The sequence below is a fragment of the Poseidonibacter parvus genome (assembly GCF_001956695.1).
Taxonomy (GTDB): domain Bacteria; phylum Campylobacterota; class Campylobacteria; order Campylobacterales; family Arcobacteraceae; genus Poseidonibacter; species Poseidonibacter parvus.
Genome location: NZ_CP019070.1, coordinates 288,358 through 403,700 on the forward strand (window position 1 = coordinate 288,358; position 115,343 = coordinate 403,700).

General features: G+C 27.6%; 113 protein-coding genes and 1 pseudogene (2 of these 114 only partly in view). 62 read left to right on the plus strand and 52 right to left on the minus strand.

Translation table 11 applies throughout. The features are described 5' to 3' along the window. The 12 genes from LPB137_RS01455 to LPB137_RS01510 form a co-directional block, all read right to left on the minus strand. Positions 1-572 carry the 5' portion of an ABC transporter substrate-binding protein gene (locus tag LPB137_RS01455; protein ID WP_076083406.1) on the minus strand. 199 nt of this gene lie to the left of the window's left edge, so 572 of the gene's 771 nt are visible here — the first part of the coding sequence; its start codon is at positions 570-572; the stop codon falls past the left edge of the window. An 18-nt stretch (positions 573-590) separates the two neighbouring features. Beyond that, positions 591-1,538, minus strand: a complete 948-nt coding sequence (gene hemH / locus LPB137_RS01460; protein WP_076083409.1) for a ferrochelatase — start codon at positions 1,536-1,538, stop codon at positions 591-593. 75 nt (positions 1,539-1,613) lie between these two features. Then, positions 1,614-2,066 (minus strand): SRPBCC family protein, encoded by a 453-nt coding sequence (locus tag LPB137_RS01465; RefSeq protein ID WP_076083411.1) that lies wholly within the window; start codon positions 2,064-2,066, stop codon positions 1,614-1,616. Between the two features lies 1 nt (position 2,067). Next, complete coding sequence (locus tag LPB137_RS01470) at positions 2,068-2,928, minus strand: TIGR01777 family oxidoreductase (RefSeq protein WP_076083414.1); 861 nt, start codon at positions 2,926-2,928, stop codon at positions 2,068-2,070. Positions 2,929-3,013: 85 nt separating this feature from the next. After that, entirely contained in the window at positions 3,014-5,281 is a 2,268-nt protein-coding gene (locus tag LPB137_RS01475; protein ID WP_076083416.1) for a cache domain-containing protein, read from the minus strand. Between the two features lie 56 nt (positions 5,282-5,337). Next, positions 5,338-6,069 (minus strand): LytR/AlgR family response regulator transcription factor, encoded by a 732-nt coding sequence (locus LPB137_RS01480; protein ID WP_076083419.1) that lies wholly within the window; start codon positions 6,067-6,069, stop codon positions 5,338-5,340. An 11-nt stretch (positions 6,070-6,080) separates the two neighbouring features. Further along, positions 6,081-7,070, minus strand: coding sequence for a sensor histidine kinase (locus tag LPB137_RS01485; RefSeq protein ID WP_076083422.1), 990 nt, complete (start codon positions 7,068-7,070; stop codon positions 6,081-6,083). Further along, positions 7,063-8,493, minus strand: a complete 1,431-nt coding sequence (locus LPB137_RS01490) for a phytoene desaturase family protein (RefSeq protein WP_076083425.1) — start codon at positions 8,491-8,493, stop codon at positions 7,063-7,065. The genes LPB137_RS01485 and LPB137_RS01490 overlap by 8 nt, the downstream gene beginning before the upstream one ends. Further along, positions 8,483-9,826, minus strand: a complete 1,344-nt coding sequence (locus LPB137_RS01495; protein ID WP_076083428.1) for a cryptochrome/photolyase family protein — start codon at positions 9,824-9,826, stop codon at positions 8,483-8,485. The genes LPB137_RS01490 and LPB137_RS01495 overlap by 11 nt, the downstream gene beginning before the upstream one ends. After that, positions 9,823-10,776 carry a YbgA family protein gene (locus LPB137_RS01500; RefSeq protein ID WP_076083431.1) on the minus strand — a complete coding sequence of 318 codons (954 nt, stop codon included), beginning with the start codon at positions 10,774-10,776 and terminating at the stop codon, positions 9,823-9,825. The genes LPB137_RS01495 and LPB137_RS01500 overlap by 4 nt, the downstream gene beginning before the upstream one ends. Positions 10,777-10,900: 124 nt before the next feature. Beyond that, positions 10,901-11,365 carry a PAS domain-containing protein gene (locus LPB137_RS13995; protein WP_083657053.1) on the minus strand — a complete coding sequence of 155 codons (465 nt, stop codon included), beginning with the start codon at positions 11,363-11,365 and terminating at the stop codon, positions 10,901-10,903. A gap of 3 nt (positions 11,366-11,368) precedes the next feature. Then, positions 11,369-13,507, minus strand: a complete 2,139-nt coding sequence (locus LPB137_RS01510; RefSeq protein WP_337251433.1) for a chemotaxis protein CheB — start codon at positions 13,505-13,507, stop codon at positions 11,369-11,371. Between the two features lie 121 nt (positions 13,508-13,628). On the opposite strand from LPB137_RS01510, the gene LPB137_RS01515 reads away from it, so the two are divergent. Beyond that, positions 13,629-15,239 (plus strand): PAS domain-containing sensor histidine kinase, encoded by a 1,611-nt coding sequence (locus LPB137_RS01515; protein WP_076083439.1) that lies wholly within the window; start codon positions 13,629-13,631, stop codon positions 15,237-15,239. A 12-nt stretch (positions 15,240-15,251) separates the two neighbouring features. On the opposite strand, the gene LPB137_RS01520 is transcribed toward LPB137_RS01515, so the two are convergent. The 3 genes from LPB137_RS01520 to LPB137_RS01530 are packed head-to-tail and all read right to left on the minus strand — an operon-like array spanning position 15,252 to position 19,281. Continuing rightward, on the minus strand, positions 15,252-17,708 hold the full coding sequence (locus LPB137_RS01520; RefSeq protein ID WP_076083442.1) for a PAS domain-containing sensor histidine kinase: 2,457 nt from the start codon (positions 17,706-17,708) through the stop codon (positions 15,252-15,254). Between the two features lie 11 nt (positions 17,709-17,719). After that, complete coding sequence (locus LPB137_RS01525; protein ID WP_076083445.1) at positions 17,720-18,508, minus strand: ABC transporter substrate-binding protein; 789 nt, start codon at positions 18,506-18,508, stop codon at positions 17,720-17,722. Positions 18,509-18,567: 59 nt separating this feature from the next. Beyond that, a complete protein-coding gene (locus LPB137_RS01530; protein WP_076083448.1) occupies positions 18,568-19,281 on the minus strand; it encodes a GNAT family protein in 714 nt (237 codons plus the stop codon). 64 nt (positions 19,282-19,345) lie between these two features. Here LPB137_RS01530 and LPB137_RS01535 point away from each other — a divergent pair, with 64 nt between their 5' ends. Then, complete coding sequence (locus LPB137_RS01535; protein ID WP_076083451.1) at positions 19,346-22,141, plus strand: DUF3427 domain-containing protein; 2,796 nt, start codon at positions 19,346-19,348, stop codon at positions 22,139-22,141. Positions 22,142-22,166: 25 nt separating this feature from the next. Here the strand turns inward: LPB137_RS01535 and LPB137_RS01540 are convergent, their stop codons facing one another. The 4 genes from LPB137_RS01540 to LPB137_RS01555 form a co-directional block, all read right to left on the minus strand. Continuing rightward, positions 22,167-23,135 carry a hypothetical protein gene (locus LPB137_RS01540; protein WP_076083455.1) on the minus strand — a complete coding sequence of 323 codons (969 nt, stop codon included), beginning with the start codon at positions 23,133-23,135 and terminating at the stop codon, positions 22,167-22,169. Beyond that, positions 23,132-23,800: an ABC transporter ATP-binding protein gene (locus LPB137_RS01545; protein ID WP_076083458.1), complete on the minus strand. Its 669-nt coding sequence runs from the start codon at positions 23,798-23,800 to the stop codon at positions 23,132-23,134. Before LPB137_RS01545 ends, LPB137_RS01540 begins: the two co-directional genes overlap by 4 nt. Further along, positions 23,797-24,975, minus strand: coding sequence for an ABC transporter permease (locus tag LPB137_RS01550; protein WP_076083461.1), 1,179 nt, complete (start codon positions 24,973-24,975; stop codon positions 23,797-23,799). The genes LPB137_RS01545 and LPB137_RS01550 overlap by 4 nt, the downstream gene beginning before the upstream one ends. Positions 24,976-25,300: 325 nt before the next feature. Continuing rightward, positions 25,301-25,648, minus strand: coding sequence for a nucleotide pyrophosphohydrolase (locus tag LPB137_RS01555; RefSeq protein WP_076083464.1), 348 nt, complete (start codon positions 25,646-25,648; stop codon positions 25,301-25,303). 109 nt (positions 25,649-25,757) lie between these two features. On the opposite strand from LPB137_RS01555, the gene dksA reads away from it, so the two are divergent. Further along, complete coding sequence (gene dksA, locus LPB137_RS01560) at positions 25,758-26,117, plus strand: RNA polymerase-binding protein DksA (RefSeq protein ID WP_076083467.1); 360 nt, start codon at positions 25,758-25,760, stop codon at positions 26,115-26,117. A 24-nt stretch (positions 26,118-26,141) separates the two neighbouring features. Here the strand turns inward: dksA and LPB137_RS01565 are convergent, their stop codons facing one another. Beyond that, positions 26,142-27,125: a PQQ-binding-like beta-propeller repeat protein gene (locus LPB137_RS01565; RefSeq protein ID WP_076083470.1), complete on the minus strand. Its 984-nt coding sequence runs from the start codon at positions 27,123-27,125 to the stop codon at positions 26,142-26,144. A gap of 9 nt (positions 27,126-27,134) precedes the next feature. Beyond that, a complete protein-coding gene (locus LPB137_RS01570; RefSeq protein ID WP_076083472.1) occupies positions 27,135-27,716 on the minus strand; it encodes a hypothetical protein in 582 nt (193 codons plus the stop codon). Between the two features lie 114 nt (positions 27,717-27,830). On the opposite strand from LPB137_RS01570, the gene LPB137_RS01575 reads away from it, so the two are divergent. The 9 genes from LPB137_RS01575 to argS all read left to right on the plus strand — a co-directional run bounded on the left by LPB137_RS01575 (position 27,831) and on the right by argS (position 35,120). Beyond that, positions 27,831-29,117: a S41 family peptidase gene (locus LPB137_RS01575; RefSeq protein WP_076083475.1), complete on the plus strand. Its 1,287-nt coding sequence runs from the start codon at positions 27,831-27,833 to the stop codon at positions 29,115-29,117. A gap of 12 nt (positions 29,118-29,129) precedes the next feature. Further along, entirely contained in the window at positions 29,130-30,083 is a 954-nt protein-coding gene (locus tag LPB137_RS01580; RefSeq protein ID WP_076083478.1) for a phosphoribosylaminoimidazolesuccinocarboxamide synthase, read from the plus strand. A gap of 62 nt (positions 30,084-30,145) precedes the next feature. Beyond that, complete coding sequence (gene purS, locus LPB137_RS01585; RefSeq protein ID WP_076083480.1) at positions 30,146-30,391, plus strand: phosphoribosylformylglycinamidine synthase subunit PurS; 246 nt, start codon at positions 30,146-30,148, stop codon at positions 30,389-30,391. 1 nt (position 30,392) lies between these two features. Then, positions 30,393-31,064 carry a phosphoribosylformylglycinamidine synthase I gene (purQ, locus tag LPB137_RS01590; RefSeq protein ID WP_076083483.1) on the plus strand — a complete coding sequence of 224 codons (672 nt, stop codon included), beginning with the start codon at positions 30,393-30,395 and terminating at the stop codon, positions 31,062-31,064. Between the two features lie 42 nt (positions 31,065-31,106). Continuing rightward, on the plus strand, positions 31,107-32,177 hold the full coding sequence (locus LPB137_RS01595) for a hypothetical protein (RefSeq protein ID WP_076083486.1): 1,071 nt from the start codon (positions 31,107-31,109) through the stop codon (positions 32,175-32,177). Continuing rightward, positions 32,164-32,850 (plus strand): lysophospholipid acyltransferase family protein, encoded by a 687-nt coding sequence (locus LPB137_RS01600; protein ID WP_076083489.1) that lies wholly within the window; start codon positions 32,164-32,166, stop codon positions 32,848-32,850. Before LPB137_RS01595 ends, LPB137_RS01600 begins: the two co-directional genes overlap by 14 nt. Beyond that, positions 32,840-33,226 (plus strand): fluoride efflux transporter FluC, encoded by a 387-nt coding sequence (locus LPB137_RS01605; RefSeq protein WP_076083491.1) that lies wholly within the window; start codon positions 32,840-32,842, stop codon positions 33,224-33,226. Before LPB137_RS01600 ends, LPB137_RS01605 begins: the two co-directional genes overlap by 11 nt. 63 nt (positions 33,227-33,289) lie before the next feature. After that, on the plus strand, positions 33,290-33,520 hold the full coding sequence (tatA, locus tag LPB137_RS01610; RefSeq protein ID WP_076083494.1) for a twin-arginine translocase TatA/TatE family subunit: 231 nt from the start codon (positions 33,290-33,292) through the stop codon (positions 33,518-33,520). Positions 33,521-33,530: 10 nt separating this feature from the next. Continuing rightward, positions 33,531-35,120 carry an arginine--tRNA ligase gene (argS, locus tag LPB137_RS01615; protein WP_076083497.1) on the plus strand — a complete coding sequence of 530 codons (1,590 nt, stop codon included), beginning with the start codon at positions 33,531-33,533 and terminating at the stop codon, positions 35,118-35,120. Between the two features lie 158 nt (positions 35,121-35,278). On the opposite strand, the gene rsfS is transcribed toward argS, so the two are convergent. Next, positions 35,279-35,605, minus strand: a complete 327-nt coding sequence (rsfS, locus tag LPB137_RS14000) for a ribosome silencing factor (RefSeq protein ID WP_083657055.1) — start codon at positions 35,603-35,605, stop codon at positions 35,279-35,281. A gap of 3 nt (positions 35,606-35,608) precedes the next feature. Beyond that, positions 35,609-36,157, minus strand: a complete 549-nt coding sequence (gene nadD, locus LPB137_RS14005; RefSeq protein WP_083657057.1) for a nicotinate (nicotinamide) nucleotide adenylyltransferase — start codon at positions 36,155-36,157, stop codon at positions 35,609-35,611. Between the two features lie 88 nt (positions 36,158-36,245). On the opposite strand from nadD, the gene gap reads away from it, so the two are divergent. The 9 genes from gap to LPB137_RS01665 all read left to right on the plus strand — a co-directional run bounded on the left by gap (position 36,246) and on the right by LPB137_RS01665 (position 45,963). Beyond that, positions 36,246-37,241 carry a type I glyceraldehyde-3-phosphate dehydrogenase gene (gene gap / locus LPB137_RS01625; RefSeq protein WP_076083500.1) on the plus strand — a complete coding sequence of 332 codons (996 nt, stop codon included), beginning with the start codon at positions 36,246-36,248 and terminating at the stop codon, positions 37,239-37,241. A gap of 28 nt (positions 37,242-37,269) precedes the next feature. Next, positions 37,270-38,466 (plus strand): phosphoglycerate kinase, encoded by a 1,197-nt coding sequence (locus LPB137_RS01630; RefSeq protein WP_076083503.1) that lies wholly within the window; start codon positions 37,270-37,272, stop codon positions 38,464-38,466. Positions 38,467-38,468: 2 nt separating this feature from the next. Then, complete coding sequence (locus LPB137_RS01635; RefSeq protein ID WP_076083506.1) at positions 38,469-39,179, plus strand: triose-phosphate isomerase; 711 nt, start codon at positions 38,469-38,471, stop codon at positions 39,177-39,179. Further along, complete coding sequence (fabI, locus tag LPB137_RS01640; protein ID WP_076083508.1) at positions 39,180-40,004, plus strand: enoyl-ACP reductase FabI; 825 nt, start codon at positions 39,180-39,182, stop codon at positions 40,002-40,004. It begins immediately after the preceding gene. 240 nt (positions 40,005-40,244) lie between these two features. After that, a complete protein-coding gene (gene lysA, locus LPB137_RS01645; RefSeq protein ID WP_076083511.1) occupies positions 40,245-41,453 on the plus strand; it encodes a diaminopimelate decarboxylase in 1,209 nt (402 codons plus the stop codon). 21 nt (positions 41,454-41,474) lie between these two features. Next, the gene (gene pheA, locus LPB137_RS01650; RefSeq protein ID WP_076083513.1) at positions 41,475-42,542 is read left to right on the plus strand and encodes a chorismate mutase; all 1,068 of its coding nucleotides are present in this window, start codon (positions 41,475-41,477) and stop codon (positions 42,540-42,542) included. 26 nt (positions 42,543-42,568) lie between these two features. Continuing rightward, positions 42,569-43,675: a histidinol-phosphate transaminase gene (gene hisC, locus LPB137_RS01655; RefSeq protein ID WP_076083516.1), complete on the plus strand. Its 1,107-nt coding sequence runs from the start codon at positions 42,569-42,571 to the stop codon at positions 43,673-43,675. 14 nt (positions 43,676-43,689) lie between these two features. Further along, entirely contained in the window at positions 43,690-45,495 is a 1,806-nt protein-coding gene (gene dxs / locus LPB137_RS01660) for a 1-deoxy-D-xylulose-5-phosphate synthase (protein ID WP_076083518.1), read from the plus strand. Next, positions 45,496-45,963 (plus strand): hypothetical protein, encoded by a 468-nt coding sequence (locus LPB137_RS01665; protein ID WP_076083521.1) that lies wholly within the window; start codon positions 45,496-45,498, stop codon positions 45,961-45,963. It abuts the gene before it with no gap. A gap of 21 nt (positions 45,964-45,984) precedes the next feature. Here the strand turns inward: LPB137_RS01665 and LPB137_RS01670 are convergent, their stop codons facing one another. Then, positions 45,985-47,346 carry a L,D-transpeptidase family protein gene (locus LPB137_RS01670; protein ID WP_076083523.1) on the minus strand — a complete coding sequence of 454 codons (1,362 nt, stop codon included), beginning with the start codon at positions 47,344-47,346 and terminating at the stop codon, positions 45,985-45,987. A gap of 1,005 nt (positions 47,347-48,351) precedes the next feature. Between LPB137_RS01670 and LPB137_RS14785 the strand changes: the two are divergent. From LPB137_RS14785 to LPB137_RS01685, 3 genes and pseudogenes are all read left to right on the plus strand, one after another. After that, positions 48,352-48,957, plus strand: a pseudogene (locus tag LPB137_RS14785) (methyl-accepting chemotaxis protein); the annotation flags it as partial. Between the two features lie 9 nt (positions 48,958-48,966). After that, on the plus strand, positions 48,967-49,362 hold the full coding sequence (locus LPB137_RS01680; protein ID WP_076083528.1) for a PAS domain-containing protein: 396 nt from the start codon (positions 48,967-48,969) through the stop codon (positions 49,360-49,362). Between the two features lie 30 nt (positions 49,363-49,392). Beyond that, entirely contained in the window at positions 49,393-50,496 is a 1,104-nt protein-coding gene (locus LPB137_RS01685; protein ID WP_076083531.1) for an ADP-ribosylglycohydrolase family protein, read from the plus strand. On the opposite strand, the gene maf is transcribed toward LPB137_RS01685, so the two are convergent. Then, complete coding sequence (gene maf, locus LPB137_RS01690) at positions 50,477-51,034, minus strand: septum formation inhibitor Maf (protein WP_076083534.1); 558 nt, start codon at positions 51,032-51,034, stop codon at positions 50,477-50,479. The two genes, LPB137_RS01685 and maf, sit on opposite strands and share 20 nt — an antisense overlap. An 80-nt stretch (positions 51,035-51,114) precedes the next feature. Between maf and LPB137_RS01695 the strand changes: the two genes are divergently transcribed. Beyond that, complete coding sequence (locus LPB137_RS01695) at positions 51,115-52,065, plus strand: ketopantoate reductase family protein (RefSeq protein WP_076083538.1); 951 nt, start codon at positions 51,115-51,117, stop codon at positions 52,063-52,065. Here the strand turns inward: LPB137_RS01695 and LPB137_RS01700 are convergent. Beyond that, positions 52,055-52,387, minus strand: a complete 333-nt coding sequence (locus LPB137_RS01700; protein ID WP_076083541.1) for a hypothetical protein — start codon at positions 52,385-52,387, stop codon at positions 52,055-52,057. The two genes, LPB137_RS01695 and LPB137_RS01700, sit on opposite strands and share 11 nt — an antisense overlap. 115 nt (positions 52,388-52,502) lie before the next feature. Between LPB137_RS01700 and LPB137_RS01705 the strand changes: the two genes are divergently transcribed. Then, entirely contained in the window at positions 52,503-53,384 is an 882-nt protein-coding gene (locus LPB137_RS01705) for a DMT family transporter (protein WP_076083543.1), read from the plus strand. A gap of 6 nt (positions 53,385-53,390) precedes the next feature. Next, entirely contained in the window at positions 53,391-54,680 is a 1,290-nt protein-coding gene (locus LPB137_RS01710; RefSeq protein ID WP_076083546.1) for a tellurium resistance protein TerC, read from the plus strand. 147 nt (positions 54,681-54,827) lie between these two features. On the opposite strand, the gene LPB137_RS01715 is transcribed toward LPB137_RS01710, so the two are convergent. Both LPB137_RS01715 and LPB137_RS01720 read right to left on the minus strand, forming a co-directional pair. Further along, positions 54,828-55,442 (minus strand): NlpC/P60 family protein, encoded by a 615-nt coding sequence (locus LPB137_RS01715; protein WP_083657059.1) that lies wholly within the window; start codon positions 55,440-55,442, stop codon positions 54,828-54,830. Between the two features lie 50 nt (positions 55,443-55,492). Continuing rightward, positions 55,493-56,005: a C40 family peptidase gene (locus LPB137_RS01720; protein ID WP_076083549.1), complete on the minus strand. Its 513-nt coding sequence runs from the start codon at positions 56,003-56,005 to the stop codon at positions 55,493-55,495. Positions 56,006-56,091: 86 nt separating this feature from the next. On the opposite strand from LPB137_RS01720, the gene LPB137_RS01725 reads away from it, so the two are divergent. Both LPB137_RS01725 and LPB137_RS01730 read left to right on the plus strand, forming a co-directional pair. Then, positions 56,092-56,649: a hypothetical protein gene (locus LPB137_RS01725; protein ID WP_083657061.1), complete on the plus strand. Its 558-nt coding sequence runs from the start codon at positions 56,092-56,094 to the stop codon at positions 56,647-56,649. A gap of 67 nt (positions 56,650-56,716) precedes the next feature. Beyond that, entirely contained in the window at positions 56,717-56,911 is a 195-nt protein-coding gene (locus LPB137_RS01730) for a hypothetical protein (RefSeq protein ID WP_076083554.1), read from the plus strand. Positions 56,912-56,946: 35 nt separating this feature from the next. Here LPB137_RS01730 and LPB137_RS01735 read toward each other — a convergent pair whose 3' ends face one another. Together LPB137_RS01735 and alaS are read right to left on the minus strand one after the other, a co-directional pair. Next, positions 56,947-57,423, minus strand: coding sequence for a hypothetical protein (locus tag LPB137_RS01735; protein WP_076083558.1), 477 nt, complete (start codon positions 57,421-57,423; stop codon positions 56,947-56,949). A gap of 9 nt (positions 57,424-57,432) precedes the next feature. Further along, entirely contained in the window at positions 57,433-60,000 is a 2,568-nt protein-coding gene (gene alaS, locus LPB137_RS01740; protein ID WP_076083561.1) for an alanine--tRNA ligase, read from the minus strand. A gap of 187 nt (positions 60,001-60,187) precedes the next feature. Between alaS and trxA the strand changes: the two genes are divergently transcribed. From trxA to purF, 7 genes are all read left to right on the plus strand, one after another. Next, positions 60,188-60,505: a thioredoxin gene (gene trxA, locus LPB137_RS01745; protein ID WP_076083564.1), complete on the plus strand. Its 318-nt coding sequence runs from the start codon at positions 60,188-60,190 to the stop codon at positions 60,503-60,505. Positions 60,506-60,642: 137 nt separating this feature from the next. Beyond that, positions 60,643-62,055 carry a DASS family sodium-coupled anion symporter gene (locus LPB137_RS01750; protein WP_076083566.1) on the plus strand — a complete coding sequence of 471 codons (1,413 nt, stop codon included), beginning with the start codon at positions 60,643-60,645 and terminating at the stop codon, positions 62,053-62,055. A gap of 48 nt (positions 62,056-62,103) precedes the next feature. Then, positions 62,104-64,266 carry a sensor histidine kinase gene (locus tag LPB137_RS01755; RefSeq protein WP_076083569.1) on the plus strand — a complete coding sequence of 721 codons (2,163 nt, stop codon included), beginning with the start codon at positions 62,104-62,106 and terminating at the stop codon, positions 64,264-64,266. Then, the gene (locus LPB137_RS01760; RefSeq protein ID WP_076083571.1) at positions 64,266-64,922 is read left to right on the plus strand and encodes a response regulator transcription factor; all 657 of its coding nucleotides are present in this window, start codon (positions 64,266-64,268) and stop codon (positions 64,920-64,922) included. The genes LPB137_RS01755 and LPB137_RS01760 overlap by 1 nt, the downstream gene beginning before the upstream one ends. Positions 64,923-65,012: 90 nt before the next feature. Beyond that, positions 65,013-65,942, plus strand: coding sequence for a thioredoxin-disulfide reductase (gene trxB, locus LPB137_RS01765; protein ID WP_076083574.1), 930 nt, complete (start codon positions 65,013-65,015; stop codon positions 65,940-65,942). 15 nt (positions 65,943-65,957) lie between these two features. Continuing rightward, a complete protein-coding gene (gene dapB / locus LPB137_RS01770; protein WP_076083576.1) occupies positions 65,958-66,731 on the plus strand; it encodes a 4-hydroxy-tetrahydrodipicolinate reductase in 774 nt (257 codons plus the stop codon). A gap of 93 nt (positions 66,732-66,824) precedes the next feature. Continuing rightward, positions 66,825-68,171: an amidophosphoribosyltransferase gene (gene purF, locus LPB137_RS01775; RefSeq protein ID WP_076083579.1), complete on the plus strand. Its 1,347-nt coding sequence runs from the start codon at positions 66,825-66,827 to the stop codon at positions 68,169-68,171. A gap of 46 nt (positions 68,172-68,217) precedes the next feature. Here purF and LPB137_RS01780 read toward each other — a convergent pair whose 3' ends face one another. Both LPB137_RS01780 and LPB137_RS01785 read right to left on the minus strand, forming a co-directional pair. Next, on the minus strand, positions 68,218-69,741 hold the full coding sequence (locus LPB137_RS01780; RefSeq protein ID WP_076083581.1) for a bifunctional GNAT family N-acetyltransferase/carbon-nitrogen hydrolase family protein: 1,524 nt from the start codon (positions 69,739-69,741) through the stop codon (positions 68,218-68,220). 94 nt (positions 69,742-69,835) lie between these two features. Next, positions 69,836-70,732, minus strand: a complete 897-nt coding sequence (locus LPB137_RS01785; protein ID WP_076083583.1) for a LysR family transcriptional regulator — start codon at positions 70,730-70,732, stop codon at positions 69,836-69,838. A 117-nt stretch (positions 70,733-70,849) separates the two neighbouring features. Here LPB137_RS01785 and LPB137_RS01790 point away from each other — a divergent pair, with 117 nt between their 5' ends. The 12 genes from LPB137_RS01790 (at position 70,850) to LPB137_RS01845 (ending at position 82,689) form a co-directional block, all read left to right on the plus strand. Continuing rightward, the gene (locus LPB137_RS01790; protein WP_076089156.1) at positions 70,850-72,904 is read left to right on the plus strand and encodes an ATP-dependent helicase; all 2,055 of its coding nucleotides are present in this window, start codon (positions 70,850-70,852) and stop codon (positions 72,902-72,904) included. A gap of 18 nt (positions 72,905-72,922) precedes the next feature. Continuing rightward, complete coding sequence (gene truB / locus LPB137_RS01795; protein WP_076083585.1) at positions 72,923-73,771, plus strand: tRNA pseudouridine(55) synthase TruB; 849 nt, start codon at positions 72,923-72,925, stop codon at positions 73,769-73,771. After that, entirely contained in the window at positions 73,768-74,529 is a 762-nt protein-coding gene (locus LPB137_RS01800; RefSeq protein ID WP_076083588.1) for a 4-(cytidine 5'-diphospho)-2-C-methyl-D-erythritol kinase, read from the plus strand. Before truB ends, LPB137_RS01800 begins: the two co-directional genes overlap by 4 nt. Positions 74,530-74,537: 8 nt before the next feature. Continuing rightward, positions 74,538-75,014, plus strand: a complete 477-nt coding sequence (smpB, locus tag LPB137_RS01805) for an SsrA-binding protein SmpB (RefSeq protein ID WP_076083591.1) — start codon at positions 74,538-74,540, stop codon at positions 75,012-75,014. 465 nt (positions 75,015-75,479) lie between these two features. Then, complete coding sequence (ccoN, locus tag LPB137_RS01810; protein WP_076083594.1) at positions 75,480-76,946, plus strand: cytochrome-c oxidase, cbb3-type subunit I; 1,467 nt, start codon at positions 75,480-75,482, stop codon at positions 76,944-76,946. Positions 76,947-76,960: 14 nt separating this feature from the next. After that, a complete protein-coding gene (gene ccoO / locus LPB137_RS01815; protein ID WP_076083597.1) occupies positions 76,961-77,644 on the plus strand; it encodes a cytochrome-c oxidase, cbb3-type subunit II in 684 nt (227 codons plus the stop codon). 10 nt (positions 77,645-77,654) lie between these two features. After that, a complete protein-coding gene (locus LPB137_RS01820; protein ID WP_076083601.1) occupies positions 77,655-77,873 on the plus strand; it encodes a CcoQ/FixQ family Cbb3-type cytochrome c oxidase assembly chaperone in 219 nt (72 codons plus the stop codon). A 1-nt stretch (position 77,874) separates the two neighbouring features. Beyond that, entirely contained in the window at positions 77,875-78,762 is an 888-nt protein-coding gene (locus LPB137_RS01825; protein ID WP_076083604.1) for a cbb3-type cytochrome c oxidase N-terminal domain-containing protein, read from the plus strand. Between the two features lies 1 nt (position 78,763). Beyond that, on the plus strand, positions 78,764-79,036 hold the full coding sequence (locus LPB137_RS01830; protein ID WP_076083607.1) for a DUF4006 family protein: 273 nt from the start codon (positions 78,764-78,766) through the stop codon (positions 79,034-79,036). 103 nt (positions 79,037-79,139) lie between these two features. Beyond that, the gene (locus LPB137_RS01835) at positions 79,140-79,778 is read left to right on the plus strand and encodes a hypothetical protein (protein WP_076083610.1); all 639 of its coding nucleotides are present in this window, start codon (positions 79,140-79,142) and stop codon (positions 79,776-79,778) included. Positions 79,779-79,853: 75 nt separating this feature from the next. Continuing rightward, entirely contained in the window at positions 79,854-80,339 is a 486-nt protein-coding gene (locus tag LPB137_RS01840; protein WP_172802459.1) for a hypothetical protein, read from the plus strand. Beyond that, complete coding sequence (locus LPB137_RS01845; RefSeq protein ID WP_076083616.1) at positions 80,329-82,689, plus strand: PD-(D/E)XK nuclease family protein; 2,361 nt, start codon at positions 80,329-80,331, stop codon at positions 82,687-82,689. The genes LPB137_RS01840 and LPB137_RS01845 overlap by 11 nt, the downstream gene beginning before the upstream one ends. 14 nt (positions 82,690-82,703) lie before the next feature. On the opposite strand, the gene prfB is transcribed toward LPB137_RS01845, so the two are convergent. The 5 genes from prfB to plsY all read right to left on the minus strand — a co-directional run bounded on the left by prfB (position 82,704) and on the right by plsY (position 86,881). Beyond that, positions 82,704-83,798, minus strand: coding sequence for a peptide chain release factor 2 (gene prfB / locus LPB137_RS01850; protein WP_076083619.1), 1,095 nt, complete (start codon positions 83,796-83,798; stop codon positions 82,704-82,706). Positions 83,799-83,828: 30 nt separating this feature from the next. Then, entirely contained in the window at positions 83,829-84,470 is a 642-nt protein-coding gene (locus LPB137_RS01855; protein ID WP_076083622.1) for a c-type cytochrome, read from the minus strand. 125 nt (positions 84,471-84,595) lie between these two features. Then, complete coding sequence (locus tag LPB137_RS01860; RefSeq protein ID WP_076083625.1) at positions 84,596-85,723, minus strand: major outer membrane protein; 1,128 nt, start codon at positions 85,721-85,723, stop codon at positions 84,596-84,598. Positions 85,724-85,949: 226 nt separating this feature from the next. Continuing rightward, positions 85,950-86,261: a dihydroneopterin aldolase gene (locus tag LPB137_RS01865; protein WP_076083627.1), complete on the minus strand. Its 312-nt coding sequence runs from the start codon at positions 86,259-86,261 to the stop codon at positions 85,950-85,952. Further along, on the minus strand, positions 86,258-86,881 hold the full coding sequence (gene plsY, locus LPB137_RS01870) for a glycerol-3-phosphate 1-O-acyltransferase PlsY (RefSeq protein WP_076083630.1): 624 nt from the start codon (positions 86,879-86,881) through the stop codon (positions 86,258-86,260). Before plsY ends, LPB137_RS01865 begins: the two co-directional genes overlap by 4 nt. Before the next feature lie 87 nt (positions 86,882-86,968). Between plsY and nadA the strand changes: the two genes are divergently transcribed. The 12 genes from nadA (at position 86,969) to ribD (ending at position 98,337) form a co-directional block, all read left to right on the plus strand. Continuing rightward, the gene (gene nadA, locus LPB137_RS01875; protein ID WP_083657063.1) at positions 86,969-87,958 is read left to right on the plus strand and encodes a quinolinate synthase NadA; all 990 of its coding nucleotides are present in this window, start codon (positions 86,969-86,971) and stop codon (positions 87,956-87,958) included. Then, entirely contained in the window at positions 87,955-88,776 is an 822-nt protein-coding gene (gene nadC / locus LPB137_RS01880; protein ID WP_076083633.1) for a carboxylating nicotinate-nucleotide diphosphorylase, read from the plus strand. Before nadA ends, nadC begins: the two co-directional genes overlap by 4 nt. A 60-nt stretch (positions 88,777-88,836) precedes the next feature. Continuing rightward, positions 88,837-89,823, plus strand: coding sequence for a DHH family phosphoesterase (locus tag LPB137_RS01885; protein WP_076083636.1), 987 nt, complete (start codon positions 88,837-88,839; stop codon positions 89,821-89,823). After that, complete coding sequence (locus LPB137_RS01890) at positions 89,807-91,192, plus strand: M23 family metallopeptidase (protein ID WP_076083639.1); 1,386 nt, start codon at positions 89,807-89,809, stop codon at positions 91,190-91,192. Before LPB137_RS01885 ends, LPB137_RS01890 begins: the two co-directional genes overlap by 17 nt. Further along, positions 91,189-92,094: a UDP-3-O-acyl-N-acetylglucosamine deacetylase gene (lpxC, locus tag LPB137_RS01895; protein ID WP_076083642.1), complete on the plus strand. Its 906-nt coding sequence runs from the start codon at positions 91,189-91,191 to the stop codon at positions 92,092-92,094. Before LPB137_RS01890 ends, lpxC begins: the two co-directional genes overlap by 4 nt. Before the next feature lie 9 nt (positions 92,095-92,103). Further along, on the plus strand, positions 92,104-92,556 hold the full coding sequence (locus LPB137_RS01900) for a hypothetical protein (RefSeq protein WP_076083645.1): 453 nt from the start codon (positions 92,104-92,106) through the stop codon (positions 92,554-92,556). An 11-nt stretch (positions 92,557-92,567) separates the two neighbouring features. Continuing rightward, entirely contained in the window at positions 92,568-93,449 is an 882-nt protein-coding gene (gene thrB / locus LPB137_RS01905) for a homoserine kinase (protein WP_076083648.1), read from the plus strand. 36 nt (positions 93,450-93,485) lie between these two features. After that, positions 93,486-93,761, plus strand: coding sequence for a DUF448 domain-containing protein (locus LPB137_RS01910; protein ID WP_076083651.1), 276 nt, complete (start codon positions 93,486-93,488; stop codon positions 93,759-93,761). After that, positions 93,751-96,453 carry a translation initiation factor IF-2 gene (infB, locus tag LPB137_RS01915; RefSeq protein ID WP_076083654.1) on the plus strand — a complete coding sequence of 901 codons (2,703 nt, stop codon included), beginning with the start codon at positions 93,751-93,753 and terminating at the stop codon, positions 96,451-96,453. Before LPB137_RS01910 ends, infB begins: the two co-directional genes overlap by 11 nt. A 2-nt stretch (positions 96,454-96,455) precedes the next feature. After that, positions 96,456-96,815, plus strand: coding sequence for a 30S ribosome-binding factor RbfA (gene rbfA, locus LPB137_RS01920; protein ID WP_076083657.1), 360 nt, complete (start codon positions 96,456-96,458; stop codon positions 96,813-96,815). Then, positions 96,812-97,240, plus strand: a complete 429-nt coding sequence (gene rimP / locus LPB137_RS01925; protein ID WP_076083660.1) for a ribosome maturation factor RimP — start codon at positions 96,812-96,814, stop codon at positions 97,238-97,240. Before rbfA ends, rimP begins: the two co-directional genes overlap by 4 nt. An 86-nt stretch (positions 97,241-97,326) precedes the next feature. Further along, positions 97,327-98,337: a bifunctional diaminohydroxyphosphoribosylaminopyrimidine deaminase/5-amino-6-(5-phosphoribosylamino)uracil reductase RibD gene (gene ribD, locus LPB137_RS01930; RefSeq protein WP_076083663.1), complete on the plus strand. Its 1,011-nt coding sequence runs from the start codon at positions 97,327-97,329 to the stop codon at positions 98,335-98,337. Between the two features lie 56 nt (positions 98,338-98,393). Here ribD and efp read toward each other — a convergent pair whose 3' ends face one another. The 7 genes from efp to LPB137_RS01965 form a co-directional block, all read right to left on the minus strand. Continuing rightward, complete coding sequence (efp, locus tag LPB137_RS01935) at positions 98,394-98,954, minus strand: elongation factor P (RefSeq protein ID WP_076083666.1); 561 nt, start codon at positions 98,952-98,954, stop codon at positions 98,394-98,396. A 9-nt stretch (positions 98,955-98,963) separates the two neighbouring features. After that, a complete protein-coding gene (serA, locus tag LPB137_RS01940; protein WP_076083669.1) occupies positions 98,964-100,550 on the minus strand; it encodes a phosphoglycerate dehydrogenase in 1,587 nt (528 codons plus the stop codon). Between the two features lie 20 nt (positions 100,551-100,570). Beyond that, entirely contained in the window at positions 100,571-102,223 is a 1,653-nt protein-coding gene (locus LPB137_RS01945; protein ID WP_076083672.1) for a 30S ribosomal protein S1, read from the minus strand. Between the two features lie 65 nt (positions 102,224-102,288). Continuing rightward, positions 102,289-103,125: a 4-hydroxy-3-methylbut-2-enyl diphosphate reductase gene (locus LPB137_RS01950; protein WP_076083675.1), complete on the minus strand. Its 837-nt coding sequence runs from the start codon at positions 103,123-103,125 to the stop codon at positions 102,289-102,291. Between the two features lie 119 nt (positions 103,126-103,244). Further along, the gene (aroA, locus tag LPB137_RS01955; protein WP_076083678.1) at positions 103,245-104,522 is read right to left on the minus strand and encodes a 3-phosphoshikimate 1-carboxyvinyltransferase; all 1,278 of its coding nucleotides are present in this window, start codon (positions 104,520-104,522) and stop codon (positions 103,245-103,247) included. A 28-nt stretch (positions 104,523-104,550) separates the two neighbouring features. Next, positions 104,551-106,872 carry a phenylalanine--tRNA ligase subunit beta gene (pheT, locus tag LPB137_RS01960; RefSeq protein WP_076083681.1) on the minus strand — a complete coding sequence of 774 codons (2,322 nt, stop codon included), beginning with the start codon at positions 106,870-106,872 and terminating at the stop codon, positions 104,551-104,553. Beyond that, the gene (locus LPB137_RS01965) at positions 106,869-107,867 is read right to left on the minus strand and encodes a phenylalanine--tRNA ligase subunit alpha (RefSeq protein WP_076083684.1); all 999 of its coding nucleotides are present in this window, start codon (positions 107,865-107,867) and stop codon (positions 106,869-106,871) included. Before LPB137_RS01965 ends, pheT begins: the two co-directional genes overlap by 4 nt. 130 nt (positions 107,868-107,997) lie before the next feature. On the opposite strand from LPB137_RS01965, the gene LPB137_RS01970 reads away from it, so the two are divergent. After that, the gene (locus LPB137_RS01970) at positions 107,998-108,330 is read left to right on the plus strand and encodes a histidine triad nucleotide-binding protein (protein ID WP_076083687.1); all 333 of its coding nucleotides are present in this window, start codon (positions 107,998-108,000) and stop codon (positions 108,328-108,330) included. Positions 108,331-108,374: 44 nt separating this feature from the next. On the opposite strand, the gene accA is transcribed toward LPB137_RS01970, so the two are convergent. The 8 genes from accA to LPB137_RS02010 all read right to left on the minus strand — a co-directional run bounded on the left by accA (position 108,375) and on the right by LPB137_RS02010 (position 115,097). Further along, complete coding sequence (accA, locus tag LPB137_RS01975) at positions 108,375-109,316, minus strand: acetyl-CoA carboxylase carboxyl transferase subunit alpha (protein ID WP_076083690.1); 942 nt, start codon at positions 109,314-109,316, stop codon at positions 108,375-108,377. A 69-nt stretch (positions 109,317-109,385) separates the two neighbouring features. Next, complete coding sequence (locus LPB137_RS01980) at positions 109,386-110,642, minus strand: beta-ketoacyl-ACP synthase II (protein ID WP_076083693.1); 1,257 nt, start codon at positions 110,640-110,642, stop codon at positions 109,386-109,388. 129 nt (positions 110,643-110,771) lie between these two features. Beyond that, entirely contained in the window at positions 110,772-111,002 is a 231-nt protein-coding gene (gene acpP / locus LPB137_RS01985; protein ID WP_076083696.1) for an acyl carrier protein, read from the minus strand. A 94-nt stretch (positions 111,003-111,096) separates the two neighbouring features. Then, positions 111,097-111,840 (minus strand): 3-oxoacyl-ACP reductase FabG, encoded by a 744-nt coding sequence (gene fabG / locus LPB137_RS01990; protein WP_076083699.1) that lies wholly within the window; start codon positions 111,838-111,840, stop codon positions 111,097-111,099. 61 nt (positions 111,841-111,901) lie between these two features. Continuing rightward, positions 111,902-112,666: a 7-carboxy-7-deazaguanine synthase QueE gene (locus LPB137_RS01995; RefSeq protein WP_076083702.1), complete on the minus strand. Its 765-nt coding sequence runs from the start codon at positions 112,664-112,666 to the stop codon at positions 111,902-111,904. Further along, on the minus strand, positions 112,659-113,192 hold the full coding sequence (locus tag LPB137_RS02000) for a 6-carboxytetrahydropterin synthase (protein ID WP_076083705.1): 534 nt from the start codon (positions 113,190-113,192) through the stop codon (positions 112,659-112,661). The genes LPB137_RS01995 and LPB137_RS02000 overlap by 8 nt, the downstream gene beginning before the upstream one ends. Positions 113,193-113,194: 2 nt before the next feature. Next, on the minus strand, positions 113,195-113,884 hold the full coding sequence (queC, locus tag LPB137_RS02005) for a 7-cyano-7-deazaguanine synthase QueC (protein ID WP_076083708.1): 690 nt from the start codon (positions 113,882-113,884) through the stop codon (positions 113,195-113,197). Then, the gene (locus LPB137_RS02010; RefSeq protein ID WP_076083711.1) at positions 113,877-115,097 is read right to left on the minus strand and encodes a molybdopterin molybdotransferase MoeA; all 1,221 of its coding nucleotides are present in this window, start codon (positions 115,095-115,097) and stop codon (positions 113,877-113,879) included. Before LPB137_RS02010 ends, queC begins: the two co-directional genes overlap by 8 nt. 92 nt (positions 115,098-115,189) lie before the next feature. Between LPB137_RS02010 and LPB137_RS02015 the strand changes: the two genes are divergently transcribed. Then, positions 115,190-115,343, plus strand: the start of a protein-coding gene (locus tag LPB137_RS02015) for a hypothetical protein (protein WP_228144679.1). Its footprint extends 242 nt past the window's final position; only the first 154 of its 396 coding nucleotides appear in the window; it begins with the start codon at positions 115,190-115,192; its stop codon lies off the right edge, out of view.

A 115,343-nucleotide genomic window follows, 5' to 3' on the forward strand; every position in this document is an offset into this window, starting at 1 on the left:
AAATTAGGATAAGGAGAAAGATTCTGATCAATAAAAAGATTTTCAAAGTTTTCATGTTCAGCTTCAATTCCTTCAAAATTATAAAAACATAGCCAAGCTCCATCGAAACTATGGTTATTCTTCATATTTTGGATATGCCAGAAATCTGTTTCTATAAACTCTACATTTTTTCTATCTAGGGCAAAACCTTCTTTTTTTGCATATCTTTTTAGTATTTCAAAGCCAATTTTATTTGTTATTTCATTAGCTGCTGGTGTTGTAATTTTTATTTTCTCATTATTGATTAACTTCATAATACTAGTTTTTCTAATCATAACACCACCTCTTGTTTCAAAGAAACAACCAAGTGATTTAATACCAGTAAAATAGTGTTCAAAAAGATGAATAGGCTCATTACAATGAATATCGATTGAACCTTTGCTTAATTCTTCAAAACCATCATAATGTTCTTTTGGAACAATTATATTTAAGTCTATATTTGCTTTTTTGTATTCACCTTTTTGTAAACCTACAATCATAGGTAAATGGTCTGGATTTAAAAACCATTCTAAAGCTAGATTAATCTTTGTCATTTAAAGCCTTTTAATTTGTTAACTTACTTCTATGTTACATTCATTTTCATATAAATGCTTAACCGTTTTCATAAAATACTCATCATGATTTGGTGCTTTTGCAACTCTATAATCTGCAATTCCTACTTCATCTGCTATTTCTTTATACTCTACAACTAACTCAAACTCAGTTTCAGAGTTATCAACTGTAAATGAAATTGGATAAACAAGTACTTTTTTACCTGCCATTTCATTTAATGTTACATCCATATAAGGCTTAATCCACTCAACAGGTCCAAGTCTTGATTGATATGCTACTTGAATATTTTTGAATTTGATACCTTGTTTTTTTAGCTCTTTTTTTGCACACTCTACATTTTTTAAAACGTGATCTTGGTATGGGTCACCTTTGTCAATAATTCTTTGTGTAAGACCGTGAGCTGAGAATATTAATTCATAATCTTCTGTGTTAACATCACTCATTCTTTCTTTGATTCTTTCTACGATTGCTTTGTTATAATCTTCATTATCATAATATGAATCTAAAGTTTTGATTTTAGCTTTGATTTTAAGCTTCTTAGCCCATTTTTGCAGCTCTTCAATAGAAGATTTTGTAGTAGTTGATGAGTAGTGAGGATACATAGGAATTGCATAAATCTCATCATAATCTCTTAAGTCTTCTAGAACATCTTTTGCAAAAGGAGGTGTATATCTCATTTTATAAAAAACATCAGCGTCAAGAGTTTTGTTTAAACGTCTTACTAATCTTTTTGTATGTCCTACAATTGGTGACATACCTCCAAGTTCGGCATAGTTTTCTTTTGCTTCTTTTTTTCTTAGAGTAGTAATTAATAAACCAATCATTGCTCGAATTGGCTGAGGCGCTCCAATAATATATTTGTCATTAAACATATTTTTTAGAAAAACTTCAACCTCGTCTAAATTATTTGGACCACCCATGTTCATTAATACAACAGCTTTTTTCAAGATATTACCTTTATTCTTATTTTATATGGTATTTTATTGGTTTCTTGAGTTATCTTGTATAGTAAAATTGTTGTTTTATATTTTTCTAGGTTCTAAAAGACCTTTTGTAATTGAATGTCTATATTCAAACATATCTTTTAATTCTTTTTGAATAAAAAAATCAAATAGTTCTCCAAATTTTCCAAAAGGAAGTTTATATTTAACTACATCTTTAAGTTCACAAAGCGAGCCTTTTTTTGTAAAAATATGAGAATGTTCCCAATATTTAAAAGGCGATTTAATCGCAATATCAACTAATAAATTTGGACTTTGTAGTTTATCAATTTTTACTTCCCAAGATGTTGGAATAAAATTTTTTACAGTTCTTATCTTTACAACTCCACCTTCATGTGGAACAAAATCTTTGTTGATTAGTTCAAAATCCATATTTAAAGGTGTAATTGCTTCAAGATTTTTCATATTTGTATGAAAATCAAAAAGTTCTTGTATTTCACAATTTATTAAAGTTGTTTTTTGAAATGTTTTCATTTTAACTCTTTTTGATTAGATGTGTTAATGCTTCATCTATACTTTTATATTTAAATTCAAAACCACTATCTAATAATCTCTTTGGAGTAACACACTGTCCATCTGTTAAAACTTTTGCACCTTCACTAAATATTAAATTAAAAACAAACTCTGGTATTGGCAAAATAGTTGGACGATTTAGAACCTTTCCAAGAGCTTTTGTAAATTTATAATTATTAGTTGGTCTTGGTGCTGTAAGATTGTAAATACCTTCACATGAACTATTTTCACACACATGTTCATAGGCATTTGTTAAATCATCAATATGAATAAATGAAAAATCTTGCTGTCCATTTCCAATCGTTCCACCAAGCCCTAGTTTGAAAGGTGTTAGCATTTTAGCCATTGCCCCACCATCTCCTAAAACTATTCCAAATCTAAAAATTGCAGTTCTTACATCTAGATTTTTTGCTTTTAGAGCAGCTTCTTCCCAATCTTTACAAAGATTTCCTAAAAAGTCATCTTCATATTTATAATTTTGTTCATCATAACAAGCATCATTTTTATAAATACCAACTGCTGATGTAGAAATAAAAACTTCAGGTTTATTTTTTGCTTCACTCATAGCATTTACTAAAGCATTTGTAGTATCTAATCTACTACTTCTTAAAAGTTTTTTATATTTTTGCGTCCATCTATTTATAATATTAGCACCACTTAGATTTATAAGTATATTAGCTTCTTCAATAATAGATATGAGTTTTTTATTATCTTTTAATTCTTCTCTTTTAATTCCAAGAACTTTAAAGCCTTTTGCTTCAAATACTCTTTTTAAATTCGTACCAACAAATCCACTTGAACCTGCTATTGCTACTGTTTTCATGGAATACTCCTTTGAAAATCTTTTATTTGTTAGATTATAATATAATTAAAACTCATTAGTAGTATATTTATGTTGTTTAATAAACTTACAATTTGATTTGTATTGTAAACTTTGCTCCAGTATATTCTTCATTTTCATAAGTATAAGTTTCATTTTCTACTTTTATATTTGCATCAAAAAGTTTGTCTAAGATATCTTTACACATATAAAGACCTAATCCTGTACCTTCATTAGATTCTTTTGTTGTAAAATATGCATCAAAAATTTTGTCTTTAATTTCCTTATCTATTCCCTTTGCATTATCTTTAATTTCTAGAATTAAACTATCATTTTCTTTTTTAGCTTTTATAAAAATCAATCTTCTTTGTTTATACTTTATTAATTCATCTCTTGCATTATTTAGAAGATTAATTAATATTTGGATTACTTCATTTTCTAAAGATTTAATTTGTACATCTTCAATCTCTTTAATAACCTCAATATCTTGAGTTTTAAATTTTGGCATTAAAAGTTTTAATGTTTTTTCAAAAGGAGAAGATAGGTCAAATTCTTTCAAATTATTAGAGTTTGGATTAAAGAAGTTTCTAAAGTCATCTATTGTTTGAGCCATGTATTGTGCTGAATGAGTTATTGTATCTAATTCATCTGTTAATTGTTTAGGATCTAAGCAGTCCATTTCTTGTTGTAGTTTAGCACCTGTTGATGCCATAGTAATTGTCGATAATGGTTGTTTCCATTGATGTGAAATATTTGCAATCATTTCTCCCATTGTTGCCATTTTACTTTGTTGATATAGTAATACTTCTTTTTTCTGGTTATCTTCTTTTAAAGCTTCTTTTTCTGTTACATCTAGAATAAATATTATAATATTTTGAACTTCACCTTCTTTATTGAATATTGGAATTTTAGAAGTTTCTAATACTCTTTTCCCTTTTCTTGTAGAAAGATATTCAATAACTCCAATTTTTTCTTTTTTTGTTTTTATAATTTCTAAATCATCTTCATAATATTTTTCATAATCTTCAGGAAAAATTGTCTTCAATGGAATATTTTTCAACTCTTTTACACTGTGTTTAAGAGAATTCGCTACAGCTTTATTTACAGTAATAATATTGTTTTTTGTATCTTTTAGTACCATCATCATTGGTAAATTATCTATGATTAGATTGAATTCCTCTAGCATTGATTCGAGTTTTAAAGTCTCTTGTTCTATTAGTTTTTGTTTATAATCATAGAATATATTCTCTATAAACTTTGATAAAATTATTGATAGTATTAAAAGTATCAAAGTTACAATTATTGAAATTGTAAAAATAGTTAATATTTCATTATCATATTCTTCTTCTAATTCTTTTTGTTTTTTATTTACTAATAAATTAATACCATCATAATTAAATCCTGTAGCAATAACCCAATCAAATATAGGTATTTTTTTTAAATATGATATTTTTAAATATTTTTCTTCATTAAGTTCTGAAAATTGATATTCTATATACACAGATTTATTATTAGATTTTAAGAAGTTTTTATATTCTTTTAAAAAATCATGCTTTGCATCTTTAATATTTGCTAATTTAGTAGCAGTTGATAGTAAATCTCCTTTCGCGTTTATAACAAAAATAAAACCATGATCACTCTGGTTTAAAACTTCTAAAAGTGTTAATACTTCTTTTTTGATTTGTTTTTTATAATCATCTTTAAATCTTGCTGTTGTAATAATTAGATTATATGGTTCAATTTTTTTTATAATTCCAAGCTTTTCAAATTGTTTAGTTTTATCATCTGGTTTATTAGAATACCAAGACATAAATCCTTCACCTTTAGTCTTAGCAATTTCTATAGCTTTTTTTACAGTGTATTCCCCTCTTAAATCTTTTTTATTTAATACAGAAGTTCCTTGGTACTCTTTATGCACTGGTTGAAGAATATTTATACCTTCTAATGTATGTATAGAAAAATATCCTTGACCATCATTGAATCTTAAAGCTTCAATAGAATTTTTTATATGATAAATTATCTCTTCTTTTGATAGCTTGTTTTTATTCTTTTCATAAATATTTGTAGCTATTTTAGTTGCTAGATTTATTTTATCTTGTAAATCATCTTTTAGTTGTTTATCTTCATTTATAATTTTATTATTTATTAGTCTAGCTAAAGAGTCTATTTCAACTTTTATTCTATTCTTATTTGATTCTAAAAAATCTTTTTTGATTTGTTTTTGTTCTTCTTTTAATGTACTATCATACTTTGATGTAATATAAGTTGTGATGAAAATTGAGCTTAAGAGGATTAAAATAGTAGGAGTATATTTAATTATTTTAAGTAATATGTTTTCTTTTTGTATCGAATCCATAAGATTCCTTAATTAACTGGAATTAAGGAGATTTTACTCTTTTTTATCTGAAAATTTTATAAACTTCTCTCTTCAATATACTCTCTAAAATCTTTAGCTCCATCTTTTGAGCTTGTTACGATATCATCAATATTTATAAAAGATATTTCTAATTTTGATTGTTCAACACTTTTCATAGATTTTATTTTATCTACATTTACAATGTATGAACGATGAACTCTAAAAAAGTTTTTTCCTTTTAGTACCTCTTGCATATCTTGCATTTTTTTTCGCACATATGCATCCGTATCTTTTGTTCTAATTATTACTTCATCAAGGTCTGCTTTTATATAGTAAATATCATCAATATCTATCATATAAATTTTTGAACCTCTTTTAGCTACAATTTTTTTACTAACTTCATTTGTAGAAGTACTTTCATTATTTGAAGTATTCATAAATCTTTTAATTTTTTCAAGAGATTTTTTTATTGATTCATTTGAAATAGGTTTTAATAAATAATCTAAACCCCCTGTTTTATAAGCTTCAAGTGCATATTCATCAAAAGCTGTTTGAAAAACTATAAAAATATTAGGATTCATTTCTAAAATTGTATTTGCAAGTTCAAGCCCACTCATAGTAGGCATTGAAATATCTAAAAATGCAACATCAAACTTTGATTTTGTTGCAATTTTTATAGCATCAATTGGGTTATTGCATTCATGAATATTTGAAATACCTTCTTCATTTAATATTCTTTTTAATCTACTAAGTGCTAGTTTCTCATCATCAACAATAAGTACTTTCATTTATTACCTTTTTATTTTTTAAGTTTAATTATAAAAGCCATTTTATCATTTTGTATCTCTTTATCCAAGTAACCAATTTTTAAAAGCTTTAATCTTGTAGCTAAATTACTTAATCCTGTTCCAAATTTAATATTTTTTGATATTAATCCATCATTACAAACTTCAATAGTTTTATCTTTTGAACTTATATAAACATTTAGCTCTTTTTGTAAATAACCGTGTTTTATCGCATTTTCAACAAGTAATTGAATTGAGAATTTAGGAACCATAATATTTAAATCATCAGAAGGTATATCAAGATGCATTTTTATATTATTTTCAAATCTTATATTTTCAATTTCTAAATATGTTTCAACCATTTTAATTTCAGCATCAAAAGTTATTAAAGTGTCTTTAGTAATTGCATTTCTTAAAAAAACTGATAAATCAAGTGTTGCTTTTTCTGCTTTTTTTTGGTCTTGATAAATTAATTCTGATATTGAATTTAGTGCATTAAATAAAAAATGAGGATTTAATTCATTTTCTAAAGCTTTTATTTTTGATTCTAGAACTTCACTTTTAATAGCTTCATTTTTATATTTCATTGAAATAAATTGATGAAGAATAACTCCAATTAAAACTGTAAAAAAGCCAATAATAATGGCAATATAAAGCCAAATAGGTCTAATAAAATCTATTATTGCAAAATCAGAAAAAGAAAATAGAAAATAAGAACTTGTAAAACCTAAAAATCCAGAAAGAAAAGAAAAAATAAAAGAAATCATGTACCAGAATTTTTCTTGAAGCTTTGGAAGTATAAAATCATTTGAGATAGTAATAAAAATAAATGCACTAAGAGAAACACAAACTGCACTAGCTGTTCCGTAAATAATAGTTGAGAACTCTTTTAAATTACTGTTAATTAAATATAAAAAAAGTGAAATGAAAAACCCAAAAAATGCACCAATTATAATAATATATAACCAATCAAGTTTTGATATTTTTAGTTTTACACTAGTCATTTAGTTCCTTATTTAATATCTCAACACCAAGAGCGATACCTGGCCAACCTTGACCTGCGAAAATAGTATCTCCTACATTATGAAGATTTTCAAAAGGAGTATTACAAGAAGGTGTTTGCAAAATATTTTTGATTGTAATTGCTTTTCCTCCGCAATTATACCTATTTATATATCTTTTAAAGGTTTTAGACGTTGCACTAACGCAGTTTTTTATATCTTCTTTTTTTATTGATGTGAAGTTTTTTAAAAACTCATTTACAATAAACTCTTGAGTAAGTGTTTTTTGTTTTTCATAATCTTCTTGTAAAAGGTTTTTCCAATAAAGTGCTTTTGTATGAGTTGAAATTGTAATACTATATGAATCACTTGACATTTTTTTATCATCTAAACTTGAAATAGAAATAAAAAAAGAGTTTGAAATAGAGTTTGGAATATTCTCATCTAAAATAATTTGATAATGATGTAAAAGTTCTTCTTTAATATTCTCTTTTTTCAAAGACATATAAATAACAAAAGCACTTTGGTCTGAAAATGAGAAACTATTGTAATATTTTTTAATTTGTTCATCATCAAAAAGAATTGAACTATCATATGCTGTACTATTTAAAATCACTTTTTTTGATTTGTATTCATTTTTATTTGAAATAATTCTAAAAAAATCTTTCTCTTTTTTGATATTTAAAATCTCTTCTTTTGAGTGAACATCTATATCTTTTAATAAGCCATCAAAAATTGCTCCCATTCCACCATTTGCATAAAAAACATCATGAAAAGGATAAGATAATCCAAGTGCCAAAGATATCAATGACACTTCATTTGAAGTTGTTTGAAGTGTTATTAAAAGCTGTGAATTAATAAAATCTTTATACTCTTTTGTAATATCATTTAAAGTTTCATCTATAAAGGAATCAGCACTTTTTAATATATCAAAACCAAAAATTGAAAAAAGTTTTAAGTTTGAGCTAATTGTTTTAATATATGAAGATAAAGAATGTTTTGCAAAATATAAATCTTTAAATTGCCAAAATCTAGCATCTAGGTCTCTTATTTTTGTCCAAAATATTCTATTGTTTTTATGTGGATAAATTTCATTTAAATTTTCTAAGAACTCTTCAAAGTCTTTTACTCTGTCAAGTGTTTTTCCATTTTGAATAATTCTAATTGCAATTTCACTTTTTTTGATATCTGGTACGAAAGAAGCTTTATCAAAGATGTTTTTTATTGGATGATTATCTTCATAACCTACAAATGTTGTAGCTCCTGCATTAAAATAGTTTCCTTTCTTTTTAAATGTACTTGCACAACCTCCAAGGTTTATATCTTTTTCAAAAAGTATTAAATCCTTATCTTTATTAAGTGCAGAAATTAAAGCTCCTCCAATACCAGAACCTACAACTGCAATATCTTTAATATCAGTGCTCATTTTTCGCTCTTTTAAATTTTTCAATAGCTTGTTTTCTTGACAATGAAATATCAACCATACTTTTTGGATAATCTACAAATAAATTTGATGATGCGCCATTTTCTATATGAAAAAGTTTAGCGTCTAAGTCTTTTAATTGTGGAAGTACGCTTTTGATAAAAATAGCATCTTTATCAAATTTTTTTGATTGTAAATACGGATTAAATATTCTAAAATATGGACTAGCATCAGCGCCTGTACTAGCACCCCATTGCCAACCTCCAATATTTGAAGAAGCTTCATAATCTAAAAGTTTTGATGCAAAGTATTTTTCACCCTTTTTCCAATCAATAAAAAGGTTTTTTGTTAAAAACGATGCAACAATCATTCTTAAACGATTATGCATTGTTCCTGTTTTATTTAGATGAATCATTGCTGCATCAATTATTGGAATTCCTGTTTTACCTTCGCACCATTTATTAAAATCATCTTCATTTTCATTCCATGAAAGCTCGATATTATTAAAGTTTGAGTGTTCTGAATATGGATAATGAACTAGTATGTAGTTATAAAATTCTCTCCAAAAAATCTCTCGTATAAAGAATTCACTATTTTCATCGTTAAAAGATTTAAAATAATTAAATACTTGTTTAGGAGATATTAAACCAAATCTTAAATGAACAGATATATTTGATGTTGCATTTACGTAAATATAATCTCTTTGAACTTTATAATCATTTATTTTTTCTTTAAATTGCTTTAATAATTCATAAGCCTCAAGTTCTAAAAAATCTGGTAATTCTTGTTCTTCAAAGTTCATTTGTTTTAAACTTGGAATAAAATCATAATCAAAAATAGATTTTTGAAGAGTTTCATTTCTTTTTAGCTCTTCAATATTGTTTGAAGAAGTAATAAGTTTTAAAGAGTTGTAAAAAGGTGTGAATACTTTATATGGTGTTCCATCTTTTTTCAAATGGTCATTTGGATTTAAAATAAACGAATCAAGAAACCTTCTCATTGGAATTATTTCTTCTATTTTTTCATCTCTTGTTTTTGCATAAGAGTCAAAATCAACTGAGCATAAAACTTCATCAAAGCCTTTTTCAACAAGTTTTTTGAATACATTTACAGGTTCATCAAAAAATATTGCTAAATCCAGACCAATGTTTTTAAGTTTTTCTTTTAAGCCTAAAACAGACTTATATATAAAACTAACTCTCATATCATCTTTTGAAAGTGATTTTAAAATATTCTTATCAAAAATAAAAATAGGTAATACTTTCCCTTTTGCGTTAGAAAGTATTGCATTATCTTCTATTCTAAGGTCTCTTCTAAACCATAATACTTGACTCATTTATACGCCAATATTGTTGATCTAAGTGCTAATTCCTTTGGGTATGGATTTAAGAACTTTTGTGTTTTAAGATACTCTATATTAAATCTTTTAGTGTAAAGGTTTAATAATTTTATAACTGCAATAAAAGGAATAATTTCATTTTTAAACTCTTCAAATGCTTCTAATAATTCTTCTTTTTCTTCTTGAGAAATAAGTTTTTTAAAGTATCCATAAATGTGTAAAACTACATTATAAGTATTTGAAATAGTACCTTTTTCATAAATTGCTCTTAAAAATGAATGTTTGTACTCTTCTAAAACAACTTTTATATCTCTTTTATCATGATTTGCTACAATTTTTCCAAGCTCTTTATATGCTTCATGTGATTTTGCATAAATTAAATATTTATAAGAAGTGTGAAACTGTACTAAATCATTTATACTTGGGTTTGAATTTAAAAATTCAAAAATATGCTTGTATGCAAATATTTGCATAAGAAAATTTTCTCTAAGCCAAGCATCATTTAATCGTCCTTCTTCTTCAGCTGGTAAAAGTGGATATTTCTCTTTTACTTTTCCTGCAAATATTCCAACACCAACATTCTCACTTTGACCTGATTTATTTTCAGGATATAGTTTAACTCTCTCCATTCCACATGTTGGAGATTTTGATTTAAAGATAAAACCACATAATTCTTCTTCTTGAATTTCATCTGCTATTTGCTTAGAAATATCATGAACTTCTTTTGTAACATCTAAATTTGTTGTTGATGTTTTAACTTTTATTATGCCATCTTTTCTAGTTAATCTAATGGCTTCTCTAGGAGTTGGGAAAATCATTTTTTCAGGACAATATGGAACAAAATCAAAATACTTACTAAGCTGTTTTACAATAAATCCATCTTTTGAATGTCCACCATCGTATCTACATTGTGTACCTAAAAGGCAAGAAGAAATACCTATTTTCATTTATTATCCTTAATTTTAATATTGTATTATAATAAAGTTATTTGTTTTTTTGTATTACATAAATGTTAATTGATAAGGTTTATTTAAAATATAATTTGTAGTCAAAGAAATAGAAGTTTAAACTCTATTTCTTTGTATCTAATTCTTTTAATTTGTTTTTTAAAGCTTCAACTTCAAATGTCTTTTCTTTTTCATTTGAAATATCAACTAAAGTATGAATAATCTTTTTAACAGATTGTCCTTCGCTTTCTTTTACTGCTTTAGAGAATGATTTAACCCATTTGTACTCATCTGAACTATTTAATACTCTTATTTCTAAATTGTATTCATCTATTTTTCCAAGAAGAAGTTTTTCATATAATCTTGTTCTTTTTTCTAAGTCATCTACATGAATTCTATTTTCATACCAAGCCATTATATCTCTTGTATTACTTTCTATATAATTCTTTTCAAATCCAAAGATTTCTGACCAATGTGTATTTAGATAAACATGTTTTCTTTCAACTACATCATATTCAAATATTCCAACTTTTGCTGAATTTAAAACAATTTGTAGTCTAACATTAGTGTTTTCAACGTCATCTTTTATTACTCACATTCTTTGTGCGTCTGTATCTCTTTCTTCGTACATAGCACGCATTTCTGTGTAAGCTGTTTGAAGTTCTTCATTTGTAGATTGAAGTTCTTCATTTGTAGTTTCTAGTTCTTCGTTTGAACTTTGAAGTTCTTCATTAGAACTTTGAAGTTCTTCATTTAAACTTTGCATTTCTTCATTTGAAGTTTCAAGTTCTTCAATTACTGTTTGTAAATGCTCTCTTGTTCTTGCTAATTCTAAATTTAATCTTTCAACTTCTTCACTATTATTATTTATATTATCAATAATGTCATAGCTTTTTAAATTTTCTTTTTCTTCTTCTTGAAAACAAACTAAAAATAAATCATTTGTAAGGGAATTATCTAGAGGAACAATTACCATTCTTACAAATTTATTTTGTTCTGCAAGTGCTACTTTTGTAAATTGAGTTTTAACAATATTTGGATCTTTTTTACAATCGTGCAGTCCTGCTCTTAATTCAACTGATAAATCACTATGTATATTTTTAAATACATTTTGAGTCATTTCTCCTTCAGGGTGTACTAAATAAGGATTTCTACCTTTTATAAAAATCATATCTGAAACATCATTTACAACTATACACATAGGCATTATATGTCTTTGAATATGATCAACCATCATTTCAGACACAGTTGGAATACTTTTATTGCTTTCTCTTTCAAGTTCATATCTTTTGTATGTAGTTGAAGCTTTGAATGATTTTGGCATTAATGGGGCTACTTTTTGTCCCATATACACGGCTTCATAGAGTTTCCATTTTTTATCGATAATTTTAAATTGATTATTAAAAGAGCCGATTGATTCTGATTTTCCTAAAAATAAAATACCTTTCTCATTTAATGAATAATGGAACATTGGGAAAAGTCTTTGTTGTAGTTCTGCTGTAAAGTAAATTAAAAGGTTTCTACAAACAATTAAATCAAGTCTCATAAATGCTGGATCATTTGTAATATCATGCTTAGAGAAAATACACATATCTCTAATTGGTTTAATTATTTCATATTCATCATTTTTAACTGTAAAATATTTTTTTACAAAGCTTTTATCAATGTCAATTAATGCACTTTCTGGATATCTTCCCATTCTTGCAAAAGATGTAGATATTTCGTCAATATCTGTTGCAAATAATTGGATTTTATAATCTTCAAAGTCTTTATCTAAGATTTCACTTAAAACCATTGCAATTGTATAGGCTTCTTCACCTGTAGAACATCCAGGTGTCCAAATACGAATATGCTTATTATCTTTTCTTTTAATTAGTTTTTCAAGTTGATGATGAAGTTCTAAAAAAGCATCTTTATCCCTAAAAAATGACGTTACACCAATTAAAATATCATTGAAAAGTGCTTCGATTTCTTCTGAGTTGTTTGTTATATGCTCTGAGTAAGTGCTTAAATTTGTAATTTTTAAAGCTGCCATTCTTCTTTGAATTCTTCTGTTTACAGTAGAGGATTTATATAATGTAAAATCAATATTTTTATTTCTATGTAATTTTGCTAAAATATTTTTGTAAACTTGTGTTTCTTCGTTCATTATACTAGCAGGTTTATTTTTGTCAGGATAGTTTACAATTTCAGCTATTTCCTTTGCCATTACTTCAACATCCAAGATTAAATCTACATTTCCTGTATTAATAGCAGAATTAGGCATTCCATCATATTTAGAGCTTTGAGGTTGCTGTGCAATTGTAAAACCACCTTCAGCTTTAATAGCTCTAATTCCACGAGAGCCATCACTTCCTGTTCCACTTAAGATTATACCAATAGATTTGTTTTCTTTACTTGCTGCAATTGATTCAAAAAGAATATTTATAGAAGGTTTTGGACCATATGTTAATTGTTTAGGATCCATTAATACTATGTGATTACCTTCTACTAAGATATTTTTATTAGGAGGACAAATATACATAATATTTGATTCTATTAATTCATTACTAACTGCTTCTTTAATTTTAATAGGAGAGTCTTTAGCTAGTAAATCAACCATCAAACTTTTATATGTTGGAGATAAATGTTGAGCAACAATATAAGCAAAGTTTGTATTGATTTCTACATTTTTTAGAAAAGATTGCAATGCTTCTAAACCTCCAGCACTTGCACCAATTCCAATTACTATTAAATCATCATTTTTTCTTCTATCTTATCCAAAATAATATTCTCCTTTTGTTGAATGTATGATACCATAACTTAGCTATTCAAAGCTTATTTATTCTATAATAATTAAAATAGGAGAGTTCATGAAATCTTTAAGACAAAGAGCACTAGATGTATTAGAAAATAAAGAAGAAATTAATATAGACTCTATTGATATTAAAGAAGTTATAGAAGAACTACACGTAAACCAGATTGAACTTGAGTTACAGAATCAAGAATTAAGAGATCAAGAAACTGTATTATTACAAGCAGAAGAAGAAGAACTTATGCTTCTTTTTATGAATGCCCCAATTGGTTATCTTGTTTTAGATAATGAATATTATATTCATAGGTATAATAAACACGCTTTTGAAATTTTCAATTTTCTAGAAAGTAGAAGAAATATTTATTTTTTCTCTTTTTTTAAGAATATGAATCAGATGAATAGTTTTATTTCTTGGGTAAAAAGTAATAATAGTACTTTTTTTGATATATCAATCAAAAGTATAAAAGGTGAGATTAAATGGATTAGAGTAACTCATGAAATTACAAAACTTAACAATAAAAGTATGTATCTTTTATCTGTTGTTGATATAACAAAAGAAAAAGAAAAAAAAGAGAAACTGCATCTTTATGATACTGCATTAGATAAACTACCTGTTTCTATTATTATCACTGATAAAGATGGTCATATTACATATGTAAATAAAGAATTAATATCAAGTAGTGGGTATTCAAAAGAAGAATTAATAGGGGAGAGACCTTCTGTTTTTAAATCAGGATTTACAAGTCCTAAAGAGTATTCTGAAATATGGAATAGTATTTCAAATGGAGATACATGGACTGGGATATTAAAAAATTTATCAAAATCTAAAAAGATTTCTTGGATGGCAGTAGCAATTAGTCCAATTTTTGATGAAAAAAAGAATATTATAAATTACATAGCCGTTGAAACTAATATTGATGAAAAAATAAAAATGGAAGAAAAACTAAAAAAACAAGAAGATATTATGCTTGTTCAAGCAAGACATGCTGCAATGGGAGAAATGATTTCTATCATTGCTCACCAATGGAGACAGCCTTTATCCGTTATCTCGACAGCTGCAACTGGAATTAAAATGCAAAAAGAATTTTATGCAATAAGTGAAGAAGATGAAATTAAAAGTCTTGATATGATTAATGAATCAGCGCAATATTTATCTGAAACTATTGAAGATTTTAAAAACTTTTTTAAAAATAATAAAATTCTTGCACAAACAAATGGAAATAAGATAATAGAAAAAATAAAGAAACTAAACTCTGAAACACTAAGAAGTAACAATATTAATTTTAATATAAGCACTTCTGATACTTCTGATATTTTAACTTATGAGAATGAATTATTACAAGTTTTAATAAATATAATTAATAATGCAAAAGATGCATTATTAGCAGCTACAGAGTTAATAGCTAATCCTTTTATTACGATAAAAATTTATAATCAAGATACTTCTTTAGTTTTGGAAATAGAAGATAATGCAGGTGGAATAGCAGAAGAAATTATGGATAGAATCTTTGAACCATATTTTACTACAAAAGGACCTGCAAGTGGTACTGGCTTAGGTCTTTATATTACAAAAACTATTATTGATAAACATCTAAAAGGTTTAATCGAAGTTAAAAATACTGATTTAGGTGCATTGTTTATAGTAACTATTCCAAATTTAGAAAATTAAGACTTCTTTTATTTAAATAGGAATTTCAATTTTAAAACATGGACCTTGATATTCTATATCATTGTAAATAAAATTTTCATTTTTAACAGTAAGTGAACCATTCATATGATTTGTAATAATCTCACTACTCATATAAAGACCTATCCCCGTTCCTTGTGATTGATGTTTTGTCGTAAAATAAGGTTCAAAGATTCTATTTATAATCTCTTTGGGAATTATATCTCCATTGTTTTTTATTTCTATAAGTACATTTTTTTTATTAGTTCTTGAGTTTATAAATATATATTTATCCTCTATTTCTAGCTCATCAAGTGCATCTCTTGCATTGTTAATTATATTTATAATAACTTGGATAAGTTCATTTCTTAATCCGTAGATTTTAATATCATCTATATTTTGTATAATTTGTATGTCTCTATTTTTTAGTTTCGAACTTGTAAGTTTTATCGCAGATGTAAAACAAGATTCTAAAGAAAACTCTTTTAATTCTTTGTTATTACTAAGAAAATGTTTAAAATCTTCGATTGTCTCAGACAAATATTGAGCTGCTTCATTAATTGAATCAAGGCTTTTTATTTCATCTTCTTCATTTGATATATTAAACTCTTTTTGCATTTTAATTCCAGTTGCAGCTGTTGAAATTACAGATAAAGGCTGTCTCCATTGATGTGCAATATTTTCAATCATTTCACCCATAGAGGCCATTTTTGATTGTTGATAAATAACAGATTCTTGTTCTTTTAACAAGTACTCTTTTTCTTTTTCTTTACTTATATCACTAAATATTCCTATATAGTTTATCACTTGTAAATTTTTATCTAATATTGAATTAATTGTAAGCCATTCTGTATAAAGGCTCTTGTCTTTTTTTAAATTTGTAATTTCACCTTCCCAATAATTGTAATTATTAAGATTATTCCACATATTTATATAAAAATCTTCATTTCGCACGTCTGATTTTAATATTCTAATACTTTTACCTAATATTTCTTTTTTAGAATGCCCGGTTATACGTTCAAAAGCAGAATTAACATCAACAATATTTGTATATCTATCCGTAATTACAATACCATCTTGTGTATTATCAAAAACAGTGTATGCTTGTAAAAGTTTTTTTTCTCTTTCTTTTCTTTGCGTAATATCTTGGGCAATTGAAATATATTTATAATTTTCTGTATCTTTATTAATTGCAAAAATATTAATTTCAATTATTGCTTCTTTTTTGAGTTTATCTAGTACTTTTATCTCTTTTTTTATATTTATATTTGAATCATTTTTAATAAAGAGTCTTCTAAAAAAACTTTTTTCTTCATATTCCCAACAACTTAAATTCCAAAAAGATTTATCTATTGTATTTTTTAATTGTGCATTTAAAAACTCTAATAAAGAACCATTAATATCTAAGATTCTTCCCTTATTATCAAGAATTGCTGTCATTAGATGTGAATCTTGAAACAAATGTTTGAATTTTTCTTGGTTTTCTAGCTGTAATTTTTGTAATTGTATTTCTTTTTCTTTACTTTTTTTATATACTAAAATCAATATCAAAACAATGATTATACAAATAACAACAATACTAATAGATATAAAAAAGAATTTATAACTTTTTTGATTCCATGAAATTAAACTTTCTTTATAATCTAAGTGTAAACTAATGATAAAAGGATAATCCTGAGTTAATGTATATGTAACTATTTTCTTAGTGTTATTAATTTCTTCAATTCCTGTAGAAATATTTAAATCAAATGCATTTTGAAGTAAAGAACTTATTTTTTGTTGTTTTCCTATAGAGTTAATATTTTTATTAGATAGTAAAAGAATATTATCTGTTCTTGATAAGGTAATTTCAAACATATTATTTGCACTTCTTTCTTTAAACTTACTAAGAATAAAATCAGAATTTAAATTTATAATTACGCTATATTTTTTGTCATTTATATAAGTGTCTTTTAAAATAGGTATAAAAGATAAGTTATCTTCTGGTATATCATCTTCTCCTAATACATTTGTACCTGAAATAAAATCTCTTCCTAACCATGGATAAGAAACTCTAAGTATATTACTTTGAAGTAAGGGCTTGGGATAGAAAAGATAATCATTGATAATCAAACCTAGGTTTAAATCATTTGAGCTATAAATGATTTTATTCTTATCTAAGATATTTATTGAACGAATAATAGGAAATCTTTCTAGAATATTATGTAGTCTAATATTCGTAAGTCTTTGACTCTCTTTTGTATCTATTATACTAGAAATATTTTCTATAAGTATTTCAATATTATGCATATTTTGATTTAAGTTTTCAGCTAAATATTTTCCATTTAAAGAAGAAATCTCTAATTGATTGTCAATAGCTTCTTTTTTCAGGATTTGTGCAGATGATACTATTCCAAGTATTATAATAATTAAAATAGTTAAAGAACCAAATATAATTAAGTTTACATCTTTTGTAGCTAGTTTTCTTAACATATACTTTCTTTTTAGTTCAATTTTATTATAGGCTCTAAGCCATTTTTTATTGCAAGATTTTTTAATCGATTATCTTTTTTTATACTGCTTATAAAACTCTCTACTGCATTATAAAATTCATCATTATTGTAAGCCATAGCCCAAGCATAAGATGTTAAGTGATAAGTTTTGGGAGGTTTGATTAATTTTGCCCATGAAGTTTTATTAAGTACTTTGGTACTGTAAGGATAGTCCGTCATAAAAACATCTGCTCTTGATGCTTGTACTTCCTCATCTCTTTGTTTAAAACCTTTTATTACAAGAAGTTTGGCATTTTTTAATCTATTTTTCATTATTGGTTCATGATAAGTTCCCTTTGCAACAGCTACGACAATATTAGGTTTATCAATATCTTCCCATGTTTTAATATTTTTATTAGTTTTTGTAGTAATTGCATAAATATCACTTTGTAAATGTGCACTTGTAAATCTTAAGTGTTGGGCTCTTTTTTTTGTATTACCTATTGCAAACATTGCAATATCACATTTATCATTTTTTATATCATTGATTAAAGTTGGAAAAGAACTCTCTACAAATTTGAGTTTTACTTTTAACTCTTTTGCTAACTCTTTTGCTAAATCACTATCAATTCCGCTTAACTTTTGAGTTCTTTTATCTATATAGGATATTCCATAATATTGTGGCCAAATGCAAACTTTTAATTCGTTATTTTCTATTATTTTATTTAGTTTATTGTTCTTTGCATTCAAAGTAAAACTAGAGACAAATATTATAAAAACGAAAAATATTATTATATTCATATAGAAGCCTATTTAAGTTATTTAATCAATATATCATAATTAGTATTTGAAACAAATGTTTAAATAAAAACCTTAGGTAACCATCTTTTTAAAAAATCATTTCTTGAGTATTTAACAGCTCCTAAATCAAACTTATATTGCATATATGGATGACCTAAATTCCAAAAGGAAAAGCCTTCTTTTTGCAACTCTTGTGCTAGCAAGACTAATTGTAGTTTTCCATAATTATTATATTTTTTATCTTTTGAGCTAAAGCCTGTCAGCGAAGTATAAGTATCATAGATTTTATAGCCAATTTCTGCAGCTATTAATTGTTTTGTATGTTTATCTATTATTTCATAAGAAACAAGCTTAAAATCATTGTTATCATAAGTTTTATGTAAGTTGATAAGTAAGCTTTTGTATTCACCTATTAACCAATTTGGTTCGTGATATTCATCTATTTTTTCAATTACTTCTTTAAATCTTGTATTTGATGTAAATTCATAATCATCTTGTTTTATTAGTTTTTTTACTTTTTTACTAATATGAAGATTCTCAAAATCTAAAAGGGCATATTCAAATTGCATTTCAGGTAATAAATAAAGCTTATCTTGGTAAATAGTAGAAGTGCAAATAAAACCACAACGTGCTAAATATATATAAAAGTCTTTTGAAAAATCATCACAAAAGTAGTAGTTTGTATCTTCATTTGAATAAATATCATTAAAAAGAATATCTGTATCTTTTATATTTTCAAATGTTAAGTAGTATATTGTATTGTCTTTGCTCATAAAAGGATTTTAGCATAGATTACGTTTCATTTAATTATAATAAACAATAATCATAAGGCTTTTTTTGAATACACTAATTACAAACAATCAAACTACAAACTTTCATAATCATTTAGAAGATTTACTTAAAACTTGTAATAGTTTTATTTTTAATGTTGCATTTATTAATTTCTCAGGATTACAGTTGTTGTTAGATAGCTTAAAAACTTTGGAAGAAAAAGGTGTTAAAGGAAAAGTTTTAACTTCTACATATTTAAATTTTACTCAAGTTGAGGCCTTGAGGAAAATAAAAGAGTTTAAAAATATTGAGCTTAAAATATATGATAGTTCTTTAAGTAATATCGGCTTTCATTCAAAAGCTTATATCTTTGAATTTGATGAGGTTTACGAAATATTATTAGGTTCTTCAAATATAACAGCAAGTGCTTTTAAAACGAATATTGAATGGAATATAAAAACAATATCTAAAAAAGAGGATTTGTTTTTAAATGATGTGTTAAATGAGTTTAAAGCTTTATGGAATAGTTCATATAATGCTAGTGAAGAGTTTTTATTAGAGTATGAAAAATTTAAGAAAAATCAAGAGTTTCAAAAAGTATTTAAAGTAAGTGATATAAACAGTTCAAATACTTTAAATAGCAACTATATGCAAAAACAAGCCTTGCAAAAACTTCAAGATTTAAGAAAGAAAAAACAAATAAAAGCCTTAGCCCTTGCAGCAACAGGTACAGGAAAAACTTATCTTGCAGCTTTTGATGTAAAAACAGTAAGACCAAAAAGGTTGCTTTTTATAGTTCATAGAGAAAATATTTTAATAAAAGCAAAACAAAGCTTTGAAAAAATAATAGATAAAAACTTCACTTGTGGTTTATATACAGGAAACAAAAAAGAGCTAGATAAAAACTATTTATTTGCAACTGTTCAAACTATGAGTTTAAATTATGAGATTTTTAATAAAGATGACTTTGATTATATAATTATTGATGAAGCACATCATGTTGTTTCAAACTCTTATATGAAAGTAATAAACTATTTTAAAACAAAATTCCTTCTAGGTTTAACAGCAACTTCAAATAGAATGGATGGAGAGTCTGTTTATAAAGTATTTGATGAAAACATTGCTTGTGATATTACACTTAATGATGCTTTAGAAAATAGCCTTGTAACACCTTTTCATTATTATGGAATTAGTGATATTAATAGTATTGATTATAGTAATATTGATATTTCAAAAGTTGATGAGATAGCTAGAGTTTTAAATGTAAACAAAAGAGTTGATTATATAGTTGAAAAAATGAATTTCTATTCTCATAGTGGTTCAAAAAGAAAAGTTATTGCTTTTTGTGTTTCAAAAAAACACTGCCTTTACATGAGTGAGCAGTTTAATAAAAAAGGTATAAGCTCAACATATTTATTAAGTGATAATAGTATAAGTAAAAGAGAAGAGGCTATTAAAAACTTAGAAGATGATACAAACTCTTTAGAAGTTATATTTACAGTTGATATTTTCAATGAAGGTATTGATATTCCATCTATAAATACTGTTTTAATGCTTCGACCAACTTCTTCACCTATTATTTTTATACAACAACTTGGTCGTGGTTTACGTAAGTATAAAAATAAAGAGTTTTTAACTGTTTTAGATTTCATTGGAAATCATAATAAAGCATATTTAATAGCTTTAGCATTAGCTGGAAATAAAATAATTGATAAAGAAAGTATCAAAATATCTGTTCAAAATAACTTTGCAAATATGCAAAATGTATTTATAAAAATGGATGAAATATCAAAGCAAAGAATATTAGAACAAATTACAAATCAAAACTTTAATCATATAAAGTATTTAAAAGAGCAGTACTATAAGTTTAAAGAGATTTTAGAAAATAAAAGAGTTTTTTTACTTGATTATTTACATTATGAAAACATGCTATGTCCTTTAGCTTTTATAAGCCATAGCAAGTCGTATATAGAATTTTTATCTTTAGTTGAAGATAATGAGCACTTAAAACAAATATGTAAAGATGAGGTATTTATAAAAGCTATAAGATTTATTGATTATTTACTTCCTATAAAAAGAGTTTATGAGTTTGTGATTTTAAAATACTTACTTTCAAACAAAAGCATAGATGAAAAAATAGCTTTTAAAATACTTGGCAAATATCTAAATAAAATAAATAAAGAAACTATAATACATAGTTTTAATTTCTTAAATCAAAACTACTTTGATAAAGCACAAGTTTCAAGGTATCTTAAACTTGTAAATTATGAGAATAACAAACTTACAAAAACAAAAGAGTTTGAGGCAATGTTGTTAAATAATGAATACAAAAAAATATTTGAAGATAGTATTGATTATGGAATTATGCGTTATGAAAAAGAGTTTGAAGCTAAAGATTATGGTTTGCCATTTTTAAAACTTTTTGCAAAATATAATATGCTAAATATTGCACAGCTTTGTAATTTTAATAAAATACATTCTTCTTTTAGAGGAAGTGGATTTTTAAAATATCAAGACGATTTCTTTTTGTTTATAAATTTAGAAAAAGAAAAGTTTTCAAAATCATCATATTATGATAATGCCTTTTTATCAAAAGATACTTTCACCTATCAAAGTAAACCAAGTACTGCTCAAGATAGTGTAGATGGAAATAAACTAATAAACAATAAAAAACTAAATATAAAACTTCATATTTTTGTGCGAAAATTTGCACAAGTTGATAAAAAAACTCAAGGCTTTATATATTTAGGCTTAGCAAATACTATAAAATATGAAGGGAATAAACCAATATCAACTACTTTAAAACTAGAAACTCCTTTGAGTAATAAACTCTATGAAGAATTTACAAAAGTTGTTGATTAAGATTTAAATCATGGAGTTTATATTTTTATAAAAAAACTCCATTTACTAAATAGTATTTTAGAACATAAAAAGTACAAATAAATACAAATAAAGCATTAAAAATTAGTGAATATTTTAAAGTATAATCAAGTGATCTATTTACTATTAGTTTTAAACTAGAAAATGCAAATGCAAAAAATGTTCCTAAAAATAATGTTCCCCATATAAAATAGCCAATATAAGAATACTCTCTTTGAAGCATACAAAATGGGCATTGGTGTGTTGGAAGTTGATAAATATATGTTCCAAAAAAGTAAGTAACTGCATAATAAGAAATATATAAAAATAGTATATTTATAATTATATTTAAATAGATATTTTTTTGAAGATTAACAAAAATACTCAAAAAATAAAGCAAGTAAAAAATCACTAAAAGCATAGTAGTATTTAAATTAAATGGAATTTGATCACCCGTTGAACTTGCTCCAAAAATCACAGAACAACACAATACTGGCTCTTTTGTAGATATATTTGTCAAATACAAAATATCAAGACTTAACTCAATAATAACAAGTATAAAAATAAAAATAAAAAACCAAAACTTTTTCTTTGTATAAGGATAGGTTTTTTCTTTTAAATCTAAGCTATTTAAAATCATCCAAATACCTATGAAAAATAGCAGAAATACTTTAAAAACTAAAAGAGTTTGACCGTATTCATTTGCATCAATAACCCCAGCTGCACACATGGCTCCAGGAACTATATGAGATAAAAGATCAATACTATAAGCAAAATAGGGCATTAAAAATATTTTAATAAGCATGGTAAAAGTAATGATTAAAATCACTAAATACGAACGTTTTTCTAGCTTATATTGTGTTTGTGTAGTTTTTGAATAATCCCATTTTTTTATAATAAATAAAGCATAAAAGAAAGAGATAGCAAGTAAAATAAAAAGTATTACTTGCGTGAATAAAAATACAATAATTTCATTTGATAAAAGTACATTATTCAAACTATTTCTCCATCTTTTATATTTATTACTTCATCAACAAAATCAAGATTTTCAAAAATTGGATCATGAGTTGCAATAATGATTGTTTTATCTAAAGTTTTTAGCTTTCTCATTGCTTCTATAAACTTTAAAGAATTGTCTTTGTCTAAGTTTGCAGTTGGCTCATCACAAAGAATAATATCAGGATTATTTACTAAAGCTCTTGCAATTGCAACTCTTTGTTTCTCTCCTCCTGAAAGATTTGAAACTGTTTCATTTTTCTTATGTTCAATATTTGCAAGATTTAACGCAATACTTACTTTTTCATTGATTTGTTTTTGTGTAAATCCTAAAGGAACTAAAGGTATTGAAACATTTTGTATCACATCAAGTTCATTAAAAAGGTTATATGATTGAAAAATAAACCCTAAATTTGTCGCTCTAAAAGAAGATGCATGTAAATCAGGTAATTTTGCAATGCTATCACCATTTACAATAATATCACCACTTGAAGGCTTAGAAAGTGTTCCTAAAATTGAAAGTAGAGTTGATTTTCCACTTCCACTAACTCCTTTTAAAATAACACAAGAAGATGTTTGAATTTGAAGATTAATATCTTTTAATGCATGAAACTGCTTTTTTGTATTTTCATTAAATATCTTATTTAGTTTATTTACTTGTATCATTTCATACTCTCTTGTGCATCTATAACTGCAATTTTCCAAACAGGAATTAAAACAGCAGATATAAAAGGAATTATAAAAAATATAAATAGTGTAATAATATTTGAAATAGAAATATTAGGAGTAAAACTTACTTCATTTTGTATATTTTGGAATCCTAAAAATATATTACTTAATATTGGTGCATTTAAAAAATAAACAAAAATATAAGCTAAAATAATTCCAATTATAAATGAAATAAAAGCCACAATAAAAGTCTCAGATATTTTTAATTTTATAATATCTTTTATACTCCAACCAACTGCTTTTAAAATACCTATTTCTTTTTTATCTGATGAACTTATCATTGTATATCTTTGATATAAAATTAATACAAAGGTTATCATTACGATTATAAAAAGTATTAAAAACATTCCACCTTTATAATTATATAAGTTCTCATAAGCTTTTTGGATATCTTCTTTTTGAATAACTCTAATATCTAAATGCTGTAAAATCAACTCAACTTCGACATTTGGTCTTTCTAAATCATTTGGAACATTTAATATAATATCACTTGATTCATCTTCATTTATATTTAATATCTCTTTTGCAAGTGAAATATCCATAATAATCAAATCATTTGCTATTAAATTCGCCTCTTTTGGCAAGTCTTTAAAAATAGCTACTTTTTTTAAAGATCTGTCATAAAGTTTAAAAGAATAGCTATCTGAATAATAAAGTTCATCTAAAGTTTTTCTAACACCATTTCCTATAATCATAGAATCTTTATCTAAAAACTTTGAAACATCAAGTATTGATAGAAGCTTATTAATATTTTTATTAGCAGACTCTTCAAATAAATCAATACCAACAATTGTAAAGTATTTTTGAGAAGGTTCAAAATAGTATTGACCATAAACTCTTTGTTGGATATTTTTAATTCCATTTATAGAAGAGAAATCTTCAATCCAAGAGTTTGGAGTATTAATAACTCTTCCTTGATTCATTCTTTGAACTACAAAATCACTTTGTGAGTCTAGTGTTGAAAACACCTCTTTTTGAATAGATGAAGAGATAAAAAGTACTGATGATATTAAAAATACAATTAAAATTGAGATTAAAGAAATCGCAATATGTTTTGATTTATGTTTATAAATTAATAAAAATAAAAAGTTAAAAAAAGTACTAGTTTTCATATATAAAATCCGAATAATTAATTTTTTTTTGTTCAGGATAAAAAGTGTGTGAATAATCTTTATAAGATTTTATTCTAGGCTCATAAATTGAGTTTGAGTAAGAAATTCCTGGAAGCGAAGTTATTGAAGAAATAGTTTTACTAAAGATAATATTGTCTTTATTTGTTTTTGAGTCTATGAATATAAAAAAAATAAAAATAGATAATAATATAGTAATAATAAAAGTGAAACTTTTAGATAAAGTAGTGATATAAAACTCCTTTTAACAACAAACAGTATTTTATCTTTAATTAATTAAATAAGTGTTAAATACTTTTATTTAGTATTAGTCCTTATTACCATATTCAATTTTATTTCCATTCTCATCTATTAGTGGATATTTTTTTTCATTTAAAAGCATTTTTTCATTTATTGCATCTTCTAAATTTATATCTAGTTTCATACAAATTCTTATTAAATAAATGGCAATATCTGCTATTTCTTGTTTTGCATGTTCATGTTTTTTATCTGTTAAATTTGAGGCTTGCTCTAAACTTAGCCATTGGAATATCTCAAGTAATTCTGATGCTTCAACACTTAATGCCATTGATAGATTTTTTGGATTGTGAAACTCTTCCCATTGTCTGTCATTTGAAAATGCTAATATCTTTTCTTTGATTTTTTCTATATTCATGAACTTATCCTTTTTCTTTGTATGTGCCTATTTTTAGTTATTATAAGGCCTCTTATATTATATATATATTAAAAAGTATATAATTATAATAATACTAAGGAGAACATTAATGCCAAATAGACAGCAAATTAATGAATTAAAAGATACATTAATTTTAAGAAAAGAAACTATCTTAAATAATATAAACGGTAGTAGAGCAAATATTGATCAATTAAAGGATCAAGAAATAAAAGATGATTTGGACTATGCTGAATTAGTAAGTGATTCTTTTACAGAAGGAATGATTGCTAATCATCAATTAGATGAGTTAAAACAAATTGAAGAAGCAATTAAAAAAATTGATGATGGTTCTTACGGAACTTGTGCAATGTGTTCTGTAACTATTCCTATTGGAAGATTAAAAGCTAAGCCTTTTGCAAAGTTTTGTACTGAATGTAGAACTGTTTATGAAAATGAGCAAATGAAGTAAAACTATTAGGAAATCCTAATAGTTTTATGGAAGTGTAATTTCTCTAGAATCTGTATAGATTTTATTTCCAATAACAATCAATCTTTCTTCATTATCAAAATTAAAATCATATACTCTATCATTTGTAAAATCATTACTAACATTTATTATAAAGCTTTGTGATTCAATGGCATATAAAGAATCAGTAAATGCAAGTGCATGAATTTTTGAATATTTATATTTTTTGCTAGCAACTTCTTTTAATGCTAAGTCTAACTTGATTAATCTACCATCAATAGTAGCTAAATAAATATTTTTTCCATTAACAATAATATCTCTTAATTCATAATCTTTTGACAAGATATTTTTTGTAGAAATTGTTACAACTTTATTTGCAGTTGCAGCAATTAAAGTTTGTTCATCTTGAATCACTTGTAAAAATATAATATTGTTAAATTGACTATCTAAATCAACCGAAATGTTTTTTACAGATTCATTTGTTTTAGATGAAATAATTACTACTTTTCCATTTAAAGTTGGAAATAATACTAAGTTACCCATAAAGTGTGGGTTCGCTATTCTTGTATCATTTGCTAAAGAAATTGGTAAATACTCTTTAAACAATGTTTTTTTAGTATCTAAATCGAATAATTCAATTGAATTATTTGCATAAACTAGTGCTAGTTTATTATCTTTAAGTGATGCAGCAACTACAATATTTTCTACATCTAATTCTTCGTTTCCAATTAGTAATTTATCTTTGTAATTTGTAGATAAAACTTTTCCCGTATTACTAACATTTAAAAATTGAAATTTTTCAGGTAATTTAAATTTAGAAACACCATCTCTTGTAATAATAGTTCCATCTTCTAAAGTAGCACCTTCTCTATTCATAGAAATAATTGGTGCTTGAAGAGATGATTCTTCTACTGTTAAAGAACTTTTTACATCTTCAGGTTCAAAATATTTCTTACTTCCACAAGCTGTTAATAAAAATAATGCTGCTACTAAAATAAAAAGATGCTTCATAATTGTTCCTTATTTTGTTAATAAATAGTGTTGTAATAAGCTTGATAGTTCAGAAGCTTTTGATGAATTCTGAATTAAGTTAAGCGCAACTTTTGCTTCTTGATATTTTCCTTCATTAACTAAAATTAGTGCTTTATTAAATATTGCAAACTCTTTTAATAAAAAATCATTCTGCATAGATAAAGTATTTAATAAACTAACATCACTACTTGATAGCGCTTTTTGATATTGAGTTAATTCTTTTAAGTAAGTAATCTCAGTATCAGGATACTTGCCTTCTTTTTTAGCTTGTAAATATAAAGCTACTTCATAAAGTTTTTTATTCGATTCTTTTAAAGTATTAAGAGCTTCTTTATCACTTGGATTGGCTATAACTTTATCAAAAGCTATATTTGCAGCGATTGAATTTTGTTCATCATTATAATTTTTTACACTTATTGCTACAACTGCAATGATTAAAATTGTAACAAGCCCTATAATTAATGCTTTGAATTTTTTGAAAAATCTTTCAACTTTTACAGTACCTTCTAGGAATTTCTCTTCGCTGTTTAATTCTTCTTTTACGAAATCAACATTTTCTTTCATACTCATTTTTATAAACCTTTTTTAAAACTAGATGATATATTACAAAAAAGTTTATAAAACCTTACTTTTATAAATTTTTTTGTATAATTTATCTTTATAAATTTAAAAGGTTATATACATATGAAGAAATTATTATTAGCTTCATCTCTAGCATTATTATTAACTCAATCAGTTTTTGCAAAAGAAGAAGTATCTGAAAAAACAAGATTCGAATCACTATCAAAATTAACAAAAGTAATTGGTACTGTTGAAAAATATTATGTAGATGATATAGAATTAGAAGAAATTGTAAACAAATCTCTAAAAGGTCTTATGCAAGAGCTTGATGCACATTCAAGTTTTTTAGATGCTAAATCTTCAAAAGAGATGAGTATACAAACAAAAGGTGAATTTGGTGGCTTAGGTATTACTGTTGGTATGAGAGATGGTGCTTTAACTGTTATCTCACCAATTGATGATACTCCAGCTTTTGAAGCAGGTATAAAAGCATCTGATATTATTTTAAAAATTGATGATAAATCAACTTTAAATATGACTTTAGATGAAGCTGTATCACTAATGAGAGGAAAACCTAAAACAGATATCTTACTTACAGTTGTTAGAAAAGGTGAAAACAAACCTGTAAAAATAACTATTACAAGAGATATTATTAAAATTCAATCAGTATTTTCTAAAACTTTTGAAAAAGAAGACTTATTATATTTAAGAGTTACAAGTTTTGATAGAAAAGTTGTTGAAGGTTTAGAAAAAGCAATTAAAGATAATCCAAAAGTAAAAGGACTAGTTCTTGATTTAAGAAATAATCCAGGAGGACTTCTTTCTCAAGCAATTGGTGTGGTTGATCTTTTTGTTGATGAAGGTGTTATTGTTTCTCAAAAAGGTCGAAAAGCTGAAGATGAAGAAAAATTTGAAGCATCTGTATCAAATACTATTTCAAGACTTCCAATGGTTGTCTTAGTAAATGGTGGTTCTGCTTCGGCTTCTGAAATTGTAAGTGGAGCTTTACAAGATCATAAAAGAGCAATTGTAATTGGAGAAAAAACATTTGGTAAAGGTTCTGTTCAAGCAATCTTACCAATTACAGAAGATAGAACAGAGACTATTAAACTTACAATTGCAAAATATTATCTTCCAAGTGGAAGAACAATTCAAGCAGTAGGTGTTACTCCAGATATTCTTGCATATGCTGGAAAAGCAACGCAAGATGAAAGTTCTGAGTTTAAAATAAAAGAAGCAGACTTAAAAAAACACTTAGAAAGTGAATTAGAAAAAGTTGATGAAAAAGTAAAAAAAGAAGAAGAAAATAAAAAAGATAAAAAAATCATTACAAGTGAAGATGTTTTAAATGATAATCAATTAAATACATCTGTTGGAATTTTAAAATCTTTAATAATTATAAATAAATAAGTAGGAGAACGAATGAACATAAGTGAGATTATCGAGCTTGGTCTTTGGCCACAGTCAAAGAAAACAACTTCAGAAAAAGGTATTTCTGAATTAGAAGAATTAGGTTATAACTTATTTTATATAGGTAAAAACGCAGACCTTTATACTTGTCCAGGAAAAGATGCAAAAGTATTATTAGTAAGAAGTGATAGATGTTCAGTTTTTGATATTCCATTAAATCTTGAAATTGAAGGAAAAGGCGTTTCTCAAACTGCTATTTCAAATAGTGGAGCAGCTTTTGCAAGAGAAGCAGGAATTGCAACTGCTATTTTAGAAGAGCAAATTGACCAAAGTTTAAGTGTGGCTCCTAGATGTCAATTAATGGAACTATGTAAGCCTTTAGAAGCTGAAATTGATGGTGAAGTAGTACAGTTTGAATTTATTTTTAGAAACTATTTAACAGGTTCTTTATATGAAGCTTGCCAAAATGGAAATGACCCTTATGGTTTAGAATTATCAAGCGATTTAAAACAATGGCATAAATTTGAAACGCCAATTTTTACACCAACAACTAAAGGTGTTAAAGATATTCCTTTAAACACTGCAAAGGTACGAGAAGTATTCCCTGAAATTATTTCTAGTTTAGAAAAACTATTCAAAGATTTTACACAATTTGCATTAGATAATGGAATTGTTATTGTTGATACAAAATTTGAAGCTTTTGTAAACGCAAAAGGTGAGTGGATTTTAGGTGATGAAATTTTAACTCCTGAAAGCTCAAGATTTATCGCTTCTGAAGATTTTGATAAAGGTGAGTTTATTTCAATGGATAAACAAATCTTAAGAGATTTTGGAAAAGAGAATAATTGGAAAGAAAAAGCAAAGGCTTTAAAAGCTGGTGAAAAACTAGAAGTTGAAGTTCCAGATTCAATTAAAAATACTATTTTAGCTGGATACAGTAGAATTCATACAAGTTTAAGTAAGTAATAAAAAACTGCTATAAGACAGTTTTAGATATAATCGCAAAATATAAATTAAAAAGGTAACAAATGAAAGCAATTGTAAACGTAGCATTAAAACAAGGTGTACTTGATGACCAAGGTAAAGCAACTCATCATGCATTAGATACTTTAGGATTTAAAGAAACTGTAAAAGATGTAAGAATTGGTAAGCAAATTATCATTGAACTTAACTCTTCAAATGAAGCAGATGCTAAAGCAGAAGTTGTAAAGATGTGTGAAAAACTTCTTGCAAATACTGTTATTGAAGATTATGACATCGAAATAGTAGGTTAATATGAAAGTTTCAGTATTACAATTTCCAGGGACAAATTGTGAGTATGATACACAATATGCTTTTGAAAAATTAGGTGCACAAGTTGAAATTGTTTGGCATAAAGAAAAAAAGATACCTGAAGATACAGATTTACTAGTAATTCCTGGTGGGTTTTCATATGGAGATTATTTAAGATCTGGTGCAATTGCTAGATTTGCTACTATTATGGATTCTGTTCAAGCTTATGCTGCAAAAGGTGGTAAAATTTTAGGAATTTGTAATGGTTTTCAAATTTTACTAGAAGCTGGATTATTACCTGGAGCTATGAAAAGAAATGATTCTTTACATTTTATTTCGAAATTTCATAATTTAAAAGTTATAAACAATGATAATACATTTCTTTCACTTTTAAAAGATGATCAAGTTTTAAATATTCCTGTAGCTCATCATGATGGAAATTACTTTATTGATGAAGCAGGTTTAAAAGAATTAGAACAAAATAATCAAATTTTATTGAAATATTGTGATGAAAATGGAACAGCTGAAAATATTAATGGTTCTGTTTCAAATATTGCAGGTATTTGTAATAAAGAAAAAAATGTATTTGGTTTAATGCCTCATCCAGAGCGAGCAATGGAAGAATTACTTGGTGGAGATGATGGAATTAGAATGCTTAAAGGTTTTTTACAATAAGAGTATAGCTTCGGCTATATACTTATTGATAAAAAGCAAATTATGAAAAAAATACTATCTCTAATAATTTTAGTAAATATTTTATTATCAGTAAATTTATTTGCTGCAAAGAATCTATATGTTTCTTATAAAGAAATACCTAAAAAAGTATACAAAAATCAAAAATTCCAAATCAAATTAAAAGCTTTAATTACTACTAAAAACTTCGATTATATTACAACATCTTTTTCTAATTCTAAAAATATAAAAGTATTAAATCCAAAAAGTAAGTGGGTAAATACATCAGGTGCAAACTATGAAACAAATTTCTTTTTCAAAGTAGGTACGGGAAGTTTTAAATTACCAAGATTTTCAGTAAAGTTAATTAAAAATGGAAATGTTATAGAAACTACAAATTTAGGTGGTAGAAATATAACTTATTCAGATATTGCCACTGATGATGAAAGGTTTTCTAATATAATTGCAAAAGACTTTAAACTAAAAGCTTATAAAACTAAGCAATATAACAATAAAGAATCTTTAACAATAATAGATGTAGATGCTCTTAATTCAAATCTTGAAGATTTTAAAATTAAAGGAATAGAAGAACAAGGTACTTCTGAATTAAATGATAATTATCCTAATCAAAATTTAATTTATTATCTAGTTCTTCCTATACATAAGAAAAAAATAGAGTTTAATTATTATAATACAGCAACAAAAAGTTTTGTTACTGTTACAGTTCCTTTAATTTTACAAAACGAATTAGTTAGTACTCAAACAGATTTAAATCCTAATGATTCAAGTTTTGAGAAATACAAAAAAATGGCATTAGTTGTTATATTAGTTTTATTCATACTTCTTTATATTTGGAAAAGAAATAAAATATATTTAATAATTTCAATTATTTTACTAATAGTTTCAGTGATTTATTTAATGCCTAATAGAACTGGAATTGTAAAAAAAGATTCATATATTTATATCTTACCTACTGATAAATCAACAATATTCTTTCAATTAAAAAATGAAGAAAAAGTTGAAGTTTTAAATAAAAAAAGAGAATTTATAAAAGTAATGGGAATTAAGAATAAGTTTATTGGATGGATAAAGGAAGAAAATCTTGGCAAGAATTAGAGGAATAATACTTTTAATACAGTTTACAATAACAGTTGCAATAACAGTTTTAGCAATGTACTTATTTAGAAATCATACACATAAAGTTATAAAACTTTGGATGAAAATTCAGATTAAACTTTTAGGTATAAAAATTCAAACTGTAGGAAAAATTGATGAATCATGTGATTTAGTTCTGATGAACCATCAATCTTTATTAGACATTATTGTAATGGAGTATATTCACAACAGAGATTTAGCTTGGGTTGCAAAAAAAGAAATTGCAGATTTATTCTTTTTTGGACATATTATAAAAGCTCCTCGAATGATATCTATTGATAGAGAAAATAAAGCTGGAATTATGCACTTATTTAAAGAAGTAAAAGACAGACTAGAAAAGAAAAGACCAATTGCAATGTTTCCAGAAGGTACAAGATCAGATGGAACAAAAATGCTTAAGTTTAAAGCAGGTGCAAAAATGGTTGGTAATAAATTTAAATTAAAAGTACAACCAGTTGTTATGTTAAATACTAGAAATATAGTAGATTCAAAGAAATTAACGGCCACACCAGGAACTGTAAAAATTATATATTTAGATCCAATTCAAGCAGACAAATCAACTTCGTGGTTTGAAGATACAGAAATAAAAATGAATGAAGTATTTGAGCAAGAGATAAAAAGTTATGTCTCTTAGTTGGCAAACTATCTTAGCAATTGGAGCAGGAGGTTTCCTTGGTGCAATAGCTCGTGCTTATAGTGTTCATTTGTCAAATAAATATATTCCTTTAGATATTCCTCTTGGAATATTAATTGTAAATGTTATTGGTTCTTTTATAATAGGAATACTTTTTGCTTATTTTGCAAATATTGCAGTTTCTGATACTCTAAAAGCCTTTTTAACTACAGGATTTCTTGGAGCTCTTACTACATATTCAACTTTTGCTATTGAATCATACTTACTATTTGGAACATCAATATATTTAGCAATTACAAATATAGTTTTAAATGTTTTTGGAACAATTATTGCTGCTGGTTCTGGTTATAAAATAGTTCAATTCTTCTTTAAATAAATCACAAAAAAATTTTAAGCATTAAAAAGTTATAATAAGTCCAAATTAACATAAGGATTAGTCATGGGAATGCCTGGCGGAATGGAATGGATATTAATAGCTTTAGTAGTACTACTACTATTTGGAGGTAAAAAAATACCTGAATTAGCTAAAGGTCTAGGTTCTGGAATTAAAAACTTCAAAAAAGCTGTAAAAGATGATGAAGAAAATGAAGTTGCTGAAAACAAAAATGATGAAATCGAAAAAAAAGCTGAAGCTAAAGTAGAAGACAAAAACGAAACTAAATCAGTATAAGAGTAGATAATTGCAAAATTTAGTAAAAGAATACATTGAAAGTATATTAGAAACTAGCGTTGTTCTTGAGAAACCAAAAGATGTGTCTTTTGGTCATTATGCAACTCCTGTTGCATTCTCACTTGCCAAAGAATTAAGAAAATCTCCAATGATTATTGCAAATGATTTAGCCTTAAAATTTGAAAACTCAACTATGTTTGAAAAAGTGGAAGCAGTAAAAGGTTTTATAAACTTTAAACTTTCAGCTTCATTTTTACAAGAATTAGTTGATACTTCTTTAAAAAGTGGAAATGAATTTGCAAAAGAAGAAACAAAAAAAGAAAAAATTCTTTTAGAGTATGTTTCAGCAAACCCAACTGGTCCTCTTCACATAGGTCATGCACGTGGTGCAATTCAAGGTGATACAATTGCACGTGTTGGAAGACACTTAGGTTTTGATATTACAACTGAATACTATGTAAATGATGCAGGTTCTCAAATGGATATGCTAGGACTTTCTATTGCTTTAGCTGCTAGAGAATTTATCTTTAAAGAAGAAGTACAATACCCTGAAACTTATTATAGAGGTGAATACTTAGAAGAAATTGCGCCAGCAGTAATTGAAAAATTTGGAGCTGATGCACTAAGAGATGAATCTAGATATAAAGAAATTGCATTTTTCGCAAAAGATTTAGTTATGGATATTATCACAAGTGATTTAAAAGATTTAGGTATTGAGTTTGACACTTTTGTATCTGAAAAATCACTTTATTCTTCTTGGGATGAAACAAGAAAAGTATTAGAAAATAATGATTCACTTTATACTAAAGATGAAAAGGTTTGGATTCGTTCAACTAATATTGGTGATGATGTAGATAGAGTTGTTGTAAGAGATAATGGAGTTCCAACTTATCTTGCTGGTGACATTATTTACCATAAAAATAAATATGATAGAGGTTTTGACGAATATATTAATATTTGGGGAGCTGATCATCATGGTTATATCAAAAGAGTTAAAGCTGCAATTGAGTTTTTAGGAAATGATTCTTCTAAACTTGAGGTACTTTTATCTCAAATGGTTTCACTTTTAAAAGGTGGAGAACCCTACAAAATGTCTAAACGTGCTGGTAATGTCATTTTAATGTCTGATATTACAAAAGAGATTGGTTCAGATGCTTTAAGATTTGTATTTTTAACTAAAAAAAGTGATACGCATTTAGAGTTTGACTTAGATAGATTAACTAATCAAGATAGCTCAAACCCAATTTTTTATATTAATTATGCTCATGCAAGAATTAATCAAGTATTTAAAAAAGCAGAATTAACTTTTGATGATATTAAAGATGAAAGTTTTGAAAACTTAAATCAAGATGGTTTAAATTTAATTTATGAATCTCTATTATTAGGTTCAGTTCTAAATGAAGCCTTTGCAAAAAGAGAAATGCAAAAAGTTACTGAATATTTAACTTCACTAGCAGCATCTGTTCACAAGTTCTATAATGACCATAAGGTTGTAGGAAGTGCTGAACAGAATATGTATCTAAAAGCATTAAGTATGTCAGCTTTAAGTATTAGAGTTGGTTTAGATTTATTAGGAATAAAAGCTAAGGATAAAATGTAATGAAATGGTTTTTAATTATATTAGCAGTTGTTGTAGCAATTGCAATTTATACAGGTAATATGGGTGGCGCAAAAGATGCGGCTGGTAATTATAATAAAATCTTGAGACCTGCAAATTAAATTTTAGTTAAAAAAGAGAGAAGTTACTTCTCTTTTTTTTTAGTATTCTTCTTTATTGTCTAATTTACTTAGGAAATCTTCCATAGTATATTTAGCTCTATATTCTTCACTCATTAAGTGAATAAACATATCACCTAAATCGATAACTGTCCAGTTATCATCTTCATTTACTCTTAAGAATTCTTCACCCATTGGCTTTAATTCTTCTTTTAAGTAATTTAACAATGCAAATGCATGTTTTGAGTTTAATGTAGTTGCAATAACAACATAATCAACAATGTAATCTTTTGATGTTAAATCGATAACATCAATATTTTCTGCTTTTTTTTCATCTAAAAGCGCTTTAATAGTTTCTAGTCTATTCAAGAATTAACCTTTTTTATTTCTTTGAAGATTTATTATATCTTCTTTTATTTGTATAGGTATAAAGTTTAAATCAATTTTATCTCTAAGCTTAGTAGAACTAATATCAATATCAACTTTTAAGTTTTTAAACTTTGTAAAATTATTATCAATAAAACCACTTCTTGAAGCAACAACAAAATCAACTAAAGATTTGAGTTCTTCAATTCCCTGCCATTTATTTAAATCTTTTACATTATCAGCACCAATAATTAAATAAATCTTTGATGGTTTATATAAGTTTTTTAAATATTTGATAGTTTCAATTGAGTAAACAGCTCTTTTTTGTTTTACTTCATAATCACAAATTTCTACTTTAGAAGTCTTAGAAAAAACTTTTCTTAAAAGTTGTTCTCTAATATTTGGTTCGTAATTAAAGCTATTTTTAAAAGGGTTTAAATATGTAGGAACTACAATTAATTTATCAATATTAAGTTCTTTTAATGCCTCATTTACAATCGCTTCATGAGCTATATGTACGGGGTCAAAACTACCACCAAATACTGCAAGTCGCACCTAAATCATACCTTTATTATATACTTAAATAATATTATAGCAACTTTTGGATAAAATATCTACCAATTAAGATTTATAAAGGGAAAATATGGCTGTTAAAGTTGCAATTAATGGATTAGGAAGAATTGGAAGATGTGTAGCAAAGATAGTTGCTTCAAGAAATGATGTTGAATTAGTAGCAGTAAATGCTAGTGGTAGTGAAGATATGATTCAATATAACCTAAGATATGACACAGTTCATGGAAATAACCAAGATATAAAAGTTGAAGATGGTTTTATTACTATTGGAAATGATAAAGCTAAATTATTGGCAGAGCGTGATCCTGCTAAATTAGATTTTGCTTCTTATGGTGCAGACGTTGTTCTAGAATGTACTGGTGCTTTTTTAACTCAAGAAGCATGTCAAGCATATGTTGATAATGGTGTTAAAAAAGTTGTAATGAGCGCACCTGCAAAAGATGATACTCCAACGTTTGTAATGGGTGCAAATGAAGAGAAATATGAAGGTCAATCAATTGTTTCAAATGCTTCTTGTACTACAAATGGTTTAGCTCCAGTTGCTAAGGTTCTTGATGATACTTACGGAATTGAAAAAGGTTTAATGACTACAATTCATTCATACACTTCATCTCAACCAATTTTAGATGCAAAAGATAAAAAAGATCCAAGAAAAGGAAGAGCAGGAGCTACTAACTTAATTCCAGCATCAACAGGTGCAGCAAAAGCAATTGGAAAAGTTATGCCACATTTAAATGGAAAACTTAACGGTCAAGCAATTAGAGTTCCAACTCCAAATGTATCAATGGTTGATTTAACAGTTACACTTAAAAAAGATACAACACTTGAAGAAGTACAAGCTGCATTTACAAATGCATCAACTGGAAACTTAAAAGGAATTTTAGGAATAGATACAGAAGGAAGAGTAAGTTCTGATTTCAATGGTGAAACTTTATCAACTGTAGTTCCACTTGATACAATTCAAGTAATTGAAAATAATATGGTAAAAGTTCTTTCATGGTATGACAATGAGTGGGGTTACTCTACAAGACTTGTAGACATGGGTGTACACGTAGCAACAAACTAATTAGAAATTTTAATAAAGGCAAAAACATATGAAATTACAAGAACTTAAAAATATTGATATCTCCGGTAAAAGAGTATTTATTAGATGTGACTTTAATGTACCAATGGATGAGTACAATAACATCACTGATGACAGAAGAATTAGATCAGCTTTAAATACAATCAGATATTGTATTGATAACGATTGTTCAATTATCTTAGCATCACATTTTGGTAGACCAAAAGAAAAATTTGACCCTGAATTTTCATTAAAACCTGTTGCAAAAAGATTACATACACTTTTAAAACAAGATATTAAAATGGCTGAGCACATAGTAAGACAAGAAACTTTAGATCTTGCAAAAGCTCTTAAACCAGGTGAAATATTATTATTAGAAAACCTTAGATATAACGATGGTGAAAAAGAAAATGACCCTGTTTTTGCCGAAAAATTAGCTTCAATGGCTGATGTATTTATTAATGATGCTTTTGGTGTATCTCATAGAGCACATGCTTCTGTTGAAGGTATTGCTAAGCATTTCGATATTGAACATAAAGCAGCAGGTTTCTTACTTGCAAAAGAGATTAAATTTTTCCATCACATTGTACATGAACCTAAGCGTCCTTTTGTTTCTATTGTTGGTGGTTCAAAAGTATCTGGAAAACTTGAAGCATTATATAATTTAGTTCCAAAAGTTGATAAGATCTTAATTGGTGGAGGAATGGCCTTTACATTCTTAAAAGCACTTGGACATGAAGTTGGTAATTCATTAGTTGAAGAAGATTTAATTCCTGAAGCACTTAGAATTATGGAAGAAGCAAAAAAATTAGGTGTTAAACTTTATTTACCTGTAGATGTAGTTGCAGCTGAAGCTTTTGATTCAGAAGCAATTGCAAAACATGTAACAGTTCAAGAAATACCAAAAAATTGGATGGGACTTGATATTGGACCAGCAACTGCTCAGTTATTCTCTCTTGCCTTAAGAGATGCAAATACTATTTTATGGAATGGACCAATGGGTGTTTATGAAATGGACAAATTTGCAAAAGGTAGTACAAAAGTATCACATGCAGTTGCGTCTTCTTTTGCTACAACTGTTGTTGGTGGTGGTGATACAGCTGACTTAGTTAGAGTAACAGGTGATGAAGATGAAATGACATTTATTTCAACTGGTGGTGGAGCTTCTTTAGAATTAATTGAAGGAAAAATTCTTCCAGGTGTTAAAGCACTTCTAATAGAGGAATAAAAATGGCAATTATTGCTTCGAATTTTAAAACAAACCATACAAGAAAATCAACAGCTGATTTTATAAATAATGTAAATGATTTTTTAAATACAAATAGTATTAGTGAAGATGTATATGTTTTCCCAACAGCAACTTCTCTTGATACATTTGCTACTGTTTCAAATTTAACACTAGGAGCTCAAAATGCTTATGCAACAGCAAATGGCTCATTTACAGGTGAAATAGGAACAGAACAATTAGATGAATTTGGAATTAAAACAATTCTAATAGGTCACAGTGAAAGAAGACATGTTCTTAATGAATCTCAAGAAGAAATTGCAAAAAAATTCAGCTTTTACAGCGAGCTTGGATACAAAGTAATTTATTGTATTGGTGAACCTTTAGAGGTAAAAGAACAAGGTTTAGAGCAAACTTTAGAGTATATTTATGAGCAATTTGTAGGAATTGATACAAATTATGAAAATTTAATCTTAGCTTATGAACCTGTTTGGGCAATAGGAACTGGGGTTACTGCTACAAATGAAGATATAAAATCTGTTCATTCTGCAATTAAAGCAAGAATTGCAAAACCACTTTTATATGGTGGAAGTGTTAAAGTAGCAAATGTTCGTGAAATCTGTTCTTTAGATGGTGTTGATGGAGCATTAATTGGAACTGCTTCTTGGAAAGTTGAAGATTTTAAACAAATTATTGAAAATACAAAGGATTTATAGATGTTTATGAAGGGTAAAAAAGGGGTAATTCTAGGAGTTGCTAATAACAAATCAATTGCTTACGGAATTGCAAAAGCTTGTGCAGATCAAGGTGCCGAAATTGCTTTTACTTATTTAAATGATTCTTTAAAGAAAAGAGTTGAACCAATCGCAGCAGAATTTGGAAGTGAAAATTTAGTATATCCTTGTGATGTATCAAATCCTGATGAAATTAAAGCTTTAAAAGAATCTTTAGAAAAAGATATGGGTCAAATTGATTTTATTGTTCATTCAATTGCTTTTGCTCCAAAAGATGGTTTAACTGGAAGATTTTATGATATTCCAAAAGCGTCTTTTGATATTGCTATGGATGTTTCTGTATATTCATTAATTGAAGTAGTTCGAGAACTTAAACCAATTATGAGTGATAATTGTTCTGTGTTAACTCTGTCTTATTATGGTGGAGTTAAATATATTCCAAACTATAATTTAATGGGAGTTGCAAAAGCAGCTTTAGAAATGACTACAAAATACTTAGCTGAAGATTTAGGAAAAGATGGAATTAGAGTAAATGCTATTTCAGCAGGTCCAATTAAAACTCTAGCAGCAGCTGGAATTGGTGAGTTTAGATTTATGCTTAAATGGAATGAAGCTCACTCACCACTTAAAAAGAATGTAACAACAACTGAAGTTGGAAACTCTGGTATGTACTTACTTTCTGATTTAAGCTCAGCAGTAACGGGTGAAATTCATTATGTTGATTGTGGATTTAATATTATGGGAATGCCTGCAACTTCATTTGATGAAAATGGAAAACAACAAATTGCATGGAATGGTGAAAATTAAATATAAAGTATAAGCTTTAGCACAATACCTGCGTTGTCTAGGAAATTCAAAACAATCACATACTTTAGTATGCTCTTGCTTTGAATTTTCTCTCCGCCTTGGTCTTGTACAAAATCTTACACTTTCTAATATTTATTTCAAACAGAAGAAAAGAAGAAATTTTAATTTAGAATTCTAAAAATTCTAAATTAAAATTTTAATAAATAGAAAATGAATAAAGAAATAGGAAAGTTATAAAAAATGAATATAGATTTTAAAGAATTAGCAAATAAATACCAAACACCATATTATGTATATGATTTTGATCATATAACAACTCAGTATGAATCTTTAAAAGGTGCTTTTAAAGCAAGAAAATCACTAATAGCATACGCAGTTAAAGCAAACTCGAATCTTTCAGTTATTAAACATTTAGCACAACTTGGAGCTGGAGCAGATTGTGTATCAATTGGTGAAGTTAAACGTGCATTAAAAGTAGGTATTGTTCCTTATAAAATTATTTTCTCAGGTGTTGGAAAAATTGATTCTGAAATTAAAGAAGCTTTAGAATTAGATATTTTAATGATAAATGTTGAAAGTGCAGCTGAATTAAACAGAGTTGAAACAATTGCTAAAGAGCTTGACAAGAAAGCTAGAATTTCAATTAGAGTAAATCCAAATATTGACCCACAAACACATCCATATATTTCAACAGGATTACATGAAAACAAATTTGGTGTTGATATTGATACTGCAAAAAGAATGTATATTCAATGTAAAAACTCTGATAACTTAGACCCTGTTGGAATTCACTGTCATATTGGTTCTCAGTTAACTGAGCTTACACCAATTAAAGAATCTGTTAAAATAGTTGCAGATTTAGTAAGAAATTTAAGTGCTTTAAATATTGATTTATCATTTATTGATATTGGTGGTGGTTTAGGTATTGTTTATGATGATGAAGTTTTAATTGATGTAAATGATTATGCTCAAAGTGTATTAGAAACTATGTTTGGCTTAGATATTACAATTGTATGTGAACCAGGTAGGTCATTAGTTGGAAACTCAGGTGCTTTTGTAAGTAAAGTATTATATGAAAAAGTAAATGGTTCTAAAAGATTTATTATTGTTGATGGGGCTATGAATGATTTAATTAGACCAGCACTTTATAACGCAAGCCATAAAGTTGAAGTGTTAAATGACAATAAAGAGTTCACAGATTGTAACTTAGTTGGTCCAATTTGTGAAAGTGGAGATTTCTTCGCTAAAAATATTGAATTACCACAAACAGAACATAATGATTTAGTTGTTTTATATTCTGCTGGTGCATATTGTTTTACAATGGCTAGTAATTATAATACTAGAGGAAAAGTTGCAGAAATTGCAATTGAAGATGGAAAAGATAGATTAATTAGAAAAAGAGAAACTTTTGAAGATATTATTGCTTTAGAAGAAGAGTTTATAAAATAATCATTATCAAAAAGGATTAGAATGAATGAAGTAGGACTAGACGCTTTAAGAGATAAACTTGATAATATTGATAATGAATTATTAAAATTAATCAATGAAAGAATGGAAATTGTTCACCAAGTAGGAGTAGTAAAAGCTCATAGTGGTGGTGCAATTTACAGACCTGAGCGAGAAAAAGCTATTATTGATAGATTAGAAAGTCTTAATAATGGTAAACTAAATAGAGCAGCAATTGAAGCACTATTTTTAGAAATATTTGCAATTTCAAGAAATCTGGAATTACCTGAAAATGTAGCTTATTTAGGACCAGAGGGAAGTTTTACTCATCAAGCAGCTGAAGCTAGATTTGGAGCTATGAGTTCATATGTTTCTATTTCATCAATCAAGGGAATTTTTAGAGAAGTTGATACTAAAAAAGCAAGATTTGGTGTAGTTCCTATTGAAAACTCTTCAAATGGAATAGTAACAGATACAATTAATTGTTTAAATACATATAATCTTAAAATTATTGCAGAAGTTGTACTTGATATTCACCATACTTTAGCATCAACTTGTGATAAAATTGAAGATATAAAAAGAATATATTCAAAAGATATTGCTTTTGAACAATGTAGAAAATTTCTTTCAAATTTTGGACTTGATGAAGTTGAGCATATACCAATTGAATCAACAACTAAAGCTGCAAAAATTGCAGTAAATGAACCAGGTAGTGCTGCTATTTGTCCACATGTTGGTGCAAAACTACATAACCTTCCAATTTTATTTGAAAATATTGAAGATAAAGACAATAATAAAACTAGATTTTTTATAATTAGCGATTTTGAAAATGGACAAAGTGGAAATGATAAAACATCTATCTTGGTTACACTTTCTGATAAACAAGGTGCATTAGTTGAATTTTTAACTGATTTTAATAAAGTAAATATTAATCTAACTAAAATCAAATCACATATTGTAGAAGGAAATTCAATTTTCTTTATTGATTTTGATGGTCATAAAGATGACGAAAATGTAAAAAAAGTATTATCAAAATATGATGGGAATGTTAAGATTTTAGGATCTTATGTAAAAGAAATAAACGATATTTAATAGAATATATAAATATAGGAAAATAAATGAATTTTAATAAAGTATTAGACAATGTTTCAATTTATGAAGCTGGGAAACCAATTGAATTAGTTGTACGTGAATATGGAATAAACCCTAAAGATATTATTAAACTAGCATCAAATGAAAACCCTTATGGAACATCTCCAAAGGTTACAAAAAAGATACAAGAAATTGCAGGAAATATGTTTGTATATCCTGATGATTCTATGTATGAATTAAAAGATGCTCTTAGCAACAAATTTGAAGTAAAACCTTCAAATGTAATTGTTGGATCAGGAAGTGACCAAATTTTAGAGTTTTGTGTTCATGCAAAATGTGATAAAGACTCAAAAGTTTTAATGAGTAAAACTACATTTGCAATGTATGAGATTTATGCAAAGCAAACAGGCTCAAGTGTTATTAAAACAGTAGACGATGAACATAATTTAGAACAATTTTCTGCTATGTATAAAGAGCATGGGGCTGATATTATTTTCCTTTGTTTACCTAATAATCCATTAGGTGAATGTTTAGATAAGGATGATGTTTATACATTTTTAGAAACAATAGATAAAGATACATTAGTAGTAGTTGATGGTGCTTATCAAGAGTATGCATCTTTTAAAGATGAAAAGAAAAGAATTAATCCAAAAGATTTAATTAATACTTTTCCTAATTGTATTTATTTAGGAACATTTTCAAAAGCATATGCACTTGGTGGAATGAGGGTAGGTTATGGAATTGCTCAAGAAGATATTATAAAAACTTTATACAAACTTCGAGCACCTTTTAATATTACTACTTTAACACTAGCAGCTGCTATTGAAGCTCTTAAAGATGAAGAGTTTGTAGATAAATGTATTGCTTTAAATTTTGAAGAGATGAATAGATATGAAGAATATGCAGAACAAAAAGGTTTTGATTACATTGATTCATATACTAACTTTATAACGCTAAAATTTGGAGATTTATTCTCATCTAAAGAAGTTGCACAAAACCTACTAGAACTTGGAGTAATTGTTCGAGATTTAACAGGTTATGGTGTAAATGCAATTAGGATTACTATAGGTTCAAAAGAACAAAATACAAAAGTATTTGAAATCTTAGATGAAGTACTAGAAAAATTAAAATAGTATCTGGAAATAATATGAATATAAAAGATAAATCACTAGAAGAATTAGAACAAGTTTCACAAGATATTAGAGATAGAATTATTGATGTAGTATCAAGAAAAGGTGGACATTTCTCTTCTACTTTAGGAGCAGTTGAATTAACTGTTGGGATGCATAAGGTTTTTGATGCATTTAGTGATCCTTTTATATTTGATGTTTCTCACCAATGTTATCCTCATAAACTGTTAACAAATAGATGGGATGAGTTTGAGACAATAAGACAATTTGGAGGAATGAGCGGTTTTACAAAACCTAATGAATCTGATGCTGATTACTTTATTGCAGGACATAGTTCAACTTCAATTTCTCTTGCTGTTGGAGCTGCAAAATCTATTAAACTTAAAAATGAAGACAGAATCCCCGTTGTAATGATTGGAGATGGTTCAATGACAGCTGGTATGGTTTATGAAGCTTTAAATGAACTAGGAGATATTAAACTACCTGTTGTAATTATTTTAAATGATAATGAAATGTCAATTGCTAAACCAATTGGAGCAATATCAAAACATCTTTCAAAACTTCTTGCAGGTAAAACTTACCAAGGCTTTAAAGGTAGAGTTGATAATTTTATTAAAAATAATATGCCAGAAGGTACTACATATATAGCAAAAAGAATGGAAGAAGCTATGAAGCTTATTACTCCTGGAATTTTGTTTGAAGAAATGGGTATTGATTATATAGGTCCAATTGATGGGCATAATTTAGAAGAAGTAATTGATACTTTAGAGCTTGCAAAAAATATGGGGAAACCTGTAATTGTTCACGCAAGAACTGTAAAAGGTAAGGGTTATGAAATAGCAGAAGGTCAACATGAACATTGGCATGGAGTAGGTCCTTTTAATATAAACGATGGCGCTTTTATTAAAAAACCTGCACCTAAAGCTGCAACTGCTGTTTTTGCAGATGCTTTATCAAGTCTTGCATGTAAACATGAAAATGTTGTAGGAGTTACTGCTGCAATGCCAAGTGGTACAGGTATAAATAAACTTATGGAAAAATTCCCAACAAGATTTTGGGATGTAGCAATTGCTGAGCAACATGCAGTTACATCAATGGCTGCAATGGCAAAAGAAGGTTTTAAACCTTTTATTACTATTTATTCTACTTTTCTTCAAAGAGGTTTTGATCAAATAATTCATGATGTTTGTTTAATGGATTTACCAGTTGTATTTGCAATAGATAGAGCAGGAATTGTAGGGAATGATGGAGAAACACATCAAGGTGCTTTTGATATTTCTTACTTAAGATTTATTCCAAATATGATTGTTTTTGCTCCAAGAGATAATGAAACTCTAGAAGAGGGATTAGCATTTGCTTATACTCTAAAAAGCCCAAGTGCAATAAGATATCCAAGAGGAGCTTTTACTCCTGTTGATTTCCCTGTTATTCCTTTTGAATTAGGAAAAGCCCAAGTTTTAAAAGAAGGTAAAAGTAATAAGCTATTTATTGGTTATGGTGCAGCAGTAGGACGTGCCTGTGAAACTGAGAAACTTCATAGTGAAGATATTACAATTGTAGATTTAAGATTTGTTAAACCACTTGATATTGAGTGTTTAAAACAATTAGCAAGTAAATATGATGATTGGTATGTTTTTTCTGATTCACAAAAACAAGGTGGAGTAGCAAGTGCAATTTTAGAATTTCTAAATGAAGAAAATATTCAAAATATTAAACTTACTTCTTTTGAATATAAAGATGATTTCATAGATCATGGGGATACTAAAATAGTTGAAGAAAGTTTAGGATTATTACCTTCTCAACTAGTTACAAAAATAAAATAAATGAATGATAAATTAAGTGAGTTATTAAATAAAGATACAAATAATGAACTTTTAGAATATATTAAAAATGCATTAGATAAAAGCGATGAATCACCTTTTTGGAAAGAGAAAATTCTTCCTTTTGTTGATGCAATTCTTTCTGTTTTATTCCCTCTTAAAGAACAAAATCTTCTTTTCACACCTGAAGGAAAAATAGAAAAAGAATTAAATCAAGATTTATTTTATAAGTGGACTGACTTAATATCACTAAGAACACTAGCTTTTACTTTAGAAATCAGTAATGAAAAAAATTCACTTTGTAGAACGTCTTATAAAGATGTTAATTATTCAAAAATAGATTTAGAAAAATTAGGAAAGTATCTAAGTTCGTATAAAGTAAATCTTATAGATGAGGATAATTTAGATTTTCCTGTAGGTAATTATAATTTACATACAGGAATGGTAACTATAATCAAGTCTCTTTTTTAAAGCTTTTTATCGTGGTTTAATTCAGAAGTTTAACTTCTGAATTTTATCATATCCATATACGTCATTATAAAATGATAATTTACCATTATTAACTTGTGCTGTTTGATATGTTAGGTGAATAGGTAGTTTTTTATTTAGTCTAATTGTATCTGTTTTTTGGCTATCATAAATACCTCTAACTTTTTTATATGAATACTTTGTATAGTTTGTTGATAAATATTTCATTAAACTAACTGGATGCTCTAATCTAATACAACCATGACTAGTAAATCGTATTTTTTGTTTAGAAGATTTAAATCTCCATGTACCAATTGTATCATGCATATATACAGCGTAGTCATTTGGGAAAATAAACTTCATTCTTCCCATTCCATTTGTTCTTGATGGAAGTTGAATAAATTTATATGGAATATATTTAACATTTTTCTTTAAATATTTTTTCCATTTTACATCACCCCATTTGATTTTTTTAGAATCAAGTCTATAGTTTTTTCTAATAACTATATTTTTCTTTCTAAGATAGTTTCTATCTTTTAAAGCTTTTGGAATAATACTACTTTTAGCAATTGAATCTGGGATATTCCATGTTGGATTCACAATAAAATATGCTAATTTACTAGAAAGCACTGGCGTTTGTGCATCTGGAGCACCAACAACTGTTCCAAAAGTTTTTGTTCTTTTACCCTCTTCATAAAATGCGAAGTTGTATGTAGGTACATTTAGTTGGATAAAGTTATCACTATTTGAATACTTTAAAAGTTTAAGTCTTTCTATATTTAATCTTAATTTATCTTGTTTTGATTGTGATAAAGAAGAATCATTTAGTTTTTTAATTAAAGCAAAAAACTGTGGGTGTTTTGGTGTATAAGTTTCCAAGATTGAACTAACACTTTGAGTATTTGAAGAAAACTTTTCTAATAGTTTTTCTTTATTTATATCAACATTATATACTTCATAATCTTGATTTGCATCTCTATATTTTCTTTTTCTTAACTCTTTTTTAAATGCAGATTGATTGATACAAGAATTACTTAAATTTTTCGTATATTCATAAAAAAGCTCTTCTAATTTTTTTGACTTTTCTGTAGGGTTATCTAATTGTAAAATATTTTGATAATCAGCTTCACTTCCACAAATTGAAGCATATTTATCATTTTTTAATATCTCTAAAAACTCTATTTCATTTGCTTTAAGATTTATAGTAGGAGTTTTTTCTACATTTTTAACTTCTTGAATCTTTACATCTTTAATAACTTGTTTTTGTATTGAGTTATTTACAGCTATATTATTAGATGTTGATACGTCTTGTTCTACAATTTTATTTGTACAACCACTAACTAGTGCAAGAATTGCAATAGTTGATAAGATATTTGATATTTTCATTAATAGTCCACCATTGGTTAGTTATTTTGAGCATTATATCTAAAATAGGTAAACAGTTTATTAATATAACTATTCATATTATTAATAAAAATAAGTGTAAATTGAAATTAATAATTGATTATATATCGGTAAATAGGTGATTTATGAGGATTATGTGTATTTATAATTATTATAGTATAATAAAATAATTTTTATAAAAGTGGTGCTCACATGGTTAAAAACATTTCAACTAAAAAACGTCTAATACTTAATTTAGTATTAACACAAATAGGATTTGCAATTATAAGCATTGTTGCAATATTAAGTCATTCTAAAATTATAGCAATTGTTACAGTAAATATAATTTTTGCCATCATTATTACGTATTTTACTATTTCATCTATGAATAGAATAATAGGTGGAATTGATAGACTTAAAAAATATATAGATGACTTAATGGAATTTGCTTTTTTTAGAACAAATCGTATTAAAAAAGCTGAATATATTAAAAATGATGAAATTGGTGCTATTTTACATGAATTAAATCAATATGTTGATAAATTTGATTCAATGAGAAAAAAAGATATGCATGTTTTAGGTGAAGTTGTAATTGCATTAAATAAAGTTTCTCAAGGAATTTACACTTCAAGAATTCATGCTGATTCACAGAACTTTATGATAAGTACGCTTAAGAGAATTGTAAATACAACTCTTTTAACTACTGATAAGAATATGGAAGAGCTTGTTGCTATTATGGATAAATATGCAAATCAAGATTATCGTGACCAGATGGAAATAAATCCTATCTTAAAAGGTAAAATGCTTATTACAATGCAACAAATAAATAAATTAGGTCAAGAGTTAAATGATAATGCTAAACTTAATTTAAAAAATGGAACAAAGTTAGAAAGTAATTCTATTAGTATGCATAAGTCTGTTGAAAATTTATCTGTTCGAGCAAATGAACAAGCAGCTTCTTTAGAAGAAACAGCAGCAGCTATTGAAGAAATTACATCAATAACAAAAAACAATAATGAAAATGCAATGAAAATGGCAGAACTAAGTAAAACTGTCAAATCTTCAGTTGAACAAGGTGAAAGATTAGCAAAGCAAACAACTTCATCAATGGATGAAATAAATCAAAAAGTACAATCTATAAATGAAGCAATAAGTGTAATTGATCAAATTGCTTTTCAAACTAATATATTATCTTTAAACGCTGCAGTAGAAGCCGCAACTGCAGGAGAAGCTGGTAAAGGGTTTGCTGTAGTTGCAGGTGAGGTTAGAAATTTAGCAACAAGAAGTACTCAAGCAGCAAAAGAGATAAAAGATTTAGTTGAGAATGCTAGTTTCAAAACAAGTGAAGGTAAAAAGATTTCAGATGAAATGAGTGAAGGATATAGCAACTTAAATGAATTAATATCTCAAACAATCACTATTATCGATGATGTAAGTACTGCATCAAATGAGCAATTAACAGGAATTGAGCAAATTAATGATGCAGTATCTGTTTTAGACAAGGTAACTCAAGAAAATGCTAATGAAGCCAATAGTGTTGCAGTATTTGCAGATGAGACACTTTCAATGGCGCAAGTTTTAGTTCAAGATGCTAAAAATAAGAAAGTGAATTAGGAAAAAACTATGGAAAAAGAAATGATTTTAGATGATTTTGCATTTTTAGTAAGTGAAACTGATGAAAAAGGACTTATAAACTTTGCAAATGATGATTTTTGTAATTTAGCAGAATATTCAGTTGATGAACTAATTGGTAAACCTCATAATATAGTACGACATAAAGATATGCCAAAAGCTGCATTTAAAGATTTATGGGAAACTGTGCAAAGAGATGAAGTTTGGAGTGGTTTTGTTAAAAACTCAACTAAGTCAGGTAATTATTATTGGGTATTTGCAACAGTTTTTCCAACAATTACATCTGATGGAAAAAAAGGTTTCTTATCTTGTAGAAGAAAAGCTACAAGAGAAGAAATTGAAGAACATACACAATTATATAAAGATTTAATTTTAAAAGAAAAATAAATCATTTTATAAAAATAAAAGAGACAAAATTTGGATACTAATAAATCAAACTTAAAACGAGAAAAAGCAAAAGCTGCAATAATAAATCTATTTATAGGGGATGCCTTATCAATGCCTGTTCATTGGTTTTATAATCGCTTTGATATTTTAAAAGCTTTTCCTCCTTATGGTATTACAAAAATGCAAGCTGCTCCTTCTTTTCACCCAAGTTCAATAATGAATTTACACTCTACAAAAAATGGTGGAAGAAAAAATAAGAAAAATAATCTAGAAAAAGAAGTAGTAGGCGATATTATCTTAAAAGGCAAGAGTCATTTATGGGGTAAAGCTAATATTCATTATCATCATGAAATGAAAGCAGGTGAGAATACTTTAAATGCTTGGTGCGCTAAATGGCTTATGCAAAGTCTAATAAAACAAGATGAATACAATTATAAAGATTGGGCAGAAGAGTATATTGATTTAATGACTTCTTCTAAACCTAATCATCCAGATACTTATGCTGAGAGTTATCATAGAGAGTTTTTTGCTAATTACTCAAATGGTAAAGAAGCAATAAAATGTGGAGGACTAACACATGATACTCCTTCAATGGGAGCACTTGTTAGTGTAAGTATTTTAGCTTTGAGTTTATTTTCATCTAAATCTTTAGAAGAAGTAATTAAAACTTGTCAAGAATATGTTTTTTTAACGCATCCTGATGAAGGCTTAATGTATGTAGTAAAAAGCTATGTCATTTTATTACATAATTTACTTAATGAAACTTCTAATGTTGAAATTCTTAATGAAATAGATAAAGCAGCAAGCGTAATTCCTAAAACTAAAATATCTAAACTTATTAGTTTAGATAAAGATGACTCTTATGTTCTAGGACAAAAATATTCACTTGCTTGTTATATTACAGACTCTTGGCCTAGTGTTTGTTATTTGGCATCTAAATATTATGAAGATCCTAAAAAAGCTTTACTTATTAATACAAACCTAGGTGGTGAGAATGCTCATAGAGGTTCTGTTTTAGGTTCTATTGTTGGATTAACTTCGAATAAATTTGATGAAGATTTATATAAGAGTTTAGAACAATACGAAAACTTAGATTTATTAATCAATCAGTGGCTTAACAAGTTTTATCCATAAAAACTTTTAGTTTTTCAACACAAAGTCCCATTGCTGTACTTTCGTAGCCTTTTACACTTTTAATATATGGCTTACAAAAACCTTCAACCATAATAGCACCTGCTTTTCCAAAGCATTCACCTGATTTAATATATTCTTCTATATGTTTTTCATCAAACTTTTCAAATAAATATGTAGTAATTGAAATATCTATTAGCTCTTTATGTTTTGATTTATAAATCATACAAGTAATTACAGAGGTTTCATTTCCACTTTGAAGTTCTAGCATTCTTCTAGCATCTTTTTCATCTTTTGCTTTTCTTAAAAGCAGACCATTTGATGTAACTACACTATCTGAAACTAATAAAGGCATATCTTCAATGCCATATTTTTTATATAATTCGTTGAATTTTCCCTTTGTTGCTTCATAGCAAAATGATTTTGGATTTGTAGTTTTTATACTATCTTCATCAAAACTTCCACCATTTTGAATAAAGTTGATATTTGCATTATTTAATATTAAAGCTCTAGTAGGTGAGTTTGAACCTAGTCTTATCACGAGATACCTTTTTTTATTTGAATTATACACAATTTGTATATAATAGCTTTTTAAAAATACGAAAAATTATAGGAATAAATATGAATATAGTAATAATTGGAGCAGGTGGAATTGGAGCTTATTATGGAATGATATTACATGAAGTTGGATGTAATATTACTTTTGTAGCAAGAGGTTTGAATCTAGAATATTTAAAAAAGAATAAAATGAAAATGACTCATCCAAATTATGTAATAGAAGATAAAATAAACACTTTAAGTATAGAAGAATTAACAGCTTTAAATCCAAGTGATTTTGATGCAATAATAATTGCCACAAAAGCTATGAGTACAGAAAATATTTCAATAAAATTAGCAAAATGGATAGAAAATAGCAAAGATATTCCATACTATATATCACTACAAAATGGTGTTGAAAATGAAGATATCATGCAAAAATATTATTCTAAAGATTTTGTAATAGGGGGACTTACTAGACTTATTGTTTCACATACTGTATCTTTAGGTCATGTTCATTGTTCTGGTGAAGTTCAGACATTAATAGGTGCACTAAATCATACAAAAGAGAATGCTATTTTTTTAAATGAATTAAAAATCATTTTAGATAAAACACAAACAAGTACATTTATTTGTGAAGATATTAAACTTGAACTTTGGAATAAACTTATTATAAATAATGGTGTAAATGCAATTTGTGCTTTAATACAAGAAGAATCAGGTCCTTTATTAGAAAATGAAAAAACATCAAAATTAATTTATGGACTAATGAGTGAAGCAGCACTTGCCTCAAATGCAGTTGGCGTTAACCTTACACAAGAAGATGCAAATAAAATGTTTGAACTAATGAAAACTTTTCAGTCTGTAAAACCATCAATGTGGGTTGATACTCAAAACAACAGAGACCTAGAACTAGATGAAATCTGTGGAGTTGTTATCAAGAACTGTGAAAGCCAAGGTTTTGATGCTCCTTATACTAGAAGTATTTCTACTGTATTAGAATTCTTATATGCAAAAAGAAGAGTTAAGGAATAGTTTCTATATTCACTAACTCTATTCTATTACAGTCTTTTTTAAACAGTTTTCTAGCTGCTGCATCTTCTTCTGCTAGTGCTAAAATATCAGGAAAATCATCTTTTTGAACTTCAAGTTTATAAAACTGCTTTACAGTTTCAATTTTAAAAGCTTCATTTGATTCTTCATTTGAAACAAGATGAATATTTCTAAAACCTTTTGCAAACTCATTTTTTATTACTTTTACAATTTTTTCATTCTCTAAAAGCTCTTTTAAACTAATCTCTTTATTTACATCGTTTTTACATAATAATTTATATGTAACTTCAATTTTTCCATTCACAAGTATGTCCTTATTTGTTTTCATGTTTTATTATATTTAAAAATAATAAAAAGAGAAAAATTTATAACAATATGTAAGATTTTATGTATAATGTCAAAAAAATCAAAGCGATTATATGAAATATTTTATTTACTTAACTCTTGCAGTTTTATTTTGGTCTGGAAATTTTGTTTTTGGACGAATGGTTTCTAGTGAAATAGCAGCAATAGAACTATCATTTTTTAGATGGTTCTTTGTATTTCTAATTTTATTACCATATTTAATATATAGATCTAAACATATTATGAAATTCTTTAAAAAAGATTATCTTATTCTTATGATTTTTGGAATTATTGGAGTTGCAGGTTTTAACACTTTTTTATATCTAGGATTAAAGACTACAACTGCTACAAATGCATTATTAATTAATTCTAGTATTCCAATAATGATTATAGTTTTATCTGCGTTTATTTTAAAAACTACTATTACTAAAATACAAGGCTTAGGAATCATTCTTTCAACTCTAGGAGTAATTTTTTTAATACTAAAAGGAAGTATTGAAAATATAATCAATCTACACTTTACTCATGGGGATTTATGGATACTGTTTGCTTGTGTGAATTGGGCTTTATATACGGTACTTTTAAAATATAAACCCAAAGAATTAAATGCCTTAGATTTTTTAAGTATTACTGTTTTTATAGGAATAATAGCATTAAGTATTGTTTATTTTTATGCAGGTTATAGTTTTGATTTAGCTGTATTTGAAAATGGCAAGGTTTTATATTCATTGATTTATATGGTTGTTTTTCCTTCATTATTATCTTTTTATTTTTGGAATACAGCAATTGTTGAGATAGGTGCAAGTAGGGCAGGGCAATTTACACATTTAATGCCAATTTTTGGGGCAATATTAGCTTTTATTTTTCTAGGTGAAAGATTAGAAATGTATCATGTTTTTGGTATCTTATTTATAGCTCTTGGTATTTATTTATCAATTTTCCTAAAAAAAGTATAGTTTATTATGAAAATTCTTACAAGTATTGCGGGTTTATTAATTTTCTTTTCTTTTTTATTTACTATCTTTTCTTATTTTTATAACCCACAATTACTCATATATGCAAGTTTAGCAGCTTGGCTTGCACTTATTATATTGTTTACATCAATAGTAAAGAAAAAGATGCTTTTAATCCTTTTTTTCTTAAGTTTACTTGCCTTTATTATTTCTTTATTAAATGGTTTTGAAATAGATTTTATAAAAGTCTTTACAGTAAATCAGTACTTACTAACATTACTAATTGGTGTTGGGTTTTTAAGGCTTATTGCAATTCCTAAAAAAGATAAGCAAAACAAATTACCAATAGGAAAAGAGTCTTTTTTCAAAACATATTTAGGTGTACATTTATTTGGATCAGTTATTAATCTTTCTTCTTTAGTTTTAGTTGCTGATAAATTCTATAAAAAAGGTCCTTTGACTAATACTCAAATAATTTTGCTAACAAGAGCTTTTTCTTCAGATGCATATTGGTCACCATTTTTTGTAGCTTTTGCTGCAGTTCTAACTTATACACCAAATTTAAATGCTTCTATTATTTTTGTAAATGGTCTTTTTTTAGCATTGATTGCTTTTTTAATTACATATTTAGAAATAATTAAAAATAAAGAGTTTAAGATAGATGAGTTCAAAGGCTATCCTTTATCTTTTGATAGTTTATATCTGCCTTTATGCTTAGCTTTTTTAGTACTTCTTACAAATCATTATTTCCCACAAATTAAAGTAATAGTTTTAGTATCTTCTTTTGCTTTACTTCTTACACTATTTACACTTCCTATTAAGAAAGGTTTTAAAGAAGCTATAAAGCAGTTAAATACTCATATAAGTAAAGAACTTCCAAATATGAAAATGGAAATGTCACTTTTTCTAATAGCAGGAATGTTTGGTATTTCAATTGGTTCAATATTAATAGGTTTAAATCTAAGTTTACCTTTTGAAGTATTTGATTGGATAATTGCTTCTATTCTTTTAGCAATATTTATTATCTTAGCTTTTGTGGGAATTCATCCAATAATTACAATTGCAATTATTGGTGATTTTTTAAGTAGTGTTAATCATACACTATTAGCAGTAACATTTCTAATGGCTTGGTCAACTACGGTTTCTACATCACCATTTAGTGGCTTAAACTTAACAATAGTTGCTAGATATAAAGTTGAAGGTTCTAGAATATTTAAATTAAATATAAAGTATGCACTTAAGATGTATATAATATGTGTTTTATGTTTATTTATTTTATCTTCATATTTACAAATATGATAAAATCATACAATTATCATATCACTATTATATAATTTTTATGTAAAAGAGGTAGATGCAAACTCATTTGTATCCTTTCTGCTTCCTAAATTATAAATCTTTTGTATTTACCTTGCTTTTACTTTTACTTACAAAACTCTTTTTAAATCAATATATAATTCTTCTTGATGTCCAATATGCTTTTTTATAAAATGGTTTATCCACTTTTGAAAACTTAACACCCTTTATTGATGCATGCATAAAGTCACCATTTCCCATATATACTCCAACATGTCTATCTACTTTTCCTGTTTTGAAGAAAATTAAATCACCTAATTCTAGATTAGATTTTTTTACTTCTTTTCCAACTTTTACTTGTGTTCTAGTACTTCTTGGAATTTTAATATCAAATTTTTCTTTATAAATTCTTTGTGTAAAAGCAGAACAATCAATTCCTTTTTTTGAGTTTCCTCCAAATCGGTATTTTACATGTTTCCATTCATTATAAAAATCCATGAACTCTTGGTTCATATCTTTTACATCATTTTCTGTTATAGTTTCATCTGCTTCTATTAATTTTTTATATTCTTCTGGTGTTATAATAGGTTCATATTTTACTTCAGTTTTTTCTGCTTGCTCATTTTTAACTAAAAGATTGGCATTTTGAGCTTTTGAATCTGTATTATTTTTGTATAATGTATTCTCTACGTAAACTTCTGATTTGCTTTGACAGCCAATAAAAAATAAAAATAACGGTAAAGCTAAATGTGATTTTTTAATCATTTTCAATCCTTTTTATACTTGTTCTATAAGTCATTTTATCGTTTTTTTACTTAATCAATAATTCTCTTAGATTTCCAATAGTGTCTGTTAAAGTAGATATTATTAAGCTTTGAGATTGTTACACCCTTACTTGTAGAAGCATGCATAAACTTTCCATTATCAATGTATATGCCAACATGACGGGAGTTTTTACCTGTTTTAAAAAAGACTAAATCCCCATATTGAAGCTGTGATTTTTTTACAGTTTTTCCTATTTTTGATTGATGAAGTGTTGTTCTTGGTATTTTAATATCAAGGCTTTGCTTATATGCTTTTTGAATAAATGCTGAGCAATCTATTCCACTTTTACTATTACCTCCAAATTTATACTTAACACCTTTCCATTCTTTATAAAAGCTACTTAGACTTTTATTTATATAAGTAGTATTAGTTTTGTATTCTTGAATTGTCTTTTCTAATGAAGCACTAGGATAAGTTAAGGTGTTTTTTTTTAAATTTATTTCTTTTTGTGAACATCCTGTAAAAAAAAGAAAAATAGAAAATATAAAAATTTTTAAATACATGATACCCCTACATATTTTGTTTAATAATGATTAATAGTATTATCATATAATAAAATATAAAATTTTCTAATAAAAAGGATAACATAATGAAGTATATTTATCTAATAGGGGTTGTTTTTTTCTTTAATGCTTGTAGTGCTACAAATTATAATAGCATAACAAATTATATTGATTTAAAAAAAGAAAGAAAACAATTTACAAATAGCATGTGTAGTTTTAATTCTTTTATTATTAATAGTCAAACACCTAAATATGGAAAGATTTTTATTGAACATGTAGAATTAAATACTAACTGTGAATGGAATGGATTTAGTAGGTCATATTTTGATAATTTATTTAAAGAAAAAACTCATGTAAAAAGTATGGTAGCTGTTGAAAGAGTAGATTTTGAAAATTTTGAGTTTAGTACTTATTTAATTAATGATAAATATATCCTAAATCTAATATCTGAGTTTTCAGGTTCTAAAAGTGTTTTTACTCTTGATTATAAAGGTCTACTTTTTAACGAGATGATTAAAAAATTTGATAAAAATTATGTAAGTGTCTATTTGGAAAAACCTAGATTCTCTTCAAATTATAATAGTAGTTTAGTAAATCAAAATATAGTTAAAGATTATTTTAATAAAGAGATTGAAGAGTTATAATATTTTTGATATACAATTTTTGCACAATATTTACTAATAATACAAAATAGTTAATTAAGGAGTTTAAATGTTAAAAAGTATATTTTTATTAATTACAACAGTTATATTATTTACAGGTTGTCATAGATTACATCCAATTGTATCAGCAGCAGTTATAGTTCCTGCAGTAATAATTAGTCCTTTTGTACATAAACCTTATCACAGAGGTTATTATAATCATCGGGGTTATCATCACAGAGGATATAGAGGGCATCGTAGATAGCCTTTTCTTCTTTAAAGAAAAAGATTTTAAGAGGACTAAAATCCTCTTAAAGTAATACCAAAATAAATAGCTACAATTCCTAGTACAATATTTAAAGGTATATAATACTTTGCAATAGGCATAAGAGCATTTTTTGCACCTAAAAAATCACCAGATATAAAAGCTTTTTCAGCTTTATTTCTTTTTATATAAATAGTTATAAAAACTATAGTCATAACAGTCCATATAGCTTCTTTAGCAATAACAAATGAGTATAAAGGTGTACCTTTAAATTCTAAAGTTAAAATCAAAATAATAGCAGTTATAAGTAATATTATAATTGCTGGAATAACCATATTAAAAAATCTTTTTAAATTTTCTAGTGTTCTTTCTAATTTTATTTTAGGTTCTACTATATTTTGCATTGAATAATGAACTGCAAATCTAATTGCAATCATTCCTCCAACCCATAATACAGCAGAGATTACATGTAAAAAAACTACAAAAGATAAAAATGTTGTTGATTCAGTCATCTTTATTTCTTATAAATTTGCTTTTGCATATTCTAATGCAGCAAGTTTAGCTTCTTCAATTTTTGATACATCTTTTCCACCAGCCTGTGCAAAATCAGGTCTTCCACCACCTCCACCACCAACGATTGGAGCAATCTCTTTAATCCAGTTACCAGCTTTAATATTTGTATCTTTACTTCCAGCAACAAGCATTACTTTTTCACCCTTTGCTTGAAGTAATAAAACAGCTACTTTATCATTTGCATTTTTTAAATCATCTACAATTTTTTTGATATCACCATTTTGAACTACATCAACAACAACTTTTACATCACCAATCATTTCTTCAATAATTGGTGCTGCTGTTTGGCTTTGTGCAAGTTCAACTTCTTTTTTAAGCTCTTTGATTTGCTCTTTTAATTTTTTTATACCAGTAATTGCATCTTGGTTTTTAACTTCTTCTTGAACTTCTTGATATTTTTTTATAATTGAATTTGTATATTCAATTGCAGCTAAACCACAAACAGCTTCAATTCTTCGAACTCCAGCGCTTACTCCTGATTCTTTTGTAATATAAATTGAACCAATATCAGAAGTATTATTTACGTGAGTTCCTCCACAAAATTCTACTGAAACATCATCAAAGCTTACAACTCTAACACTATCACCATATTTTTCACCAAACATAGCAATTGCACCTTTGTTTTTAGCTTCTTCAATTGGTAATTCTTCAACATTACCTTTAATACCTCTTGCAATCATAGAGTTAACTAAATCTTCAACTTCTTTAATTTGTTCTTGTGTCATTGCCTTAGCATATGTAAAGTCAAATCTTAATCTTGAAGTGTCATTTAAAGAACCAGCTTGTGCAACAGTATCGCCTAAAACCATCTTTAGTGCTGATTGTAAAAGGTGTGTTGCACTATGATGTTTTTCAATTTCATTTCTATTTACTACAACGGCTTGAACATTTTCACCTTTTTTAAGTGTTGACTTTTCAACTATTACTTTTGAAAGATTAATATCATAAAATTTTGAAGTTTCAACTACTATTGCAATATGTTCATTGTCTTCTAAAGCTCCAGTATCTCCACTTTGTCCACCAGAAGTTGCATAAAATGGAGTGTTGTCTAACATAACCCATCCTGTTTGGCCTGCTTCTAAAGTATCAACTTCTTGAAATTTCTCATCAAGTAAAGTTACAATTGTAGAATTTTCAAATGTTTTTTCATATCCTACAAAATTGTTTTTACCATATTTTTCAAGTAAAGATTTAAAGTCACCTTCAGATGCAGTATCTCCACTACCTTTCCAAGCAGCTTTTGCTTTTGCTTTTTGTTCGCTCATTAATTCATCAAATTTAGCATTATCAACTTTTAAGTTTTTATCTCTTAGCATATCTTCTGTTAAGTCTAAAGGAAAACCATAAGTATCGTATAATTTAAATGCTACTTCGCCTGAGAATATTTCTTTAGTTTTTGCTAATTCATCATTAAAGATACTCATACCTAAATCAATAGTTTTAAAGAATCTTTCTTCTTCTAGTGTTAACTGCTCTTTTATATAATCAGCTTGCTCTTTTAATTCACTGTAGTGTGAACCTAAAATATCACATAATGTATCATATGCTTGTGCTAAAAATGGTTTTCTAAACCCTAATAAATATCCGTGTCTAACTGCACGTCTTAGAATTCTTCTAGAAACATAAGGTCTTCCTTCATTTCCAAATAAAATACCTTGAGATAACATAAATGATGTTGCTCTTAAGTGATCTGCAATTACTCTAAATGAACCAATATTTTCATCAGTGATTTGTTTCTTACTTAATTCTTCTATTTTTTTAATTATTGGTTGGAAATTAGATGAATCAAAGTTATTTAAAACACCTTCTTTAATAGCAATAACTCGCTCTAACCCCATACCTGTATCAATCGAAGGTTTTGGTAAAGAAGTTCTTGTGATTTTTCCATCTTTATCTTTTGTTTGCTCATATTGCATAAATACAAGGTTCCAAATTTCTAGGAATCTATCACCTTCTCCACCTAAATAATCTTCATCGCTTGAGAAGTGTTCTTCTCCTTGATCATAGAAAATTTCAGAACATGGACCACATGGACCAGTATCACCCATTGACCAAAAGTTTTCTTTATCATCAAATCTTTTGATTCTATCTTCTCTAATATGTTTTTTCCATATATCATAAGCTTGATCATCATCATCATGAATTGTAACCCACAATTTATCTATTGGTAATTCTAGATTTACAGTTATAAATTCCCATGCATAAGCAATTGCTTCTTCTTTAAAGTAATCAGCAAATGAAAAATTTCCTAACATTTCAAATAGTGTGTGATGACGTGCTGTATATCCAACATTCTCTAAGTCATTATGCTTACCACCAGCTCTTACACATAACTGACATGAAGTTGCAGTTGGGTTTTGTGGTCTTGGTATTGCACCTGTAAATATATCTTTGAATTGAACCATACCAGCATTTGTAAACATAAGTGTCGGGTCATCAGGAACTAATGGCATTGATGAAACAATGTCATGTCCTTTGTTTTTAAAAAATTCTAAGTACTCTTTTCTAATATCCATAAAATCATCCGTTTTAAATTTAAGTCAATTATTTTATCCAAAAATTAATTTAGGCAAGATTAGTAGTAAATATATTAATGCAGTAAAACTTGTTTTAAGTTATTACAAGGTATCATGAGAAAGTTTAATTTAAAAAATTATACTAACTTGAAGAAAAAATAAAACACTTAATAATAAAGGAAATAAAATGGCTAAATATACAGAATTAACTCCAGCAAACTTTGAAGAAATCACTAACAGTGGTGTATCTATGGTTGACTTTTGGGCTCCATGGTGTGGACCTTGTAGAATGATTGCTCCAGTAATTGAAGAATTAGCAGAAGAGTTTGAAGGTAAAGCAAACATTTGTAAAGTAAATACAGATGAAGAGCAAGACTTAGCAGTTAAATATGGAATTAGATCAATCCCTACTATCATTTTTATGAAAGATGGTGAAGTTGTTGATACTATGGTTGGTGCTTCTTCTAAACAAGCATTTACTGATAAAATTAACTCATTAATCTAATAAATACTAACAAATATTAAAAAAGGGAAGAAGTTTTTACTTCTTCCCTTTTTTTATGTCAAAAAATCTTCCAAAGTCACATACATGTCACTTTAATATTTTAATATTTCATTATAAAGAATATTAAGGAGTAGACAATGTTCTCAAGTAGTAAAATTAAAATGATATTGCCACTGTTAGTTATTTTAATAGTAGCAATACTTCCAACACCAGAAGGACTTAGTGTAAACGCACACTATTTCTTTGCAGTATTTTTAGGTGTGATTGTTGGATTAATATTAGAACCAATTCCAGCAGCACTAATAGGTTTAACAGGTGTAGCAGTATCTGCTACTTTTGGTTTAGTAGGTGAGACTGCAAAAGCTAGTCGTGATTGGGCTTTAAGTGGTTTTTCAAATGGTGTAATTTGGCTAATTTTTGCAGCATTTATGTTTGCACTTGGATATAAAAAATCAGGACTTGGAAAAAGAATTGCTCTTTTACTTGTAAAATATTTAGGTAAAACATCTTTAGGTTTAGGATATGCAGTTGCTTTTGCTGATGGAATACTTGCACCTTTTATGCCTTCAAATACAGCAAGAAGTGCGGGAACTATTTTCCCAATTGCAATTAACATTCCACAAATGTTTGAATCAACTCCTCAAAAAGACCCAAGAAAATTAGGTTCATATATTTCATGGGTAGCAATTGCTGCAACTTGTGTTACAAGTTCAATGTTTTTAACAGCACTTGCACCAAATTTACTAGCTGTATCTTTAGTAGAAAAAAGTACAAATATTGTAATTTCATGGGGTCAATGGTTTGGAACTCTTGCTATTATTATGATTCCATTATTTTTACTTGTACCATTTTTAGCATATATAGTTTACCCACCAGAACAAAAACACTCTCCAGAAGCTCCAGCTTGGGCAAAAAAAGAGTTAGATATTATGGGTCCAATTAGTAAAAAAGAGCTTTTAATGTTAGGTCTTGGAATACTAGCTTTAGTAATGTGGATTTTTGGAAGTTCTATTGGAGTAAATGGAACAACAGCTGCTATTTTTGTTTTATGTTTACTTGTTTTAACAGATGTAATTACTTGGGAAGATGTTATTACAAATAAAGCAGCAATAAATGTATTTATTTGGTTTGCAACACTTGTAGCAATGGCATCAGGACTTAAAAAAGTGGGATTCTTAAAATGGGCATCGGGATTAATTTCAGGTGGTTTAGTAGGACTTGATCCTGTAACTATAGTGATAATGCTTTTAGTATTATTCTTTGTATTCCACTATTTCTTTGCAAGCGTAACAGCACATACAGTTGCATTATTACCATTATTTTTAGGAGTGGCAACTAATCTTATACCAGCTTCTATGATGGAGCCTTTAGCTTTATTATTAGTAGGTTCATTAGGTTTAATGGGAATTATAACTCCTTATGCAACAGGACCATCACCTATTTGGTATGGTGCAGGTTATATTTCACAAGCTACATGGTGGAAATTAGGATTTATTTTCGGAGCAGTTTATTTAAGTGCATTAGTTTTACTAGGATTTATGATACTTTAGACAAAAAATATTTATAGCAGTAATTAAATTACTGCTATAATATACTTCATGAAAAAACTTATTTTAATCACAATTCTTTTTACAACTTTTCTTTTTGCAAACTCATCAATTTTAATTATAAACTCTTATCATAAAGGTTATGAATGGAGTGATAGTATAATCAAAGGTATTGAAAAAACTTTATATTCACATCCTAGTATTGATATGAATATTTTATATATGGATTCAAAGAGAATATCCACTTCTGAATATTTTCAAAGCTTAAAAGATTTATATAAAGTTCAATTAGAAAATAGAAAATATGATTTAGTAATAACTGTGGATAGGTTTGCTTATGATTTTGTTGTTAAAAATTATAATGAATTTTTTAAAGATGAACTTATTTTAAGCGTTGGAATAGAGAATTTTAATAAGCAAAGACTTAAAAAATATAATCTTGAAAATAAAGTTTCAGCTTTATTAGAAAAAAGAGATTTAAAAGCAAATGTAAAACTAATAGAAACAATTATACCTTCAATAAAAAAACTCTATGTAATAAATGATAAAAGTGAAAATGCAAAACATACAGAACCTTTGATAAAAAATCTTTTTGATGGCTTTAAAGGCAGATATGAACTTATTTATTTAAGAGAAAATAGCTTAAAAGATTTAGAAAAAAGATTCTCAAAGTTTCAAGAGAATACGGCTTTATTATTTGTAAGGTTTTATAAGAATAGTAATGGAGTTTTAAATAAAAATCAAGAAATAGCAAAGTTTATAAAAGATGCAAAAGTTCCAATTTTTATAACTGATTCAATCTTTAATAAAAAAGGTGCAATTGGTGGAAAAATAGTAGAACTTGAAAAGTTTGGAAAAACATCAGGACAAATGGCTCTAGATATTTTAGAAGATAAAAAACAAATAATCAAAGTTTCAAAGGACTTTTCTTATGTTTTCGATGCTTTAAAATTAGATAGTTTTACTTTATCAATTAACCAAGTTAAAGAAGATTATGAAATTGTAAATAAAAGAGTAACTTTTTTTGATAAAAATAGAGGTTTTATAAACTTTGTTTTCACTATTTCACCTTTTTTAATTTTATTAATTATTGGTTTATTTCACAACATTTATTTAAGAATCCATAGTCAAAAAAAATTAAAGCAAAGAATTGAGTTTGATACAGTTTTATTAAATGCAATTGAAAGCCCTATATTTTGGGAAGATGATAAAGGAATAATTGTTGATTCAAACTTAAAATTTTGTAATTTTATAAATATGAATGCAAAAGAAATATATGGACGAAAATTAAGTGATTTAAGAAATACTAATAGTAGTTTATTAGTAAATATTTTAAAAAGATTTAATATAAATAAAGAAGAAAATAATCAGTTTAAATTTAAAACTGCAAAAAATGAAGTAGGAACATTTTTTATTAAACAAGCCCAGTATTGTGATAATAAAACCAAAAAAAGTGGTGTGGTTACAATTCTTACGGATATTACAAAAGAAAAAGAAATAGAAAAAGAGAAGAAAAAAAATGAAGAGTTTGTAATACAACAATCAAAACTTGCAGAAGTTGGAGAAATTTTTTCATCAATTGCACATCAATGGAAATCTCCATTAGTGGAAATTACAACAATTGCACAAGAAAGTTTTTATAATTCAAATAGCAGTTTAAATGAAGATGAATCATACGTAAAAGATATAATGACGCAAGTAAATTATATGACAAAAACAATAAATGATTTTCAAGAGTTTATAATTCCATTTAATGAAAAAAAAGTATTTAATATTTTGGAAGCTGTAAATTCTATGTTAGAAATTGTAAATCATAATATTAAATACAATTATATTAAAATAAAAATTGATGTAAAAGAGAATACAAACTTAAATGTAAATGGTTTTAGAAATGAGTTTATGCAGTCTTTTTTAAATATTATAAATAATGCAAAAGATGAATTATTAAAAAATGATATTAAAAATAGATATATTAATATTTCTATTTACAATGAAGAAAAGAATATCATTATAAAAATAAATGACAATGCAGGTGGAATAAAAAATGAAGATATTCATAAAGTATTTAAAGCATACTACTCAACAAAGAAAAATGGACATGGAATTGGTTTATATATGGCAAAAATGATAATAAAAGATAAAATGAATGGAAAATTAAGTGTGAAAAATTTAGAAAATGGCGCATCATTTAAAATTATCTTGGAGAATGTTTAGTGAAAGTATTAGTTTTAGAAGATAATGAAAGACTATTAAATGTAATAAAATCTGCACTGGTAAAAGAAAACTATGTAGTTGATACTTTTACAGATGGTGATGATGCTCTTAACGCTTTAGAAAATGGATATAACTGTTTTATTTTAGATATTAATGTCCCAAATATTGATGGAATATCTTTGTTAGAATTATTAAGAATTAATCATAAAGATACACCTGTAATTATTATAAGTTCAAACCATGATTTTGAAAAAATACAAAAATCTTATGATTTAGGTTGTGATGATTATATTAAAAAACCTTTTTTTATTTTAGAATTAGTGCAAAAAGTAAAAAAATTTTGTAAACTTCAAAAAAAGTTTCTAGAATTTAGTAGTGATTATAAATATGATTTTATTAACCATATTTTATATAAAGAGAATAAAGAAATTGAATTAACAAAAAAAGAGATTTTATTTTTAGAGTTATTCTCAAAAAACTTACACCATATAGCTACTTATGAAGAATTAGAAGAGTATGTGTGGGAAGGTGAAAATACAAATCTTGTAAATATAAGAGCAATGATAAAAAGGCTTAGAAAAAAAATTCCTTATGAATCAGTAGTAATTGTAAAAGGTATGGGATATTCACTTTCTAAGGATACAAAATTAGTTTAAGATTAGTTAAACTATAACTTACATATATTTTAGTATTATTACATCTTTAATAAATACTATAGCTTATACATAAAAAAACAAGGACTTGATATGTTAGATTTAGCGATTATTGGTGGAGGACCTGCAGGACTTACTGCTGGTTTATATACAACAAGAGGTGGTTTAAACAACGTTACTATGTTTGAAATGGGAATGCCAGGTGGTCAAATTACTACTTCATCTGAAGTAGAAAATTATCCAGGACAAAAAGAAATTGTAACAGGTATGGCTTTAATGGAAGATTGGCCTGAACAATGTAAAAGATTTGGTTTAAAACATGAAATGAACCAAGTTATGTCTGTTACAAAAAACGATGGTGTTTTTACACTTAAAACAGCTGATGGAAAAACTCAAGAAGCAAAATCTGTATTATTAGCAACGGGTTCTGTTCCTAGACGTGCAGGATTTAAAGGTGAAGACCAATTATTTGGAAAAGGTGTTTCTACTTGTGCAACTTGTGATGGTTTTTTCTATAAAGGTAAAGAGGTTGCTGTAATTGGTGGTGGAGATACTGCCTTAGAAGAAGCAGTTTACCTTTCAAAAATGTGTTCAAAAGTATATGTTATTCACAGACGTGATACATACAGAGCAGCACCTTCAACTATTGAACATATGAAAAATGCAGATAATATAGAAGAAGTAACAAATGTAGATATTGATGAGGTTTATGGTGATAATATGGGTGTAACTGGTATTAAAGTTAAATCTAAAATCACAGGAGAAATCAGAGATATTCCAGTTCCTGGTGTATTTGTTTTTGTTGGACGTGATGTATTAAATGATTCTTTAAAACAAGAAGATGGCTCTTTTTTATGTGAAACAAACGACGCTGGTGAAATTGTTGTTGATTTAAAAATGAGAACTAATGTTGAAGGTTTATATGCAGCTGGTGATGTTAGAATTGATGCTTCAAAACAAGTAGTTTGTGCTGCTGGTGATGGTGCAACAGCAGCAGTTAATATTATTGAGTATTTAGGATAAAAGGAAATTAATTAAATGATTAAAGTTGGAATTTTAGGAAGTACAGGAAGAGTTGGATCTTTATTAATTGATGATTTAGAGAATGACGAATATGCAAGAGTTGGTGCAGTTCATGTTTTTGATAAATTAAAAAAACAATTACCAGAAGATACAGTTGTAACTAATGATATGAAAGTATTATTTGATTCTTCTGATGTAGTTATTGATTTTAGTGCACCAGCTGCAACTGAAGCTTTATTAACTGAAGTTGTTGAAAATGGTGCTAGAAAACCTTTAGTAATTGCAACTACTGGATTTACTAAACACCAACAAAATCTATTATTTGAAGCAAGTAAATTAGTACCTATTTTATATGCTACAAATATGAGTTTAGGAGTTGCTGTTTTAAATAAATTAGTTGCACTTGCTTCTAAAACTTTAAGTGATTTTGATATTGAAATTGTTGAACAACATCATAAACATAAAGTTGATTCACCTTCAGGAACTGCTTTAACACTTGCTGAACATGCAGCTGATGCTAGAGGTTTAGATTTAGATAAAGTTAGAGTTTCAGGAAGAGATGGTCAAATTGGTGCAAGAACTAAAGATGAAATTGCAGTAATGGCTTTAAGAGGTGGAGATATTGTAGGTCGACATACAGTTGGTTTATATAATGATGGTGAATTCTTAGAATTAAATCATACAGCAACAGCTAGAAATACTTTTTCAAAAGGTGCTATAAAAGTTGCAAAATGGATTATTGGAAAAGAACCAAAACTTTACTCAATCAATGACGCTTTAGGTTTATAAAACTTAAACTTTTAAACAAAATTAATAAAATAAAAACTAAAAGAAAAAAGACATTTACACTTTCACTTTTTTCTTTTCAATAAGGTTAAATAAATGTGCGCAATAGTTGGAATTTACGGGAATGATAATGCTGCAAGACTTGCATCTCTTGCATTGTTTGCAATGCAACATAGAGGTCAAGAAGCTACTGGTATTTCTTCTTCGTGTGATGGAAAAATTCATACGATTAAAAATAGAGGTTTAGTATCAGATGTATTTAAAGAGTCTGCACTTAAAATTCTTAAAGGGAATATGGCTATTGGGCATAATAGATACTCAACTGCTGGTGGAGATTCTATTTTAGATGCTCAACCTGTATTTGCTAAGTATAAATTAGGTGAAATATCTATTGTTCATAATGGTAACCTAATCAACAAAGATGAAGTTAGAAAAGATTTAATTGATAAAGGTGCCATTTTTCAAACAGGAATGGATACTGAAAACTTAATTCATTTAATTGCTAAGAACACTAAAGATAGATTAAGAGATAGAATTAAAGAAGCACTACAAAGAACAGTTGGAGCTTATTGTTTTATTGTTCAATCAAGATCAAAACAGTTTGTAATTAGAGATAAATATGGAATTAGACCATTATCTTTAGGAAAATTAAAATCAGGTGGTTATATAGTTGCTTCTGAAACTTGTGCTTTTGATTTAGTTGATGCAACTTTTGTAAGAGATGTTAAGCCTGGAGAGATGTTAATTTTTAGTGAAGATTATGATGAGCCTGAATCAATTCAATTATTTGAACCAGAATTTAGACCTTGTGCTTTTGAATATGTATATTTTGCGCGACCAGATTCAGAAATAGATGGAAAAAATGTATATACAACAAGAGAACATATGGGTAAAGCCTTAGCATTAAATGATAAAGCTTCAACTGTAAAATATGATATGGTTGTACCTGTTCCAGATTCAGGAGTTCCAGCAGCTCTTGGTTATGCAGCACAAAGTGGTGTACCTTTTGAATACGGAATAATTAGAAATCATTATGTTGGAAGAACATTTATTGAACCAACTCAAGAAATGAGAAGCATGAAAGTTAAAATGAAACTTTCACCTATGAAATCATTAATTGCAGGTAAATCTTTACTTGTAATTGATGATTCAATAGTAAGGGGTACTACTTCTAAGAGAATTGTAAGAATGCTTAAAGATGCGGGAGCAAAAGAAGTACACTTTAGAGTTGCTTCTCCTGAGATTAAATTCCCTTGTTATTATGGTATTGATACACCTAATAAAGAAGAATTAATTTCTAATAACATGACTAAAGATGAAGTTTGTAAATATATTGAAGCTGATTCTTTAGAATACTTATCAGTTGATGATTTAGTTAATGCAATTGGTGGTGATAGGAATTATGCCTTAGAGAGTTTTGATGGAGATTACTTCGTTAAATAATAACTCTTATTTTGTAAACTTTAAATATTAGGGTAAACCCTAATATTTATTTTTTTAATTCTATTTCGTATACATCTGTTCTTCTATCTTTTAAGTTAGTCACACTTCCAATACTATGTAACTGTTTTAACAATTCTAAATCTACATCTGCAATTAAAATCATTTCAGTATTTGGAGTAGATTCTGCTTTTATTCCATTTGCAGGAAATGCGAAATCACATGGTGTAAATACAGCTGATTGTGCATATTGAATATCCATATTACTAACTTTTGGTAAATTTCCTACACAACCTGCAATTGCCACATAACATTCGTTTTCAATAGCTCTTGCTTGTGAACAAAATCTTACTCTTGAATAACCATTTTGTGTATCAGTTAAAAATGGAACAAATAATATATCCATTCCATCTTTTGCTAGCATTCTTCCTAGTTCAGGAAACTCGCTATCATAACAAATAAGTACCCCGATTTTCCCACAATCTGTATCAAATGTTTTTACTTCATTTGCACCTTTTAATCCCCAAACTTTTTTCTCATCAGGAGTTACATGCATTTTTGCATACTTTTCAATTGAACCATCACGTCTACATAAAAAACCAACATTATAAAGGTCACCATCAACTAACTGGGGCATACTTCCTGTAATAATATTTATATTATAAGCAATAGCTAATCTTGAGAATTCTTCTTTAAATTTTGGAGTAAATTTAGCTAATTCTCTAATAGCTTCTGCTTCGCCTAAATGATTAAATGCAGCCATTAATGGAGCATTAAAAAATTCAGGGAATAAGGCGAAATCACTTCTATAATTTGATACTGCATCTACGAAATATTCAGCTTGCTCAAAAACTTCTTCAATATTTTTATATAAACGCACTTGCCATTGTATAAGACCTAATCTAATTACAGTTTTTTGTTGCATTGGAGCTTTTGAAGGCTTTGCATAATATATATTATCCCATGCTAATAATGATGCATATTCACAGCTTTCAACATCACCTTCAAGGTAATTCTTTAAAACTCTTTTTACATAAAAATCATTTGAAAGTTGAAAATTTAAAACTGGGTCATAAATTTCTCTTGCTCTAACTTTTGAAATATACTCTTTTGGAGTTAAAGTATCAGAATATTTTTTATAATTTGGTAACCTTCCACCAAAAATTATACCTCTTAAGTTTAGCTCTTCACAAAGCTCTTGTCTAAATTCATAAAGTCTTCTTCCAAGTCTTAATCCTCTATATTTTTTACTAACAAATACATCAACACCATAAAGTGTATCACCTTCATCATCATGAGTATCAAAAGTATAATTTGCTGTAATTTCTTTATATGTATGAGAATCATCATATTTATCATAATCAACAACAATACTAAGTGCAAAACCTGCTAGTTCGCCATCAATTTTAATACCAACTTGACCTTTTGGGAATTTGTTTAATAAAGTAGTAAACTCTTCAAGACTCCATGATGAATCATCTAAATGTTTATACTCATCATTCATTAAAATTTCTATGTTTTTGTGATCTTCAACTTTAAGATAAATCAGTTCTATCTTATCTATATTATCCATTGTATACCTCTGTATTTAAAAATGTAATTTAAGTTAAATTGTTTGGAATATGTGTGTATAAGTTTTTTGAAATAATACCAGAAAAATTCTAGTATTATTTGATTTTTAAAAGATAATCAACTACATTGTCAATAAATGCATCATGCTTTCTATCTTTTCTGTAAGCGATATATAGTTTTCTAACCATCTTTTGATTGTTAATTCTTGATTCATATAATGCACCTGATTTAAGCAGTGATTCAATTGCATTTCTTGAAACAATTGAAACTGTAGGAGTAAGTGATTTATCAGAGTGTAAAACTGTTTGAACAATAGTTGTAGCACTTGTAACTTCACTTGTAACATCAAATGTATCACAATCAGGGAAGTTAGCTTTATCAAGGTTTTCTTTGAAAATAGCTCTTGTATTTGATTCAGGATTTCTACAAACCCATTTATATGATAATAAATCTTCCGCTTTAGCTCGAGCTGGTAATTGTTGGTTAGAGAAAATTACAATTTCATCTTCCATCCATTCTCTATAAATAATATCATCATTTGAAACATAGTTTTCAACTAAAGCCATATCTATTTTTTTATCTAATAAATCTTCAATTGCTTCATGAGAAACTGAAACATTTATTGATACTTCATTATTAATATTTTCTTTTAGATTATTTAAAAATCTAGGTAGAATATAGTTACCAATTATAAATGATGCACCAAATACAAATGTTACATCTTTGTTCATAATTTTTAGTAATTCTTTCTCCCCATTTGCAACACACTTTTCAATTTTAATTGCAATAGAATAAAGCATTTGACCTTCTTTTGTAAGTCTAATACCATTCTTTTTTCTATCAACTACTTGTACATCTAAATAGTCTTCAATAAATTTCATTTGTTGTGTTACAGCAGGTTGTGAAATACCAAGTTTTGCCGAAGCTTTTGAAAAAGATTTTTCTCTCACCACTGTAAGAAAAGTCTCTAATTTTGCAAAATCTGTTAGCATTATAGCCTCCGTGTTATAAATTATATTTATCATAACATTTATTTATATATAAAATAATTAAGAAGAATAATGAATTTATTTAATATATGGTATAATTATATATTAATGGGAGAACAAATGTCTGAAAATTTATTATCATTATTAAATGATTCGCAAAAAAGTGCAGCTGAACATATCGATGGTTCACTACTTATACTTGCAGGTGCTGGCTCAGGAAAAACAAAAACTATCACGACACGATTAGCTTATTTAATTTCAATAGGAATTGATCCTGCTTCAATATTAACACTAACATTTACAAATAAAGCAGCTTCGGAAATGAGAGAACGTGCTTTTTCAATGATAGACCAAGCATCTATAAATACTCCCCCTTTATTATGTACTTTTCATAAATTTGGATTATTATTCTTAAAATTTCATATGAGTGAATTAGGAAGAAAAGGTAACTTTATTATAATTGATACTGATGACAAAAAAAGAATCATTAAATCAATAGATAAAGAGATTACAACTTCACTTTTAGTATCTGAAATTTCAAAATATAAAAATACATTAATGTCACCTGCTGAAGCAATTGCAGGAGCTGAACTTAAACTATATCAACAAATTGCACTTGTGTACCAAAAATACCAAGAATATTTATTAAAAAACAATCTGGTAGATTTTGATGATTTATTATTATTACCTTACGAAATTTTAAAGAAAAATGAAAAATTAGCACAACAAGTTAGCCAAAAATATCAATATATAATGGTAGATGAGTACCAAGATACAAATGAATTACAATACAGATTATTAAGACTTTTGTGTGCAACACATAATAATCTTTGTGTAGTTGGTGATGATGACCAAAGTATTTATGGTTGGAGAGGTGCAACAATTAAAAATATTCTTAATTTCTCAGAACATTTTGAAGGTACAAAAGTAGTAAAACTTGAAGAAAACTATAGATCAACGGATACTATTTTAAATCATGCAAATCAACTGATTGAGCACAATCGTGATAGACTTGGAAAAAAACTTGTTGGAACTCGTGCAAAAGGTGATTCAATTAAAGTATATGAATCACATGATGAAAATGAAGAAACAAGAAAAATAATAGATGATATAAAAGCCTTATTAGATAGTGGTATTAGTGCAAAAGATGTAGCAATACTATTTAGAGTAAATGCCTTATCAAGATCACTTGAGGAAGGTTTTAATAAAGCTGGATTAAACTATAAACTTGTTGGTGGTATGAAGTTCTACGAAAGAGCAGAAATTAAAGATTTAATTGCATTTTTTAGAATACTAACAAACTCAAATGATAACTTTTCATTAAAAAGAGTTATTAATAAACCAAAACGTGGTATTGGAAAAACAACAATTGATAAGCTTGAAGCAAAATCAATTCAAACACAAAAACCAATTTTTGATTTAATTCAAGAGTTTAGTGCAGATGAACTTGCAGCAATTGTAGGGAAGAAAAACTCTAGAACATTAAAAGTTTTTGAAGCTTCAATAATGGATTTAAAAGATATTTTAACAGAATCAAAAATGAAGTTTTTAGATGCTTTTGAAGATACTTTTGATTATAGAGCCTCTTATGATAATGTTCCTGATGGTTTTGAAAGACAAGGAAATATCGACGAGTTTTATGGATACATAAGAGACTACTTTATGCAAAATCCACATTTAGAATTAAAAGACTTTTTAAATGAAATTGCATTAGAGAGTGAAAATGGTGAATATAATAATGAAGCTATTTCTATGATGAGTATTCATGCTTCAAAAGGTTTAGAGTTTAAAAATCTTTTTATAATAGGACTTGAAGAAGGTTTCTTCCCATTAACTGGTGATGGAGCTGATATTGAAGAGGAAAGAAGATTAGGTTATGTAGCAATTACAAGAGCTATGGATAATTTAACACTTTCCTTTGTTCATTCAAGATTTTATAAAGGTAAAAGGGCAATTTTACAAAAGAGTAGATTTTTAAGTGAATCAGGATTAATCAAAGGTTCTTTAACAATTGAAAAACAATCAAACTTCAAAAAAGGTGATTTAGTTCAACACAAAATTTTTGGTATGGGTAGAGTTCAAAAAGCTACTAAAGCTGGTAAAGACTATAAACTTACAATTAATTTTGGTGGAACAAAAAGAGATATTTTATCTTCTTTTGTTGAAAAATCATAAAACTTATTTAGAGAATATATGCAAAAAAGACTTTATAATAAAGAACCACTAAATAAACTTTTAGTGGTTAAAAAACCAATTTTTCTTTCATCAAATACTTATTTAAATAAAATAAAAAGAAAGTATAAAAATAAAAAAGCAGGGTTTAGTGGAACTTTAGACCCTTTTGCTTGTGGCTGTTTAATCGTAGCTTTTGGTCAATATTCAAAACTATTTAAATATTTATCAAAAACACCTAAAACATATAAAGCTGTAATTTGGTTAGGTGTTCAGTCCGAATCTTTAGATATTGAGAATGTAAATTCAATTGAAGATTCAAAACGTCTAGATGCTGTAACAATACAAAATGAGATAAAAAAGCTTATTGGTGAAATAGAGTATATACCACCAAAGTTTTCTGCAAAAAAGATAGATGGAAAAAGAGCTTATGATTTAGCACGTGAAGGCGTAGACTTTGAAATGAAAAAATCAATTATGAATATTGTTGATACAAATTTTATAAACTACAATCATCCTTTTATTACTTTTGAAGCAAGTGTTAGTGAAGGCTCATATATAAGATCTCTTGCTCAAATATTATGTGAAAGATTAGATGTAAAAGGAACTTTATCTTATTTAGAACGAATAAATGAAGGAAAATTTTATTACGAGAATGAAAAAGATTTAAATCCTTTAGACTATTTAGATATTCCACACAATAATTATAAAGGTACAAAAGAGTGGCTTTTTAATGGAAAAAAGATTTCAATAGATTTTTTAGAAAATAAAGAAGAAGGTAAATATTTAATTGTCTTTGATGATTTTTTTAGCATAATCGAAATTGTTGGGAATGATGTAAACTATTTATTAAATAAGGTTACTTTATGAAAAGTTTCAAATCTTATGCAAAAGTGAATATATTTTTAAAGATTGCAGATAAAAGAGATAATTATCATGAGCTCGTATCGAGATTTATACGAGTTCATAATTTGTTTGACATTATGTCATTTGTAAAAACTAATAAGAAGGCTATGTATATTATAGGTGATTTTGGATGTAAATTAGAATCCAATACTGTATATAAAGTATACAATTTGCTAAAACATTATAAAAGTGTTGAGGAATTTTTTAAAATTTATAGCGTTAAAGTAGAAAAAAATATCCCAGAATTTGCAGGTCTTGGTGGTGGAAGCTCAAATGCTGCTACGTTTTTAATAATGGTAAACGAATATTGTAATTTAAATTTATCAAAAGATGAACTTTGTGATATTGCAGTACAAGTTGGTGCTGATGTTCCTTTTTTTGTATATGAGTATGATAGTGCAAATGTAAGAGGTATTGGTGAAATTGTAGAAAAGTTTGATGAAGAAGTATTAGATGTTCAAACAATTACACCAAAAATAAAATGTGACACAGGTAAAATTTTTAATATTTTTAGAGAAAAGTTTTACAAACAAATATCAAAAGAAGAAGAAAATAGATTACTAGCTTTAAGCTCAAAAGAAATATTAAAAGAGTTTAGTATATATGAAGCAAATGATTTATATGAAGCGGCAATAACAGTAGAACCCAAACTTAAAGAATATGAAAAAGAAAATTGGTATTTTAGCGGAAGTGGAAGTTCATTTTTTAAGATAAATGAGTAAGGTTAATTATGGCAAAGAAAAAAGAAGAAAAAAAGAATCTAGTATTTAAAAACAAAAAAGCATTTCATGATTTTACAATTTTAGAAAGTATGGAAGCTGGAATTGTATTAGAAGGTAGTGAAGTAAAAGCAATGAGAGAAGGTCGTGCAAATCTAAAAGACTCTTTTGTTCGTATTATAAAAGGTGAAGTATTTTTATTTAATATGCATATTTCTCATTTAAATACAGCTCATGTAACATATAGACCTGATGAAAGACGAGAGCGTAAACTATTGTTACATAATAAAGAAATAGCTAAGCTTTTTGCTAAAGTTACTAAAGATGGTATTTCAATTGTTCCACTTAAAATGTATTTTAATGCTAGAAATAAAGTAAAAGTACAAATTGCAACAGCTGAAGGTAAAAAACTTCACGATAAAAGAGAAGATTTAAAGAAAAAAACCATGTTAAGAGAGACTCAAATAGCTATTAAAAACTGGAAATAAAGCCTATACATTTGTCTCTTTCTTTTCATAGCATTAAAGAGACAAAATATTATTATTTTTTACAAAAGAATTGTATTTAATGATTATTCCCTAAATTCAATTATTATAAATTCATTTTTTATTATAAATTTCTTCTACTTCTAATTTTTTATAGTTTTGATAATCACTATGAGTATAATATAGCCTAAATATAGCTAAATAAGACAATTATTATCTCATATAAAGAAAAACCACTTTCTTAATACATATAAGTTGAGCTTATAATTGCTTTTGTAAAATTATATTTATACTTATTCTATGATTTTATAATTGCCATTAGTATTAATTTAAACAATTTAATTATTTTTATTAAAATTTTATACTTAATTTATACTAAAATTAAGTGAAATCTTATTCATTTTCAGTTAATATTGACTCATAAGTGACGAATTGTGACTTGTATATAAAATTAGTAGGAGGAGATTGATGCAAAACGGTGCACAAATTGAGTATGATTACTCAGTTGCAAAAGCCTTTACATTTGCAACAATTTTGTTTGGTATCATAGGTATGACGATTGGTGTTGTACTTGCGTTTCAATTGGCGTTTCCTGAGTTAAATAACTTAGCTGGGGAGTATGGTACATTTAGTAGATTAAGACCTTTACACACAAATGGTGTGGCATTTGGTTTTACTTTAAGTGGTGTTTTTGCTTCATGGTATTACATTGGGCAAAGAGTATTAAAAGTTTCTTTAAAAGAATCTCCATTTTTAATGGGTGTAGCAAAATTACATTTTGCACTTTACTTTATTACAATTTTATTAGCTGTTGTTACTTTATTTATGGGTTTCACAACTTCTAAAGAGTATGCTGAATTAGAGTGGCCATTAGATATTTTAGTAGTAGTATGGTGGGTTTTATGGGGTGTTTCAATCTTTGGTCTTATTGGGATTAGAAGAGAGCGAACATTATATATCTCATTATGGTATTTCATTGCTACATTTATTGCAATTGCAATGTTATATTTATTTAACAATATGGAAGTTCCAACTGCATTAGTATCTGGTTATGGTTCATGGATGCATTCAGTTTCTATGTATGCTGGTACAAATGATGCCTTAGTACAATGGTGGTATGGACACAATGCTGTTGCATTCGTTTTCACAACTCCTATTATTGCTATGATTTATTACTTTCTTCCAAAAGAATCTGGTCAAAATGTTTATTCTTATAAACTTTCGATTTTAGCTTTCTGGGGATTAATGTTTGTTTATTTATGGGCTGGTGGACACCACTTATTATATTCAACTGTTCCTGATTGGATGCAAACAATGGGTTCTGTTATGTCTGTTGTATTAATTTTACCATCATGGGGATCTGCTATTAATATGCTTTTAACTATGAAAGGTGAGTGGCAACAGTTACAAACTAATACACTAATTAAGTTTATGGTATTAGCTTCAACATTCTATATGTTATCAACTATTGAAGGTCCTATTCAAGCGATCAAATCAGTAAATGCAATTGCGCACTTTACAGATTGGATTCCAGGTCACGTTCATGATGGTGTTTTAGGATGGGTTGTATTTATGGTAATGGCAGCATTATTCCATATGGTTCCAAGAATGTACAAAAGAGAAATTTACTCTAAGTCATTAATGGATACACAATTCTGGTTACAAACTACAGGTATCGTTTTATACTTTACTTCTATGTGGATTGCAGGTATTACTCAAGGTATGATGTGGAGAGCATATGATGAATATGGTTCTTTAGTTTATTCATTCATTGATACAGTAACTGTATTACAACCATATTATACAATTAGAGCAGTTGGTGGGTTATTGTACCTTATTGGATTCTTTATGTTCGCATTTAATATTTATAAAACTGTTAAATGTGGAAGAGTACTTGATAAAGAACCAACAAACGCTACACCTGTAGCTGCGTAAGAAAAGGAGAAAATATGTTTCATTGGTTTGAACAAAGACCGTTTTTCTTTGCGGTTCTAGTATTCGTGTTTGTTGCATTCGCAGGTATTATTGAAATAATTCCAGACTTTGCAAAACAAAGTAGACCAACTGTTGGTACAAAGCCATATTCAGTTCTTGAATTAGCAGGTAGACAAGTTTATATTAAAGATTCTTGTAATGCTTGTCACTCACAGTTAATTAGACCATTTAAATCAGAGACTGATAGATATGGTATGTATTCATTATCTGGTGAGTATGCTTATGATAGACCATTTTTATGGGGATCAAAAAGAACTGGTCCAGATTTAATGAGAGTTGGTAATTATAGAACTACTGACTGGCATGAAAATCACATGATGGATCCGGCTTCTGTAGTTCCTGGAACTGTTATGCCAGCATATCCTCACCAGTTTGAGAATATTGTTGATTTAGATACAGCATATGCAGAAGCTTATACAGTTAAAACTGTTTTTGCTACTCCATATGATCAAGATTTAGATGGTGATGGAAAAGTTGATGTTGAGTTAGGTGAATACGCTACTGCAGTTGCAAAAGCAAAAGCAGATGCAGCGTTAATCGCAGCTGATATGAAAAATAAAGCTGTAAAAGATGCTGTTGCAAATGGTCAGATTCCTGAAATAGTTGCATTAATTGCATATTTAAATTCTTTAAAATAAGAGGTTAATAATGGAATATGAAGAGTTATTGAACATACAAGGTTATGTAAAATTTTTCTTAATACTTGTAGTATTTGTAGTTTTTTACTCTTATGCTTACTCTATTTATAGTAGAGATAAGAAAGGTGAACGAGATTTTGAGAAATATTCAAACTTGGTTCATGATGATTCATCTTCCTCTACTCCTCTTGAAAAAAGAGAAGACAATATAGATAACAAGGAGAAATAGTATGAAATCTATGGTTATAGGTGGAATTATTCTTGTCATCGCATTAATGGCAGGAACTTACTTTGCAGCAGGTGATGCTTTTATCGGTGACGATTATATTAATAGTTTAACAATGTTAGGTGCTATTGCAATTATTGTAATTACAGTATTTACAGCGCTTAAATATATTAATCAAATGAAAAATGATACAGCTAGTGGTGAATTAAAAGATGAGAATTGGGATGGTATTGGTGAATATCAAAACAATGTTCCTACTGGATGGGCTTTAGCATTCATAGGTACAATTATCTGGATGTTTTGGTACTTTACAATGGGTTATCCAATTAATGGATTCTCACAAATTGGTCAATGGAATGAAGAGACATTAGAATATAATGCAAAATTTGAAAAGAAATGGGAAAACCCTTCTCTTGAAACTTTAGAAGCTATGGGTCAATCTACATACTTAGTGCAATGTGCACCTTGTCATGGTATTGATGCTGAAGGTATTGAAGGTAAAGCACATAACTTTACAAAAAGAATTTCTAAAGAGCAAGTTATTCATGTAATTAATAATGGGGCTAACAACTTAAAAACTGCATATCCTGGTGGAATGCCAGCTGGTATGGCTTTTGGACCTGATGTAGATGCAATTGCAGAATACGTAGCAGGTGGATTCAAAGGTGAACAACCAGCAGCATATGGTGTTTGTGCTGGATGTCACGGTATGGATGGTAAAGGTATGGCTTACGTTGGTCCAAACATTAGAGAATATGATGATGCATTAGTAATGGCAGTGTTAAAAGATGGTAAAAAAGGAAACATTGGTATGATGCCAAGTTTTGATGGAAGACTAAATGAAACACAAGAAAAAGCTCTTGCTGCATATTTAAGAAGTTTAGGAGAGTAAGATGGCTGGAAATACACAAATGAACGAAAACGAAAGAGGAATCTTTAAGTTAAGTGGTATTACTGGTATGTTAATAGCAACAGTTTTACTATTAGCTATTTTAGTTGGTTTAACTATTAGTGGTATTAAAGTACAACAAAATGAATCAACTAACTTTTATAAGATTAATCAAGACCTTAATGGTTTAACATCTGGAAGTTTTTCTTCTGATATGAAGCAAAACACTGCAGAAGAACAAAATAAAAATTATCAATTAATTGGTAATGGTAAGTAAGGAGTAGGATATGGATAAGATTATAGGTATTTTACTTGTTGCCTCAGCTGCATTTACTTTATATTTTAGTTTCTTTAATGATGCAAAAATATTTATTGGTTAAATGAAAAGTTTTAATAGTATAAAAATAGGAGTGATTTTTTCACTTCTATTTTTTTTATCACAAAATATATTAGCAAGCAATTTTATCTTAAGTGAAGATGGATTAATAGATCCTCGAGCGCAAGAGAAAATAAATGTTATGGGTTTAGAATCTAAAGAAAAATTAGGTGTTAATATTTACGTTTATGTAAAAAATACTTATGGTTTAGGTGATAAAGTTAAAGGTAAAGATAAAATTATCTATCTAAAAAATCATGAATCTCAAATTTTGTCAGTGTTAAAAAAACCTTATGTTTTAATGACAATGTCAATTACAGAACAACATGTAAATTTATTAGTAAGTGATTCTTTAAAAAAGATTATCGATAAAAATGATATTTTAGATGGATATGTAGTACCACTATTAGCTTCAAAAGATAAAAACACACTATATGCAAAAGTAAGTGCTGCAACTTTAAATGGTTACGCAGCAATTGCTGATACAATTGCAGATAGTAAAAACATAAAACTAGAAAGTAGTATAGGAAGTCAAGGTAAAATAGCAAGTACAATATGGAGAGTTATGATGTATACTCTTGTTGTAATTGGTTTACTTGTTTATACTTTTGTAGTTTTAAGAGAAAAGAAGAGAAAAAAATAAATGAAAAGAAACTATTGGCCACTGTTTTTTATTGGAATTTTTTTATTTACTTTCAGTTTAATTGTATGGACAGTTATGAGTGCAGTTAAAAATCCTGTTAATGAAGATGAAAGTTTTTTAAGAACATATCAAGATGTTGATACTAACTATAATGATATTATGAACTCAAATCAAATTTTTTTAAATAAATATGATTTTACACTTGTTATAAATGATGAAAAATTTGGTTTAACAACTGAAGATATTAAGTTTTCTCAAAGAGTTTTAGAAAAGCATTCAAAACATAAAAACTTACTAAAATATGATAAGCAAAATGATATTAAACTATTTGTAATAGACAAGATTACAAAAGAAAAGAAAGCTATTGATATAGTATTAAAAATTACTATGAGTTCTTCAAATAAATTTGATATTTTATTAAAAAATGAAAACTTTACTAATACTCAAAATGAATACAATACAAACTTCAAAATAATAGAAGAAAACAATTGGAACATTACAGGAACATTCAAAGTTGATGGTCTGACAGGTTCTATTTATATAAAGACTAATGCAATTTAAACAAAAGTTATTAGTCTTTCCTACTTCAAGATCAATACGATCTTATATATCATTACAAAAAGATACAAATACCTTACTTCCTTCTATTCTTACAATTGATGAATTTTTTAAAAAATGTATAGTTTTTAAAGACAAAAAATATATTGATGAAGAACAAAGATTCTTATTTTTAAAGAATTCAATTGCTAATACTAATATACAAAAGCTTGGAATTTCAGATAATTTTACTAAGTTTTTAAAACAAAGTGATTATATTTATCGGTTTTTTTTAGAACTTTCAAGTGAAAAAGTACAGATTCAAAGTATAAAAGATGCAGATACTTATGAATACTTTGCTGAACATTTATCAATTTTAGAACAAATTAGAAACAACTATTTAAGTATTTTGGATGAAAATTCATCTGTTGATAGAGTTAATATGTCGATGCATTATAAAATCAATGAAGAGTTTTTAAAACGATTTGATTGCATTGATTTAGTATTTGAAGGGTATTTTACAAAAGTTGAATTTGATATTATTAAAAGTGTTAGCTCACATGTAGATTTAAATATTAAGTTTTACTCAAATGAATATAATCAAAAATCATTAGAAGTTTTAGATATATTAGACGAAAAAATACAGTTAAATTATGAATATAATATTTCATTAAATCAAAAGAAAATACTTTTAAAATCAAAAATCAAAAGCAAAATAAACTCTTTAGAAATTAAAGGTTTTAATTCAAGAATAAATCAAATAGCTTACATAAAATCAAGTATTACAAAAGCTATCAAAAAAGGAGTTAATCCTTCTTCCATAGCATTAGTATTACCTGATGAGAGTTTTGCCTCTTGGTTACAGTTATTTGATAATGAGCAGTATTTTAACTACGCAATGGGTAGAAGCATAAAAAATTATAGACTTTATCAAGTTGGCTATGCTATTAATTCATATTTAAATGAAGATGAGATTAAACATACAAGTAATTTAGAGTATTTAAAAATTGACAAAAGTGCAATAGATAAAACAATAAAACTTCTATGGAATAAAGTTTCAACAAAAGAAAACTTTGAATTAATCACAAATTATATAAAACAAAATGAAGACAATGAAGAAATATTAGAAAAATATGATGAAATACTTTATAAACTAAATATACTTTTATTTTCAAATGAAAACAATATTTTAGTAAAAGATTTATATAAAATATTTTTACAAAAAATATCAAAAATCACACTTGATGATGTTAACTCAGGGAAAATTACAGTTTTAGGATTACTTGAAACTAGGGCAGTTTCTTTTGATACTATTATTATTTGTGATTTTAATGAAAACTTTATTCCAAAACGTTCAATAAAAGATAAGTTTTTATCAACAAAAATAAAAAGCATGGCAAATCTTCCAACTGCATTTGATAGAGAATCTTTACAAAAATACTACTACAAAAGATTAATTGACTCATCTTCAAATGTATATATTTCTTATGTGAATTCTGATACAAATCAGATTTCAAGATTTGCAAATGAATTATTTCCAAATGATATTTCGCATGATAGAAGTGATAACTTATACAAGCATATTTTATACAATAATCATAATATTACTCACTTTGAAGAACAGATTATTCAAAAAATTGATTTAAGTAAATTTGAATGGTCTGCAACTTCACTTAAAAACTTTTTAGAGTGTAAAAGAAGATTTTATTTACAATATATTCTAAAAATACATGAACATACAATTTCTCTAAAACCAAAGGCTTTTGAGTTAGGAAATATTGTGCATTCTATTTTAGAAAAGTATTATAAAGAGCACACTTTTGATTCATCTTATAAAATGATTGAAAATCTATTTTTTGAATATAGATCTTCAAATCCATTTTTAGCTTTAGACTTAGAAATATGGAAAAAGAAACTTCATGATTTTTATTTATATGATAAACAAAGATTAGAAAATAGAAAAGTCATAGTACTTGAAAAGAATTTTAATATCACTTTTGATGATATAAAAATAAAAGGTGTAATAGATAGAGTTGATTTATACGAAGACAAATATGAAGTAATAGATTATAAAACTTCAAGTTCATTAAAAGTAGATACTTTAAAAAACTATGAAAAATCAAATGATTTTCAATTAGAGTTTTATTATCTTGCAATGAGTGAATTATATAAAACTGATAAAATAGAAGCTTATTATTATGATTTAGCAAATACAAAATTAGTTGAAGAAGTAGCTTTAGATAAAAAATTAGAAGTATTAACTAAAAAATTTGAAGAGATAAAAACATTATCAAAAGCTGATATTGATTTTGCTAAATGTGAAGAAAAAACTACTTGTACTTATTGTCCATACAAGATTATATGTAATAGATAAAACTTTAGTTTTATCTATTTAGCTGTTGCTATTAAAACGTCTTCTATTACTTTTGTAATATCTCCATCTAAAATAGCGTCTACATTTGAGTATCCGATATTTGAACGTGTATCTTTTACTTGTTGGTATGGTTGCATTACATATGACCTAATTTGATGTCCCCAACCAATTTCTGATTTTTCAACGCCATCTTTTGCTGCTTGTTGTTTTTCTAATTCGTATTCATAAAGACGTGATTTTAACATTTTTAAAGCACTTGCTTTATTTTTATGTTGCGATCTATCATTTTGACATTGAACTACTATATTTGTTTCTATATGAGTTATTCGTATTGCTGATTCTGTTTTATTAACATGTTGACCACCAGCTCCACTTGCTCTGTATGTATCAATTCTAATATCTTTATCTTCTATTTCAATATCAATATTATCATCAACTTCAGGACTTACCAATACTGATGCAAAAGAGGTATGTCTTTTTGCATTTGAATCAAAAGGAGAAATACGTACAAGTCTGTGAATACCATTTTCAGCTTTTAAATATCCATAAGCATTTTCACCTTTTATAATAAATGACACATCTTTAATACCAGCTTCTTCACCTGGTTGGTAATCAAGAGGTTCTATTTTAAAGTTTTGACGCTCAGCCCATCTTAAATACATTCTATAAAGCATTGCAGCCCAGTCTTGTGATTCTGTTCCACCTGCTCCTGGATGTATTGTAACAATTGCATTTGAAACATCATCAGGATTGCTAAGCATTACAGATATTTCTGTTGATTTGATTAACTCATCTAATTCATTTGCTTCATCATAAAGCATTGCAAATGTATCTTCATCATTTTCTTCTTGTGCTAATTCATAAAGCTCATTTGTTCCAGTTAGGGCTTCATTTGCTTTATTAAACTTACTTAGTTTTGATAAAAGTCTATTCTTTTCAATACCAATTTTTGTAGCATTTTCTACATCATTCCAAAAGTCTTGGTCTGCTTCTAGCTTTATAATTTCTTCAACTCTTGCATTTAAAGTATCTGGTTTTAAGATACTTTTGATGTTATCTAGCTTCGTATTAAGAAGTTTTAAAATTTGCGAATATTCGTATGCGTCCACTTATGTTATTCCTGATATTTTATTTGATTACTATTTATTAACTGAATCTAAATAATCTTTGATTTTTGCTAATTGTGCATTAGTTGTATTTGATGCTATTGGTCTCATAAGTATACTATAACCATATCCATAATCACTACGATTTGTATATTGGCTAATTGCATGTTCCATATCTCCTAAAGCCATATCTTTTAAAGCCATTCCAACATTATATGCAACTTTCTCACCTTTTTCTCCATGACATGATTGACATTTATTAGTATAAATTTCTTTTCCTGCAATTTTATTTTCTAAAACTCTTTTTATTTCTTTTTCTTTTGCTTCTTGAACTTTTTTGGCTTCCATTCTTTTTAGAATTCTTTCTTCAAGTTGCGCATCGCTTACGTTTGTATTTGTGTTTACTTGAGCAAAATTTGATTGTGATTGATTTTTTTTGAAGATATATATAAAATCATATCCTCCATCTTTTGTAGTGATTTTAATATCGTCTACTTTCCAGCCATTTGCTTTCATGTTATTTACTGTTTGTGAGCTTTTACACTCTCCACCATCAAGTGCTGTGTTTTCGATAGTTGTCATTGAGTTGTGATTTTCTTTAAAACACATAGTTGTTTGTGAGTAAGCTAGTGTGCTTGCTAGTAGTGTAAATGTAATTGAGCTAAGAATTTTCATTTTTATCCTTTTAAATTAAAGGATTAGTCTACCATAAAGTCTCTTGAGATATTTTTAAGATAAAAAAAAAGCTAGAAGAGAAATCTTCTAGCTTTTTGTAAGTTTAGTAAAAAACAGTCTAAGAATTAGAATGAATATTTAACTTCAACTCTACCTCTTTGACCATCAGCAGAATTATTTACACCATTTGAATCAAATTCAGCATATCTAACATAAGTATTTAAGTTTTTAGATACTTTGTAAGAAATTTGTCCTAATGCTTCGTAAACTTCTTTACCAGCTAATGAACCAACTTCACCTTCTACATAAGCTGCTCTTAAAGATAATTTTGGAGTTACTGCAACAGAAGCATCAACACCATATATTTCCATGTCAGATTTGAAAGATGTTCCTAAATTCCATAATAAATACTCAGCAGGTGCTTCTAAACCAGCAGTACTTACTTGAGAATCAATAGAACCAGAACCATTATCACCAGTTTTAGCATAAATTAATTTACCAGAAACAATTCCAACATTTCCAGCAACATATGCTTTTAATGTAGATCTGTCATCTCTAAATGCTGCTCCAATACCTGTAGCTGCATCTAATTCAGATTCAGTATATTCAACTCCAACTTTTACCATATCAAAGTTAGCATCAGCTTTTAAGTTGTAAGTATCAACAGTATCTGCTACAGTTGCATATTGACCTAATAATGAAACAGGACCTACGTTACCCATAGCAATTGCAGATAAAACTGAATTAGAATTGTCTAATCTAGTTGAATCTACATTATGGTCAGCAAATGCTGCAGCACCAATAGTTGCAGAACCTAAGTTATATAATGCAACGATACCGTCACCTTGGTTACCATCAGTAATTCTTCCTGGAATATTTTGTTGACCAGCGTTAACTGTTAATGCTCCAGCGTTGTAAGAGAAGTAGTAATCTTCAATTTCAACATCAGCTTTAGTATTTGCATCATCAGCATCATCATTAGCATTATCAATCTTGAATACAGCAGTTACATTTTCAGTAACAGGTACTTTAACACCAACTTCAATTTCAACATCTGAACCAGTTTCATTGTTATCTGCTGTTGGAAGTGTAGCAGTGCTTTCTCCATCAACTTTTTTCTCTTGGAATCTAAATCTAAATTGTCCAGAAACATCAACACCTTTGATTGCTTCTTCTAATGATGCAGCGTTAACATTTGTTAATCCTGCAACTGCTACTGCAGCTACTAAACTTAATTTTGCGATTTTTTTCATGTATTCTCCTAAATTTTCGAAATATATATTTCAGTCTGTCGGAGCGCGCGAACTCATTCAAAATGATTTATTTGAACCTTTTCCGACATCCCGTTATGTGCATTCTACACCACTAAATTTTAAAGTTTTCTTAAAATGCATGATTTTTATGTTAATTAAGGGTTAATTTAAGCTAGGGTTTAGTTAATAGTTTATTAATAGGATATAGGATAAAAATTGTATTATTTTAGTTTGATACTGAAACAATACAGTTTTTTAGGATGTTTGGTTTAGATATGCTAATAATTAGATTATTTATTTTATACAGTTTGTATAGTTTGGCTTCTAGGAAGATTATTGCATCTTCTATTAGTAAAAATTTTCTTTTTTTCATTTGTTTTTCAACAAAAGCTGAGATTTCACTGTAATCTATAAAAAAATCTTCTTTAAATTCATATTCAAATGATAGGTTTACTATAACTTTTTGCTTTTTTACTCGCTCGAAATCTAGTATTCCTATTATACATTTAAAAGATAAGTCGTTGATTTCTACTTTCATACGACTTTTTTCTCCTCCCCTTTAATTACTCTAATAATATTAGGAATATGTTTGTAGTATATAATGAATGCAATAATATACATAGGAATATTAGAACCTACATTTAATCCATCATTTAAAAAACTAGCAACTACAATTACAGCAGTAAGTCCTAGAAGTGAAGATAATGAAGATATTTTAAGTACTTTTGCACAAATAATCCAAACAACAGCACCTATTATTGTAGGAATAGGAATAAGTGCAATATAAACACCAAGTCCCGTAGCAACTCCTTTTCCACCTTCAAGTCCTAAGTATATTGAGTAACAATGTCCTAGAACTGATAAAACAGCAATACCCCAAAGTGTAGAATCACTAGCACCCATACTCATAGCTAGAAGTAAAACAAGTGTACCTTTTAAAGCATCTAGTATAACAGTAGCAGCTCCTAGTTTTTTTGCTAAGCTTGGATTTGTCTCTTTTACAACTCTTAAAACATTTGTTGCTCCAATTGAACCACTTCCAGCAGCTTTAACATCAACACCTGCAAAAAACTTTGCTAGTATTAGCCCAAAAGGAATAGAACCTATTAAATAAGCACTTATGTAAAATAAAATATTTTGGTTTGTAAAGAAATCCATTTATTACCTTTTTATATTAATTAAATGGATTATAACAAACATTTTGTTATATTATCATTTATAAAAACATTTGTAATAAGGTTTATTTTGAATTTAAAAGAAGAGATTATAAAATTAAAAAATGAATTAGATGTAACATTAGTAGCTCACTTTTATCAAAGAGATGAAGTTTTTGAGTTAGCTGATATTACGGGTGATTCATTAGAACTTGCTAAAAAAGCAAAAGCTACTACTTCAAAGTATATTGTATTTTGTGGTGTTGGGTTTATGGGTGAAAGTGTTAAAGTAATGAGTCCTGAAAAAACTGTTCTTATGCCAAAAATTGCATGTTGTGCAATGGCTAGAATGATTGATGAGGGTTATTATGAAGAAAATTTGGTAAAAATAAATGAAGCAGGAATTGCTAATGAAGATATTTTACCAATTACTTATATAAACTCAAGTGCAGCAGTTAAAGCTAGAGTAGGAAAAATGGGTGGAATGGTTTGTACTTCATCAAATGCTTATAAAATTATAGAAAAAGGCTTAGAATCTGGGAAGAAAATCTTTTTTGTTCCTGATAGATGTTTAGGTCAAAACTTTGCTAAATCATTAAATCTAAAATCTGCAATAGTTGGAGATGGAAGTGATTTAAAAGAAGCTGATATTATATGTTATAACGGTTTTTGTTCTGTTCATCAACAATTTACTGTAGAAGATATTGAATTTTACAGAGAAAAATATCCTGATATTTTAATAGCAGTTCATCCTGAATGTGATCCAAAAGTTTGTGATGCTTCTGATTTTGTAGGTTCTACTTCACAATTAATAAAATATATTAAAGAGTTACCTGTTGAACAAAAAGTTGCAGTTGGAACTGAGTTTAATATGGTAAATAGATTAAGAAGTAAAAATACTTATATTTTAAGCTCAACTAAACCTGAGTGTCCAACGATGAATGAAACAACACTTCAAGATGTTTACAATACTTTAAAATCAATCAAAGATGAGAACATTATGAAAGAAACAGAAATTTCTGTATCAGAAGAAAATATAAAATACGCAAGACTTGCACTTGAAAGGATGTTTGAAATATGATTAATATAAAGAAGTTTGTAAAAAATGCCATTATTGAAGATAATGGAAGAGGAGATTTATTCTTCGATGTTGCTCCAAAAGGTAGATTTACAGCACGAGCTATTTCAAAATCTGATGGAATTATTGCAGGAATTCAATATGCAAAAGTATTAGCAAGAACAGAAAAGTTTGATTGTAAGTTTTTGAAAAAAGATGGTGATACAATTAAAGCTGGTGAAACAATAGCTGAACTTGAAGGTAAAGCTTCTATTCTTTTATCATCTGAAAGAACTTTTTTAAATATGCTTCAACATGCATCAGGAATTGCTACTATGGCAAACCAATATGCAAAACTAATGGAAGGTACTGGTGTTGTTTTACTTGATACTAGAAAAACAAGACCACAACTTAGAGATTTTGAGAAATATGCATCAAGAGTTGGTGGTGCAATTAACCACAGACTTGGACTTGATGATTGTTTAATGTTAAAAGATACTCACTTAAGAACAATTGATAACTTAAAAGAGTTTGTAAAAAAAGCAAGAAAAAGAATCTCTTGGGTTACAAAAATAGAGATTGAGTGTGAAACTTTTGAGCAAGTTCAAGAAGCTATGGATGCAGGTGCTGATATTATTATGTGTGATAATATGACACCTGAGCAAATAAAAGATGTTGTTAAATTCAGAGATGAAACTTATCCACATATTTTACTTGAAGCTAGTGGAAATATTGACCTTAATACAATAAGAGGATATGCACTTTCAGGTGTTGATGCTATTAGTAGTGGTAGTATAATTCATCAAGCTACATGGCTTGATTTTTCAATGAAGTTTGACTAATCATTAACTTTTGGTTAGTTTTAATTTCATATAATTACAGTCAAAATTAAAGGATAGGTATTGAAAAAAGATTTCATAGTAAGTAATAAAATTGATATGTCAGCATATACTCAAGCTTTAAAGCTAATTGAGGAAAGCAGATATATTCTTATAATTACTCACGTAAATCCAGATCCTGATACTATCTCTTCAGCTCTTGCACTTTCAAATTTATTTCATGAAAATAAGATAAAACACAAAGTGTTTAATATAAGTTCTGATTTACCAAATAATTTAAATTTCTTACATAGGTTTGATAAAATTACAGACCAATTGCCAAAGTTTTTTGATTTGGCAATTTCTGTAGATTGTGGAACATATCCAAGGCTTGGATTTAAATTAGATGAGAATATTCCACTTATTAATTTTGATCATCACAAGTCAAACAATAATTTTGGAACTATAAATATTGTAGACCCAATGAAAAGCTCAACAGCAGAAATTGTATATGACTTTTTTAAGCATAATGGTTTATATATTACAAAAGAATCAGCAACTGCACTTTATGTAGGAATTTATGATGATTCACTAGCTTTTTCACTTAGTAGATGTGATGAATTAACATTTGATAAGGTGAACTTTTTAGTTCAATGTGGAGCAAGTCCTTCTACAATTGCAAATAAACTTTTAAGAAGAGACTCACTTGCAAAATATAGAATAATACCCAAAGTACTCGATAGCCTAGAATTATTTAAAGAAGGTGAAGTTGCAAGTATTATTGCAAAAAAAGAGTGGTTTGAAGAAACTGGAGCACACACAAGAGATTGTGAAGATGCCTTAGATATGATAATGAGTATAGCAGTTGTAAGAGTAGCTGCTTATGTAAGAATTGTTAATAATAGAGCAAGATTATCTTTAAGATCAAAAGGTAATATTGATGTATCAAAAATAGCAGGACATTTTGGTGGTGGTGGACACTTTAATGCAGCTGGTTGTAGTATTGATACAGATGATGTAAATGAAGCAAAACAATTAGTTTTAAAGGAAATTTTTGAGTTATACAAATAGAAGAAAAAATAATAAAGCGAAGATGGCATTAGTATATATTATTATTGCAATAATTATAGGATTAGGTGCATTTGTATTTCTATCACCTACTTTTGAAAAAAATAGTCCTAAAATCTCATTAGAAAATGAAATATTTTGGAATTTAAAATCACCTTTAAAAGTTAATTTTACAGATGACAATGAAATTGCTTCTTATGTTATTACATATTTTGATGATAATAATGAAATCAAATTAGATACTAAGAAACTAAATGTTTCAAAAGGTTCAATTGATTTAGATATTATTGCTCCAAAAATTGATTTATCAACTAAAACACAAAATGCAATGTTAAAAATTGAAGTTTCAGATACAAGTAAATGGAATTTCTTTATGGGAAATAAAGCTACTAAAGATATTAAAATCAAAGTAGATAAAAAAAGACCAATTGCAAATGTATTAAGTAACTCATACTTAATCAATCAAGGTGGAAGTGCTGCTGTTGTTGTTGAAGTTAAAGATGAAAATTTAGAAGATTTTTATATCTCTTTTAATAATGAAGAGAGATTTGAATTATTTCCTTTTTATAAAGATAATTTTTATATAGCAATTATTGCATGGCCAATTGAAATAAAAGAATTTAAAAGAGTTAATTTAGTTGCTATAGATAAAGCTAGAAATAAAACAGTAACAAAAATACCTTTATATATTAAAGAGTTAAAAGTAAAAATTGATAATTTAAAGATTTCTGATAGATTTATTGATAAAGTTAGTAAAAATGTACTTACAAAAAGTGGTTTTGATATTCCAAGTAGTCAAGCAGAAACATTTGTTAAAGCTAACAAAGATTTAAGAAAAAGAAACGTAGATACAATAAAAAGTGTATCTAGAAATAATATGAATAAAGACAAAGTTACAAAATTTGATATTAAAGCTTTTAAACAATTACCATCATCAATGACTTTTGCAGGTTATGGTGAAAGACGACACTATACATATGAAGGTAAAAAAATTGATGAAGCTTGGCATTTAGGTATGGATTGGGCTAGTGTTAAAAAAGCAAAAATATTTACTACAAATGCTGGAAAAGTTATCTTTAAAGATTATTTAGGAATTTATGGTGATTCAATTATTATTGACCATAAATTTGGATTAGGTACTTTATATGCACATACAAGTAGATCAGTTGTAGAAGTAAATGATGAAGTAAAAGCAGGTGCTTATATTGCAAATACAGGATCAAGTGGGGCTGTATTTGGTGATCATTTACATTTTGGTGTATTGGTTCAAGGAATAGAAGTTAATCCTACAGAATGGCTTAGTAGATATTGGGTTAGAGAAAATATTACTAAAGTTATTGATAATGCAAAGAAAGCGATTGAAAGCAAATGAAACAAAGAACAATAGCAAAATCAGTTGAAATAGTAGGAATCGGTCTTCACAAAGGCGTTCCTGTAAAAATGAAACTTGAACCTTTAGAAGAAGATGCTGGAATAATTTTTTATAGAGTTGATGCAGGAATTACAATACCTTTATGTATTGAAAATGTTGTAGATACAAAAATGGCAACTGTAATTGGAAAAGATGGAATTGTAATTTCTACAATTGAGCATTTATTATCAGCTGTTTATGCTTATGGAATTGATAACTTACGAGTAGTAATTGACAATGATGAAGTTCCTGTTTTAGATGGAAGTTCTTCTGGTTATTGTATGCTAATTGAAGAAGCTGGTATTAAAGAATTAAATAAAAGTAAAAAAGCTATAAAAGTAAAAAAAGAAGTTGAAATTACAACTGAAGATGGGAAAAGAGTTACATTAAAACCATCAAATAGAATTATTTATGATTTCCAAATAGCTTTTGATCATCCTTCTATTGGTGAACAAAATTTCCATTTTGATTACTCTATTAATGAATATAAAGAGAATATTTCAAGAGCTAGAACTTTTGGTTTTTTACATGAAGTTCAATATTTAAGATCTATTGGCTTAGCTCAAGGTGGATCTATGGAAAATGCTATTGTTTTAGACCAATCAAAAGTTTTAAATCCTGAAGGTTTAAGATTTGATGATGAGTTTGTAAGACATAAAATACTTGATGCAATTGGTGATATGGCACTATTAGGTTATACAATGGTTGGAGAGTATGATGCAGTTGCAGGAAGTCATCACTTAAATCATTTATTAACTAAAGAGCTTTATAAAGATGCTTCAAATTATGAAATTATTGATCTAGAAGAAGCAAGCGAAGAAGCTGAAGTATTTGAATTAGCATATTCAAAAGTAGAAGTATAGGAATATTATTTGATAGAAGTTTTAGTTATTAGTATTTCAAATCCTATATTAATTGGTCTTTATGAGAATAAACAATTAATAAAAGAGTATAAATTAGAAGGTAAAACTTCTGATTTACTTCCTTCTTTATTTGAAAATATTTTAAAAGAGTTTGATATAAAAAGAATAAACTATGTTAATTCACCTGGCTCTTATATGGCAATTAAAGTTGCTTATATATTTTTAAAAACTATTAGTATTACAAAAAATATAGAGTTTCAAGCTTGTAATGGTTTTGAATTTAATGAGAATTCTCCAATAAAAGCTTTAGGAAAAAAATACTTTAAACAAGATGAAAATGGTATTAAAGTTGACTTTTTAGAAAAAGACGATATAATTCGCGACTTTAAATTACCTAATAATATAGATAAAATAAATTTTAATAAACAAACACTGCCAATTTATAATTTACCAGCTGTTTAAGAAGGAAATAGATGAAAATAAGCGTTCCAGCAACTAGTGCTAACTTGGGACCTGGTTTTGATTCACTAGGACTTGCAATTGCAATGAAAAACCAAGTAATAATCAGACCATCAAAATTTCATAGTGTGTCATTAAAAGGTGAGGGTGCTAATAACCCAGCTTTAAAAGATAATAATATGTTTATCTCAATTTTTAATGATTTCTATCATAATCTAGCTGTAAAAAAAAGACATTATAGATTTGAATTCTATAATGAGATTCCATTATCACGTGGTTTAGGAAGTTCATCTGCAGTAATCGTATCTGCAATTGCATCTGCATATGCTATTGAAGGAATAAAGTTAGAGAAAAGTAAACTATTAAATTTAGCACTTGCTTATGAAAATCATCCTGACAATATAACACCTGCTGTTATGGGTGGATTTAACGTAGCAACTGTGCAAGAAAATGAAGTAAAATTCATAAATAAATCTATACCAAATATATTAAGAGCTGTTGTTGTTATTCCAAATAGACCAATTTCAACACAGTTATCTAGAAAATCACTTCCTTTTAAATATTCAAAAGAGGATGCTGTGTTTAATATTTCTCATTCATCACTATTAACAGCTGCTTTTATGAGTGAAGATTGGAGAATGCTTAGAACTGCTTCATTAGATAAAGTTCATCAAAAGTACAGAATGAAACAAATGCCAGAATTATTTGATGTTCAAAAAACATCATTAAGATCAGGTTCATTAATGAGTACACTTTCAGGTTCAGGTTCTACACTTTTTTCTATTTGTTTTTCAGAAGATGCAAAGAAAATAGAAAAAGCACTTAAGACTAAATTCCCACATTTCAAAGTTTTCACATGTGACTTTGATAACAGTGGTGTTCGTATAGAAATTTAAGTTTTTTTGATATTAAGTATATTTTAGGTATAATCATTGGCTAAATTGAAAACGACACTTCGAACATGTATTGTTTGTAGAAATAAAAACGAACAAAAAGAGCTTTTTAGATTAAAATGTGAAGATAAAAAACTTGTATCATATAACAACTATGGTAGAAGTTTTTATATCTGTAGGGATTGTATTAATTTATTACAATCAGATATTAATCAAAAAACCTATAAAAAGATAGAAAAATCACTTTTTAGAGAGTGTAAAAATAAAGATAAGTATGTTGAACAACTTAAGGAGATGCTAACAGATGTCAGATAAAGTAAGAGTTTATGAAATTGCAGAAGAGGCGGGAGCTAGTAGCTCAGATGTAATTGCAAAAGCTAAAGATTTAAATATAGAACTTAAATCACCACAAAGCGCGGTATCATTCGAGGATGCTGAGGAAATTGCAAATTATATAATGACTGGAAAAAGTTCTAAACTTCCAGCTAAAGCACCAGTTAAAGCTAAAAAAGCTGCAGTTAAAAAAGTAGAAGAAAAGAAAGAAGAACCAGCTGCTGTAAAAGTAGAAGAGAAAGTAAAAGTCGAAGAAAAAAAAGAAGTTGTTAAAAAACCTGCAATCTCTAAACCTAAGTCTGTAGATACTCCAGCATCTAAAACAGAAAAAATCGAAGAAGTTAAAAAAGCACCTGAAGCAAAAGAAGAAGTTGCTAAAAAAACAGAAGATAAAGATTCTGAAGCACCAGTTATTAAAAAAATAATCCCTAAAAGAAGAGGGCTTAAAATTGTTAAAAAGAAAAAGCCAAAAGTTGAAGAAGCTCCAAAAGTAGAATTTAATACTCCAGCTGCTGGAACTCCTAAAAAACAAATGAAATCTCTTAGTGAAATTTTAGGTAATAACTCTGAAGATAAAAAAGATCCTACAGAACAAAAAGTTAAATCTAAAAAAGATAAAAAGAAAACTAATGTAAGAGCACAAGACCACGGTAGAAAACTTGAAGTTCAAAGAGAATCATCTAATGATTTCAATTCAACTTCAACAGATTCTTTACTTGGTGAAGAAGTATTCTTACTTGATTTAGGTTTAGCAGATAAATCAAAATTATTAGAAGAGACAAAACCTCAAAACCAAAATAAGCAATCTAGATCATCTAGACCAGCTGCATTTGGAAATAGACCTCAAGGTTTAAAAAGAGGTAAGAGAAAGAAAAGATTTAAAAGAACAGAAGAAGAAATTGAGATAACTGAAGTTACAATTCCTGAAGAGTGTAGAGTATATGAATTTGCAGAAGCTTGTGGAAAATCTGCATCTGATGTAATTTCTGTATTATTTGGTTTAGGAATGCTTGTTACTAAAAATGACTTCTTAAAACAAGACGAATTAGAAATTCTTGGTGAAGAGTTCGGAATTGAAGTAACTGTTAAAGATGCTTTAGAAGATGTTAATTATGTTGATGATTATCATGAAGAAGATATTGATGATTCAAATTTTGTAACAAGACCTCCTGTTGTTACAATTATGGGACACGTTGATCATGGTAAGACTTCTTTATTAGACAAAATTAGATCTGCAAAAGTAGCTAAAGGTGAAGCTGGTGGAATTACTCAACATATTTCTGCATATACAGTTGATCAAAATGGTCAAAAAATTACATTCGTAGATACTCCAGGACATGCAGCGTTTTCTGAAATGAGATCAAGAGGTACTGAAATTACTGATGTTATTATTATTGTTGTTGCTGGAGATGATGGTGTTAAACCACAAACTGAAGAAGTAATTTCACATGCAAAAGCATCTGGATGTCCAATTATTGTTGCTGTTAACAAAATGGATAAAGAATCTGCAAATATGGATATGGTAAAAGCACAAATGGCTGAGAGAGAAATGACTCCAGTTGATTGGGGTGGAGATGTTGAATTTATTGGAGTATCTGCTCATACAGGTATGGGAATAGATGACTTATTAGAAAATATCTTACTTCAATCAGAAGTTCTTGAACTTAAAGCAGATCCAAGTGCAAAAGCAAAAGGTGCAGTTGTTGAGTCTTTACTTGAAAAAGGTAGAGGACCAGTTGCAACTATTATTGTTCAAAATGGTACATTAAAAGTTGGTGATAATATTGTTTGTGATACTACTTATGGTAGAGTAAAAGCAATTACAAATGACCAAGGAAAACCAGTAAAACAATTAGGACTTTCTGAAACAGGTAATGTTTTAGGATTAAATGAAGTTCCTGTTTCTGGTGCTGTTATGGTTGCTCAAGATTCTGATAAAGAAGCTAGAGAAATTGCAACAACAAGAGCTGAACATGCACGTGCTAAAGAGTTATCAAAATCTACTAAAGTATCTTTAGAAGAAATGAGTGGATTAATTGCTGAAGGTAAAATCAAACAACTTCCAGTAATTATTAAAACTGATGTTGGTGGTTCATTAGAAGCTATTAAAGGTTCATTAGAAAAAATTGCAAATGAAGAAGTAAAAGTTAAAGTTCTTCATGCAGGTGTTGGTGGAATTACTGAATCTGATTTAGTATTAGCAAATGCATCTGAGGGTTGTATTATTTTAGGATTTAACGTAAGACCTACAGGTTCTGTTAAACAAAAAGCTAAAGCTGATGGTGTAACTATTAATACATATACAATTATTTATGATTTAATTGATGATGTTAAAGATGCCTTATCTGGTATGATGAGTGCTGTAATTAGAGAAGAAAATACAGGTCAAGCAGAAGTAAGAGATACATTCGTTGTTCCAAAAATTGGAACAGTTGCAGGATGTTTAGTAACTGATGGTAAAGTAATCAGAGGTGGTCATGCTAGAATCATTAGAGATGGTGTTGTTACTTATACAGGTAAAATTTCATCATTAAAAAGATTTAAAGATGATGCTAAAGAAGTTGCTAATGGTTATGAGTGTGGTATTATGTTCGATAAATTCAATGATATTAAAGTTGGAGATTTCATCGAAACATTTATTCAAATTGAAGAAAAAGTATCGATTGACGACTAATTATGAAAAGTGTTAATTTACAAAGAACTGAATCATTATTAATGGAATTAATTCCAGAAGCATTATCTACTTTAGGTGATGCTCGAATTAATACACTTGCTATTACACATGTAAACTGTAAAAATGGAAAATATGATGCCTTAGTTTATTTTGATGGTTCTGATTATGAAAAAAAAGAAATAACTCAAATGATTTCATTATTAAATAAAGCAAATGGAAGATTGAAATCACATATATTAGCTAGTACTGGTTGGTATAAATGTCCAGATTTTAAATTTTTAAATGATACTGCTTTAGAACAATCAAGAAATATTGAGTCATTATTTGCTCAAATAAATAAATCAAAAAGTGATAAAGAATGAATTTAGAAGAATCTATAAAATTAGCAGTTGAAAGTTTAGGTGTTGAACTTTATGATATTACAACTGCAAGAGAACATGATGATAATATTTATAGAGTTTCTATCACAGCTGTTGGTGGTGTAAACTTAGATAAATGTGCTGAAGTTTCAAGAATGATATCTCCTATTTTAGATTTAGATGAGCCTTTAGGCGGTAAATACAAGTTAGAAGTAAGCTCTCCTGGAATTGAAAGAAGACTTAAATCTAAGCAACATTTTGCTGCTTCTGTTGGTGAAAATGTAAAAGTAAAAGATATTTCAACTGAAACTTTTAAAGGGAAACTTTTAAGTAGCGATGATGAAAAAATTACTATTGAAACAGAATTTGGTGTTGAAGAAATAGAACATGCTTCTGTTTTATCTGCATCTACTTATTTTGAATGGTAAATTAAAATATAAATAATATCAAAAAAAGGGAGTTGATTTTCAACTTCCTTTTTTTTTAATAAAAATTTAATATAAGAGAATAAAATATGAAAATAAATAATGATTTTTTTATGAATCTAGCTATTAATGAAGCTTGGAAATATCAATTTTTAACATATCCAAATCCAGCTGTTGGATGTGTGGTTGTTAAAGGTGATAGTGAAATATTAGCTATTGAAGCACATAAAGAAGCTGGAATGCCACATGCAGAAGTTAATGCACTTAAAGCAGCTTTTTTAAAATACCATCCTAATGATGTATTAAAAACTCTTAATGATTCTTTTAAAATACATGAGTATCTAATCAAAAACCATAAGGGTTTTTTTAATGATTGTAAAGTATATGTTACCTTGGAACCCTGCAATCATATAGGAAAAACACCATCATGTGCAAACCTAATTAAAGAGTTAAAACCAAACAAAGTAATTATTGGACATGAAGATAGTAATAATGATGCAAAAGGTGGTATAGAAACGCTTAAACTTGCAGATATAGATATAGAACTTGATTGCTTAAAGAAAGAAGCCTATGAGCTTTTATATCCTTTTTTAAAGTGGAATAGTGGGACTTTTATTTTTTACAAAATGGCTCAAACATTAAACGGTAGTGTAGATGGAGCGATTTCTGCTAATCAAGCAAAAGCATATGTACATAGTTTAAGAGATAAGATTGATTTATTACTTATTGGCGGAAACACAGTAAGAACTGATAAACCGACTTTGGATGCAAGATATATAGCAGGTCGAGCACCTAATGTAATGATTTATAGTAAAAATAAAATCTTTGATAGAAAAATACCTTTATTTCATATTCCTAATAGAGAAGTTGTTATTAGTGATGATTTATTTAAATTACTTGATCATAAATTTATTATGGTTGAGGGTACTTATACTTTATTAGATACTTTAAAAGAAAAACTAGATTATATTTTATTAATAGTTAATCCTAAAATTAGAAAAGGCAGTAATGCTTTAAATGATTTAGATATTGATTTTGAAATAGTTCATGAGAATTATATTGGTGAAGAAAAGCTGGTTTTTTTAAAGAGAAAAAGCTAGGCATAAAAAAAGGCTATATCATATTGATATAGCCTTTTTAGCAGAAGGAAAGTTAATTACTTAACTTTTTCTACATACTCACCAGTTTTTGTGTCACATTTAATAATGTCACCTTCAACTAAGTGGAAAGGAATTTGTACAACTGCACCACATTCTAAAGTAGCAGGTTTTCTACCACCTTGAGAATCACCTTTAAAGTTTGGTGGAGTTTCTACAATTTTCATTTCAACAGTAGCAGGTGGTTCAACTGTAATTGCCTCACCTTTGAAAAACATCATATCAACATTCATTCCGTCAATAATCCATTTTTCAGTATCACCTACTTGCTCATAAGTTAAACCTATTTGCTCATAAGTATTTGTATCCATAAATTGTAACATTTCACCATCGTCATATAAAAACTGCATAGTTTTTTGTTCTAAATCAGGGATTTCAAATTTATCACCTGCATGAAATGTTTTTTCAATAGTTTTAGCATTTAAAAAGTTTTTGATTTTACATCTTACGAATGCTGCACCTTTACCTGGTTTAACATGTGCGTAATCTGTAATTCTATATGGAATTCCATCCACTTCAATCTTCATACCTTTTTTTAAATCACTCATTCCTAAAGCCATAGTCTCTCCTTAAATTTGCGCATAAGAAACAGATCTTGCTGCTTCTAAGCTGTTTAATTCTTTTAATGTATTTGCACAAACTTTTTCATCAACAAGAATAACAGCTAATGCACCGTCTTTTCCTCTTGATAATCTAAAGTCAGCAATATTAATATTATTATCACCAAGAAGTCTTCCAACTTCTCCAATAACACCAGGGATGTCATTGTTTCTCATAATAATCATTTTACCCTTAGGTTCAATATCAAATACAAAATCATTAATTTCAACTATTCTTTGAACATTTTCATCAAAAACAGTACCTGAAATAGATGTAGTACCTTTTTCAGTAGTGATTTTTACAGTAACTTTATTACTATAACCACTTGTATTATTAGCCATTACATTAGAATCAATTGTGATTCCTTTTTCTTCAGCCCAGAATTTAGCATTTACATAATTTACTTCATCACCTGAAGAAACAGTTAATGCTCCAACAGTTGCAAAAGTATTTAATGAGTCTAAGTATTCTGCAATTTCACCACGTGCGCATACAGAAATAGATCTGATTGCTGATTTATCAATTTGAGCAGAAAGGAAAGCCATTTTTTGAGTTAACTCAATATATGGTTTTACAAATGAAGGAATTTTACTTTCGTCAATTGGTAAATTTAAAGCATTTGGATATGCAATTCCACGTGCTGATTCAATTGCATTCTCAGCAGCTTGAATAGCAATTTGCTTTTGTGATTCTTTTGTATTTGCACCTAAGTGTGCAGTTACTGTTACATTTGGTAAATCTAATAAAGGATGATCAATTGCAGGTTCTTTGATAAATACATCAATTCCACCCATTGCAATTTTTCCAGATTTAAGATTGTTATATAATGCATCTTCGTTATATAAACCACCTCTAGCACAGTTAATTAAAACTACACCATCTTTCATTTTAGCAATTTCTTCTTCACCAATCATGTCTAATGTTTCTTGATTTTTAGGAGTGTGAATTGTAATAATATCACAATCTAAAATATCTTGAAAATTATTTGTATAGTTAATACCTAAATCAGTCGCTTTTGTTGAAGGAATATAAGGGTCGTATGTTACTACTTCCATTTCAAATGATTTAGCTCTTAATGCAACTCTATGTCCTATGTTACCGAAACCAATAACACCTAATTTTTTACCGAATAATTCATTACCATACCAATCTTCTCTTTTCCAGATTCTATCTTGTTTAAGTTGATTGTGTGCATATGGAAATTTTCTCATACACGATAGCATATGAGCCATTGTTAATTCTACTGCTGCAATTGTATTTGCTGTTGGAACGTTCATAGCAATGATTCCTCTTTTGCTACAACCTTCCATATCAACATTATCATATCCAACACCAGCTCTAATAATAGCTTTTAGATTAACAGCTGCAGTTAAAAACTTTTCATCAACATCAGTTGATGATCTAGTAATTGCTACGTCTGCATCTTTAATTACATTTAAAAGTTCAGTTTTATCAATATCTGCTGCATATACATAATTTACGTCTTCAGTATTTTGTAAAATATTTAATCCGTCTTCATGTATATGGTCACAAACTACGATTGTGTGTTTACTCATTTTAAATTAATCCTATTATATTATTTAATTTGATCTTTTAATAAATCACCTAAAGTCATAGATGAAGTATCATTTACAGATTTTAAAACTTCTCTTTCTTGTTGTTGCTCTAATCTTTTAACTGATAATCTAACTCTATTTCTTTTAGTATCAATATTTACAACAACCGCTTCAATCTCGTCACCAGCTTTGATTTCTTCAATTACTAATGGCTCAACATCTTCATTTCTAATAAGACCATCTAAGTTATCTTCTAATTTAATGAATACACCGAAGTCTTTTGCATCTTTAACAGTTCCTTTAACGATATCACCAATTTTATGAGTTTCTTGGAATCTTTTTGCAGGAGAGTCAGCAATTTCTTTAACTGATAATGAAATATTTTCTTTTTCTCTATCAATTTTGATAATTTTAACTTCAACTTCGTCACCTTTTTTATATAAGGCTTTACATTTTGCATTAGTTTCCCATGAAGATTCTTCATTGTGTAATAAACCATCAACATCACCAATAGTAACAAATGCACCAAAGTCAGTTAATGTAGCAATTTTACCAGTGATTACATCACCAACATTATGCTCTTTTGTAAATTTAGCAAAAGGTTTTTCTTGTAGGTTCTTTAAAGATACTCTTAATCTTTTTGCATCTACATTTAATTCGATAACTTCAACGTTAACTTCTTCACCTAAAGTTAATAATTCTTTTGGGTTTTTAACGTTTTTATTCCATGAAATTTCAGAAATATGTAATAAACCTTCAATATCATTTCCTAAATCAACAAATGCACCATAAGATTCAAAGTTAGAAATTGTAACAGTAATTGTATCACCAACTTCTAATTCGTCTTTAATTTCTTCCCAAGGGTTAGAAAGTGCAGCTTTAATTGATAATGATAAATGTTGTTTTGCTTTATCATAAGATAATACAACTACAGTAACTTCGTCACCTTCATTGTAGTAATTAGCAGGATTTACAGGACCTTTGTATGAGATTTCATTGTAATTAACTAAACCGTCAATTCCATCTAAATCTACAAACATTCCGTAAGAAGTAATTTTTTTAATTGTACCATTTACTGGTTCATTTTTTTCTAAGATATCAGCAACTCTAGAATCTTTAATTGCTTTACCTTCTTCAATTAATTTCTTTCTAGAAACAATAATTGAATTTTGAGCTTCGTTTACTTTTAAAACTTTAGCTTTAACTTTTTTACCAACTGCTCCAATTGCTTTTAAGTAAGACTGAGCCATAGGCATGAAGTATTCACAACCTTCTTCGTCTTCAATAATAAATCCACCTCTTTGTTTAACAGAAATGATTTTACCTTCAATTGTTACATTTTCAACATCTTCACCATGTAATTTAACAAAAGCGTCAAATTTTTCTTTTTGAAGAACTTTTTTATGTGAAATATTAGGTCTTTCCCCTCTACTTCCCATTAACATTACAGGGATTGTATCACCCTCTTTGAATTTTACTTCACCATTAATTGTTATTTCAGATACATAAATCTGACCTTCAACTTTTTGACCTACATCAACAAGAACTCTGTCACCAGAGATTTCAACAATTACACCATCAACTACAGAGTTATTCTCAGCATTCTCAAAAGACTCGTTAAGCATTTGCTCAAAATCAAAATCTTCACCTAAATCAATATCTTCGATACCCATTTTATTCCTTCATATTTACCGTTTTTATTTAATGCACGATTATACAAAAAGAATACTTAAACTATTTAATGGCAAGCTTCTATAGTATTTACTACTTGTTGTATAATCCAATCAGGAGTCGATGCACCCGCTGTTATACCACAAAGAGTTTTATTTTTAAACCACTCTTTATCTATTTCTTTTTCATTTTCAATAAGGTAAGAATCTTGACAATTCTCTTTACAAATAGAATGAAGTTGTTTTGTATTTGAAGAGTTTTTCCCTCCAATTACAACCATAACATCAACTTCATTTGATAGCTCTCTTGCTGCATCTTGATTCTCAAAAGTAGCATCACAAATGGTATTAAAAACTCTTACTTCTTTGTTTTTTAAAATCAAAGTGTTTACAATTTCAAGATATTTTTCTTTCTTTTTTGTTGTTTGTGCTACTGTTGCAATTTTGTTATATTTGAAATTTACTTTTTCTAAATCAGATGGTTCTAATACAATATGTACATCTTCTTGGTCTTCACCATAAGATTGCACACCTTTTACTTCTGGGTGATCTGAATCTCCAAAAATAAGTATTGAGTACTCTTCTTTTGACATTTTTTTTACAATTTGTTGTGGAGTTGTTACAAAAGGGCAGGTTGCATTTATTACTTTTGCATTTTGTGCTTTTAGATTTTTTAAGTCATTTTTTGGAATACCATGTGTTCTGATTATTACAGTATCATCATCTTTAACTTCTTTTAAATCTTTATAAAGTCCTACATTAAAATCATTTTGTAATCTATTTATTTCATCTTGATTATGTATTAATGGACCCATTGTTGATGAGTTTTTATACTCTTCTGCTATTTTTATAGCTCTTTTAACGCCAAAACAAAATCCATAATTTGAAGCTAATTTTACTTTCATCTTTTCATCCTTAAAAATTGTCCCAATTTCTAAGGGACCTGTTATTTAATGACTTCTTTTAACAATGGAAATAAATTCCATTTAAAGAAGCAAACCCTAAAGAGAACAACGAGTTGTTCTTAATATAAAGAGTCTAAAATCTCTTTAAAATTTGGAAATGATGTATCAATACATTGTGTATCTTCAATTTCCATATCGCTATTCAATCCAGCTATTGCAAAACTCATTGCAATTCTGTGATCGCCACAAGATGTAATAGTAGCTTTAGTAATTCTTCCACCATTAATTTCATAACCATCTTCATGCTCAATATAATCAACACCACAAAGTTTTAAGTTACCTACTACAGCGGAAATTCTATCAGATTCTTTAACTCTTAACTCTTTAGCATTAGAAACTGTTGATTTGCCTTTTGCTAAACTCATTGCTATTGAAAGTGCTGGAAGTTCATCTATTAGCCATGAAATATTTTCATTAACATCAACTGCATTTAATTCATTATTAATTACTTCAATATCACCAATTGGTTCATAAACATTTTCTTTTTCAATAAAATTAACAGTAACACCCATTCTTTTTAAAACATGGTATGCTTCAATTCTTGTTGGGTTTAGTGTAACATTTTTAATTAATACACGAGAGTTTTTTGTAATAGCAGCTGCTAGGGCAAAAAAGAAAGCAGATGAAGGGTCCGTTGGAACTGTTATATTTAAAGGCTTTAAATTTCCTTCTAATGGATGAATATTAATAAACCCATCTTCATCTGTGTGAAGTTTTGCACTCATACCTTTTAGCATTCTTTCTGTATGGTCACGTGTTAATTCATTTTCTTTATATTTACAAACTCCACTTGCTCTTAAAGCAGCAAGAATCATTGCCGATTTTACTTGTGCTGAATCAACTGGTGAATGGTATGTAAAAGGAGTTAATTCTTTTACTCCTCGTATAAATAAAGGAGCTTTATTTCCTTCTTCTCTTCCATCTATTTGTGCACCAATAGATCTTAAAGGATTAGCAACTCTTTTCATAGGTCTATTCATTAGATATTTATCACCAACTAATGTAAAAGCTCCATCAACAGAAGCTAATAAACCACAAAAAAGTCTCATTGCTGTTCCTGAGTTTCCACAATCTAAAACATCATTTGGTTCACTTAATTTTGAAGTTGGTGTAATTTCTACACTTGAACCATCTCTTTTAATCGTGGCACCTAACTGCTCAACAATACTTAATGTATTCAATGTATCTTCTGCAGTTAAAAAGTTTTTGATATATGATGTTTCATTAGAAAAAAGTGAAAACATTGCACATCTATGAGATATTGATTTGTCACTTGCAATTGAATCTATTTCAATATTAAATGCTTTGTCTAATTTCTTTATACTAAATTTTTCCACTTTTTTGCCTTTAATTTTTAATCTTTTTTTATTGTCTTAAACCAATTGATAATTTTGCTTCTAATGCTTCTAAAATATTGTTCATTGAAGTTGTAATATCTTCTTCTTCCATTGTTTTTTCATCGTTTTGTAAAACAAATCTGATTGTTAAACTCTCATCTTCACCTAAACTTTCATCACTATATACATCAATTAAATTATATTGTTTTATATTAGTATCGTTTAAAGAATTAATTACATTTTTAATTTCTCTATATTCTAAAGTTTTCGGAGCAATAATACTTAAATCTTTTTTAGATGCTTGGAATTTAGAATATCCTACAGTTTTAACTAAATCGTTTTTAATTAAATCAAAATTGATTTCTGAAATAAATGTATCTGATAAATCATAATCTTCACACACACTTGGATGAACTTTTGAAATAAAACCTATAATTTCACCATCAACAATTACATTTGCATTTTGGTATGGATGAATGAAGTCATTTTCAATTTTAGTCATAGGTTCTAAATCGAATTTTCCAATTGTATTTAAAATCTTTTTTGCAAATGAGAATAAACTTGCATTTTCAGGTTTTCCTGCATTTGTTACATCTTCAAGTTCGCAAGCTCCTGTTTGAATAAATGAAATTCTTTTTGATTCATTTCTTTCTATATCAAAAACTGTTCCAATTTCAAAAAATGAAGTTGATTTTGCGCCAATTTTATAATTGTTTGCACAAGCTTCTAATAAATTTAAAACAATTGTTGTTCTATATGTATTTAACTCTTTTACAATTGGATTTAAAACATCTAATTCTTCTTTTACAAGAGGAAATGAATATTTTTCTAAACTTTCTCTTGAAGAGAAAACATAAGTTAATGTTTCATTAAAACCATTTTCACAAGCTTTTGCTCTTAATTTATTTTTTTTGATTAAATCACTTGTAGTATGATTAATTCTATTTACTTCATCAATTGCTAAAGGTTTTGCTTGAATGTTATCAATTCCAACAATTCTTACAATCTCTTCAGTAACATCCGCAATATTTTTAATATCATGTCTAAAGAACGGTATTTTTACACTTATAATGTCATTTAATGCATTTTTAACTTCAAACCCTAATGAGCTTAAAATTCTTTCAACTTCTAAAGCAGGAATATCCTGACCTATAATTGAATTAACTTTATCCATTGTAAAATCAAGTGTTGCTTTTTGAGAATCTTCAATAAATGATTCATTCCCTTTATAGATTTTTGCACCATTTTGTGAAAGAAAAGTTGTTAAGAAATCAATTCCATAATTAATATCAGGTTCAGATCCTCTTGATGATTTGTAGTAAATCTCACCTGTTGTTACTTTTGTTTCAAACACTTGCATACAAAGCTTTTCAGGATTTAAATACGATGCTTCAATAATTAGTGTATTATCATCTGTATTAATTTTTTTATGCTCAACACAAATAGTACTTAAAGCTTCTTTCCCATAAACACAATCAAAAGCATTTTCATCTTTATTTATCTCTAATAAACTTAAAGCATTTTCATCTTTTGCTTGATTTTTTGCGTATGCATTTAATAGTACTCCCGTACAATGTGTTGCATATGTTATTGCATTTTTAATATCATTTTCTTCTTCATATTTACCAATAATTGATGTTCTTAATTTTGACATTAAATCTAGTTTATACTTTTCTAAATCTACAGCTTTGAATATTAAAGATGAATCAATATTATTTGCTTTTACACCTAATATTTGTCCAATTCCTAAGTCACTTTCATTAAGGTTTTTTTCAAAAGCATTCATTGGTATATTATAATAAGCGCTTAACTCACGAGCAACACCGTTTATACTTAAACAATCTCCTCTATTTGCAGTTAATTCAATTTCAATAATATCATCATTTAAAAGTGGATATTCATTTAGTTCTTTACCAATTACTAATTCACCAATAGAATTATCTAATTCTAAAATTCCATCATTTAATTTTGCAAGTCCTAATTCAGTTGAAGAACAAATCATTCCAATTGATTCAACACCTCTTAGTTTTGCTTTTTTGATTTTAAAGTCAGGTGATAATTTACATCCAACTGTTGCAACTGGTACAAATTGTCCAGCGTCTACATTTTTTGCTCCACATACTATTTGAACAGTTTCCGACCCAATATCAACTTGACAAATATTTAATTTATCAGCATCTGGATGCTTGATTTTTTCTAAAACTTTTCCAACTACTACTTTTGGTGCAATTGAAACTCTTTCTAGACTATCAACTTCTAATCCAATTGAGTTAAGTGTTTTACAAATATCATCTGTTGAGATATCTTTTATATCTATAAATTCTTGTATCCAAGTTCTTGTAATAATCATCTAAACTGTCCTAATAATCTTGTATCACTTTCAAATAGAGATCTTAAATCTCCAATATTATGAATTAACATAGCAAATCTTTCAACACCTAAACCAAATGCATATCCCGATTTATTCTCATAACCAACTGCTTTAAATACGTTTTGATCTACTACACCACAACCTAAAACTTCTAGCCATCCTGTATGTGAACAAACTCTACATCCATCACCTTTACAGAAGACACATGAAATATCAACTTCAGCAGAAGGTTCTGTAAATGGGAAAAATGATGGTCTAAATCTAACATCTACATCTCCAAACATATGTTGTAAAAATTCAACTAATACATGCTTTAAATTTGCGAATGAAACTTTTCCCGCATCATCTACAACTAAAGCTTCAATTTGGTGGAACATTGGAGTATGAGTGATATCAAAATCACGTCTAAATACAGTTCCAGGTGCTATCATTCTAATTGGAGTATTTTGATCTTGTTTTAACATTGTTCTAATTTGAACAGGAGATGTATGAGTTCTTAAAAGAGTATAATCTTTATTATAAAAAGTATCTTGCATATCCCTTGCAGGGTGATATTTAGGTAGATTTAATGCTTCAAAGTTATGAAAATCATCTTCTACTAAAGGTCCTTCTTCGACTGCAAAATTAAGATTTTGGAAGTAAGTGATAATTCTATTCATTGTTTCAACAACAGGGTGTGTTGCTCCACAAGATAGTTCATTATTAAATCTTGTTACATCGATTTTTTCACTTTGTAGTTTTATATTTAAAGCTTCTTTTTCTAAAATTACTTTTCTATCTTCAATAGCTGTAGTAACTTTTACTTTTTGTTCATTTAAGTTTTGAGCAAATGCTTTTTTCTCTTCATTTGGAATACTCTTCATTTTTGCAAACTCTAAAGTTAAAATACCTTTTTTACCTAGTGTTTCAATTCTAAGATTTTCTAACTCTTCAAGTGATGCTGCATTGCTAATATTTTGAATCAATTCTGTCACTTTATCTCCTGTTTTTTATGAATAATATTGGATTGTTTTAATTATTCTATTTCTATATTCTTGCGATTATACTTAAAGATTTATTAGAGTTTGGTTATAATTATTTACGATTCAAATTCAAGGAAAAGCAATGTGTATATTTTGTAAAATTGTAAAAGGTGAAATTCCAAATCAAACTATATTAGAAGATGATAACTTTTTAGCATTTAATGATATTAATCCAGCTAAAAAGATTCATGTTTTAATTATTCCAAAAGAACATTATGATTCTTTTGACGTAGTACCACCAAAAATTATGGCAAGTATGACAGAGTTTATTCATAAAGTAGCTGCAAAACTTGAAATTAGAAAGAGTGGTTATCGATTAATTACAAATATTGGAAGTGATGGTGGACAAGAAGTTTCTCATTTACATTTTCATTTATTAGGTGGAGAAAGTGTTGGTCGTTTAGTTAGAGATTAAATTTAAGTAGTTTTAACTACTTAAATTTATGATTTAAAGAAGTTTTATTTTCCTTCTTTAAAAGATCCTAAAGCCATAATTTTTTCATATTTCTTTTGGTATCTTTGAGCAGGTGTTAATTGTTTTAATTCATTAACTGAAGTTATAAAGTATTCACCTAAAGCTCTTATTGCTTCTTCTTTTTGTCTATGTGCACCAATTAATGGTTCATTAATTACATCATCAACTAAATTTAAATCTTTTAAATTATCAGACGTAATTCTAAGAGCATTTGCTGCTGTTTCAACTTTTGAAGGGTCATTCCATAAAATGGCTGAACAACCTTCTGGTGAGATTACAGCGTAAACTGAATATCTCATCATTGCAAGTTTATCTGCAACTGAAATAGCTAAAGCACCACCTGAACCACCTTCACCAATTACAACTGAAACAGTTGGAGTTGTTAAATCAGCAAATTCATATAAGTTTCTAGCAATTGCTTCAGATTGATTTCTCTCTTCAGCCCCTAATCCTGGATATGCACCCGGAGTGTCAACTAACATAAGAATTGGTATTTGGAATTTTTCTGCCATTTTTGCAGCTCTTAACGCTTTTCTATAACCTTCAGGTTGTGGCATACCAAAGTTTCTATGTAGCTTATCCTTTGTACCTCGTCCTTTTTGTTCACCTATAACCATAACTTTTTGTTCATCAATATATCCAAGATAACAAACAATTGCTTTATCATCAACAAAATGTCTATCTCCATGTATTTCATAAGCATCTGTTAATAATCCACTTATATAATCCATTGCATAAGGACGATCTGGATGTCTTGCTAATTGAAGTTTTTGGTAATCACTTAAGTTTTTAAAAGTTTTTTCAACTTCTTTTTCAAGTTTTTTTTCTAAGATTTCAACAGCTGGTTCATCTGCTTTAGTTCTTGCAACTATGATATCTTCTTCTATTTTTTTTATCTTATCTTCAAATTCTAAGTAAGTTGCCATTTTTTTCCTTTTAGTAAAAAAAAAGAGCTAGAAAATCTAGCTCTTTTTTAATTCAATAATGTGTAGTTATTAATCTTGGTATTTTTTAAAGATTACAGTACCGTTAGTTCCACCAAATCCAAAGTTATTACTCATAACTGTTGTTAATTCTACTTTTCTAGCAGTATTTGGAACATAATCTAAAGGACATTCAGGGTCTTGGTTTTGAATATTAATTGTTGGAGGAATAATTCCTTCATTCAATGATTTAATTGCAAAAATTGCTTCAATAGCACCTGCTGCTCCTAAACAATGACCAATTTGACCTTTTGTAGATGTAACAGGTGGACAGTTTTCAACACCATTAAATAGTTCAACAATCGCTTTTGATTCATTACCATCTCCAACTGGTGTTGATGTACCATGAGAATTAATGTAATCAATTTTAACATCTTCACCAAGATTAGCACTTGCCATAGATATAGCAGCTTTCATTGATCTTAATGGACCTTCCATAACAGGTGCTGTAATATGGTTGGCATCTGCAGATTCACCAAAACCAATAATTTCACAATAGATTTTTGCACCACGTGCTTTTGCTGATTCAAGTGTTTCAACTACAAGAGCACCTGCACCTTCACCCATTACAAACCCATCTCTATCTTTATCAAATGGTCTTGATGCAGTTTTAGGATCATCATTTCTTGATGATAATGCTTTCATAGATGCAAAACCACCCATTCCTGCACCACAAATAGCACTTTCAGCACCTACTACTAAAATTCTATCTGCACCATTAAGTGCAATAGTTTTTACTGCATCATTTAATGCATGTGTAGAAGCTGCACAAGCAGTTACATGTGATAATGAAGGACCTTTTAATCCATGTGCAATTGAAATAAAACCACTTAGCATATTTACTAATGATGAAGGAATAAAGAATGGTGATATTCTTTTAGGACCTCTATTAGCACATACTACTGAGTTCTTTTCAATAGTAGATAATCCACCAATTCCAGAAGCTGAAATAACACCAAATCTTTCAGAATCTTCGATTGCTACTTTACCATCTTCACCAGCTAAGCCACAATCCATCATAGCTTCATGTGCTGCTTTTATACCTAATTGAATAAATCTATCTGCTTTTTTAACTTCTTTTTTATCCATTACAGTTGTTGGATCGAAATCTTTTACTTCTCCTGCAATTTTTACAGGGAATTGTTCAATATCAAATAGTGTGATTGTATCAATTCCACAAACACCGTCAACTACAGCTTTGAATGAATCTTCAACATTATGTCCTATTGAATTGATAGTTCCTAATCCAGTTATAACTACTCTTTTCATCAAATTTACTCCGTCTAATTAATTATTAATTTTTATTTAAATTATTCAATCTTGTATTAAAAAATTCAAGAATTTAAATTAAAAAAATAGAAGACCAGTTTCCTAGTTTTCTATTTTATTGCGTTAAAATTACGCGTTATTTTCGATGTATTTAATAGCATCTGATACTGTTAAAATACCTTCTGCATCTTCATCAGGGATTTCAATATCAAATTTTTCTTCTAAAGCCATAACTAATTCAACAACGTCAAGTGAATCTGCACCTAAATCTTCAATAAACTTTGAATCTTCTTTTACTTCTGCCGCATCACAATCTAATTGCTCAACTACAACTTCTATTACATCTTCTAATAATGCCATATTTAATTCCTTTTATAAAATTGTTCAGTATTATAACAAAAAAGATTTTAAAAAGTCTTTTAAATTATAAAATTTTACTAATACGTATTTTTGATTATACGTATAATCCACCATTAACTTTTAATATTTCACCTGTAATATAAGATGAATGATCACTTAATAAAAATGCAACTGCATCAGCAATTTCACTTGGATTTCCAAATCTTGATAATGGAATATTTTTTTCATATTCTGCTTTAACTTCAGCTTTTAATTCATGAGTCATATCAGTTTGAATGAATCCTGGAGTAACTGCATTATATCTAATACCTCGAGCTGCTGCTTCTTTTGCAAAAGCTTTAGTCATAGCATTTACTCCACCTTTTGATGCAGCATAATTTGTTTGACCTGGATTTCCCATTTCTCCAACAATTGAAGAGATGTTTACAATAGATCCAAATCTTTTTTTACCCATAGCTTTTAATGAAGCTTTACATCCAATAAATGTAGATGTTAAGTTTGCAGAAATTACATCATTAAAATCATCAACACTCATTCTTAATGCTAATTTATCTTTTGTAATTCCAGCATTATTAACTAAGTATGAAATTTCACCATCTGCATCAATAATAGTTTTAATTGCAGCATTAAACTCTTCTTCATTTGTTACATCAGCTTTAATTATTGCAGCTTTTCCACCTGCAGCTTCTATTTCTTCTTGAATCTTTTGTGCAGCTTCTGCTCCACTTCTATAGTTAATCCATACTTTTAATCCATAGCCAGCTAAAGTTTTTGCAATTTGAGCACCAATACCACGACTAGCACCAGTTACTAATACATTTGAACCTGTAAAATTCATTTTTATCCTTTATTAAAATTTAATAGTTGTAAGATAGCTCTTACATAATTCCGTATTATAGCTATACGCCCCTTTTATTATCCCATACTCTAATATGTAATCTATCACAATATAAATAGCCATAATCAATTGCCATTTGAATAACTTCTTCACAATTTTCATTTATGCTAGCTGCTGTATCACCTAAGGGCATTAAATAAACTTGTGTTTTTGGAATATTATCTAATATTGTTTCAATCTCTTTTTTTGCATTTTCTATGATTTTTGTATCAATTACAAACTTTAAATAAGAGTCATTGGTCTTTGTTAATATCTTATTTAAAGTCTCATAATTAACTCTTTTTTTTAATGATTCAAGCGAATTACTTAATTTAACACTCATTGAAAATATGATTTTTTCTTGGTAATCATATGTGAAATTAAGATTTAAAGAGGCATTAGTTTCAATTGTTACTTGATGACCTTCTTCAATATAGTGTTTTAATAGTTTTTGAAATTCATCTTTATTCCAATAAAGTAAAGGCTCTCCACCTGTAATTACAATATCCATTTTATATAGGGATGCTGATTGTTTTGTTAAGATATCTACTTCTTTTACAATCTCTTCGTAAGATTTGTAGTTTGTCCAAGAGTCTTTGAATTCTTTATCAACTGCATAAAATGAATCACAGCCACATTTTTTAATTCCACTTGGTGTTTCATACTCTACATCAAAACCAACACAATTAAAATTGCATTTTCCAAAACGAATAAAAACTGAAGGTGTTCCTACTAGTTTTCCTTCACCTTGAATAGTAGGACCAAAAATTTCATTTATTTCAAGCATAAAATGTGCTTTTACTCTTTGGTGTTTCTAAAAATTCTATATGCGAAACTTTTACATTTAATTTATTCATTTTCTTTTGTACAATTCTTAAAAACCAAGCTGATAAATTTTCACTTGTTGGTACAAAATCAACAATAATATAACCTTCGTAAAGTTCTTTTAAATGTATGGCTTCATTTGAAAACTTATTTAAATCTATTATTGAATAGCCTTCTTCAAAAAATATTAATTCTTTTTTTGAAACATTTGGTATTAAGGTTTCAAATAAAGGATCATTAATATCTAAAATAAATTTATGATCAAGTACATCATCAATAAAAACTTTAAACCAATTTAAATGCTTAAAATCAGTTACCATTCCATCTTTTAATTCTTCTGCTTCAAGGTAAACTAGAATTTTCCCTTGATGACCATGTAAGTGTCTACATTTCAAACACCCATCTAGTGAAAATTCTGTGTTTAAAGTTTGTGACCAAACTCTATGTCCATAACAAAAATCAAACTCTTTTGATATTTTCCAATGCATCTTTATACTTTGTAAGGAATTGGGTCTTTTGCATTTGCAAGTTTAAACCCATTTAATCTAAGTCTACAAGAATCACATACACCACAGGCTTTTTCACTTTCTTTATAACATGACCATGTGTGCTCTAAAGGAACATTTAATTCTTTTGCATGTTGAACAATCTGTTTTTTGCTTAAATGCACTAGAGGTGTTTTTATTTCAATTTTTGTAGTCTCTTTTGTTCCTTGATTAATAGCTTTTGTAATATCAGCAATAAACTCATCAGTACAATCAGGATAACCTGAACTATCTTCTTGAACAACACCTATATACATAGCACTTGCTTCTTCTTTTTCAGCAATTGCAGCTGTAATTGAAAGAAAAATTCCATTTCTAAAAGGCACATAAGTAATTGGAACTCCACTTTCAACTCCATTTACTGGAACATCAATTGTTTCATCCGTTAATGCACTTGCTCCAATTTGTGTGAAAAATGGAATATCTATTTCATATTTATTTAAAATTTCTAAATCATTGCAAATATCTCTAAATGCTTTTAATTCTCTTTTTTCTGTTCTTTGTCCATAATTAAAATGAACAGCAATTATTTCATTACCATCTTTTTTTGCAATATATGATGCAAGTGTAGAGTCCATTCCCCCACTTAAAATACATATAGCTTTTTTGCTTTTAGATGTTGTTTGTTTACTCATATGTTAAAAAGTCCTTTTTATCTTTGCTAAAGAATTTCCAATTTATTGGTAGTATTTTCACTTTTGAGTTTTTTCCTAAAAACTCAACTTTTTCATCTAATACTATTATTGAATTACATGAAGATAGAATTGAAACCATACCTGGTGATCTTTTTCTTGCAAGTGTAAATTCTTGTCCATTAAAATATCCTGGAATAATTGTAATTCTTCCTTTTCGTGTTTTAAAATCTTCACTTATGTTTGTTTCTATATAATTTGGATTTATTTCGCTTGAACCTAATAGTTTTTGAATTAATATTTTCCCAAACAGTTCAAAAATTAATGCAGATGCAAGTGGGTTCCCTGGCAGGTTTAAAATATATGTGTTATTTATTTTACCAAATATTGTAGGTTTCCCTGGTTTTATCTTAATACCATCAATTAAGGTTTCAAAATCTAATTCATTAAAAGCATCTTTTGTAAAATCAGCATCACCAACAGATACCCCACCTGAGGTTACTATTAAATCGGCATCAAGTGAATTTAATACTAATTCTTTAATTGCTTCAATACTATCTTTTGCCTGTCCTATAAATGTAACATCACAACCAAGCTCTTTGGCACGCGCTATAAATGTAGGTGTATTTGAATTATATATTTGATGATCTTGTATTTTTTGGTAGTGCAATTTTAATTCTTCACCACTTGAAAATACTACGATTTTTGGTTTTTTATAAACTTTTATGTGAGAAATTCCTTGACTTGCAAGAAGTGTAATTTTTGCAAAATTTATTTCGTCTGCAATATCAATTAACTTCTCACCAGTTTTTATATCTTCACCAATAAATCTAACATGTTGAAATTCTTTAACATTTTCTAATATTTTTATTTTGTTATCTATAGTTTTTACATCTTCTTTTGGAATAATAGCTGTTGTATTTAAAGGAACTCTAGCTCCTGTCATTATTTTAATACATGTATTTTCTTTTAGAGCAGTTTTATTATCATCACCTGCAAAAATTGTGTCTATTATTTCAAGTTCATTTTCTTTATTATTGTATATTATTGCATAGCCATCCATTGCAGAATTGTCAAATTTAGGTAAAGAAGAACTTGCTATTACCTCTTGCGCACAAATTCTATTAACAGCATCTTCAATTGGTATGATTTCATATTTTAAAGTTGTTTTGATATTTGAAATAATATTTATTGCATCATTAACACTAATAGCCATTTTATTCCTTTTTTTAATTAAGATAAAAACTTATGACAAGTTAGCTATAATAGCGAAAAATTTTAAAAGTGAGATAAACAATAATGGAATTAATGCAAAGTGCAATCGATACACACGTCTATGTAATATACTTTTTTTTAGCAGTTATGCTATTTAATTTGTATTCAGTACTAACACAAACAGAGTTTATAAAATTAGCTAAAAGATTAAAAGCAATGACGCCTTTATATCATTTAACAAATGCTA

Excerpts from the sequence above, each read along its gene's own strand:
- LPB137_RS01465 (WP_076083411.1), bottom strand. The coding sequence starts at position 2,066 with ATGAAAACATTTCAAAAAACAACTTTAATAAATTGTGAAATACAAGAA.
- LPB137_RS01470 (WP_076083414.1), bottom strand. The coding sequence starts at position 2,928 with ATGAAAACAGTAGCAATAGCAGGTTCAAGTGGATTTGTTGGTACGAAT.
- LPB137_RS01475 (WP_076083416.1), bottom strand. The coding sequence starts at position 5,281 with ATGGATTCGATACAAAAAGAAAACATATTACTTAAAATAATTAAATAT.
- LPB137_RS01480 (WP_076083419.1), bottom strand. The coding sequence starts at position 6,069 with ATGAAAGTACTTATTGTTGATGATGAGAAACTAGCACTTAGTAGATTA.
- LPB137_RS01485 (WP_076083422.1), bottom strand. The coding sequence starts at position 7,070 with ATGACTAGTGTAAAACTAAAAATATCAAAACTTGATTGGTTATATATT.
- LPB137_RS01490 (WP_076083425.1), bottom strand. The coding sequence starts at position 8,493 with ATGAGCACTGATATTAAAGATATTGCAGTTGTAGGTTCTGGTATTGGA.
- LPB137_RS01495 (WP_076083428.1), bottom strand. The coding sequence starts at position 9,826 with ATGAGTCAAGTATTATGGTTTAGAAGAGACCTTAGAATAGAAGATAAT.
- LPB137_RS01500 (WP_076083431.1), bottom strand. The coding sequence starts at position 10,776 with ATGAAAATAGGTATTTCTTCTTGCCTTTTAGGTACACAATGTAGATAC.
- LPB137_RS01515 (WP_076083439.1), top strand. The coding sequence starts at position 13,629 with ATGAAATCTTTAAGACAAAGAGCACTAGATGTATTAGAAAATAAAGAA.
- LPB137_RS01520 (WP_076083442.1), bottom strand. The coding sequence starts at position 17,708 with ATGTTAAGAAAACTAGCTACAAAAGATGTAAACTTAATTATATTTGGT.
- LPB137_RS01525 (WP_076083445.1), bottom strand. The coding sequence starts at position 18,508 with ATGAATATAATAATATTTTTCGTTTTTATAATATTTGTCTCTAGTTTT.
- LPB137_RS01530 (WP_076083448.1), bottom strand. The coding sequence starts at position 19,281 with ATGAGCAAAGACAATACAATATACTACTTAACATTTGAAAATATAAAA.
- LPB137_RS01545 (WP_076083458.1), bottom strand. The coding sequence starts at position 23,800 with ATGATACAAGTAAATAAACTAAATAAGATATTTAATGAAAATACAAAA.
- LPB137_RS01550 (WP_076083461.1), bottom strand. The coding sequence starts at position 24,975 with ATGAAAACTAGTACTTTTTTTAACTTTTTATTTTTATTAATTTATAAA.
- LPB137_RS01555 (WP_076083464.1), bottom strand. The coding sequence starts at position 25,648 with ATGAATATAGAAAAAATCAAAGAAAAGATATTAGCATTTTCAAATGAC.
- dksA (WP_076083467.1), top strand. The coding sequence starts at position 25,758 with ATGCCAAATAGACAGCAAATTAATGAATTAAAAGATACATTAATTTTA.
- LPB137_RS01565 (WP_076083470.1), bottom strand. The coding sequence starts at position 27,125 with ATGAAGCATCTTTTTATTTTAGTAGCAGCATTATTTTTATTAACAGCT.
- LPB137_RS01570 (WP_076083472.1), bottom strand. The coding sequence starts at position 27,716 with ATGAGTATGAAAGAAAATGTTGATTTCGTAAAAGAAGAATTAAACAGC.
- LPB137_RS01575 (WP_076083475.1), top strand. The coding sequence starts at position 27,831 with ATGAAGAAATTATTATTAGCTTCATCTCTAGCATTATTATTAACTCAA.
- LPB137_RS01580 (WP_076083478.1), top strand. The coding sequence starts at position 29,130 with ATGAACATAAGTGAGATTATCGAGCTTGGTCTTTGGCCACAGTCAAAG.
- purS (WP_076083480.1), top strand. The coding sequence starts at position 30,146 with ATGAAAGCAATTGTAAACGTAGCATTAAAACAAGGTGTACTTGATGAC.
- purQ (WP_076083483.1), top strand. The coding sequence starts at position 30,393 with ATGAAAGTTTCAGTATTACAATTTCCAGGGACAAATTGTGAGTATGAT.
- LPB137_RS01595 (WP_076083486.1), top strand. The coding sequence starts at position 31,107 with ATGAAAAAAATACTATCTCTAATAATTTTAGTAAATATTTTATTATCA.
- LPB137_RS01605 (WP_076083491.1), top strand. The coding sequence starts at position 32,840 with ATGTCTCTTAGTTGGCAAACTATCTTAGCAATTGGAGCAGGAGGTTTC.
- tatA (WP_076083494.1), top strand. The coding sequence starts at position 33,290 with ATGGGAATGCCTGGCGGAATGGAATGGATATTAATAGCTTTAGTAGTA.
- gap (WP_076083500.1), top strand. The coding sequence starts at position 36,246 with ATGGCTGTTAAAGTTGCAATTAATGGATTAGGAAGAATTGGAAGATGT.
- LPB137_RS01630 (WP_076083503.1), top strand. The coding sequence starts at position 37,270 with ATGAAATTACAAGAACTTAAAAATATTGATATCTCCGGTAAAAGAGTA.
- LPB137_RS01635 (WP_076083506.1), top strand. The coding sequence starts at position 38,469 with ATGGCAATTATTGCTTCGAATTTTAAAACAAACCATACAAGAAAATCA.
- fabI (WP_076083508.1), top strand. The coding sequence starts at position 39,180 with ATGTTTATGAAGGGTAAAAAAGGGGTAATTCTAGGAGTTGCTAATAAC.
- lysA (WP_076083511.1), top strand. The coding sequence starts at position 40,245 with ATGAATATAGATTTTAAAGAATTAGCAAATAAATACCAAACACCATAT.
- pheA (WP_076083513.1), top strand. The coding sequence starts at position 41,475 with ATGAATGAAGTAGGACTAGACGCTTTAAGAGATAAACTTGATAATATT.
- hisC (WP_076083516.1), top strand. The coding sequence starts at position 42,569 with ATGAATTTTAATAAAGTATTAGACAATGTTTCAATTTATGAAGCTGGG.
- dxs (WP_076083518.1), top strand. The coding sequence starts at position 43,690 with ATGAATATAAAAGATAAATCACTAGAAGAATTAGAACAAGTTTCACAA.
- LPB137_RS01665 (WP_076083521.1), top strand. The coding sequence starts at position 45,496 with ATGAATGATAAATTAAGTGAGTTATTAAATAAAGATACAAATAATGAA.
- LPB137_RS01670 (WP_076083523.1), bottom strand. The coding sequence starts at position 47,346 with ATGAAAATATCAAATATCTTATCAACTATTGCAATTCTTGCACTAGTT.
- LPB137_RS01680 (WP_076083528.1), top strand. The coding sequence starts at position 48,967 with ATGGAAAAAGAAATGATTTTAGATGATTTTGCATTTTTAGTAAGTGAA.
- LPB137_RS01695 (WP_076083538.1), top strand. The coding sequence starts at position 51,115 with ATGAATATAGTAATAATTGGAGCAGGTGGAATTGGAGCTTATTATGGA.
- LPB137_RS01705 (WP_076083543.1), top strand. The coding sequence starts at position 52,503 with ATGAAATATTTTATTTACTTAACTCTTGCAGTTTTATTTTGGTCTGGA.
- LPB137_RS01710 (WP_076083546.1), top strand. The coding sequence starts at position 53,391 with ATGAAAATTCTTACAAGTATTGCGGGTTTATTAATTTTCTTTTCTTTT.
- LPB137_RS01715 (WP_083657059.1), bottom strand. The coding sequence starts at position 55,442 with ATGATTAAAAAATCACATTTAGCTTTACCGTTATTTTTATTTTTTATT.
- LPB137_RS01720 (WP_076083549.1), bottom strand. The coding sequence starts at position 56,005 with ATGTATTTAAAAATTTTTATATTTTCTATTTTTCTTTTTTTTACAGGA.
- LPB137_RS01725 (WP_083657061.1), top strand. The coding sequence starts at position 56,092 with ATGAAGTATATTTATCTAATAGGGGTTGTTTTTTTCTTTAATGCTTGT.
- LPB137_RS01730 (WP_076083554.1), top strand. The coding sequence starts at position 56,717 with ATGTTAAAAAGTATATTTTTATTAATTACAACAGTTATATTATTTACA.
- LPB137_RS01735 (WP_076083558.1), bottom strand. The coding sequence starts at position 57,423 with ATGACTGAATCAACAACATTTTTATCTTTTGTAGTTTTTTTACATGTA.
- alaS (WP_076083561.1), bottom strand. The coding sequence starts at position 60,000 with ATGGATATTAGAAAAGAGTACTTAGAATTTTTTAAAAACAAAGGACAT.
- trxA (WP_076083564.1), top strand. The coding sequence starts at position 60,188 with ATGGCTAAATATACAGAATTAACTCCAGCAAACTTTGAAGAAATCACT.
- LPB137_RS01750 (WP_076083566.1), top strand. The coding sequence starts at position 60,643 with ATGTTCTCAAGTAGTAAAATTAAAATGATATTGCCACTGTTAGTTATT.
- LPB137_RS01755 (WP_076083569.1), top strand. The coding sequence starts at position 62,104 with ATGAAAAAACTTATTTTAATCACAATTCTTTTTACAACTTTTCTTTTT.
- trxB (WP_076083574.1), top strand. The coding sequence starts at position 65,013 with ATGTTAGATTTAGCGATTATTGGTGGAGGACCTGCAGGACTTACTGCT.
- dapB (WP_076083576.1), top strand. The coding sequence starts at position 65,958 with ATGATTAAAGTTGGAATTTTAGGAAGTACAGGAAGAGTTGGATCTTTA.
- purF (WP_076083579.1), top strand. The coding sequence starts at position 66,825 with ATGTGCGCAATAGTTGGAATTTACGGGAATGATAATGCTGCAAGACTT.
- LPB137_RS01780 (WP_076083581.1), bottom strand. The coding sequence starts at position 69,741 with ATGGATAATATAGATAAGATAGAACTGATTTATCTTAAAGTTGAAGAT.
- LPB137_RS01785 (WP_076083583.1), bottom strand. The coding sequence starts at position 70,732 with ATGCTAACAGATTTTGCAAAATTAGAGACTTTTCTTACAGTGGTGAGA.
- LPB137_RS01790 (WP_076089156.1), top strand. The coding sequence starts at position 70,850 with ATGTCTGAAAATTTATTATCATTATTAAATGATTCGCAAAAAAGTGCA.
- truB (WP_076083585.1), top strand. The coding sequence starts at position 72,923 with ATGCAAAAAAGACTTTATAATAAAGAACCACTAAATAAACTTTTAGTG.
- LPB137_RS01800 (WP_076083588.1), top strand. The coding sequence starts at position 73,768 with ATGAAAAGTTTCAAATCTTATGCAAAAGTGAATATATTTTTAAAGATT.
- smpB (WP_076083591.1), top strand. The coding sequence starts at position 74,538 with ATGGCAAAGAAAAAAGAAGAAAAAAAGAATCTAGTATTTAAAAACAAA.
- ccoN (WP_076083594.1), top strand. The coding sequence starts at position 75,480 with ATGCAAAACGGTGCACAAATTGAGTATGATTACTCAGTTGCAAAAGCC.
- ccoO (WP_076083597.1), top strand. The coding sequence starts at position 76,961 with ATGTTTCATTGGTTTGAACAAAGACCGTTTTTCTTTGCGGTTCTAGTA.
- LPB137_RS01820 (WP_076083601.1), top strand. The coding sequence starts at position 77,655 with ATGGAATATGAAGAGTTATTGAACATACAAGGTTATGTAAAATTTTTC.
- LPB137_RS01825 (WP_076083604.1), top strand. The coding sequence starts at position 77,875 with ATGAAATCTATGGTTATAGGTGGAATTATTCTTGTCATCGCATTAATG.
- LPB137_RS01830 (WP_076083607.1), top strand. The coding sequence starts at position 78,764 with ATGGCTGGAAATACACAAATGAACGAAAACGAAAGAGGAATCTTTAAG.
- LPB137_RS01835 (WP_076083610.1), top strand. The coding sequence starts at position 79,140 with ATGAAAAGTTTTAATAGTATAAAAATAGGAGTGATTTTTTCACTTCTA.
- LPB137_RS01840 (WP_172802459.1), top strand. The coding sequence starts at position 79,854 with ATGAGTGCAGTTAAAAATCCTGTTAATGAAGATGAAAGTTTTTTAAGA.
- LPB137_RS01845 (WP_076083616.1), top strand. The coding sequence starts at position 80,329 with ATGCAATTTAAACAAAAGTTATTAGTCTTTCCTACTTCAAGATCAATA.
- LPB137_RS01855 (WP_076083622.1), bottom strand. The coding sequence starts at position 84,470 with ATGAAAATTCTTAGCTCAATTACATTTACACTACTAGCAAGCACACTA.
- LPB137_RS01860 (WP_076083625.1), bottom strand. The coding sequence starts at position 85,723 with ATGAAAAAAATCGCAAAATTAAGTTTAGTAGCTGCAGTAGCAGTTGCA.
- LPB137_RS01865 (WP_076083627.1), bottom strand. The coding sequence starts at position 86,261 with ATGAAAGTAGAAATCAACGACTTATCTTTTAAATGTATAATAGGAATA.
- plsY (WP_076083630.1), bottom strand. The coding sequence starts at position 86,881 with ATGGATTTCTTTACAAACCAAAATATTTTATTTTACATAAGTGCTTAT.
- nadC (WP_076083633.1), top strand. The coding sequence starts at position 87,955 with ATGATTAATATAAAGAAGTTTGTAAAAAATGCCATTATTGAAGATAAT.
- lpxC (WP_076083642.1), top strand. The coding sequence starts at position 91,189 with ATGAAACAAAGAACAATAGCAAAATCAGTTGAAATAGTAGGAATCGGT.
- thrB (WP_076083648.1), top strand. The coding sequence starts at position 92,568 with ATGAAAATAAGCGTTCCAGCAACTAGTGCTAACTTGGGACCTGGTTTT.
- infB (WP_076083654.1), top strand. The coding sequence starts at position 93,751 with ATGTCAGATAAAGTAAGAGTTTATGAAATTGCAGAAGAGGCGGGAGCT.
- rbfA (WP_076083657.1), top strand. The coding sequence starts at position 96,456 with ATGAAAAGTGTTAATTTACAAAGAACTGAATCATTATTAATGGAATTA.
- rimP (WP_076083660.1), top strand. The coding sequence starts at position 96,812 with ATGAATTTAGAAGAATCTATAAAATTAGCAGTTGAAAGTTTAGGTGTT.
- ribD (WP_076083663.1), top strand. The coding sequence starts at position 97,327 with ATGAAAATAAATAATGATTTTTTTATGAATCTAGCTATTAATGAAGCT.
- efp (WP_076083666.1), bottom strand. The coding sequence starts at position 98,954 with ATGGCTTTAGGAATGAGTGATTTAAAAAAAGGTATGAAGATTGAAGTG.
- serA (WP_076083669.1), bottom strand. The coding sequence starts at position 100,550 with ATGAGTAAACACACAATCGTAGTTTGTGACCATATACATGAAGACGGA.
- LPB137_RS01945 (WP_076083672.1), bottom strand. The coding sequence starts at position 102,223 with ATGGGTATCGAAGATATTGATTTAGGTGAAGATTTTGATTTTGAGCAA.
- LPB137_RS01950 (WP_076083675.1), bottom strand. The coding sequence starts at position 103,125 with ATGAAAGTAAAATTAGCTTCAAATTATGGATTTTGTTTTGGCGTTAAA.
- pheT (WP_076083681.1), bottom strand. The coding sequence starts at position 106,872 with ATGATTATTACAAGAACTTGGATACAAGAATTTATAGATATAAAAGAT.
- LPB137_RS01970 (WP_076083687.1), top strand. The coding sequence starts at position 107,998 with ATGTGTATATTTTGTAAAATTGTAAAAGGTGAAATTCCAAATCAAACT.
- accA (WP_076083690.1), bottom strand. The coding sequence starts at position 109,316 with ATGGCAACTTACTTAGAATTTGAAGATAAGATAAAAAAAATAGAAGAA.
- LPB137_RS01980 (WP_076083693.1), bottom strand. The coding sequence starts at position 110,642 with ATGAAAAGAGTAGTTATAACTGGATTAGGAACTATCAATTCAATAGGA.
- acpP (WP_076083696.1), bottom strand. The coding sequence starts at position 111,002 with ATGGCATTATTAGAAGATGTAATAGAAGTTGTAGTTGAGCAATTAGAT.
- fabG (WP_076083699.1), bottom strand. The coding sequence starts at position 111,840 with ATGAATTTTACAGGTTCAAATGTATTAGTAACTGGTGCTAGTCGTGGT.
- LPB137_RS01995 (WP_076083702.1), bottom strand. The coding sequence starts at position 112,666 with ATGCTTGAAATAAATGAAATTTTTGGTCCTACTATTCAAGGTGAAGGA.
- LPB137_RS02000 (WP_076083705.1), bottom strand. The coding sequence starts at position 113,192 with ATGCATTGGAAAATATCAAAAGAGTTTGATTTTTGTTATGGACATAGA.
- queC (WP_076083708.1), bottom strand. The coding sequence starts at position 113,884 with ATGAGTAAACAAACAACATCTAAAAGCAAAAAAGCTATATGTATTTTA.
- LPB137_RS02010 (WP_076083711.1), bottom strand. The coding sequence starts at position 115,097 with ATGGCTATTAGTGTTAATGATGCAATAAATATTATTTCAAATATCAAA.